The following is a 115,343-nucleotide window of genomic DNA, read 5'->3' as shown; positions in this document are numbered from 1 at the left end:
CGGTCGGGCTCAACTGTGCCCTCGGTGCGCCGGAGATGCGGCCCTACATCGCCGAGGTGGCGCGCATCGCCGACACCTTCGTGTCCTGCTACCCGAACGCCGGGCTGCCCAACGCCTTCGGCGAGTACGACGAATCGCCGGAGCGCCAGGCCAGCTACCTCGCCGAATTCGCAGAGGCCGGGCTGGTCAACCTGGTCGGTGGCTGCTGCGGCACCGCTCCGCCGCACATCGCCGAGATCGCCAAGGTCGTCGACGGGGTGAAACCGCGGGACGTGCCGCACATCGACGTCGCGACCCGGCTGTCGGGGCTGGAGCCGCTCAACATCACCGACGATTCGCTGTTCGTCAACATCGGTGAGCGCACCAACATCACCGGCTCCGCCCGGTTCCGGAACCTGATCAAGGCGCAGGACTACGACACCGCCCTGTCGGTGGCCCTGCAGCAGGTCGAGGTCGGTGCGCAGGTCATCGACATCAACATGGACGAGGGCATGATCGACGGCGTCGCCGCGATGGACCGGTTCACCAAGCTGATCGCGGCCGAACCGGACATCAGCCGGGTCCCGGTGATGATCGACTCCTCCAAGTGGGAGGTCATCGAGGCCGGCCTGAAGAACGTGCAGGGCAAGCCGATCGTCAACTCGATCTCCATGAAGGAGGGCGAGGAGAAGTTCATCCGCGAGGCGCGGCTGTGCCGCAAGTACGGCGCCGCCGTCGTCGTGATGGCCTTCGACGAACAGGGACAGGCCGACAACCTGGAGCGCCGCATCCAGATCTGCGGGCGCGCCTACCGGATCCTGACCGAAGAGGTCGGCTTCCCGGCCGAGGACATCATCTTCGACCCGAACTGCTTCGCGCTGGCCACCGGCATCGAGGAACACGCGACGTACGGCATCGACTTCATCGAGGCCTGCGCCTGGATCAAGGAGAACCTGCCCGGGGTGCACATCTCCGGCGGCATCTCGAACGTGTCGTTCTCGTTCCGCGGCAACAACCCCGTCCGCGAGGCGATCCACGCGGTGTTCCTGTTCCACGCCGTCAAGGCCGGCCTGGACATGGGCATCGTCAACGCCGGCGCCCTGGTGCCCTACGACTCGATCGACCCCGAACTGCGGGACCGCATCGAGGACGTCGTGCTGAACCGGCGCGAGGACGCCGCCGAGCGGCTCCTGGAGATCGCCGAGCGGTACAACAGGTCGGAGAAGACCGAAGATCCAAGAGCCGCCGAGTGGCGATCTCTCCCGGTTCGCGAGCGCATCACGCACGCCCTGGTCAAGGGCATCGACGCCCATGTCGACGCCGACACCGAGGAGCTGCGGGCCGAGATCGCCGCCGCCGGCGGGCGGCCCATCGAGGTGATCGAGGGCCCGCTGATGGACGGCATGAACGTCGTCGGCGACCTGTTCGGTGCTGGCAAGATGTTCCTGCCCCAGGTCGTGAAGTCGGCGCGGGTGATGAAGAAGGCCGTGGCCTACCTGCTGCCGTTCATCGAGGCCGAGAAGGCTGAGTTGGGTACTTCCGGGGCCAAGGACACCAACGGCACCATCATCATGGCGACCGTCAAGGGTGACGTGCACGACATCGGCAAGAACATCGTCGGAGTCGTCCTGCAGTGCAACAACTTCGAGGTGATCGACCTCGGCGTGATGGTGCCGGCCGAGAAGATCCTGGCTGCCGCCAAGGAGCACGACGCCGACATCATCGGGCTGTCCGGGCTGATCACCCCGTCGCTGGACGAGATGGTCAACTTCGCCGTCGAGATGGAACGCGAGGGGCTGCAGATCCCACTGCTGATCGGTGGTGCCACCACCTCGCGCGCCCACACGGCGGTGAAGGTGTCCCCGCGCCGCAGCGGGCCGGTGGTCTGGGTCAAGGACGCGTCGCGTTCGGTGCCGGTCGCCGCCGCGCTGCTGGACGACAAGCAGCGTCCGGCACTGCTGGAGGCCACCGAGAAGGACTATGCGTCGCTGCGGGAGCGGCACGCCCAGAAGAACGAGCGGCCGATGCTGACGCTCCAGAAGGCCCGGGCCAACCGGACGCCGATCGAGTGGGACGGCTACACGCCGCCGGTTCCCTTGCAAGGCACGGGAATTCGCGAATTCGGTGACTACGACCTGGCTGAGTTGCGCGAGTACATCGACTGGCAGCCGTTCTTCAACGCGTGGGAGATGAAGGGCCGCTTCCCCGACATCCTCAACAACCCGGTCTCGGGCGAGACGGCTCGCAAGCTGTACGACGACGCCCAGGAGATGCTCGACACCCTGATCAAGGAGAAGTGGCTGACGGCCAACGGCGTCATAGGGTTCTTCCCGGCGAACGCCGTCGGTGACGACGTCGAGGTCTACACCGACGAGACCCGCACCGAAGTGCTGACCACGCTGCACAACCTGCGCCAGCAGGGCGAGCACCGCGACGGCATCCCGAACCGGTCCCTCGGTGACTTCATCGCCCCCAAGGAGACGGGCCTGGCGGACTACGTCGGTGCCTTCGCCGTCACGACGGGGCTCGGCAGCCACGTCAAGATCGACGAGTTCAAGGCGGCCAACGACGACTACAGCGCGATCCTGCTGGAGTCGCTCGCCGACCGGTTGGCGGAGGCCTTCGCCGAACGGATGCACCAGCGGGTCCGCAAGGAGTTCTGGGGTTTTCAGCCCGACGAGGAGCTGGACAACGAGGACCTCATCGCCGAGAAGTACCGGGGAATCCGTCCTGCCCCCGGCTACCCGGCCTGCCCCGAACACACCGAGAAGGTGACGATCTGGGAGCTGCTGGACGTCAAGGAGCGCACCGGCATCGAGCTGACCGAGTCGATGGCGATGTGGCCAGGAGCTGCGGTCAGCGGCTGGTACTTCTCGCACCCGCAGTCGCAGTACTTCGTCGTCGGCCGGCTGGCTCAGGATCAGGTCGCCGACTATGCGAGGCGCAAGGGGTGGACGCTGGCCGAAGCCGAGCGCTGGCTCGCCCCCAACCTCGGCTACAACCCGGAGGACTGAACCATGTCGGAACACCATTCCCCGGCCATGCAGGCCGTGCTGTGGGACATGGACGGCACCCTGGTCGATTCCGAGAAGCTGTGGGACGTCTCGCTGGAGGCGCTCTACGAACGTCTGGGTGGCGTGCTGACCACCGAGGTGCGGGAGAGCACCGTCGGCAGCTCGGCGCAGGGCCTGATGCGGATCGTGTACTCCGACCTCGGGCTCGAGCCGGACCCCGCCGCCATGGCCGAGTCGTCGGACTGGTTGCACGACTACACCGGTGAGCTGTTCGAGCAGGGCCTGGCGTGGATGCCGGGGGCGCGCGAGCTCCTCGACGAGCTGACCGCGGCCGGGGTGCCGATGGCGCTGGTGACCAACACCCGGCGCGGGCTCACCGAGCGGGCGCTGAAGAGCATTGGCAGCCACTACTTCTCGGTATCGGTGTGCGGTGACGAGGTCGAGAACCCCAAGCCCGCGCCGGACCCGTACCAGCGGGCCGCGAACCTGCTGGGGCTCTCGCCGGTGCAGTGCCTGGCCATCGAGGACTCGGTCACCGGATCGCAGTCGGCCGAGGCGGCCGGATGTCCGGTGCTTGTCGTGCCCAACGACGTCGAGGTGCCCGTCGGCCCGCGCCGCAGGCACGTCGCGTCACTGGCCGAGGTGAATCTCACCGTGCTGCGGAGCAGCCATGGTGACCTCGCCGCCCACCTCGACGCGCCCGTCCCGGATCCGACGTGAGCTGCGTGCGATGCGCGTCGCCCGTGCTGGATCTTGGCGCGGCGAGCAGTGCCTTCGGGCGCTCGGGCGGGTAGCTGCGCGACCCGCGGTCGCAACCGGGCAGACTGCCGAGGGGGATACGGCCAATTCGGTCGGTGAAGTGTCCTATCGTTGAACCACTGGTGGTGTGACTCGCATCACGTAGCGCTTCGGAAAGGACGCCTCATGGCTGGCCAGGGAACCCCCGCCTCCGACGGTCCGTCGGCGATCACCGACGAAGAATTCTCCTCGGGCGGCACCGCCGTGCGCATCGCCTCGGTCGCCGCGCTCGGCGGCCTGTTGTTCGGCTACGACAGCGCCGTCATCAACGGTGCCGTCGCGTCGATCCAGCAAGACTTCGGCATCGGCGACTACGCATTGGGCATCGCGGTGGCGTCCGCCCTGCTGGGTGCGGCCGCCGGCGCCATGACGGCCGGCCGGATCGCCGATCGCATCGGGCGCATCTCGGTCATGAAGATCGCCGCGGTCTTCTTCTTCATCAGTGCGATCGGCACGGCGTTGGCTCCCAATGTGTGGATCGTCGTGCTGTTCCGCGTGGTGGGCGGCATCGGCGTCGGCATCGCCTCGGTCATCGCGCCCGCCTACATCGCGGAGACCTCACCGCCGCGCATTCGCGGCAGGCTCGGCTCGCTGCAGCAGTTGGCGATCGTGTCGGGCATCTTCCTGTCGCTGGCCATCGACTACGCCCTGGCACAGATTGCCGGTGGGGCGAACCAGGAGCTGTGGCTGGGCATGGAGGCCTGGCGCTGGATGTTCCTGGTGATGATGGTTCCCGCCGTGATCTACGGAGTGCTGGCGTTCACCATTCCCGAGTCGCCGCGCTATCTGGTTGCCAGCCACAAGATTCCGGAAGCTCGCCGGGTGCTCAACATGCTGCTCGGCGAGAGGAACCTCGAGATCACCATCGACCGCATCAAGGAGACGCTGGAGCGCGAGGACAAGCCGTCCTGGCGTGACCTGCGCCGGCCGGGCGCGGGCTTCCTCGGCCTCTACGGCATCGTCTGGGTGGGTCTGGGGCTGTCGGTCTTCCAGCAGTTCGTCGGCATCAACGTGATCTTCTACTACTCAAACGTGCTCTGGGAGGCCGTCGGATTCTCCGAGGGCGACTCCTTCGTCATCACGGTGATCACCTCGGTCGTGAACATCCTCACCACCCTCATCGCCATCGCGCTGATCGACAAGGTGGGGCGCAAGCCGCTGCTGTTGATCGGCTCGACGGGCATGGCGGTATCCCTGGTCACGATGGCGGTCATCTTCGGCACCGCGACCCTCGGGGCCGACGGCAAGCCGCACCTCGACGGTGCTGCGGGACCGATCGCATTGGTCGCGGCCAATGTCTTCGTCATCGCATTCGGCATGTCGTGGGGTCCGGTGGTCTGGGTGCTGCTCGGCGAGATGTTCCCCAACCGCATCCGGGCCGCGGCGCTCGGCCTTGCGGCAGCCGGACAGTGGGCCGCGAACTGGGCCATCACCGTCACGTTCCCGAGTTTGCGTGAGCACCTGGGTCTGGCGTACGGGTTCTACGGGCTGTGCGCGATCCTGTCCGGCATCTTCGTGTGGCGCTGGGTGCAGGAGACCAAGGGCGTGTCGCTGGAGGACATGCACGGACAGGTGCTCGCCACCCCGAAACCCGCTGCCAACGCCTGACGGCCCACCGCTGACCAAACCGAGGTGACTTGGCCGTCGGCGGCGTGGAACAATCGCCAGCCGTGAAGACCTTCGACGCGCTCTTCGCCGAACTCAGCGAACGCGCGCGCACCAGACCGGCAGGCAGTGGGACCGTCAAGGCGTTGGACGGCGGGGTGCACGGGCTGGGCAAGAAGATCCTCGAAGAGGCCGGCGAGGTGTGGCTGGCGGCCGAGCACGAGGGTGACGACGCCCTGGCCGGCGAGATCAGCCAGCTGCTGTACTGGACCCAGGTGTTGATGATCTCGCGTGGGCTCACACTCGACGACGTCTACGAGAAGCTGTGAGCGGGGTGTCCGATTCGCTTCGTCTGACCGGTTCGCCGATGCTGCGGGTCGCCGTGCCCAACAAGGGTGCGCTCAGTGAGTCCGCCGCGGAGATCCTCTCCGAAGCCGGGTACCGGCGCCGGCGCGATCCCAAGGACCTGACCGTCGTCGACCCCGCCAACAACGTCGAGTTCTTCTTCCTGCGCCCGAAGGACATCGCGATCTACGTCGGGTCGGGGGAGCTGGACTTCGGCATCACCGGACGGGACCTGGCCGCCGAGTCCGACGCTCCGGTCCAGGAACGCCTGGCGCTGGGCTTCGGATCCTCGACCTTCCGGTATGCCGCCCCCGCCGGAAGGGACTGGACGGTCGCCGACCTCGCGGGCAAGCGCATCGCCACCGCCTACCCGAACCTGGTCCGAAAGGACCTGGCAGCCAAGGGCATCGAGGCCAAGGTCATCCGACTCGACGGCGCGGTCGAGATCTCGGTGCAGCTCGGGCTCGCCGACGTCATCGCCGACATCGTCGGGACCGGCCGCACGCTGGGCCTGCACGGCTTGGTGGCCTTCGGCGAGCCGCTGTGCGACTCCGAGGCGGTGCTCATCGAGCGCGCCGACCCCGACGAGCGCACCGCGGCGGCTCGCGACCAGTTGGCCGGCCGCGTGCAGGGGGTGGTCTTCGGGCAGCAGTATCTGATGCTGGACTACGACTGTCCGCGTTCGGTTCTGGACCGCGCGACCGCCGTCACGCCGGGGCTCGAGTCGCCCACGATCGCGCCGTTGGCCGATCCTGCCTGGGTGGCCGTGCGCGCGCTGGTGCCGCGCCGGACCGTCAACGCCATCATGGACGAGTTGGCCGCCATCGGCGCCAAGGCGATTCTGGCCTCCGACATCAGGTTCTGCCGGTTCTGAACGTTCTGCCGCACCCACTGCGGTGGTGTTAGCGTCAGCCCATGACGCACGTGTTGGTAATCGTCTTCGCGCTCCTCATCGGCGTGGTCGCGGGTCTGCGGGCCCTCACGCCACCCGCCGTCGTCGCGTGGGGCGCAATGCTCGGCTGGCTTCCGGTCGAGGGCACCTGGGCGCAGTGGGTCGGCCACCCGATCACGGTCACCGTGCTCACCATCCTGCTGGTGGTGGAGCTGATCACCGATCAGCTGCCCAAGACGCCGAGCCGGACGGTGCCCCCGCAGTTCTTCGCGCGGTTGGTGCTGGGCGCGTTCGCCGGCGCCGTCATCGGGGCCGGGTCGCATCACACCATCCTCGGCATCGGGGCCGGCCTGATCGGCGCCGTCGTTGGCACCCTCGGCGGCCACGCCGCCCGGCGCCGGCTGGTCGCCGCCAACCACGGCCGCGACCTGCCGATCGCGCTGCTGGAGGACGCCGTCGCCGTCCTCGGCGGGTTCGCCATCGTCGCGGTCGCCTCGACGTTCTGAGAACCGAATCGTGACAACGAGATTCGACGCCATCATCGTCGGCGCCGGGCAGGCCGGGCCACCGCTGGCCGGTCGTCTGACCGAGGCGGGCCGGACGGTCGCGGTCATCGAGCGCAAACTGGTCGGCGGGACGTGCGTCAACTACGGCTGCATACCGACCAAGACGCTGGTGGCCAGTGCGCACACCGCACACACCGCCCGGCGCGGCGCCGACTACGGCATCGGCACCGGTGCGGTCACGGTCGACATGGCCAGGGTCAAGGCGCGCAAGGACGAGATCATGCTCGCCGACCGCCACGGCGTGGAGTCGTGGCTGGACGGCATGGAGGGGTGCACCCTCATCCGCGGGCACGCCCGCTTCGAGGGCCCGCACACCATCAGGGTCGACGACGAGGTGCTCGAGGCCGACCAGATCTTCCTCAACGTCGGCGGCCGTGCGACCGCGCCGGCGATTCCCGGTCTCGACCGCGTCGACTACCTCACCAACGTGGGGATCCTCGACCTCGCCGAGCTGCCCGAGCATCTGGTGATCATCGGGGGCAGCTACATCGGACTCGAGTTCGCCCAGATGTACCGGCGCTTCGGCGCCCGCGTCAGCGTCGTCGAACGCGGACCGCGGGTGACCGCCCGCGAGGACGAGGACGTCTCTGCGGCCATCCAGGAGATCCTCGAGGCAGAGGGCATCGACGTCCACGTGGGTGCGACGCAGATGCGCGTCGTCGCGCACGACGACGGATCCGGTGGCTTCGACCTGTACCCGGACGACGGGGCCGAGCCGATCACGGGGACGCATCTGCTGGTGGCGACGGGCCGGCGGCCCAACACCGACGACCTTGGGCTCGACGTCGCAGGGATCGAGACCGATGCGCGGGGTTACGTCGTCGTCGACGACCAGCTGCGCACCAGCGTCGAAGGCGTGTGGGCGATGGGCGACTGCAACGGCAAGGGCGCCTTCACCCACACGTCGTACAACGACTTCGAGATCGTCGCCGCCAACCTGCTCGACGACGATCCCCGCCGCGTGAGCGACCGCGTGCCGACCTACGCCCTGTACATCGACCCGCCGCTCGGCCGCGCCGGCCTGACCGCCGCCCAGGTGCGCGCGTCGGGGCGCAAGGCGCTGGTCGGCAAGCGCCCGATGACGAGGGTGGGCCGGGCTGTCGAGAAGGGCGAGACGCAGGGCTTCATGAAGGTGGTGGTCGACGCCGACACGCGGGAGATCCTCGGCGCGGCCATCCTGGGCGTCGGTGGTGACGAGGTGGTCCAGGACATCCTCGACGTCATGACGGCCAAGCTGCCCTACACGGCCATCTCGCGCACCATGCACATCCATCCCACGGTCTCCGAGCTGGTGCCGACGATGCTGCAGGAGTTGACTCCGCTGCAGTGACGGTCACCTCTTCTTCGTGAAAATCGTTCTGCCGCATGACATTCGATCGCTCGCTCGAACCCGGCCGAGTGCGATGCCGGCGAATCCGTTTGCGCGGCGACGACCCGGGTAAGGGCAAGGGGTCGTAGAACGCGACACGGAAGGAGCTCGACATGTTGGCAGTCACCTGGCACGGCAAACGGGACGTGCGCGTGGACACCGTCCCGGACCCGGTCATCGAGAGTCCCACCGACGCGATCATCGAAGTCACCTCGACCAACATCTGTGGCTCGGATCTGCACCTATACGAGGTGCTCGGCGCATTCATGAAGCAGGGCGACATCCTCGGTCACGAACCGATGGGCTTCGTCCGCGAGGTCGGCTCGGGCGTGACGAATCTATCGGTCGGCGACCGGGTGGTCATTCCCTTCCAAATCTCCTGCGGCAGTTGCTACATGTGCGATCAAACGCTGTTCACCCAGTGCGAGACCACGCAGGTCCGCGAGCAGGGAATGGGTGCGGCGCTCTTCGGCTACTCCGAGCTCTACGGCTCGGTACCAGGTGGGCAGGCCCAGCTGCTGCGCGTACCGCAGGCGCAGTTCACCCACATCAAGGTGCCTCTCGGGCCGCCCGACGAGCGCTTCGTCTACCTGTCCGACGTGCTGCCCACAGCGTGGCAGTCCGTGCAGTACGCGTCGGTCCCCGAGGGTGGTTCGGTCACCGTGCTCGGACTGGGCCCCATCGGTGACATGGCGGCGCGCATCGCGCAGCACCTCGGTTACCGCGTGATCGCGGTCGACCGGGTGCCCGAGCGGCTGAAGCGGGCCGCCGATCGTGGCATCGAGACCGTCGACCTCGCCTCCCACGACGCCGACCTCGGGGACGTGATCCGCGACATGACCGACGGGCGCGGCACTGACTCGGTCATCGACGCGGTGGGCATGGAGGCACACGGGTCGCCGGTGGCCAAGCTCGCCCAGCAGGTCACCAGCCTGCTTCCCGATGCGATCGCCAAGCCGATGATGCAGAAGGCCGGCGTCGACCGCCTCGACGCGTTCTACAGCGCCATCGACATCGTGCGCCGTGGCGGGACCATCTCGCTGATCGGGGTGTACGGCGGCATGGCCGACCCATTGCCGATGCTGACCATGTTCGACAAGCAGATCCAGCTTCGAATGGGTCAAGCGAACGTCAAGAAGTGGGTCGACGACATCTTGCCGTTGCTGACCGACGCCGATCCGCTCGGCGTGGACGAATTCGCCACGCACACTTTGCCGCTCGTCGACGCGCCACACGCCTACGACATCTTCCAGAAGAAGGCCGACGGCGCGGTGAAGGTCGTCCTGAAGCCGTAGCGGCGGGTGGGATCGTCGACCGGGACACATTCACGTGTCCCGTGGATTGACACGGCGGTAAACGGGTAAATGCGGGCCGGGACGGTTCAGGTCAGATGCGCCGCGCCCGCCGAATCTAAGGAGACCCGCCGTGGCCCAACCGACCACCACCCAGGACGGCGCCGAGTCGTCGGCCCCCGAGACGAGTCAGCTGGAGGTCTGGCCCGGCAAGGCCTATCCGCTGGGAGCCAGTTACGACGGCGGTGGCACGAATTTCGCGTTGTTCAGCGAGGTCGCGGAACGCGTTCGGCTGTGTCTGTTCGACGTCGACGGCACCGAGACCCAGGTGGAATTACCGGAGAAGGACGCCTTCATCTGGCACGCCTACCTGCCGGGGGTCGAGCCGGGGCAGCGCTATGGCTACCGCGTCGATGGCCCATACGACCCGGCCGCTGGGCAGCGGTGCAACCCGAACAAGTTGCTGCTGGATCCGTACGCCAAGGCGATCGACGGGATCTTCCAGTGGGATCAGTCGCTGTTCGGTTATGACTTCGGTGACCCCGACAGCCGCAACGACGAGGACTCCGCGGCGAGCATGCCCAAGTCGGTGGTGATCAACCCGTTCTTCGACTGGGGTACCGACCGTCCGCCGCAGCACGAGTACGCCGATTCGGTGATCTACGAGGCCCACGTCAAGGGCCTGACCCAGACCCACCCCGACATTCCCGAGCAGAGTCGCGGCACCTATGCCGCGATCGCGCACCCGGCGATCATCGAGCACCTGAAGAACCTCGGCGTCACGGCCATCGAGTTGATGCCGGTGCACCACTTCGCCAACGACTCCACCCTGATCGAGAAGGGTCTGTCGAATTACTGGGGCTACAACACCATCGGGTTCTTCGCCCCCGACTCCAAGTACGGGGCAACGGCGACGCCGGGTGGTCAGGTGCAGGAGTTCAAGGCGATGGTGCGGGCACTGCACGAGGCCGACATCGAGGTGATCCTCGACGTGGTCTACAACCACACCGCCGAGGGCAATCACATGGGCCCGACGCTGTCGCTGCGGGGCATCGACAACGCCGCCTACTACCGCCTGGTCGACGACGATGCCCGCTACTACATGGACTACACGGGCACGGGCAACAGCCTGAACGTGGGGCACCCGCACTCGCTGCAGCTGATCATGGACTCGCTGCGGTACTGGGTCACCGAGATGCACGTCGACGGTTTCCGCTTCGACCTGGCCTCGACGCTGGCGCGCGAGTTCTACGACGTGGACCGGCTGTCGGCGTTCTTCGAACTGGTGCAACAGGATCCGACGGTCAGCCAGGTCAAGCTGATCGCCGAGCCGTGGGACGTCGGGCCGGGCGGCTACCAGGTCGGCAACTTCCCGCCGCAGTGGACGGAGTGGAACGGCAAGTACCGCGACGCCGTGCGCGACTTCTGGCGTGGTGAGGATGCGACGTTGGGCGAGTTCGCCTCTCGGTTGACGGGGTCGCCGGATCTCTACGAGCACACCGCGCGCCGGCCGGTGGCCTCGATCAACTTCGTCACCGCTCATGACGGGTTCACGCTGCGGGACCTGGTGTCCTACAACGAGAAGCACAACGAGGCCAACGGCGAGGACAACAACGACGGCGAATCCAACAACCAGTCCTGGAACTGCGGGGTGGAGGGTCCGACCGACGATCCGGAGATCCTGGCGCTGCGGGGCAAGCAGGTGCGGAACTTCATCACCACGACGCTGTTGAGCCAGGGCGTGCCGATGCTGTGTCACGGTGACGAGCTGGGCCGCACCCAGGGCGGCAACAACAACGGTTACTGCCAGGACAACGAGATCACCTGGATCGACTGGGAATCCGCCGACGAGGACCTGGTCGCGTTCACGGGTGCGGTCTCCGCGCTGCGGGCGGGGCATCCGGTGTTCCGCCGTCGACGGTTCTTCGACGGCCGCCCGGTACGTCAGCGGGGCACCGAGGGCCTGCCGGACATCTCGTTCTTCCGGCCCGACGGTTCGGAGATGAACGACGAGGATTGGGACTCGGGATTCGGCAAGTCCGTCGCTGTCTACCTCAACGGCCAGGGCATCCCCGACCGGGACCGCAGGGGCCAGCGCATCACCGACGACTCGTTCGTGCTGTGCCTCAACGCCCACCACGAACCCATCGACTTCACGCTGCCGCCAACCGAATTCGGCCCGGCCTGGACACCGGTGATCGACACCACGACCGCCACCGGGGCCACCGGCGAGAACGACCCCGTCGACGCCGCAGGCACCGTGACGGTGGAGGCGCGCTCGGTCGTCGTGTTCCAGGCGGCCGCCTCCGAGTAGGCACCCGCGACGTGACTCGGCCCGTCACCTGGGGGGTAGGTGACGGGCCGAGATTCGTCGGGAGTGGGGGGACTCCCGCCTTCACCATAGGGACGTTCCCTGTGAGAATGGCAGGGATTCGCTCGAGCGGTCCTATTCGCGCTGAACTCGGCGCTGGACGAGCAGGGTCTGCGCGCATGTGCCGATGAACCCGTCGCGGTCGAAGACCTCCGTGGTGGTGACGCCGATGCCGTCCGGCCCGATCGACGCCCTGGCCCGCAGCCCGAAGTCGGCCCCGCGAGGCGCACGGTGGAGGTGCACCGCCGTGTCGGTGTTCATGAACACGAACTCGTCGGGATCCAGGACCGCCCCAACGCCATTGGCGGAGTCGACGACCACGGCCAGGCGCTGCAGGTCGGTGGTTGGCTCGGCATCGACGAGGGGCACCAGGGCACGCAGCCATGCGACGGCGGGCTCGCCGGGCGCCGAGGCCTGGGGCCGCCAGTCGACGGTCTCGAGGTAACCGGGTGCGCCGATCCAGGCGTGCCGATGGGCGGCGGGCGGTCCCTCGACCAGCGGGGGATGCCGGTCGGTGGCGACGTCGGCGGTGTCCGACGGCGCCAGCAGCCAGGCACTGAGACGGGCGACCGGCCGGTCACCGCCTTCGCCGGCCGGCGACAGCTCGGCGGCCAGCAGTGAGATCCGCGCGCCGGGGCGCACCACCCACGTTCGCACCTTCACCGGGGCCACCGGAATGGCACCGAGGATGTCGAGGACCAGCCGCCCCACCCGATTGCCGGACGGCGCGGCGAGTTCCTCGATGGCCTTGGTCAGCAGCGCCAACGGCGGTGAGCCGTGCTGGATTCGGGCATCCCAGTTGCTCGCGGTGCCCAGCGTGGACTCGAAGACCGCGGCGTCGCCGTCGGTGCCGAGGCGACGGTAGTGGCAGTCGGTCACGCGGCGGGCTCCGCTTCGGCCGAGGCCGTCGGCCAGCCAGGGTAGGGCGGCGGCGTGCCGCCGAAGGTGGGGCAGTGCCGGTGGTGGGCACACCAGTCGCACAGACGCGAGGGCTTGGGCTGGAAGTCGCCCGTCACACCCGCGGTCTGGATGGCCTGCCACATCGCCATCAGTGTCTTCTCGAAGCGAAGCAGCTCGTCCAGATCGGGGGAGTAGTCGAGCACCTGACCGTCGGCGAGGTAGAGCAGGCGCAGGCGCGCCGGCAGCACGCCGCGGGATCGCAACAGTGCCACGGCGTAGAACTTCATCTGGAACAGCGCCTTCGCCTCGGCGAGCTCGCGGGCGACCGCCGGCGCACGGCCGGTCTTGTAGTCCACGACGCGCAATTCACCCGTGGCGGCGACGTCGATGCGGTCGACGAATCCGCGCAGCAGCGTGCCGTCGGCGAGTTCGACCTCGACCCGCTGCTCGCAGCTCTCCGGATCGAACCGGGTGGGGTCCTCCAGCCGGTAGTAGCCGGTGAGCAGCGCACGGGCCTCGTCGAGCAGTTTCACCCGCAGGGCCGGGTCCAGGCCGTCGGCGAATTCGGGCTGGGCCGCGGCGATCTCCTCCCACGCGGGCTCGACGAGCCGCACCGCGGTATCGGGCACCCGGCTGGCCGCCGGCAGGGCGTAGAGCCGCTCCAACGCCCCGTGCACGACCGTGCCACGAACCTGCGCAGCGGTCGACGGCTCGGGCAGCCGATCGATGGCGCGCAACCGGTAAAGCAGCGGGCACTGCTTGAAGTCGCTGGCCCGCGACGGGGACAGGGCCGGACGCCGCACCGCCGGCTGGGGCGGGGCCGGCGTCTGCGCTGCCGCTGGCTGGTGGTCCGTCACGCGCTGAAGCCTATGACCCGGGGCCGACAACCCCGCGCACCGACGCCGGCGGGGCTCCTGGCAGGCTGAACCGCTGTGAAACGCACCGGGCCGTTCGACGTCGGCGATCGTGTCCAGCTGACCGATGCCAAGAGCCGGCATTACACGATGGTGCTCACCCCCGGCGGGGAATTCCACACCCACCGCGGCGCCATCACCCACGACTCCGTGATCGGGCAACCCGAGGGCAGCGTGGTGAAGTCGACCAACGGCGATCCCTTCCTGGTGTTGCGGCCGCTGCTGATCGACTACGTGCTGTCGATGCCCCGCGGCGCCCAGGTGATCTACCCGAAGGACGCCGCCCAGATCGTGCACGAGGGCGACATCTTCCCGGGTGCGCGCGTCCTGGAGGCCGGCGCCGGTTCGGGTGCGCTGACGTGCTCGCTGCTGCGCGCCGTCGGCCCCGAGGGCACCGTGGTGTCCTACGAAGTGCGCGAGGACCACGCCGTGCACGCCGAACGCAACGTCGTCACCTTCTACGGTGAGCGGCCCGCCAACTGGGATCTGCGGATCGCCGACCTGGCGTCCTACGACGGTCCCGAGGTCGACCGCGCCGTGCTGGACATGCTGGCGCCGTGGGAGGTACTCGAGGCGGTGGCGGGAGCCCTCGTCTCCGGTGGCGTCCTGATGGTCTACGTCGCCACCGTCACCCAGCTGTCGCGGGTCGTCGAGGCGATGCGCGAACAGCTGTGCTGGACCGAGCCGCGCGCGTGGGAGTCGCTGCAACGCGGCTGGGACGTCGTCGGCCTGGCGGTGCGGCCACAACACCAGATGCGGGGACACACCGCGTTCCTGGTCAGCGCGCGCAAGCTGGCCCCCGGCACCGTCACCCCTGCGCCGTATCGCCGCAAGCGCCCGACGGTCTAGCCCGTCGGGGCCGGGGTGGGGGCGCCGACCAGCGGTAGCAGCTGATCGGCGGTGCGCTTGCTGAGCTGCCAGGCGTCGTGGACCCCGACGAACTCCATCGGGAAGGTGAACGGCCGCACCTGCGGATCGGCCGATCCCATGGTGACCGTCGCGACGACGTCGCCCGGCTCGCCGGCCCATGCCAGGTTGGCGGCGTCGACGGTCAACGGCGCGAAACCGCTGTCCTTGAGCGCCTCGGCGAAATTGGCCAGCGCGGCCGCGTCGTCGGGGGTGGCGTACTGGATCAGACCGACCTTCTGCTCGCCGGGAACCGAAGTGTCGGCCAATCGGTACAGCACTGCGGTCAGCTGATCCGGCGGCGGGAGGGGAGCGACGGCAGGCGCGGGTGGGACCGTCGCGTTGCGCATCGATCCCTGGCCACCGGGGGCCGGCGCCGGGGTATCGGCGCACCCGACGAGCCCGAACGCCGCCACCAGGGTGACGGCGCTCAGGACAGCTGCCGGGGTGCGTCGCACCGTGCGTTCAGGCGATCGGGACTAGCCCGCCGAGGAGAGCAGGGCCAGTGCGGACTGCTTGGAGATCTGCCAGCCGGACGGGCTCGGGCCGGCCACGAAGGTCACCGGCTCGGTCTTGCTGACACCGGTGTTGGCGGTGGCAGTCACGTTCGCAGTGGCCGTGGCGCCGTCGGAGTCGACGTCGGCGACGACGAAGCTCAGCGGGAAGTACCCCTGGGCGGCGGCCTTGTTGTACTCGCGGTCGGCGGCGATGCTCTCGAAGCGGCCGAGGCCACCCTCGATGTAGGTGCCCTTGGAGCCCGAGAACGTGCCGGGGCCGGCGAGACCGCTGAGGGTCTGCAGCAGGGGGGCCTGCAGATCCGGCGCCGGCGCCTGCGGCATCGGGATGCCGAGAACCACGGGCTGGATGGCGGCCGGGGTCCATGACGCGCCCGAGCCAGGGCCCGATGCAATGGACGTCACACCACCCGCTGCTCCGGCCACGACGGCTGCTGCTGCCACGCCGGTAACGAGGGTTTTCAGGATCACGGCTGTCCTTCCGATCGGCTCAACTCAACTTGGAGGCTAACAGTGTTGCTGGTGTGTCGAATTCCTACACCGCACACGAAGACTGAATCGCCGGTAGCGTTGAAGTTGTTACTGCACCAACTTTCGGTGCGGGGAGGGTCTTGACATGAGTGAACTAGAGCCCACGTACAGCGACGACGCTGCCGAACTGGAAGCACTTCGCCGTGAAGCCGCGGCGCTGCGCGAGCAACTCGAGCAGGCGGTAGGTCCTGACAGCGGCCTGCGCAGTGCCCGTGACGTCCACCAGCTCGAGGCGCGGATAGATTCCCTTGCCGCGCGCAACGCGAAGCTGATGGACACCCTCAAGGAGGCGCGGCAGCAATTGCTGGCCCTCCGCGAGGAGGTCGACCGGCTCGGGCAGCCGCCGAGCGGGTACGGCGTGCTGCTCGGCACGCACTCCGACGACACCGTCGACGTGTTCACCTCGGGTCGCCGGATGCGGCTGACGTGCTCGCCCAACATCGAGCTGTCCGAACTCAAGCAGGGCCAGACGGTCCGGCTGAACGAGGCGCTGACCGTCGTCGAGGCCGGGACCTTCGAGTCCGTCGGCGAGATCAGCACGCTGCGCGAGATCCTGGCCGACGGGCACCGCGCGCTCGTCGTCGGGCACGCCGACGAGGAACGCATCGTCTGGCTCGCCGAGCCGCTGGTCGCCGCAGAGTTCCTTCCCGACGAGGTCGCCGGCGACGGTGACGACGACTGGAAGCCCCGCAAGCTGCGCCCGGGTGACTCGCTGCTGGTCGACACCAAGGCCGGGTACGCCTTCGAGCGCATCCCGAAGGCCGAGGTCGAGGACCTGGTGCTCGAGGAGGTGCCCGACGTCAGCTACCACGACATCGGCGGCCTGACGCGCCAGATCGAGCAGATCCGGGACGCGGTTGAGCTGCCGTTCCTGCACAAGGACTTGTACCGCGAGTACTCGTTGCGTCCGCCGAAGGGCGTGCTGCTCTACGGCCCGCCCGGGTGCGGCAAGACCCTGATCGCCAAGGCCGTCGCCAACTCGCTGGCCAAGAAGATGGCCGAGGTGCGTGGCGAGGACGCCCGCGAGGCGAAGTCGTACTTCCTCAACATCAAGGGCCCGGAGCTGCTGAACAAGTTCGTCGGTGAGACCGAGCGGCACATCCGGCTGATCTTCCAGCGCGCCAGGGAGAAGGCCTCCGAGGGCACTCCCGTGATCGTGTTCTTCGACGAGATGGACTCGATCTTCCGCACCCGAGGCACCGGCGTCTCCTCGGACGTGGAGACCACCGTGGTGCCGCAGCTGCTCAGCGAGATCGACGGTGTCGAGGGTCTGGAGAACGTCATCGTCATCGGTGCCTCCAACCGCGAGGACATGATCGATCCGGCGATCCTGCGGCCCGGCCGTCTGGACGTGAAGATCAAGATCGAGCGGCCGGATGCCGAGTCGGCGATGGACATCTTCTCCAAGTACCTGACCGTCGATCTGCCGGTGCACACCGACGATCTGGCCGAGTTCAGCGGCGACCGTTCGCAGACGATCAAGGCGATGATCGAGAAGGTCGTGGACCGGATGTACGCCGAGATCGACGACAACCGGTTCCTGGAGGTCACCTATGCCAACGGTGACAAGGAAGTCATGTACTTCAAGGACTTCAACTCCGGCGCCATGATTCAGAACGTCGTCGACCGCGCCAAGAAGTACGCGATCAAGTCGGTGCTGGAGAGCGGCCAGCGTGGCCTGCGGATCCAGCACCTGCTGGACTCGATCGTCGACGAGTTCGCCGAGAACGAGGACCTGCCCAACACCACCAATCCGGATGACTGGGCGCGGATCTCGGGCAAGAAGGGCGAGCGGATCGTCTACATCCGCACGCTGGTCACGGGCAAGTCGTCGAGTGCCAGCAGGGCGATCGACACGGAGTCGAACCTGGGGCAGTACCTGTAGGGGTCTCCCCACCAGCAGACGCGAACGGCCCTCCTTCCCGCCGAGGGGGGCTGTTGGCGTCTGCTCGCGAGCGGGCGTCAGGCCGACAGCGAGTAGGTGTTCGCCAGATCGTCCTGAAGCACGTGGGCGACCGTCGTCGAGGTGTCGATGCGCAGCTCCGCGTCCAGCGTCCGGGTGCGGTAGCTCCACCCCGCTGGCAACGAGAGCCGCCCGGCCAACCCGGAGAGGTCGTCGAGCTCGAGGGTGGGATCGACGGTCTGGCTGAACGTCTGCATCACCCATCGCCGGCCCTCGGCGTCGGCGAGCTCGAACACCGGCTGTCCCGCGTCCCAGACGAACACCGCCCGGCGGTCGACCTCGTTCACGCCGTAGGGCGCCGGGTTCATCGACGACAAGGCGACCGTGGCTTGGCGCAGCATCTCGATGTCGCCGAAGGTCTTTCGCTCCTGCGCGGTGCCGCCGTCCTTCTCGATGTGGTTCATCAGCCAGTACCTCGGGCCGTTCAGCAGCGCCGCCACGGCGCCGTTCTCCGCGGCGATCGCCTCGGCATCCAGTCGCGACCACGCCTCGGCTGGGCAGTCGTTGAGGGGGAAGGTGTTGTAGACGGTCGCCTCTGGTCCGTGTGCGCCGACGCGAACCAGCAGCACCTCGCCGTAGCGCTTGCCGAACAGCGACTCGGTGGTGGTCATCGGTTCGCAGTGTAGAACCGCGTGCCCCGTCGCGCAGCCCGATCAAGATCATGATCTGCGGGTGCGGGTGGCGGTGTGATGGACTGGGAACCGCCATGGCGAGGAGACCGACAGCGAACTGGGGGGTATCGGCGCGGTCGGCGTTCGTCGCGGCCACGGTCGTCTGCGTCGGACTGACCGTCGCGGGCGCCGTCCTTGCAGGGTTCCTCTACCGAACGATGTTGTCCGGCATCGATTCCGCGGCCGCGACGAGGGTCGGTGAGATCGCCAGGCAGGTGGGTCAGCGGGGTGCGGCGGGTCTGGATCCCGCGCTGCTGCACACCGATCAGCGCATCGTCGCGGTGCAGGTGCTGGCGCAGGACGGCGCGGTGGTTCGACGGTCGCCGTCCGCGCCGGACACCCCGCTGCTCGCCATGAAGGACGTCGGTGGCGGCCTGCGGATCGGGATGCCCGAGACGTCGTCACCGTTCGGCCGCATCCGGTTCAGTGCTCAGACCGTCGACGGACCGGACGGCCGCTACACGGTGCTCGTCGGGGAGGGCAGTGCGACGGTCGCGTCCACGGTGTGGACGGTCGTCGCGGCACTGGCGATGGCCGCACCGGTGGTCGTCGCGGTATCGGCCGCGGCCACCTACCTGCTGGTGCGACGGTCGATGCGGTCGGTCGACGAGATTCGCTCCCGGGTCGCCGACATCACTACCTCCGATCTCGCCGAGCGGGTTCCGGTGCCCGATAGCCGCGACGAGATCGCCGCCCTTGCCGTCACCATGAACGAGATGCTGGCGCGCCTTCAGGCCGGCCACGACGCGCAGCGGCGGTTCGTTGGCGACGCGTCGCACGAGCTACGAAGCCCGCTGACCACCATCATCTCCGCGCTGGAGGTGGCGGTGGCCCATCCCGAGGTGCTCGGCGGCGACCTGGCGAAGACCACGCTGATCCCGGAGGCGCTGCGGATGAAGGCCCTGATCGACGATTTGCTGCTGCTGGCCAGGGCCGACGAACGCGCGCTGGACATGGCCCGCGAGGACGTCGACGTCGACGACCTGGTGGCCACCGAACTCGAGCGGTTGCGCCGCACGCAGACGCTCGAGGTCGCGGCCGACCTCGAGCCGGCACGCGTGACCGGCGATCCCGAGGCGATCGCCAGGGTGCTGCGCAATCTGCTCGACAACGCGGCGCGGCACGCGGCGTCGGGCGTCAGCGTCACCGTGCGGCGGACCCCGGATCAGGTGCTGGTTCGGGTCGGTGACGACGGGCCGGGAATTCCGCCCCAGGACCGGCTGCGGGTCTTCGACCGGTTCGTGCGCCTCGATCGGGACCGGTCGCGCAGCGCCGGGGGCACGGGACTGGGCCTGGCGATCGTGCGGGAGATCGTCGCGGCCCACGACGGCCGGGTGAGCATCGACGGGGCAGCGGCAGACGCGTCCGGCACCACGGTGACCGTTCAGCTACCCGCCGCGGGTCCCGTCGACCGCAGCCGGTAGCCGACGCCGCGGACGGTCTCGATGGTCTTGGTGCCGAAGGGGATGTCGATCTTGCGACGCACGTACCCGACGTAGACCTCCACGACGTTGTCGGCGCCGTCGTAGTGGTCCCAGACGTCCTGCAGGATCTCGGCCTTGGTGACCACGGTGTCCTTCTTGCGCATCAGGTACTCCAGCAAGCCGTACTCGCGGGGGGTCAGTGAGATCGGCGCATCGCCGCGGCGGATCTCCCGCCGCGACGGGTCGAGGGTCAGCGTGCCCGCCGTCAGCACGGCCGGGCCCTGCGGTGCCGAACGGCGAATCAGCGCACGCAGCCGAGCGACCAGCACGATGAACGAGAACGGCTTGGTCAGGTAGTCGTCGGCACCGAGGTCGAAGGCGTCGGTCTGGTCGTATTCGCCGTCCTTGGCCGTGAGCATCAGTACCGGTGTCCAAATGCCGCGAGAACGCATGTGCCGCAGCACTTCATAGCCGTTGAGTCCGGGCAGCATGATGTCCAGGACGACGACGTCGAACTCGTCCTCGGTGGCGTGCCTCAGGCCGTCCACCCCGGTGGCCACCGCCACGACGGTGAAGCCCTCGGCGCGCAGCCCCATCGACAGCGTCGACGCCAGCAGCGGTTCGTCCTCGACGACGAGCACTCTCACGGGGTCTGCCCGCGATGCAGCCGTTCGACGTGGGCCCGGTAGCGGTTGCGGGCGACCAGCACCGAGCGCAGGTCGTCGATCAACGGGTCGAGGAACCGGACGCGGTACTCGCCGTCACCCACCGACCGGGCGCTGACGAACATGAACGTCAGCGCACCGAGGAACATCGACACGTGGATCAGCGCCTGCGGCACCGGCAGGGTCATCCCCAGCCAGGTGCCCTGCCACGAGCCGTCGACGGTCAAGCGCGTCAACAGCTTTGGTGTCAGAGCCAGCAGACCCATGACCAGGAAGATCACCGACGTCATCGCGGCGACCACCGCGATCTGGACGAACTGTGACACCGCGACGACGAACACCACGTTGGCCCGCTCGCTCCTGGACAGTGGAGTCGCGACGTAGCTCGCCGGCCCTGGGTCGGGCATCGCCGTGAACGGGGTGTCCCGCAGGTCGGTGACGTCGCGGTCGCGAACATCGGGGTTGGCCAGCACGGGCCTGACCCGTTCGACGATGCCGGTCAAGACGAACGTGCCGGCGAGGGCGACCATGAAGCCGATCAGCGCCCAGATCCGCGATCGGCTGATCGTGCTCGCCATCGACCAGACCGGTCCGTTGAAGAACACCAGCACCGTCAGCAGCAGCACGGGCAGGGCGCGGGTGAACAGCGCCCCGACCGACTTCAGGTGCGCCAGCGTCAACCGCACGGACCACCCCAGTACCGATCCCACCCCAGCGCCGGTGAGCGCCAGCACGATCGCCACCATGGTGGCCGTCGCCAGCAGGTCCTCCAGGATCGCCAGCGGACCACCCGGGACGAACGCCGCCGAGAAGCACACCACCTGCGACACCGCGATGGCGATGCCGCGCCGTCGCGGCCCGTCGATCCGCGACACCCACCACGCCGTCACCAGCGCCACCGGCACCGCCGCCAGGAGCACGGCAACGATCGCCCACTCGGCGGGGGTTGGATCGGCGTCGATGTCGACGGCCTCGCCACCGGCAGCCACCGCGATGATCCGGAACGCGCCGAACAGCACCGCGAGCGCGGCGAGCGCCGGGGCGCTGCGCCACCACAGCCGCCGCCACCTGGCGCGCGGGGTCAGCACCGAGGGCAGGCCGTGGTGCAGGAACCATCGTTCGGCGGCGATGCGGTCGCCGGCCTCTCCTGGTGTCGTCATGACCGCAACGCGAACCCGCCCCGGTTGCCGACGACGTCGCCACCCTTGACGACGAGCAGGACGTTCTCCGGGTCGCCGAGGGAGCCGATGTCGGCGAGGGGATCGCCACGCACCACCACCAGGTCGGCGAGCTTGCCCGGCTGTACCGAGCCCAACGTCGCGTCGAGCCCGCACAGCTGCGCCGAGGTCAGCGTGCCGGCCACGATCGCCTGCATGGGGGAGAGCCCGCCGAACTGGACCAGCAGTCCGAGCTCGGCCAGGTTGGTGCCGTGCGCCGGGCCGAGGCCCGCATCGGTGCCGAGGGCGACGCGAACCCCCGCGGCGACGGACGCGCGCAGTGAATCATGGGCCAGCGCGTGCCATTTGGCGCTCTTGGCGACGCTCGCCGGCGACGAGGTCACGGGCTGCATCGTCTCCAGCAGCGTCGGCACCAGGAAGGTGCCCTGCTCGACCATCCGGTGGCGCAGCTCGTCGTCGAGCGCGTAGCCGTGCTCGATGCTGCGCACGCCGCCCTCGACCGCGGCGCGGATGCCCGCATGGCCGATGGCGTGGGCGGCGACGGGGCGCCCGCCGTAGTTGGCCGCCTCCTCGACGATCGCGGCGATGGCCTCGCGGCGCAGCCCCAGCCAGCTCGGGTCGTCGTTGGGGGAGGCCACGCCGCCGCTGCTGGCGATCTTGACGACGTCGGCCCCGGCGCGGATCAGCTCCCGCGTGCGGGTGCGGGCCGCGTCGTGCAGCGTGGTCCGCAACCGCTCGAGGAGCTCGAAGTAACCGTAGGACGGCGGCTTGAGCGCCTTGTCCAGCGGAGGGGCGCCCGAACCGGGCAACCCGAAGTGCACGTGGCAGTCGAAGAACCCGGGGCACAGGGTGTTCCCGCGGAGGTCGACCCGCACGGCGTCGGAGGGTTCGTCGGCGGCCCCAGCCCGATCGGCCGAGGCGATTCGGCCGTCGGTGACCACGACGACGGCATCGGGCACGGGATCGGCGCCGGTGCCGTCGACGAGGGTGCAGTCGTGCAACACCGTGGTCGTACTCATGCGCACACTGCACCAAGCAAAGTCGCCGGGCGCAAGCACACCCGCGGTGGCCGCGACGCAATCGCAACGTATCGCCGGTCACCGTGGGCCGTGACCGCCGCCATGGGCCTTCCCCTAGGCTGGGCCCATGCAACGGATCATCGGTACCGAGGTCGAATACGGCATTTCGTCGCCGTCCGATCCGACCGCGAATCCGATCTTGACGTCGACGCAGGCGGTGCTGGCGTACGCCGCGGCCGCAGGCATCCAGCGCGCCAAGCGCACGCGGTGGGACTACGAGGTCGAATCCCCGCTGCGCGACGCGCGCGGCTTCGACCTCAGCCGGGCCAGCGGTCCGCCGCCGATCGTCGACGCCGACGAGGTCGGTGCGGCGAACATGATCCTCACCAACGGGGCCCGTCTCTACGTCGACCACGCGCATCCGGAGTACTCGGCCCCCGAGGTGACCGACCCGCTGGACGCCGTCATCTGGGACAAGGCCGGCGAGCGGGTGATGGAGGCCGCGGCAAGGCACGTCGCGAGCGTCCCCGGCGCGGCGAAGCTGCAGCTCTACAAGAACAACGTGGACGGCAAGGGCGCCTCCTACGGCTCGCACGAGAACTACCTGATGAGCCGTCAGACGCCGTTCTCCGCCGTCATCGCCGGTCTCACCCCGTTCCTGGTGTCGCGCCAGGTGGTCACCGGCTCTGGACGGGTCGGCATCGGCCCCTCCGGTGACGAGCCGGGGTTCCAGCTCACCCAGCGTGCCGACTACATCGAGGTCGAGGTGGGTCTGGAGACAACCCTCAAGCGCGGCATCATCAACACCCGCGACGAGCCGCACGCCGACGCCGACAAGTACCGGCGGCTACACGTCATCATCGGCGATGCGAACCTCGCCGAGACGTCGACCTATCTCAAGGTCGGCACCACGTCGCTGGTGCTCGACCTGATCGAGGAGGGGCCCGCCCACGGGTTCGACCTCTCCGACCTTGCACTGGCGCGCCCGGTGCACGCCGTACACGTGGTGAGCCGAGACCCGTCGCTGCGCGCGACCATCGCGCTGGCCGACGGGCGTGAGCTGACCGCCCTTGCGCTACAACGCATCTACCTGGACCGGGTGGCCAAGCTGGTCGACTCGCGCGATCCCGATCCGGCGGCCTCGCGCGTCGTCGAGACCTGGGCCAACGTGCTGGACCTGCTCGAACGCGACCCGATGGAGTGCGCCGAGATCCTGGACTGGCCGGCCAAACTGCGTCTGCTGGAGGGCTTCCGGCAGCGCGAGAACCTCGGCTGGTCCGCCCCGCGGTTGCACCTGGTCGACCTTCAGTACTCCGACGTGCGACTCGACAAGGGCCTCTACAACCGCCTGGTGGCGCGCGGGTCGATGAAGCGACTGGTCACCGAACAGCAGGTGCTCGACGCTGTCGACAACCCGCCGACCGACACCAGGGCGTACTTCCGCGGCGAGTGTCTGCGCCGGTTCGGTGCGGACATCGCCGCGGCCAGCTGGGATTCGGTGATCTTCGATCTCGGCGGCGATTCGCTGGTGCGCATACCCACGCTGGAACCGCTGCGTGGCAGCAAGGCACACGTCGGGGCGTTGCTCGACTCGGTCGACAGCGCAGCCGAACTCGTCGAACAGCTCACGACCTGACGACCGGCATAATGGCCGCCGCCCGGTAGGGTGGAAGAACCGGCGGGCCCTGTGAGTCCGCTGAACGAGCGCTCGCGCGAGTAATCGACGAGTTTCGAAGAGACGCAGGAGGCAGCGATGGCTCAGGAGCAGACCAAGCGTGGTGGTGGCGGCGGCGATGACGACGACCCCACCGGCAGCACTGCCGCTGGCCAGGAGCGTCGCGAGAAGCTCGCCGAGGAGACCGATGACCTGCTCGACGAGATCGACGACGTCCTCGAGGAGAACGCCGAGGACTTCGTGCGGGCCTACGTCCAAAAGGGCGGCCAGTGACCTGGCCGCTCGACGATCGGCCATCACCTTCCCCACGAAACTTCGGAGCCTCCGGCGCGCCGTTCGCGCCGGCTGACTCGTCGTCGTTCTCCGAGCTGCTGCGCAGGCAGGCACCCCACCTGCTGCCCGCGGGCGGTCCGGTCGGTGACGTCCCGGTGAGCAACGCGCTGCCGCACGGCACCACCATCGTGGCCATCAAGTTCCCCGGCGGGGTGCTTATCGCGGGTGATCGCCGCTCGACCCAGGGCAACATGATCGCCGGGCGCGACGTGCAGAAGATCCACGTCACCGACGACTACACCGCCACCGGCATCGCGGGCACCGCGGCCATCGCCGTCGAATTCGCCCGGCTGTACGCGGTGGAGCTCGAGCACTACGAGAAGGTCGAGGGTGTCGCGCTCACCTTCGCCGGCAAGGTCAACCGGCTGTCGATCATGGTGCGCGGCAACCTCGGAGCAGCGCTGCAGGGGTTCGTCGCACTGCCGCTGCTGGTGGGTTACGACCTCGACGATCCGAATCCCCAGGGGGCCGGTCGCATCGTGTCGTTCGACGCCGCCGGCGGCTGGAACGTCGAACTCGAGGGCTATCAGTCGGTCGGCTCCGGCTCGATCTTCGCGAAGTCCTCGATCAAGAAGCTCTTCTCGCGGGTGACCGACGCCGAGTCCGCGCTCGCGGTGGCCATCGAAGCGCTCTACGACGCCGCCGACGACGACTCCGCGACCGGCGGGCCGGATCTGGTCCGCGGCATCTACCCGACTGCCGTGGTCATCGAGGCCGACGGCGCGGTGGAGGTCACCGAGGAGCGCATCGCGCAGCTCGCCCGGCAGGTGATCGAGAAGCGCGCCAAGGACGACTCCTTCGGCATCGACGACGGGACGGTGGACCTATGAGCTTCCCGTACTTCATCTCGCCAGAGCAGGCGATGCGTGAGCGTTCCGAGCTCGCGCGCAAGGGCATCTCCCGCGGTCGCAGCGTCGTGGTGCTGGCGTACTCCGGTGGCGTGCTGTTCGTCGCCGAGAACCCGTCGCGGTCGCTGCAGAAGGTCTCCGAGCTGTACGACCGGGTCGGCTTCGCCGCGGTCGGCCGGTTCAACGAGTTCGACAACCTGCGCCGCGGCGGCATCCAGTTCGCCGACACGCGCGGCTACGCCTACGACCGGCGCGACGTGACCGGTCGCCAGCTGGCCAACGTCTACGCCCAGACCCTCGGCACCATCTTCACCGAGCAGGCCAAGCCGTACGAGGTCGAGCTGTGCGTGGCCGAGGTGGCGCACTACGGCGAGACCAAGTCGCCCGAGCTGTACCGCATCACCTACGACGGGTCCATCGCCGACGAGCCGCACTTCGTCGTGATGGGCGGTACCACCGAGCCGATCATCACCGCTCTCAACGACTCGTTCACCGAGAACGCGAGCCTGAGCGAGGCGGCGAAGATCGCCGTCGACGCATTGAAGGCCGGCATCGCGGCGCAGGCCGGCAACGGCGCCGAGACCCGCACGCTGGGGCCGGCGACGCTGGAGATCGCGATCCTGGACGCCAACCGTCCGCGGCGGGCGTTCCGGCGCATCACGGCGTCGGCGCTCGAGGCGCTGCTGCCCGTCGAGGGTTCGGAGCCGACGAGCGCGTAGTCGGGCTGGTCGTCGGGTCGCGAAACCGGTTGGCGGAGTTGCGTGTTCGTCAGTCGTCGAGCTCGTCGTCGGCGTCGCGGCCGGTGACGATCTCCTTGATCTTGGTCGCCGAGTGCGTCGCGATGTCCATCGAGCTGGCGACGATGCCCTCGACGCCGGCGGAGACGTCACCCTTGAGGATGTGACCGGCGCTCTCGACGATGTCCGCCGACCGCTCGACGGCATTGGTGGCGATGTCCTTGACCGACTCGACCGCGTCCCTGGCGTTGAACCCCACGAGTTCCTCCTCTTCACGACGATCCTGGTTCGACTGTAATGCCCGACCTCAGTGCCCGCCCTCAGTGCCCGACCTCAGTGCCCGGCCGTGCGCGCCGACGGTTGGCGAAGCTGCGCGACGCGCCCGCCCGGGGTAGCCGGTGTCCCTACGCCCGGCAGTGCGAACCCGTAAGCTCGGTGAGGTGCAGCGGCGAATCATGGGTATCGAGACCGAATTCGGTGTGACGTGCACTTTTCACGGTCACCGGCGGTTGTCTCCCGACGAGGTCGCCCGCTATCTGTTCCGGCGCGTGGTGTCCTGGGGCCGCAGCTCCAACGTGTTCCTGCGCAACGGTGCCCGGCTCTATCTCGACGTCGGCAGCCATCCCGAGTACGCGACCGCCGAGTGCGACAACCTCATCCAACTGGTCACCCATGACCGGGCCGGGGAGCGGGTGCTCGAGGATCTGCTGGTCGACGCCGAGCAGCGGCTGGCCGACGAGGGCATCGGCGGGGACATCTACCTGTTCAAGAACAACACCGACTCGGCGGGCAACTCCTACGGCTGCCACGAGAACTACCTCATCGTGCGAGCCGGCGAGTTCTCCCGGATCTCCGACGTGCTGCTTCCGTTCCTGGTCACGCGCCAGCTGATCTGCGGCGCGGGCAAGGTGTTGCAGACGCCGAAGGCCGCCGCGTTCTGCCTGAGCCAGCGCGCCGAGCACATCTGGGAGGGCGTCTCCAGCGCCACCACCCGCAGCAGGCCCATCATCAACACCCGTGACGAGCCGCACGCCGACGCCGAGAAGTACCGACGCCTGCACGTCATCGTCGGCGACTCGAACATGTGCGAGTCGACCACGATGCTCAAGGTCGGCACCGCCGCGCTGGTCCTGGAGATGATCGAGGCCGGCGTGCCGTTCCGCGACTTCTCCCTGGACAACCCGATCCGTGCGATCCGCGAGGTCAGTCACGACCTGACCGGCCGTCGCCCGGTGCGGCTGGCCGGGGGGCGCCAAGCCAGCGCGCTGGACATTCAGCGCGAGTACTACAGCCGCGCGGTGGAGCACCTGCAGACCCGCGAGCCCAACGCGCAGATCGAGCAGGTCGTCGATCTGTGGGGTCGGCAGCTCGACGCGGTCGAGAGCCAGGACTTCGCCAAGGTCGACACCGAGATCGACTGGGTGATCAAGCGCAAGCTCTTCGAGCGCTACCAGAACCGGTACGACATGGAGCTGTCCGATCCCAAGATCGCTCAGCTCGACCTCGCCTACCACGACATCAAGCGTGGGCGCGGGGTGTTCGACCTGCTGCAGCGCAAGGGACTCGCCGCCCGCATCACCACCGACGAGGACATCGAGGCGGCGGTCGACGAGCCGCCGCAGACCACCCGGGCCAAGCTGCGCGGTGAGTTCATCAGCGCCGCGCAGGCCGCGGGCCGCGACTTCACCGTCGACTGGGTGCACCTCAAGCTCAACGACCAGGCCCAGCGCACGGTGCTGTGCAAGGACCCGTTCCGCTCGGTCGACGAGCGGGTGAAGCGGCTCATCGCCTCGATGTAGGCCGCCGGCCAGGCGCGGCGGCGTCCGGTCCTCGGGCCGCGGGGCCCTAAGCTCTCACGGGTGGGGATCTCGAAAGTCGAACGCCTGATGAACCTCGTCATCGCGCTGCTGTCCACCCGCACGTTCATCACCGCCGAACGGATCCGCGAGACCGTCTCCGGCTACTCCGACAGCCCGAGCGACGAGGCCTTCTCGCGCATGTTCGAACGCGACAAGAACGAATTGCGCGATCTCGGCATCCCGCTGGAGACGGGGCGGGTGTCGTCGCTGGATCCCACCGAGGGCTATCGGATCAACCGGGAGGCGTACGCGCTCGCACCCGTCGAGCTGACGGCCGACGAAGCCGCGGCCGTGGCGATGGCCACGCAACTGTGGGAGTCCCCGGAGATGGTGACGGCCACCCAGGGCGCGCTGCTGAAGCTGCGGGCGGCCGGTGTCGACGTCGACGTGCCCGAGTCCGCGGTCGCGATCACCACGACCGCGGCGCTGCCCGGGCTGCGCGGATCCGAGGACGTTCTCGGAATCCTGTTGGCGGCGATCGACTCCGGGCAGGCCGTCCGGTTCCGGCATCGCGCCTCGCGCAGCGACCCGTACACCGAGCGCACGGTCGAGCCGTGGGGCGTCGTCACCTTCGGCGGCCGGTGGTACCTGGTCGGGCACGACCGCACCCGCGAGGCCACCCGCACGTTCCGGTTGTCGCGGATCGATCCCGACGTCACCGCGATCGGGCCGAAGGGCGCGGTGCGCCGGCCCGACGGCGTGAATCTACGGGACATCGTGCACCGTGCGGTCGCCGAGGCGCCGCCGACCGCGCAGGCCCGGGTGTGGGTGGCCGACGGTCGGGCCACGGCGCTGCGGCGGCAGGCGTCGACCGTCACCCCGAGCGTGCTGGCGGGTCGCGCCGGCGACGAGCTCGCCCTCGACGTCGGCAGGCAGGACCGGCTGGCGCGCGAGATTGCCGGGCACGGCGCCGACGCGGTGGTGCTGGAACCGGAGTCGCTGCGCGAGGACGTGATCGAGCGGCTGCGGGCCCAGGCCGAGGGGGCGGTGCATGAGTAGCGTGTCGAACCGGCTGGTCCGGTTGCTGAACATGGTCCCGTACTTCCAGGCCAATCCGAGCATCACCCGGTCCGAGGCCGCCGCCGAACTCGGGGTCAGCGAGGAGCAACTCACCCGTGACCTCGACCAGCTGTGGATGTGCGGTCTGCCCGGATACGGCCCGGGTGACCTGATCGACTTCGAGTTCTCCGGCGACACGATCGACGTCACGTTCTCGGCGGGCATGGACCATCCGCTGCGGCTGACCTCGCCCGAGGCCACCGGCGTGCTGGTGGCCCTGCGTGCGCTGCTGGAGGTGCCCGGCATCCTCGACCCGGAGGCCGCGCGCAGCGCCATCGCCAAGATCGAGTCCGCCGCCGGCACCGCGACCGGGGCGCGCGAGGGCGCCGCCGCCGCGATAGACGAGCCCGCGCCGATCGAGAGCGGCGCGGCCGCGGCGGTACGCGCTGCCGTTCGCGACGGTCGGGCGCTGTCGATCGACTACTACTCCGCCTCGCGCGACACCCTGTCGAGCCGGGTGGTCGACCCGATCCGCGTGGTGCTGGTCGGTGATCAGACCTACCTCGAGGCCTGGTGCCGGACCGCCGACGCCGTGCGGCTGTTCCGCTTCGACCGGATCGTCGACGCGCGTGTCCTCGACGAACGTGCCGCGCCGCCGGAACCCGCCGTGCAGTCTCGGCCGGACACGTCGCTGTTCGACGCCGACCCGTCGCTACCGTCGGCCACGCTGCTGATCGACCGGTCGGCGTCGTGGACGTTCGACTACTACCCGCTGCGGGTGCTGCACGAGCTGCCAGACGGCGCCTGCGAGGCGGCCATGACCTACGCCTCGGAGAGCTGGATGGCGCGGTTCGTTCTCGGCTTCGGTTCATCGGTCCGCGTCCTGGCGCCGGCATCGCTGGCCGAGCGGGTCCGTCAGTCGGCCGTGGCGGCACTCGAGGCCTACGGCGTCCGCTCCGACGACGAGGACGGGTAGACTCGTCCGCAACATCTGGAGGTGTCCAAATTGGGTGGTCTACAACCGTGGCACTGGTTGATCGTCATCGCGGTGTTCGTCTTGCTGTTCGGCGCAAAGAAGCTCCCCGACGCTGCGCGGTCGCTGGGCAAGTCGATGCGCATCTTCAAGTCGGAGATCAAGGAGATGCAGTCCGACGGCAAGGCCGACGACGAGGCTGCCAAGCCCGCGCCGTCGCCGACGCCCATCACCTCGGAGCGCGTGCAGCCCGCGTCGGCGCCCGAGCAGTCCACCGAGCAGCGACCGGCCTGATCGATCGGTCCCAGGGGCGCTCCGCGAGGCAGCGCCGCTGAGTGGCGCCCACACAACCCGTGCAGACCCCAGGGATTCTCAAGAAGCTCGATCCGCGGCGTCGTCGTTCGAAGGCCAACCCCGACGGCACCATGTCGCTGGTCGACCATCTGCAGGAGCTTCGCAACCGATTGCTGATCGCCGTCGCCGCGATCCTGCTGACCACCATCTTCGGCTTCTTCTGGTACAGCCACGGCTTCCTCGGGTTCCGCAGCCTCGGTGACTGGCTGCGTGAGCCCTACTGTTCGCTACCGGCCTCGGCACGCGCCAGCATCGCCCCCAACGGGGAGTGCCGGCTGCTCGCCACCGCGCCGTTCGACCAGTTCATGCTGCGGCTGAAGGTCGCGCTGACCGCCGGCGTGGTGCTGGCCTGCCCGATCTGGCTGCAGCAGCTGTGGGCGTTCATCACCCCGGGGCTGTATCAGAAGGAGCGTCGCTTCGCGTCGGTGTTCGTCGCCTTCGGTGCGGCGCTGTTCGTCACCGGCGCGGTGCTGGCCTACGTCGTGCTGTCCAAGGCGTTGAGCTTCCTGCTGACGGTCGGCAGCGACGTGCAGATCACCGCGCTCTCGGGCGAGCAGTACTTCGGCTTCCTGATCAACCTGCTGCTGGTGTTCGGCATCAGCTTCGAGTTCCCGCTGCTGATCATCATGCTGAACCTGATCGGGATGCTGCCCTACGAGCGGCTCAAGGCGTGGCGCCGCGGGTTGATCTTCGGGCTCTTCGTGTTCGCCGCCTTCGCCACGCCCGGCTCGGATCCCTTCTCGATGCTGGCGCTCGCCTCGGCGTTGACGCTGCTGCTCGAGTTCGCCATCCAGATCGCCCGTCTCAACGACCGTCGCAAGGCCCGCCGCGCGGCCCTCGAGGACGTGCCCGACGACGTCGCCGCGCCGTTGGGCACCCCCGAACCCGTCGAGCCACCGAGCGCCGTGCCCGCTCCGTCCCGGCTGGGCATCGATGACCAAGCCACCTGAGAATCCCCCCGTGGGGGCTCAGCTGGCCGGTTTCGCCGCGCAGTTGCCGTTTGCGCTGGACCCCTTCCAGATCCGGGCCTGCCAGGCTCTGGAGAACGGCCACGGCGTGCTGGTGTGCGCGCCGACCGGAGCCGGCAAGACGGTCGTCGGCGAGTTCGCGGTGCACCTGGCCCTGGCGGCGGGCCGCAAGTGCTTCTACACCACGCCGATCAAGGCGCTGAGCAATCAGAAGCACAACGACCTGGTGCAGCGCTACGGGGCGGCGCGCATCGGCCTGCTGACCGGTGATCAGAACGTCAACGGCGATGCGCCCGTGGTCGTGATGACCACCGAGGTGCTTCGCAACATGCTGTACGCGAACTCCGATGCACTGCAAGGTCTTTCGCACGTCGTGATGGACGAGGTGCACTTCCTGGCCGACCGGATGCGCGGCGCGGTGTGGGAGGAGGTGATCCTGCACCTGTCCGAGGACGTGCGCCTGGTGAGCCTCTCGGCGACGGTGAGCAACGCCGAGGAGTTCGGCGGCTGGATCCAGACCGTGCGTGGGGACACCACCGTCGTGGTCGACGAGCACCGTCCCGTCCCGCTGTGGCAGCACATGATGGTCGGCAAGCGGCTGTTCGACCTCTTCGAGGGCACCGAGGGCACGGCCGATCCCGCCGGTGCTCCGCCGACCCTGGTGGATCGCGATCTGATCAGGCACATCAGCCACCGGCTCGAGGCCGACCGGCTGGCGGACTGGCAGCCGCGCGGGCGCGGCAGGCAGGGTAACCGAGGCCGGCCCACCATCTACCGCCCGCCGTCGCGGCCCGACGTCATCGGCGTCCTCGATCACGAGGGACTGCTGCCCGCCATCACGTTCGTGTTCTCCCGGGCCGGCTGCGACGCGGCGGTCAAGCAGTGTCTGCGGTCGCCGCTGCGCCTGACCACCGACGAGGAGCGCACCCGCATCGCCGAGGTGATCGACCGGCGCTGCGCCGACCTCGAGGACGGCGACTTGGCGGTGCTGGGTTACTACGAGTGGCGCGAGGGGCTGCTGCGCGGGCTGGCCGCCCACCACGCGGGCTTGCTGCCGGTGTTCCGCCACACCGTGGAAGAGCTCTTCACCGCCGGGCTGGTGAAGGCCGTGTTCGCCACGGAGACACTGGCATTGGGCATCAACATGCCGGCGCGGACCGTCGTCCTGGAGCGGTTGGTGAAGTACAACGGCGAACAGCACGCGCCGTTGACGCCGGGGGAGTACACGCAACTGACCGGCCGGGCGGGCCGGCGCGGCATCGACGTGGAGGGCCACGCCGTCGTGCTGTGGCACCCGGACGTGGAACCCGCCGACGTCGCGGGGCTGGCCTCGACGCGCACCTTCCCGCTGCGCAGTTCGTTCGCGCCGTCCTACAACATGACGATCAACCTGGTGCATCAGATGGGTCCGGAGCAGGCACACCGCCTGCTGGAGCGTTCGTTCGCGCAGTTCCAGGCCGACCGTTCGGTGGTCGGACTGGTTCGGGGTGTGGCGCGCGGCGAACGGATGATGGACGAGTTGGCCGCCGAACTGGGTGGCCGCGACGCGCCGATCCTGGCCTACGCGCGGCTGCGCGCGACGATCTCCGAACGTGAACGCGCACAGTCACGGGCGTCGCGGCTGCAGCGCAGGCAGGCGGTCAACGACGCGCTGGCGGCGCTGCGCCGCGGTGACATCATCACGATCGGGCAGGGTCGCCGCGGTGGTCTTGCCGTCGTGCTCGAACCCGCCGGTGACCGTGACGATCCCCGACCGCTGGTACTCACCGAAGACCGCTGGGCGGGCCGCATCTCGTCGGCGGACTTCTCCGGCTCGTCGGCCCGGGTGGGATCGATGACCCTGCCCAAGCGCGTCGAGCACCGCCAACCGCGGGTCCGCCGCGACGTCGCGTCGGCACTTCGGTCCGCGGCGGCCGGACTGCGCGTCCCGACCGGGCGGCCCAAACGCAGTCAGGGCGGCCAGGATCGAGAACCCGACGTCGATCCCGAACTCGCCGCCCTGCGCGAGCAGCTGCGGGCCCATCCCGCCCATCAGCTCGCCGACCGCGAGGAGCGGGTTCGCACCGCGGAGCGCTACCTGCGCATCGAGCGCGACAACGCCGACATCCAGAAGAAGGTCGCCTCCGCCACCAACTCCCTGGCCCGCACCTTCGACCGGATCGTCCTGCTGCTGACCGAGCGCGGTTACGTCGAGGATGCCGAAGGCGGTGACCTCGCGGTGACCGACGAGGGGTTGCTACTGGCCCGCATCTACAGCGAGAGTGACCTTCTCGTCGCCGAATGCCTGCGCAACGGAGCCTGGAACGACCTGGATGCCGCGGAGTTGGCGGCCGTGCTGTCCGCGGTGCTGTTCGAATCCAGGGGTGACACGCCGGGCGCCTCGGCCCCCGTCGAGGGCGCGAGCGCAAACACCCGGCGCGCGCTGTCGCGAACACGCCGGTCCTGGGCCGAGATTCGCGCCGACGAGCAGCGCCACCGGCTGCCCGCGAGCCGTGAACCCGACACCGGATTCGTGGCCGCCATCTACCGTTGGGCCACGACGGGAGACCTGTCCACGTCGCTGGCCGCATCCGATGCCTCCGGAAGCGGATCTCCCTTGTCGGCAGGCGATTTCGTCCGCTGGTGCCGCCAGGTGTTGGATCTGCTCGACCAGGTGCGCAACGCTGCTCCGACACCGGCTCTGCGCGTGACCGCGAAACGCGCGATCGATGCGATTCGGCGCGGCGTCGTGGCAGTTGACGCGGGGTAGTGTGTCGGCAGCATTTCGATTCCGACGAGAAGACTCACCTAGGAGTGACGATGAGCGGACCGCAGGGATCCGACCCCAACCAGCCATGGTCGGGTCAGCCGCCTTCCGATCCCGCGTGGCAGCCGCAGGCTCCTGAGCAGCCGCAACCCGAACAACCCGGGTGGGGGCAGCAGCCTCCGGCCTACGGCCAGCAGCCCCCGGCGTACGGCGGGCAGCAGTACCAGCAGCCGCCATACGGCCAGCCGCAGTACCCGCAGGCTGACCAGTACTCCCAGCAGCCCACCGCCTACGGCCCCTCGTCCTACCCGCAGCAATCCCCGTATGCGCCACAACCGCCCTACGGTCAGCAGCCGTACGGCCAGCCGCAGCCCGGCCAGTACGACCCGAACCAGCCCTACGGTCAGCCGCCCGGACAGTATGACCCGAACCAACAGTTCAGCCCGTACTCCACCACCGACGCCGGATCGAAGAAGTCCAAGGGCGTCGTGCTCGGCGTCGTCGGCGCCCTGGCGGCGGTCATCCTGATCGTCGTCGGCGTGCTCGGCTTCTGGAAGCCGGGCTGGTTCGTCACGACCAACCTCGACGTCAAGGCCGCGCAGTCCGGCGTGCAGCAGATCCTCAGCGACCAGACCAACGGCTACGGCGCCAAGAACGTCCAGGACGTCACCTGCAACCACGGGGCCAATCCCAAGGTCGTCAAGGGCGGCACCTTCGACTGCGAGGTCAGCATCGACGGCACCAAGCGCCAGGTCACCGTGACGTTCCAGGACGATAGCGGGACCTACGAAGTCGGCCGGCCCCGCTAGTTCTGGGGAAGGTCGTCAAGCGCCTTCTGCAGGCGCGCGATCGACGAAGTCACGCCGAACTCCCCGGCGAGCTCCGCCACCCGGCGTGGGTCGCGCGCATGCAGTGGCAGCGCGTCGGTCGGCGTCGACAGGGTCACGTCGGCATCGGTGGCCACCCGGACCACCTTCTCGGCGGCCGTCACGTAGTCGGTCGCGGCGAGAAGCTTCTTGCGTTGCGCCGCAGGGATCTTCGAGGACGGCTCGCTCGCTGCGGCCATGATGCGCTCCAGTGAACCGTGGCCGGCCAGTAGCGTCGCCGCCGTCTTCTCGCCGACCCCGGCGACGCCGGGCAGCCCGTCGGACGGATCGCCGCGCAGCAGCGCCAGTTCGGCATACGCTGCCCCCGCCCGGTGCAGCGGGACGGCGTAGGTCTCGGCGACCTCGGCCGGCCCGAACATCGTGGCCTTGGCCAGCCCCCGGCCGATGTAGAAGACCCGGACCGGCACGGGCTCGTCGGCGACCAGCTGCAGCAGGTCCCGGTCTCCGCTGACCACGACGACGGGATCGCGTCGCTCGGCGGCCGCCAGCGTGCCGAGCACGTCGTCGGCCTCGTAACCGGGTGCGCCCGCGGTCGCGATGCCGAACGCGTCGAGCATCGCCATGATCATGTCCACCTGCGGGGTCAGCGCGTCGGGCACCTCCTCGACGTCGGGCGCGCCGCCAGCGCCCTCGACCTCCACCCGGTGCAGCTTGTACGACGGGATGAGGTCGACCCGCCACTGCGGGCGCCAGTCCAGGTCCAGGCACACCACCAGCCGCGCCGGGCGTTCCCTGGCGATCAGCGTCGCGACCGTGTCGAGGAACCCGCGCAGCGCATTCACCGGCCGCCCGTCGGGGGCGGTGATGGACGACGGAACGCCGAAGAAGGAGCGAAACCACATGCTGGCGCCGTCGAGGAGCATCACGGGTGCAGTCATCGAAGTGACAGTAGCGTGGGGTATGCCCTTCTCCGTCGACCACATCGATCACGTCGTGCTCAACTGCCGTGACGTCGAGGCCACCGCGGACTGGTACGTGCGAGTGCTCGGCATGCGCCGCGAGACCTTCGGCCCTGGCCGCACCGCCCTGCGCTTCGGCAACCAGAAACTGAACCTGCGCCCCACCGGCGCCCCGGACTGGGTGACCGCCGTCCTCGACGCGCCGGGCACCGTCGACGCCTGCTTCATCGCACTGGTGCCGCCGGCCGAGGTGGGAGAGCACCTGCGCGCCTGCGGGGTTCGGATCACCGAGGGTCCGGTCACCAAGACCGGCGCGCTCGGACCCATGACCTCGCACTACTGCCGCGATCCCGACGGCAACCTGATCGAGGTCGCCAGCTATCTGCCCGCCGATTAACCTCGTCGGCATGGACGCCCATGGCAGATTCGGCACCGACGTATACGAGGGACGGTTGCGCGCCGCGACGGCCGCCGCCGCCGAGGCCGGCCTGGCCGGCCTGGTGATCACTCCCGGATACGACCTGCGCTACCTCGTCGGGTCGCGCGCGCAGACCTTCGAGCGGTTGACGGCGCTGGTGCTGCCCGCCGGCGAGTACGCGCCGACGATCGTGGTGCCGCGCATGGAGCTCGCCGCGCTCAAGGAGTCCGCGGTGGTGGAACTCGGCCTGGCCGTGCGGGATTGGGTCGACGGCCAGGACCCCTACCAGCTGGTGGCCGGGGCCATGGGGGGCGGCCGTCTGGCGACTGCGGTCACCGATTCGATGCCCGCGCTGCACCTGCTGCCGTTGGCCGACGTGCTGGGCGTGGTACCCGTGCTGGCCACCGACGTGCTGCGCCGTCTCCGGATGGTCAAGGACGCCGCGGAGATCGACGCGCTGCGCAAGGCCGGGGCGGCGATCGACCGGGTGCACGCGCGCGTGCCGGAGTTCCTGGTGCCGGGCCGCACCGAGGCGGACGTGGCCGCCGACATCGCCGAAGCCATTGTCGCCGAAGGGCATTCGGAGGCCGCCTTCATCATCGTGGGGTCCGGGCCCAATGGCGCCGATCCGCATCACGAGTGCTCGGATCGCCAGTTGCAGGCCGGCGACGTCGTGGTCGTCGACATCGGCGGCCCGTACGAGCCCGGCTACAACTCCGACTCCACCCGCACCTACAGCCTCGGCACGCCCGATCCGGACGTGGCCCGGCGTTACGCGGTGCTGCAGCGCGCGCAGCGGGCGGCCGTGGCGGCCGTGCGCCCGGGCGCGACGGCCGAGCAGATCGACGCCGCAGCCCGGGACGTGCTGGCCGCCGAGGGTCTGGCCGAGGCGTTCGTCCACCGCACCGGCCATGGGATCGGCCTTTCGGTGCACGAGGAGCCCTACATCGTCGCCGGCAACGACCTGCCGCTGCAGGAGGGCATGGCCTTCAGCGTGGAGCCGGGAATCTACTTCCCTGGGTCGTGGGGCGCCCGCATCGAGGACATCGTGGTGGTCACCGCGGACGGCGCGCTGTCGGTCAACGACCGGCCGCATGACCTGCTGGTGGTGCCGGTCTGACGGGTCAGGCCTCGGAGCCGCGGTCGAGTAGCTCGGAGGAGCCCAGGACGCGCTCGATGCGCACCTCGATCACCACCCGGCGAGGATTGACCCGCGGCGTGCGGTACCGCTGCGCGTAGCGAAGTTCGGCGTCGCGGACGGCTTCGGGATCGGGGTTGACCGTCGAGCTGCCCTCCAGGGACAGCCAGCGGGCACCGTCGACCTGGCTGAGCACGGCGACCCCACGCTGCTCGGCGTTGACGGCCTTCTGTGATCCGCCGGTGGTGATGACTCGGGCGACGTGGGTCTTGGGATCGAAGGTGAACCCGACCGCGACGACGTGCGGCGAATTGTCCGCGCGCAGGGTGGTCAGCATGGCGAGATGCCGTTCGGTCAGGAACGCCAGCGCCTCGTTGGTCAGCCGCGTAGTGGCCTTGCGGCCAGAAGTAGCCATCGGCTTCCAACCTAGCGCAGGACATAATCGCAGCCATGCAGGACACGGGTGTGGTGGCGATATTCGGTGGCCGCAGCGAGATCGGTCTCGAGGTGGCACGACGACTCGCCGTCGGGGCCACGGTCGTGCTCGCGGCGCGCGGCGCTGACCGATTGGCCGAGGAGGTGGCCGCGGTGCGGGCGGCGGGCGCCGTGGCCGTGCACGTTCGGGAATTCGACGCCGACGACCTCGCCTCGCACCAGCCCCTGGTCGCGTCGATCGTCGCCGAGCACGGCCCGATCGGGACGGCGGTGGTGGCGTTCGGGATCCTCGGTGATCAGACGCGCGCCGAGTCCGATGCCGCCCACGCCGCCGCGATCGTGCACACCGACTTCACCGCCCAGGTCAGCCTCGTCACCGTGCTTGCGGACACGATGCGGCGGGCCGGTCGCGGGGCGATCGTGGTGTTCTCGTCGGTGGCGGGTGCGCGGCCCCGGCGCGCCAACTACGTGTACGGCTCGGCGAAGTCGGGTCTGGACGCGTTCAGTCGCGGACTGGCCGACGCCCTGCACGGTTCCGGGGTGCGGCTGCTGCTGGTGCGTCCCGGCTTCGTCATCGGCCGGATGACCGAGGGGATGACGCCGGCCCCGCTGTCGAGCACGCCCCCGCAGGTCGCCGACGCGGTGGTACGCGCCTTGGTCAAGGGCCTCGACGAGATCTGGATACCGCGGTCGCTGGGCGCTCTGGTGCTGGCGATGCGGATGGTCCCGCGCCCGGTGTGGCGCCGGCTGCCGCGCTGACCCGCAGCTAGCGCTCGACCAGGTCGAGGCTGCCGAGATCGCGGATCGCGCGGCACCCGCGCGCCAGCATCACCAGCATCATGTCGTCGCCGCGCTCGGTGGAGATGGAGAACGCGCAGCCGAGCACCGACAGCAGCGGCACCTGCAACATGCCGACGCGGTAGTCCCGCCAGCAGGTGTCGCGGTCGTAGGCGCCGACGTCGTAGCCGGACAGCTCCGCGTGGTAGGCGGTGACGAGTTGCTCGTCGGCGGCCGCGCGGGAGTCGGGGAGCAGGCTGGTTCCGGTGAAGTAGGCCAGATCCCGGGCGGGCAGCCCCACGCCGAGGGTCTGCCAGTCGACGACGGTGACGGCGCTGCGGTCGGGGGTGAAGAGCAGATTGTCCAGCCGGTAGTCGCCGTGCATCAGCGCGTAGCGGTGGCGGTCGGCCAGCAGCCACGGCGCGACCATCGACATGGCCTCGGTGACGGTCTCGCGGTCCTCGGCCCGCATCCGGTCACCGAGACGATCGAGGGTGATCTTGGCTGCCATCACCGCGACGTCACCGAAGCCCGAGATCGCGTCCTCGTCGATCATCGACATCACCAGGCCGGGGAACGCCGGCCACTTCGGGTCGCACCAGGTCGGTCCGTGCAGCCCGGCCAGCGCGCGCACGGCCAGCTCGGCCTCGGCCGTCGTGCACCCGCGGATCTGGTCACCCTGGACGGCGGGCGCCATGTCGGCCAGCAGCAGGACGAAGTCGCCTCCGTCCTCGGAGATCTCGCAGTGGTAGTGCCGAGGGATCGGGACGCGCACCACGTCGGTGACACCGGTGTAGAAGGCGTGCTCGGAGCGGTATCCCAGCGCCACCCGATCGCGTACCGCGTCGTCCTGTGAGGAGAGCTTGATGGCGTAGGTGTCGGGCAGCCCCGTGACGTCTGCGGCGTAGGTGACGGCCAGGCGATAGGTGGCACCCGTCTGGCCGGTGCCGATGGGCGTCACCTCGACCGCGTCGACCTCGACTCCCAGCGCGTGGCTCGTCCACTCCGGCGTCACGTCGGTGGGGCCGCGCGGAATCGACGGGACCAGGGGAGCGGGGCCGGTCATGACGCGCGACGCTAACGCGACCCCCGACGGCTGTCAACGATCGGCGAGCGCCTCAGGACGGCCGGTGACGTGGGGCGTAACCGCCGGGAACGGCGACCAGCACCTCGCCCACCGGCGGGCTGCCGCAGGCACGTTCGCACCCGACGAAGTGGCGGTGCGCGTCGGCGGGGCCCGCGGCGACCGCATCGGCGGCGTCGCGGCGCACGTCGGCGATCGAGTGCGCACAGCCTGGGCTGCCGGTGCAGGCGCTGACGTCCAGCCACGGCGACGACTCGTCGAACACCAGCCCCAGCGGGGCCAGCACCCGCAGCGCCGCGTCGGCGATCCCCTCGTCGAGGTCGCAGACCAGAATCGAGCGCCATGGCGTGATCACCAGCGGCGATCCGACGGCAGCCAGGTATTCGCCGACCCGGGAGGGCAGCACACCGAGCGGGACTGCCGCGCCGAGGGTGACCCGTCCGTCGTCCTGCGGGATCCAGCCGACGGGGGGTCGCGTCACCGGGTCCCACCTGCCACCCGGTGCCGCCGTCACCGGCAGGTCGCCGAGCAGTACCGCGGTATCGGCGAGTTCGGTCGTCCGCCAAGCGGTTTCGCGGACGTCGACGAATCGCTGCGCGACCTCGACCAGGGTGGCCACCGGGTCCCGGGTGCGCACGCCGGTGTCGACGCCCGCCACCAGCAGCGCGGCGGTGTCGTCGTCGAGGAAGTGCACGCCGGCATCGGCGCCGATGCCCGAGACGTCCCCGCGGCCGTCGTCGACGGAGAACAGGAAACGGCCGGGCAGGTCGGCCAGCCGGGCGTTGGCCGAGATGGCGCGGTCGAGGTCGCGGACCCGCTGCCGCACGTCGGTTGCGCCGCCGGTGCGCCCGGTCAGCGGTGAGGCCACGACGTTGCGGACGCGTTCGTGACTGGGCGAGGGCAGCAGGCCGGCGTCCGCGATGGCCTCGGCCAGCGCCCCGTCATCGGTGACCCCGCGGATCTGGACGTTGCCGCGCGAGGTGAGTTCCAGTGCCGGCGAACCGAACCGGGCCGCCGCCAGCGCGAGCGCCTCCAGCTGGGGAGCTTCGATCATCCCGCCGGGAAGGCGCACCCGCGCCAGTGCGCCATCGGCCGCCTGGTGCACCTGGAGTGCGCCGGGGCAAGCGTCGTCGTCGCGGGTGCGGGCCACCCGCCTACGGTACGGCGACCAGGCGCGGTGGCGCCACGACCTCCGAGTAGTGCGACGCGTCGCCGGTGATGACGCGGCTGGGGTTTCCGTCGACGTCGACGGGGACGTCGCCGGCCAGCGTGACCCGGCTCAGGCGGCGGTACTGGTCGTCGTAGTCGGACACCGCGTAGTGCTGGGTCGCCCTGTTGTCCCAGATGGCCAGATCGCCGGGCAGCCAGTTCCATCGGATCGTGTTCTCCAGCTTGGTGACCCGCGCCTGGAGCAGCTGCAGCAGGGCCACCGACTCGGTGGTGCCCAGGCCAACGAAGCGCTTGACGAAGTGGCCGAGCAACAGCACCCGTCGGCCCGTCTCCGGATGCACCCGGACCACGGGGTGCTCGGTCTCGTAGACTTCGGAGATGAATTCCTCGCGGTACTCGCGGGTCTTCCTGGCGACGTCGTCGTCGACGCCGGAGCCCTCGGCTGGGTTCTCTCCGAAGTCCTTGACGTAGTCGTAGTCGTTGGTGTGCAGCGCCCACAGGTTCTCGGCCAGCGCGGCGAGCGGGGGCGGCAGCTGGTCGTAGGCGGCCTCCGTCGATGCCCAGGTCGTGGTTCCGCCGTATTCGGGCAGCGAGATGGCCCGCAGCAGTGAGGCCTTCGGGATGCGGTCGACGAAGGTGACGTCGGTGTGCCAGGAGTTCGCCTTGTCGTAGCGCGAGTCGATCGGCAGCACGTCGGCACCGCGCGACGTGACCGTGGGATGCGCGATGGTGGGCGTCCCGAGGGTCCTGGCGAACGCGAGCTGGCCGTCGTCGTCGAGGTGGTGCTGATCGCGGAAGAAGATCACCTTGTGCTCGAGAAGCGCGTCGTTGATGACCGAGACGGTGTCGGGGGAGAGATCGCCGCCGACGCGCACGCCGTCGATGCGGGCGCCGATGTTCGCGCCGAGTTTCACGATGACGGGAGAATTGGACATGTGGTGATTGGCTCATGCCGTCGCCGGTCTCACCAGTATTGGAATGACCACGATCCGAAGTGCCCCGTGGGTCGATGTGACGTCCGTCACGACCAATTCGGCGATGTTCCGTCCCACACGAAACATCCGTAACCGGTACCGGCGGTACTACATTTCGATCGGATGCCGCGCCGGTGTCCGCATCCCTCACAGGAGGAACGACCATGTTGGGACTGTTCGCCTTCGCGGCCCTGGTCATCGGAATGCTTGCGCTGCTCGGTCTTCCGTACCGCGAATCGTGGCACGGCCGCTGGGGCAACTACGACCGCTGACGTCGCCGACCCGGCGGCCGTTAGATTGGGTGTCATGCCCGTCACGTTCGCCGAGGTCGCGAAGTCCGAGTACGTCCTGCTCACCACGTTCACCAAGGACGGCAGGCCCAAGCCGACGGCCATCTGGGCCGTGCCCCAGGGAGATCGGCTGATCGCCATCACCCAGGAGAAGTCCTGGAAGGTCAAGCGCATCCGCAACACCCCGCGCGTCACCATCGCCACGTGTGACCGCGCCGGCAAGCCCAAGGGCGAGGCCGTCGAGGCGATCGCGACGATCCTGGACAAGTCGGCCAACGCCGCGACCTACGACGCGCTCGGCAAGCGCTACGGTTTGCTCGGCAAGGCGTTCAATCTGTTCTCCAAGTTGCGCGGCGGCATGGAGAAGAACGTCACCATCGAACTGCGGCCCGGCCCCGACACGTCGACCGAAGCCCACTGATGCCCGCATTCGACGAGGTGTATCGCGAGAAGTACCTGCTGCTCACCACGTTCACCAAGGACGGCACGCCGAAGCCCACCCCGGTGTGGGGAGTGCCCGACGGGGACAAGCTGCTGATCATCACCGACGACGGATCGTGGAAGACCAAGCGCATCAACAACACTCCGCGCGTCACCATCCAGAAGTGCGGTGTGCTCGGCAAGGTCAAGGGCGAACCCGTCGAGGCCAGGGCCCGCATGCTGCCGAAGTCCGACACCCGCCGCGTGTTCGACCTGATCATCAGGCGCTACTGGAATCATGCCTGGTACTTCGTCCCGCAGGCGCTCCTGCGCGGGGGCATCGAGAAGGTGCACGCCGCGATCGAGGTGCAGGCGTCCGACGCCCCCGACTCGGCGGGTTAGGAACCCACACCGCGTGCGGCGCGTTGTGTCCTACATGGCTATGCGGCTCTTCTTGGTCTACGTCCTCGTCGAATTGGCGGTGGTCGTCGCCCTGGTGTCCACGATCGGGTTCGGCTGGACCTTCCTGCTGGTGGTCGGCACGTTCGCCCTCGGCCTGGCCCTGGCCGGTTCGCAGCTCAAGCGCCAGCTCCAGCGGCTGCGGTCGGGTCTGCGGTCCCCGCAGGGGGCGGCCTCCGACGGTGCCCTGGTGGCCCTCGGCACGGTCTTGACCGTCGTTCCCGGGCTGGTCACCTCGGCGCTGGGGTTGCTGCTCCTGCTGCCGCCGACGCGGGCGGTCGCCCGCCCCGCGGTCACCGCGCTCGCCGCGCGCAGCCTGGGCCGCATGCCGGTGATCATCACCACGGCCGGTGCGCGGACGGGCCGCGGAGCGTACGTCGACGGCGAGGTGATCGACGGCGAGGTCATCGACGTGACGGACGTTAGGCCGCCGAGCCTGCCGCCGCATCCCGACCGACACCCCGACGTCGCTTGACGACCCTCCTGGTCGGGGGCCAGGTCTACAACCCGGCGATGCCCGACGCCACCGCGATGGCGGTGAGCGACGGACCCGACGGCGTGATCGCGTGGCTCGGCGCCGACGACGTTGGCCGACGGCAGTTCCCGGATGCCCGAGTGATCGATCTGGACGGCGGGTTCGTGACGCCGGCCTTCGTGGACGCCCACGTGCACGTCACCTCGACCGGGCTTGCCATCGTCGGACTCGACCTGCGCACCGCAGCCTCGCGCGAGGACGCGCTGCGACTGATCGCCGACCATGCCCGCCACCATCGCGACGGACTCATCTGGGCGCACGGCTGGGACGAGTCCCGCTGGCCCCGGCCCGTCGCGCCGACGACGGCCGACCTCGACGCGGTGCTTGGCGACCGCCCGGCCTACGTGGCTCGGGTCGACGTGCACTCCGCGGCGGCCTCGACGGCGCTGCGTAAGGCAGTACCCGGCCTGGCCACCGCCGCGGGACACCACGACCAGCAGCCCCTGACGGCGCAGGCGCACCACCTGGTCCGAGCGGCTGCCAGGGCGCTGCTGACCCCCGATCAGCGCAACCGGGCCCGGCGGGCGGCGCTGGATCTGGCGGCGAGGTTGGGCATCGCGGCGGTACACGAGTGCGCAGGACCCGAGATCGGCGGCATCGACGACTGGCGCGAGCTGCACGCCCTCGAGCACGGAGTCGAGGTGTTCGGCTACTGGGGCGAGGCGGTCGCGTCGGCCGAACGAGCCAGGGAGCTTCTCGCCGAGACCGGCGTCCGGGGCTTGGCGGGCGACCTGTTCGTCGACGGTGCACTCGGATCGCACACGGCGTGGCTACACCAGCCATACGCCGACCGGCCGGACTGCGTGGGCATCGCCCATCTCGGCGCGGACGCCGTGGAGGCCCATCTGGAGGCCTGCACGGAGGCGGGCATCACCGCGGGGTTCCACGTGATCGGCGATGCCGCCACGAGCACGGTGGTGGACGCCCTGGGCCGGGTGGTCGCCCGCCACGGCGCGCCCGCCGTCGCCCGCTGCGGGCATCGTCTCGAGCATCTCGAGATGGTCGACGAGGATCAGGCGGGCCGGCTCGGCGCCTGGGGGGTGATCGCGAGCGTGCAACCCAACTTCGACGCGCTGTGGGGTGGCCGAGACGGCATGTACGCCCGCCGGCTTGGCGCCGAGCGGGCCGATCGGCTCAACCCGCTGGCGCTGTTAGCATCCCAAGGCGTGCCACTCGCCTTCGGCTCCGATACCCCCGTCACCGGCATGAATCCCTGGGAGACGGTGCGGGCGGCGACGGCGCACCACACCCCGGGCAGCGCGGTGTCGGCGCGCGCCGCCTTCGCCGCGGCCACCCGCGGAGCGTGGCGGGCGGGCGGTGCCAGGGACGGCGTCGCGGGCACGCTGGCGCCTGGGGCTCCCGCGACGTACGCCGTGTGGGACGTACCCGGCGGTCTCGGCGCCCTCGAGGTCGCTGCGCCCGCCGATACCGTGCAGCGGTGGTCCACCGATCCGCGGTCACGGATTCCCGCGCTGCCGAGACTGTCGCCCGATGCACCGCTGCCCGTCTGCCGTCAGACGGTCCACCGGGGTGTCGCCATCCATGGTTGAGCGCAGGCATCTGGCCGAGGCCGAGGCCGACACTGCTGACGCCGCCGTCGCGCAGGACCCCGCCCCGCCCGGCCGTGCGTCGCGGATGCTGACCCGGTTGCGTGCCGTGCTGGAACCGCGGGCACCGCGCCTGGCCGCCTCGGTCGCCGCCGGTCTGCTGATGTGCCTGGCCTTTCCGCCCTTCGACTGGTGGCTGGCGGTATTCGTCGCGTTCGGCCTACTCGCCTGGGTGCTGACCAACGAGTCGACCACCAAGGCCGGCGGCTTCGGCTACGGCTTCCTGGCGGGGCTGGCGTTCTACGTGCCCCTGCTGCCCTGGATCAGCGGTCTCGTCGGGCCCATCCCGTGGCTGGCGCTGGCGGCGATGGAGGCACTCTTTCCCGCGGTGTTCGGCCTGCTCGCCGTCGTCGTGCGGCGCGCGCCGGGCTGGCCGGTGTGGTTCTCCTGTCTGTGGGTGCTTGCCGAGTGGCTCAAGTCGACCGTCCCGTTCGGCGGGTTCCCCTGGGGCGTCATCGGATACACGCAGGACGACGGGCCGCTGCTGCTCATCGCGCACTTCGGCGGCGTGCCCCTGGTGTCGTTCGCGGTGGCGCTGGTCGGCTTCGGCCTCGCCGCCCTGATCCTCGAGGCGGTGTCGTGGTGGGGCCGCGGTCACCACGGCGGACACCTGCTGCCGCCCGCCGTCACGGTGCCCGGCGCCGCCATCGCCGTCGTCCTGCTCACCGTCGCCTTGGCGGCGCCCTTCGTGCGGCAGTCCGGCGTTGGCGCTGGGGACGATCCCGCCACCACCGTGGCCGCCATCCAGGGCAACGTGCCGCGGCTGGGCCTCGAGTTCAACGCGCAGCGGCGGGCGGTGCTCGACAACCACGTCCGGGAGACGCTGCGGCTGGCCGAGGACGTCCGCGCCGGCCGCGCACCCCAGCCGAGCGTGGTCATCTGGCCCGAGAATTCGTCGGACATCGATCCGATCGCCAACCGCGACGCCGCCGATCAGATCAACGTCGCCGCGGAGGCGATCCACGCGCCCATCCTCGTCGGTGCGGTGGTCTCGGCGCCCGGCTACACGCCGCAGGATCCGCAGTCGACCAACACCGTCATCGTCTGGGATGGAGCCACCGGCCCTGGCGAGCGGCACGACAAGAAGATCGTCCAGCCGTTCGGCGAGTATCTGCCGTGGCGCGGGTTCTTCCGGCTGCTGTCGTCGTTCGCCGACCGCGCCGGCTACTTCGTGCCGGGTACCGGCAACGGCGTGGTCCACGCGGCGGGGATCCCGATCGGGGTGACGACGTGCTGGGAGGTCATCTTCGACCGCGCGGCGCGCGAGTCGGTGCTCAGCGGCGCGCAGTTCCTCACGGTGCCCGCCAACAACGCGACGTTCAACGCGTCGATGAGTGCCCAGCAGCTGGCCTTCGCGCGGCTGCGGGCCGTCGAGCACGACCGCTACGTCGTGGTCGCGGGCACCACCGGCATCAGTGCGATCATCGGCCCCGACGGCAAGGTGATCGCCAGCACGGCGTTCTTCGAGCCGGCCTACCTCGACGCTCAGATCAGGCTGAAGACCAGCCTCACGCCCGCCACCCGGTTCGGCCCGCTGATCCAGGGATTGCTGGTATTCGCCGGCGCTGCGGCTGTCATCGGCGTGATGCTGCACAATGGGTACCTCTCGGGGTACCTCTCGCGTCGACGCAAGAGGGTGACCGACCGCGCAGGAGTCGGCGACCGCACGGTCGCCGAAGACGACGACGAAGGAGTGACATGATCGAGGGTGCCGACAGTCCCAGTCAGCGCACGCTGGTCATCATTCCGACCTACAACGAGCGGGAGAACTTGCCGCTGATCGTCGGTCGTGTGCATGCTGCCCGTCCCGACGTTCACGTGCTCGTCGTCGACGACGGCAGCCCCGACGGCACGGGAGAGCTGGCCGACGAGCTGTCGCTGGCCGATCCCGACCGCATCCACGTGATGCACCGCACCAGTAAGGCGGGCCTTGGCGCGGCGTACCTCGCCGGCTTCGCCTGGGGCCTCGGCAGGGGTTACACCGTGCTGGTCGAGATGGACGCCGACGGTTCGCACGCCCCCGAGGAGCTGTACCGCCTGCTGGAGGCCGTCGACAAGGGTGCCGACCTGGCGATCGGCTCGCGCTACATCGACGGTGGAACGGTCCGCAACTGGCCCCGTCGGCGGATGGTGCTCTCGCGCGCGGCCAACGGCTACTCGCGCATCGCACTCGGCGTGGAGGTCAACGACATCACCGCGGGCTACCGCGCCTACCGCCGCGAGGTACTCGAGAAGATCGAGCTCGAGACGGTCGACTCCAAGGGCTATTGCTTCCAGATCGAGATGACCTGGCGGACGATCACCGCTGGCTTCAAGGTCGTCGAGGTCCCCATCACCTTCACCGAGCGTGAACTGGGCAAGTCGAAGATGAGTGGCTCCAACATCCGGGAGGCCATCGTCAAGGTCGCCCAGTGGGGCATCCGCGGTCGCATCGATCACGCGCGCGGCGTCGCCCACTAGGCGCCGCCGCGCGTTTCCATCAGTTGCCGCGGCGCTTGGTCTTGATGATGTCCATGCGCTCCTTGAGCAGTTCGTCGAGTTCTTCGACCGAACGGCGCTCGAGCAGCATGTCCCAGTGCGTGCGCGGGGGCTTGACCTTCTTGGGCTCCGGCACGTCGCCGTCGATGAGCGTGCCCTCCATGCCATTGCGGCAGGGCCACGTGCCAGGGATCTCGGCCTCGTCGGCGAACGGGACTTCGAATTCCTCACCGTTGTCGGTGCGGTAGCGCGCGAGCTGACGCGGCGCCAGGTCATGATTGCGGTCGGTCTCGTAGCTCACCGCTCCGAGTCGACTACCTCGCAGGACACGATCAGCCATGATCACCACTCCTCATTCGAAGACCTTCCGCGGGTATCAACGCTGCCGATTGGCACGAAGTTCCCGACGCGACTGTCCATGATACCGGGATGTCCGCCGCAGGCCGTTTACAGTCGACTCTCGTGGCACCCGAAACTCGACGGCGCACCCGCGTACAGCCCTGCCGGTGGTGTGGCCGCGAGGTTCCCGACGCCGGGATGGGGCGCCGTCGCCGGTATTGCCGGCAGTCGTGTCGCCAACGCGCGTACGAGCAGCGCGCCATGGTCAAGGGGACGTCGCTGGCGCCGGATGCGGTGGTGCTGACCGCCGAGGAGGCCGCCCAGCTCTCCGACCGCGTGTACCAGGTGCGCTGCGCCGCCGAGGACGTGGCCACCGCCATCGACGAGGGCGCCGACGCCGCCGAGCTGCGGGACCTGTGCGCCGAGCTGATGCGGGCGGCGAAGGCGGCCGACGGCTGGCGGTGACCGCCGTCGGTTCGAGTCAGCTCGATCGCAAACCTTCGCCCCCGCCGGCAGTCGACGTAGCGTCACCCCAATCGCGGCCTCATCGACCCAGCCCTCCGTCATGACGACGGTGGCCTCTCCGGCCGCGAGCGTGCCCGCCCGTCGACGCAGGTGGGGAACATCGACTGCGACGAATCAACTCAGACGAGGACCTTCGTGACCGCCCGCTTCTTCTGGTTCCTGCCGACCAACGGTGACAGCCGTTGGATCGTCGGCGCATCCCACGCATCGTCACATCACACCCTGCCGCCCAACTATCGCCCGCCCACCCGCCGGTACCTCGCCGAGGTGGCCAGGGCTGCCGACCGATTGGGCTTCGAGGGCGTCCTCACCCCGACCGGAACCTGGTGCGAGGACGCCTGGTTGACGGCCGCGGCACTGCTGGCCGAGACGGAGAAGCTGAAGTTCCTCGTCGCGTTCCGGCCCGGGTTGGTGCCACCCACCCTGGCTGCCCAGCAGGCGGCCACCCTGCAGCGCTTCTCCGAGGGCCGGGTGCTGCTCAACATCGTGACCGGTGGCGACGACCTCGAACAGCGCCGGTTCGGCGACTGGCTGGACCACGACGAGCGCTACGCCCGTACCGGTGAATTCCTGCACCTCATCGACTCCATCTGGCGCAACGGCCCGATCGACTTCACCGGCGAGCACTACCGGGTGGAGAACGCGATGGTGTCCACGCCGCCGGATCCGTTGCCGCAGATCTACTTCGGAGGATCGTCGCCTGCCGCACTGCCCATCGCTGCCCAGTACGTCGACGTCTACCTCACGTGGGGTGAACCTCCGCAGGCCGCTGCCGCGAAGATCGCCAAGGTGCGCGAGCTGGCGCAGGCCCGGGGACGACGGGTGCGCTTCGGCATCCGGCTGCACACCATCAGCCGGGACTCGTCGGAGGCGGCGTGGGCGGTGGCCACCGAGCTGCTGGCCGGCCTCAGCGCCGAGCAGATCGCCGATGCGACTGCGCTGCACGCGAAGTCGGAGTCCGAGGGGCAGCGCCGGATGACGGCCCTGCACGGTGGCCGGGTGGACCAGCTGGAGATCTACCCGAACCTGTGGGCCGGCGTCGGCCTGGTGCGGGGCGGTGCGGGGACAGCACTGGTCGGCAGCCACGACGAGGTCGCCAACCTGATCTACGAGTACTACTCGCTGGGGTTCGACGAGTTCATCCTGTCGGGGTATCCACATTTGGAGGAGGCGCACTGGTTCGCCGAGGGCGTCCTGCCGCTGCTGCGGAACAAGGGCGTGGCATAGTCGCTCCTCGCGTCGAGGCCGTCTGCTAGCGGTTGGACGGCGTAGTGCCACCCGCCGATACCGAACTCAGGTGGTCCACGAACCAATCGCGCGCCAATTCGGCGACCTCGTCGAGGGTGCCCGGTTCTTCGAAGACGTGCGTCGCCCCCGGGACGACCACGATCTCGCATGGGCCCGAAATCGCTTCGCGGGCCCGTCGATTCAGGTCGAGGACGACGTGATCGCGCCCACCTACGATCAGCAGCGTCGGTGCCACGACGCTCGGCAGCGCCTGATCGGCGAGGTCGGGTCGGCCGCCGCGGGAGACGACGGCGCGTACCGACACCCCCGGGTCGGCGGCGGCGACCAGGGCAGCACCCGCCCCGGTGCTTGCCCCGAAGTAGCCCACCGGTAGCGAAGCGAGGTCGGGTTGTTCGGCCAGCCACTGGGTGGCCGCGACGAGCCGGCCGGCCAGCAGCTCGATGTCGAACACGTTGGCGCGGTTGCGTTCTTCCTCCGGCGTCAGCAGATCGAACAGCAGCGTGGCCAGACCAGCGCGGTTGAGCGCCTGCGCCACCAGCCGGTTGCGGGGGCTGTGCCGGCTGCTTCCGCTGCCGTGGGCGAACACCACCACCCCGCTCGGGTCGACCGGAACGGTCAATTGCCCTGCCACCGCCACGTTTCCGGCCCGCACCCAGACCTCTTCGTCACGCAGTGGCGCGGCGGGCACAGCCGGTGCCGCTTGCGCGGCAACGGCACCGACGCGGCGCTTGGCCCGTTCGAGCAAGGTCATCACCTCGGCGTCGGAAACCGCCGGAAAGTGCCGGAATTCACGCCGGACCGAGACCGAGCCCGCCGACCTGTCCAGGCACAGCACGGCATCGGCATGGCCCGCCAGCCTGGATTCGACGTCGGAGGGGGCGACCGGCACCGCCACGACGACCTTCGCGGCACCTCGCGCACGAGCGGACCGGCAGGCGGCGCGCGCCGTCATGCCGGTGGCGATGCCGTCGTCGACCACCACCGCGATGCGGCCCGCCAGGGGTAGGGGTTCGTCGCCCCGGCGCAGCTGCTTGGCCCTGCGGCGCAGCCGGGTCAGCTGGTGGTCTTCGACGGTCGCCATCTCGTCGTCGTCCAGGTGCCACTGCTTCACGACCGCATGGTTGACGACCCGCACGCCGCCCTCACCGATCGCCCCGAAGAACACGCTCGGTTGCGACGGGACGCCGAGCCTGCGGACCAGGGCCACGTCGAGCGGCGCACGCAGTCGCTGCGCGATCTCGAAGGCCACCGGCACGCCGCCCGGCGGCACGGCCAGCACGACGACGTCGGATCCGAACGCTGCTTCGAGGCGCTGAGCCAGCTGCAGCCCCGCCTCGAACCGGTCGGTGAACACCTTCACGGGGCAAGAGTCTGCGCGGCTCTTCGGCGTCGCCGATACGGCACTTGGTCCCCGAACGCGATGACCAGGGTCCCCGTCGGCCGGGCGCGCGCAGCCTCAGCAGCTGAGCCGGATGCCGATGTCCGCGGGGGGAGTCACCTTCTGCAGGCAGCCGAAGCCCTGCACGCCCGTCGTGCTCATCTCGACGGCGCTCTGGTGCGCGTAGTCGACGCAGTACAGCGCGGCCGCGTCGGCCCGGCAGCGGTAGTCGCCGAAGGCCAGCGTGCGTCCGGCGGGCAGCACCGAACCGGTGCCGTTCACGAACGGACCGGGATCTCCGTGCGGCGAGCCGACGTCGACGGTGGCGCCCGGAAAGTCCACCCAGTTGTCCTTCCAGGCCGTCTCGATGCCGGCCGGCCGCGGCGGCGGATCGGACAGCTTGACCAGGCAGGCCAGCGCACCGTCGAGGTGCTCGTTCGTCACGCAGTTGGCCTGGTTGCCTGCGGCGACGAAGGCGACGCCGTCGCCAAGATCGGTCGTCTCCCCGCCGCGGGTCATCGTGTGGAAAGCCGCGGCGTCGGCGGGTTCGCCTGCCTCGATCCAGGCGATGACGTCGGCGATCGGGGCTCCGGCCGCCGGGACCAGCGACGGCGGGGCCGACGTCGGCGTGGCGGATCGCGACGGTACCGAGATGGTCGCCGAACTCGAGGTGGCCGGGGCCGCGGTGTGCTCCGCGGACCCGCCGCCATCACCGGAACAGCCCGCGAGCAGCGCAGACGCGGCGACGACCAGGGCTACTCGCATGCCGACAGGTTAGCGGTCCCCAGGTCGATCACCCGTCGCCAGGTGCGGACCTTCGCTAACGTCGAGAACATGCACGAACGCACCATTCGCGTGACGGTCGACAGTGGAGTGATCGAGGGCTTCACCGCCGGCGGTGTCCACCGCTGGCGGTCGGTGCCCTACGCGCGTCCCCCGGTGGGGTCGCTGCGGTTGCGGGCACCCCAGCCGGTACAGCCGTGGCCGGGGGTGCGGTACTGCCACGGGTTCTCCTACTGCGCCCCGCAGCAACGCGTGTACACGATGCTGGGCGTCGGCAAGTACCAGCCGATGAGCGAGGACTGTCTGACGCTCAACGTGGTGGCCCCGGAGCGCGCGCTCGACGGCTCGGCCGAGCCGCTGCCGGTGATGGTCTTCATCCACGGCGGCGGGTACATCCTCGGCAGCTCGGCCACGCCGATCTACGACGGCGCCGCCCTGGCACGCCGCGGTTGCGTCTACGTGTCGGTCAACTACCGGCTCGGGGCCTTGGGGTGCATGGACCTGTCGTCGCTGTCGACACCGGAGCACCCGATCGAGGACAACCTGTTCCTGCGCGATCTGGTGATGGCACTGCGGTGGGTGCGGGACAACGCCGCGGTGTTCGGCGGCGATCCGGACAACGTGACGATCTTCGGCGAGAGCGCAGGCGCGCACGCCGTGGCGACGCTGCTCGCGGTTCCGGCGGCCGAGGGGTTGTTCGCGCACGCGATCGCGGAGAGCCCGGCCAGCGGGATGGCCGGGCCGCCGGCCGTCGCCGCAGCTTTCGCCGAGGACTTCGTCGAGCTGCTCGGGGCCGAGCACCGCGACGGTGCCGCCGCGGTGCTGGCTGCGCGGCCCGCCGAGCTGGTGCGGGCGCTCGACCGGTTGCTGCGGCACGGCATGACCGAGATGCGCGGCGCCTTCCCCGTCGGGCCGACCTACGACACCGACTACTTGCCCCGGAATCCGGTGCAGGCCATGGCCGATGGCACGGCGCACCGGGTTCCGCTCATCGTGGGGACCAACGCCGACGAGGGCCGGCTGTTCACCCGCTTCCTGCAACTGTTGCCGACGTCGGAGCCTGCCATCGAGATGCTGCTCGCCGACTCCGACGTCGAGTCCCGCGAACGGATCACCGGCGCCTACCCCGGCTATCCCAGCCCGAGTGCCTGCGTCCGGCTCGGTGGCGACTTCGCCTTCGGGACCGCGGCCTGGCAGATCGCCTCGGCGCACGGCCGGCACGCGCCGACCTACGTCTACCGCTACGACTACGCACCCCGCACCTTCCACTGGTCCGGGTTGGGCGCCACCCACGCCACCGAGTTGCTCGCCGTCTTCGACGTCTACCGCACGCGGTTCGGTTCGCTGATGACCGCAGCCGCGGACCGCCGCTCGGCGCGCCGGGTGAGCAACGACGTGCAGAACCGGTGGCGGGCGTTCAGCCGCACCGGGGTGCCCGGCGAGGGCTGGCCGCAGTACACCGAACGGGAGCGGGCAGTGCTGATCTTCGACCGCCGCTCACGTCTGGAATACGATCCCCACGCCGACCGCAGGCAGGCGTGGGAGGGCTTCACCCTGGCCACCCGCTGAGGCGGTGTCAGGTTTGTCCTGATCCCATGCGGGTCGGTCGCCGATGTGATCCAGTGATGGCGTGACGCATCCACTGGATCCGCTGTCGGCGGACGAATTCACCGCCGTGGCCAAGGCGTTGCGCCGCGAGCACGACGTGGCGGCTGGGCCGACGGCGAGCTCTCGGCTCGGGTGGCGGTTCGCCTCGATCGAACTGCTGGAACCGAGCAAGCCGGAGCTGTGGGCGTTCGAGAGCGACGGCACCGTTCCCGCGCGGCGTGCGACCGCGATCTGTCTGAACCGCTCGGCCAACGCCACCTACAAGGGCGTGGTCCGCCTCGACGAGGACCGCGTCGAGTGCTTCGACGAGGTGCCCGGCGTGCAGGCGAACTTCACGGTGGACGAGTTCTACGAATGCGACCAGGTGTTGCGCGAGCATCCCGAGGTGATCGCGGCGCTGGCCAAGCGGGGCATCACCGATCTCGACGACGTGTTCATGGACACCTGGACCTTCGGTGACGCCGTTGCCCCGCCGGAGTTCCGCGACCGCAGGATCGGTTGGTCGGACACCTGGCGCAAGGACGCCCCCGGTGCGAACCCGTACGCGCACCTCGTCAGCGGGCTGCACTGCGTCGTCGACCTCAACTCGATGGAGGTCCTGCGGGTGGAGGACGGCGGCCCGTTCGCGGGAGGGGGAGTCGAGCCACCACAGGTGATGGGCGAGTACGTGCCAAGGCACATCCCGGAGCGCATCCGCGCGGCGTCGACCAGGGAGCCGCTCAAACCGTTGCTAATCACGCAACCCGATGGCCCCTCGTTCACCCTCGACGGCAATCTGCTGCAGTGGCAGAACTGGTCGCTGCGCATCGGCTTCAACTACCGCGAGGGAATGACGCTGCACACCGTGGGCTACCGCGACGGTGACCGGGTGCGGTCGGTGGCACACCGGATGTCGTTCGCCGAGATGATCGTGCCCTACCGCGATTCCTCGCCGGATCACTACCGCCGCACCGCCTTCGACATCGGGGAGTGGGGGCTGGGTTTCATGACGACGTCGCTCGCCCTCGGTTGCGACTGTCTGGGGGAGATCCGCTATCTGGACGCCGTGATGCACGACGGCAAGGGCGAGCCGTACACGATCGCCAACGCGATCTGCATCCACGAGGAGGACGGCGCGGTCCTGTGGAAGCACGTCGACCACGACGCCGGCGCCGAGGTGCGACGGATCCGCCGGCTGACGATCTCCTTCCACGTGACGGTCGCCAACTACGAGTACCTGGTCTACTGGCGGCTGTACCAGGACGGCAACATCGAGTGCGAGGTGCGGGCCACCGGCATCATGGTGACCACGCCGCTGGCACCGGGGGCGGCCAATCCGAACGGCACCCTGGTCGACGAGCGCACGTATGCGCCCTTCCACCAACACTTCCTGGTGGCGCGCCTGGACCTGGACGTCGACGGCACCGACAACACCGTGATGATGTCGGAGTCCTACGCCGAGCCGATGGGGCCCGACAATCCCTACGGGCTGTCGGTGGTCACCCGCAACGTCCCGCTGCGCACCGAACGCGACGGCATGCAGGACGTCGACTTCAACACTCAGCGCACGTGGAAGGTGGTCAACACCAACGTGACCAACGGCCTGGGCACCCATCCCGCCTACAAGCTGCTACCCGGCGGTGCGATCCCGGCGATGTTCGACTTGGCCTCGCCGGTACTCAAGCGCGCCAGCGTGATCGGACACACTCTGTGGGTGACGCCAAATGAGCCCGACGAACGTTGGCCCGCAGGCGAATTCGTCAATCAGTCGGTCGAGGACACCGGCTTGGGGCAGTGGACCAAGGCCAACCGGTCCATCGAGGACGCCGACGTCGTGCTCTGGTACGTCTTCGGTCTGCACCACATCACCCGCCCCGAGGACTGGCCGGTGATGCCGGTCGACATCGTGTCGTTCTGGCTCAAGCCGTTCGGGTTCTTCGACCGCAACCCGGCGCTGGACGTGCCGGGTACCGCCGCCGACGCCTGCCACGCCCGGAGTTGACGCCTGTCAATTCCGTCGCCCAAAACGGCCCGCCCGGTCCGCTGCGGTGACTAGGGTCTGAACTCGTGCACCCCTCCACGGACACCCTCATCGAACGTCCCGACGACCTCACCGCGGAGTGGCTGACCACCGCGATCGGAGCGGGCAGGGTCGCCGACTTCTCCTTCGAGCGCATCGGCACCGGGCAGATGAGTGAGTGCTATCGGGTCGGCCTCACCTACGCCGACGGCGAACGGGGGCCCGGATCGGTGGTGCTCAAGGTGGCCGCCGCCGACCCGAGCAGCAGGCAGACGGGGCTGACGATGGGCCTCTACGAGCGCGAGGTGCGCTTCTACACCGACGTGGCGCCGGGGCTACACGGTCCGGTGGCGCCGTGTCGCCACGCTGCCTACGACCAGGTGACGGGTGCGTTCGACCTGCTGCTCGACGACGCCGCACCGTCGGTCGTCGGCGACGAGATCGGCGGCGCGACGATCGAACAAGCCCTGATGGCGGTGACCCAACTGGGTCGCGTGCACGGCCCGCTGCTCGGTGACCCGACGTTGGCCGGCGCGGCCTGGATCAACCGCGCGTCACCGCTGAACCAGGGGTTGCTGGCCGCGCTGTACGCGGGGTTCATCGAGCGGTATCACGACGACGTCGCACCGGAGCACCGCGAGGTGTGCGAGCGCCTGGTCGCGGCGTTCGACGCCTACACCGCTGCCGAGGCCGACTCCGGCCTGCCACAGGGCCTGATCCACGGTGACTACCGCCTCGACAACCTGCTCTTCGGGCAGGCCGGCGCCGACCGCCCCGTGACGGTCGTCGACTGGCAGACCGTGACGTGGGGCCCGGCCTTCACCGACGTCGCCTACTTCCTCGGCTGCGCACTTCCGGTGGACCGTCGCCGTGCACACGGAGAGGAACTGGTGCGCGCGTACCACGAAGCGCTCGGCCCGCACAACACGGTCACCATCGATGACGTGCACGAGGGCATCCGCCGGCAGAGCTTCTTCGGGGTCGTCATGTCGATCGTGTCGCCGATGCTGGTGGAGCGCACCGAGCGCGGTGACCGGATGTTCATGACGATGATCGCCCGGCACTGCGCCCACGTCCTGGACACCGGCGCCCTGGCCGTCCTTCCTCAGCCGTCGGCACCGGAACCGTTGCAGCCCAACGCAGACGACGAGGGCACCCATCAGCCGGGCGGCGAGGAGCTGTGGAACGAGAGCTGGTACTTCGACTTCGCCGATCCCGCTCAGGACGTCGGCGGGTGGATCCGGCTGGGGTTGATTCCCAACCAGGGGCACGCCTGGATCAACGCGCTGCTGTGCGGCCCGTCGATGCCGACCATCGCCGTCCTCGACTTCGAGGCTCCGCTGCCCGCCGACCACACCCGCGTCCACGCCGACGACGTCGACCTCGAACTCGAGGCCAGCACACCCCTGCAGTCCTACCGCGTATCGGTGCGCGGGCGCGGTCAGGCCTACGACGACCCGGCGGGTCTGCTACGCGGTGAGGCGGGTCGGCCCGTCGAGTTGGCGATGGACCTGGTGTGGACCACCGCGGGCACGCCGTACCAGTACCGGCTGTCGACGCGCTATGAGATCCCCTGCACGGTGTCGGGCACGGTGACCGCGGACGGCCGCTCCTACGGGTTCGCCGGCGTGCCCGGCCAGCGGGACCACTCCTGGGCCGCGCGGGACTGGTGGAGCATGGAATGGGTTTGGAGTGCACTGCATCTCGACGACGGCACTCACCTGCACGCCCTCGACCTCCGGATCCCGGGCGCTCCCCGGATCGCCGCCGGTTACTCCCAGCGCGACGGCGAGGTCGTCGAACTCCAGACCGTCGTCGCCACCGAGACCTTCGGTGCCGACGACCTGCCGACCGGCACCACGCTGGAGATCACGCCCACCGACACCGTCGTGACCGTCGACGTGCGGGGCCACGCGCCCGTGCCGTTGACCGCCACCGACGGGCGGGTCAGCAGGTTCCCGCGGGCGTGGGTGACGGTGCGCACCGCCGACGGCCGCTCCGGCGTCGGCTGGCTCGAGTGGAATCGCAACCAAACCTGATGGTGGCCAAGTCGATTGCCCTGTTCGTGCTGGCGGCACTGCTGGAGATCGGCGGTGCGTGGCTGGTGTGGCAGGGCATTCGGGAGCACCGCGGCTGGGCGTGGGTGGGCGCCGGGGTGCTGGCGCTCGGAGCCTACGGCTTCGTCGCCGCCTTCCAGCCGGACGCGAACTTCGGCCGGGTGCTCGCGGCTTACGGCGGCATCTTCATCGCGGGCTCGCTGCTGTGGGGGATGGTCGCCGACGGCTTCCGGCCCGACCGCTGGGACGTCGGCGGCGCGCTCGTCTGCCTGGTCGGCGTCGGGCTCATCATGTACGCGCCGCGCTGACGACCCCGCCGTAGCCGTCCCGTCAGCCCAGGTGTGCCGCGTCGTCGGAGAGGTCGTCGCGGCCCAGCCCCATCGGCGTCGCGGCGGGGATGTCACCGCCGGCGATCACCGCCCGGGTGATGGGGGTGAGCGTGCGGAACAGTCGCTCGAGTTCGGTGTCGTCGAGTGCGTCGAAGGCGGACAGCGCCAGCTCGTCGGTGTCGTGCTCGAGGCGCTTCTCGAACGCGCGGCCCGAATCGTTCAGCGCGCCTTCGTCGTCGACGAGACCCCGCGCGGCCAGGTGGGCCAGGCAGCCGGCCCACTCCCGCTCGTCGTACTGGCGGCTGCGCATGATGAAGTCCCGCGGCACCCGGTCGGCCAAGGAGTGCAGGACGTTGCATTGGCGGCCGCCGATCCCGTTGGCCACCAGTAGCGCGACGTGGCCGTCGCCGCGTTGTTCCCGCAGCAGGGTGGCGGCGTGCCAGAGCCGCGCGAGCGGCTCGTCGGGCACTGCGAGCGCGTGGTTCGCGGCGAACAGCGGCCGGCCGTCCAGAGGTGCCGCGGCGGCCGCCTTGGTCAGCAGGTCGGCCGCGGGCCGGGCATCGTCGTCGGTCACGCCACAGCGGCGCAGGGCCGCGACCGCGCCGCTCACACGCGCCCGCAGCGCGCTGGCCGGATCGGCGTGTTCCCAGGCGGCGGGCAGCGCGCGGGCCACGTGGGCGGCCGAGAAGTTGTAGAACACGGCGGTGACGACCTCGGCTGGCACCGGCCCCAGCGGCGCCGAGCGGGCGGCGAAGTAGCCGGTCCAGAACCCGTGAAAGCCGGCCTGCTCGACCGCGGTTCGGGACTCCGGGGCGAAGTAGGTCAGGGCGTGAACGGGTTCGAAGCGGTCGAAGAGCCTGCGGGCCGTCGTCGGTGTTCTGCTCATTCCCGCAGTCAACCACCGTGCCGTTGGCGTGCAGCGGTCAGTCTCCGGCGGAGCTGACGTGATCGACCGCTTCGTCGATGATGGCCCGCATCGCGCGTTCGGCGGCCTCCTCGTCGCGCAACCGGATGGCGCGGGCCACCTCGTCGTGCAGCGCGATGGCCTCCGGGTTCGGGGTCTTGGGCATCATGCCGTGCTGCGTGCGGCCGGTGAGGACCTCGGCGACGACGCCGTTGAGGGCCCGGAACATCTCGTTGCCGCTGGCTTCCAGGAGAGTGCGGTGAAACACCTTGTCCGCCAACAGGTAGGACTGGAGATCACCGGCGCGGCCGTGCATCACCATGTCCGAGACCGCGGCCGCCATGATGCGGCACTGGTGCGGGTCGGCACGCCGGGCGGCGAGTGCCGCCGCGGTGGGCTCGAATCCGCGGCGCAGCTCGGACAGGGATACCAGCTGGGCGGCGCGGTCCCCGGACTGGATCCGCCACCGGATCACCCGCGGGTCGAAGACGTTCCAGCGGTCGGCCGGCTGGATGGTGATGCCCACCCGCCGCCGCGACGCGACGAGCCCCATCGACTCGAGCACCCGGACCGCTTCGCGTGCGACGCTGCGGGAGACGCCGTACTGGGCACCGACCCCTTCGAGGTTGATCACGGCGCCCGCCGGCAGGGCTCCCGACACGATGTCCGCGCCGAGGCCGGTCAGCACGTTGTCGTGCAGAGCGCTGATGTTTGGGGACGTGACCACGCCATACATCCTGTCATAGGGCCCTGGAATGCAGCTTAAATCAGATGGATGACCTCGAGGGCTTGCAATAATCAGATCATTGGTGAACGCTGTGTGATGCCAGACACAACGGGGTAGAGCAAGTCGGGAGGTGGGCGATGGTGTCGCCAATCGTGGTGATGGGTGTCTCGGGCTCCGGAAAGTCCACCGTCGGGGCGGCGCTCGCCCAGCGGCTGCGCGTTCCCTTCGCCGACGCGGACGACTTCCACCCCGCGGCCAACATCGCCAAGATGACCGCCGGGCACCCGCTCGACGACGACGACCGCCTGCCGTGGCTCGAGTCGATTGGCCAGTGGCTGGCGGCCCACCCCGACGGGGGAGTGATGAGCTGCTCGGCGCTCAAGCGTGCCTACCGGGACCAGCTGCGCAGACACTGCCCCGACGTCGAGTTCCTGCACCTGGCCGGCACCCCGGAGGTGATCGGCCGCAGGCAGGCCAGCCGGCCCGGCCACTTCATGCCCGCGTCCCTGCTGGCATCGCAGTTCGCCACCCTCGAGCCGCTCGGCGACGACGAGCGGGGCGTCGCCATCGACGTCGACCAGGACATCGACTCCGTCATCGAGAACTACCTCGCCACCACCGAACAGGAGTCGTGATGATCAGCGGTATCACCCTTCTCGCCGACGACGCGCCCAAGCTGACCGAGCCGGTCGCGTCGGGCTGGCAGCTGGTGCTGGCGTTCGTCGCCGGCATCGCCGTGATCGTCGTGCTGATCACGCTGGTCAAGCTGCACCCGTTCCTGTCGCTGATCTTCGGCGCGCTGACGGTGGGCGTGGTCGCCGGCGAGAACCTACAGACCGTGCTGGCCTCCTTCGCCAAGGGTTTCGGCGACACCGCGGCCAGCGTCGGCGTCCTCATCGCCCTGGGAGCCATGTTCGCCAAGCTGCTGGCCGACTCCGGGGGTGCCGACGAGATCGTCGACACGATCGTCGGGCACGCCTCGCCGCGAATGCTGCCGTGGGCGATGGCGCTCGTCGGCGCCATCATCGGCCTGCCGATGTTCTTCGAGATCGGGCTCGTCCTGCTGATGCCGGTGATCTACCTGGTGTCCCGCCGGTCGCAGCTGTCGCTGATCACCGTCGGAATCCCGGCGCTGGCGGGGCTTTCGGCGATGCACGGCTTCGTGCCGCCACATCCGGGGCCGCTGACGGCCATCGGCCTGCTCAAGGCGGACCTCGGCGTGACGCTCGCGCTCGGGGTGCTGGTGGCGATCCCGACGATCGTGCTGGCGGGCCCGCTTTTCGGCAAGCTCGCCGGCCGCTGGGTCGTGGTCGAGGCGCCGGATACCTTCGAGGCCGACCGCTTCGCCGAGGGGCAGGACCGCCAGCGGCCGTCGTTCGGGATCACCCTCTTCTCAGTTCTGCTGCCAGTGGCGCTCATGCTGGGCAAGGCACTGGTCGACATCTTCATCGACGACAAGAAGAACCTCGTCCGGCAGGTCTTCGACACCCTCGGCACGCCGCTGATCGCGCTCCTGCTTGCCGTCGTGGTGGGCATGTTCACCCTCGGCCGGGGAGCGCGGATGGGCCGCGACGAGATCACCAGATGCATCGAGTCCGGGTTGCCGCCGGTGGCGGGCATCATCCTGATCGTCGCCGCGGGCGGCGGGTTCAAGCAGGTCCTGGTCGACAGCGGCATTGGCACGCTGCTGGCGCGCTGGGCCGAGGGTGCCAGCATCTCGGTGCTGATCCTGGCGTGGGTGATCGCCGTGCTGATCCGGTTGGCCACGGGGTCGGCGACCGTCGCCACCATCACCGCGTCGTCGTTGATCGTCCCGCTGGTGGCGGACCTGCCGACAGCTCAGGTGTCGCTGGTGGTGCTGGCGGTCGGTGCGGGCTCGCTGTTCTTCTCCCACGTCAACGACGCCGGTTTCTGGTTGGTCAACCAGTACTTCCGAATCACCGTCGGCCAGACGATCAAGACGTGGTCGATCATGGAGACCATCCTGTCGGTCAGCGGCCTTGCGGTGGTGCTCCTGCTGAGCCTGGTGTTCTGACTCCGGGCGTCAGGCCTTGACCACCTGGGTGCCGCCGGCCATCTCGTCGTGCTTGCCCTGCTTGGTGGGGCTGCTGCTGATGGTCACCGCGATGACGATGATCGCGATGACCCCGAGCAGCCCCCCGACGAACGGGATGATCGGCAGCAGGGTGAACAGGTTGCGGATCGCCGATTCCTTGAGGTCCGGCTTGGGCGTGCCACCGGCGCCCCGCACGCTCAAGCCCAGCAGCTTCTTGCCGGGGGTCCACCCCTGGGTGACCTCGAAGGCCACGTAGTAGACGAACGCCAGCAAACCGGTGAACAGGCCGGTCACCATGATGTCGGAGGTGGAATGGGCGAGCATGCCGAGGACGAATCCCACGATGCCCACGATGATTCCGTCGATCAGCCGGGCGAAGAAGCGTGGAAGCAGGTCTCCGGGCGTCCCCCCACGAATGGGAGAACGCCCGGAGTCTGCGGAGTCGTAGTAGCCGTACCGAGGATCCCCACCAGTGCTCATGCGGGTCAATCTACCCGCGCGGTCGCTCCTAGGGAGTGCGCTTGCGAAGCTCCTTGCGGGCCTTCTTGATCTCCTTGCGCGCCTGCTTGGCCTGCTTGCGGCTCAGGTCGGCGAAGTCGAACGTGCGGTCCTGCGCCAGCTCGGCCAGTTCGGCGCCGCGATCACGGGCGATCTCGGCCAGCTCGGCACCTCGGTCCCGGGCCGCACTGGCCAGCTCGGGAGCCCGGTCGCGCGCCACGTCGACCAGCTTGGCACTGCGCTTCTGTGCGACGTCGGCGATTTCGGCGCCGCGGTCCTGGGTGATCTCGGCCAGCGCAGCGCCGCGCTTGCGAGCCGCCTTGGCCAGCTTGGGGGCCCGTTCGCGGGCGACGTCGGCGATTTCGGAGCCGCGCTCGTAGGCCACGTCGGCCAGCTCGGCGCCGCGCTCGAGGGCGACGTGGGCCAGCTCGCGGCCGCGCTCGGCACCGGCGTGCAGACCGGACTGCAGTTCCTCGCCCCACTTGTCGACGAGCTCGGCGTCGATCAATGCACCGCCGGACGTCGACGGCGACGGCAGCACCCCGGTCACCGACTCGCCGAGCTTGCGCGCGGCCCGGCGGCCCCGCCAGCCAAGGGAGGGCCTGCCCTCGGTGTCGACCGCGGCGATGATCAACCCGCCGATCAGGCCGATGTCGGCGAACAGCGCGCGCCGTTCGGCGGCCTTGCGAATGGGGTCGGTCTCGTTCCAAAAGGCATGTCCGCCAAGACTTCCCGGCACCACGCTGACGGCAAGCGCGGCCGACGACAGCCGAGGCAGCCGACCGGTGGCCAGCAGCAGGCCGGCACCGATCTGCACACCCGCGGTCACCTTGGCGACGGTCTCGGCGTTGGTGGGAACGTTGGGGCCAACGGGATCGGGCAGCTTGCTCAGACCCTCGAGCGTCGGACGGGCGGCGTCGGCGGCGGGCTTGGGACTGCGCAGGGCTTCGACTCCACGGGTGATGAAGGTCGTGGCCAGCATGGGACGCGCGATTCGTCGGATCAACATGGGCCGGGCATTCCCCGGAGGGGGTTGATGCAAACCCGTCAGGTGCGGGGAAGTCCGGCCAGCAGAATCTGCGCAAGGCGGGTCGTGGTCTGCACGCCGTCGTCGTAACCGCCGGCGCCGCCGAGGGCGTTCATGATGGCCAGCGTGTAGCGCTGTCCCGATCCGGCGAAGCCGACCGAATTGGTCACCCAGCCGCCCTGCTCGGACGACCAGCCGTCCTTGTTGCCCGGCGCCATCGCCGGGCCCGCGCCCCAAACCCCCCATTGCTGGTTGGGGTCCACGTTCTGCATCTCGTGCACGATCGCGGCGGTCTGCGCGGGTGGTAGGCGCGTCAGCACGTAGTTCATCAGCCGGTCGAGGTCGTCGGCGGTGGTCTTCTGGAAGCCCCAGTAGGGATAGATGCTGCTGAACCCCTTCTGAGGCTGCAGATCAGTCATGCCGTACCTCGGGAAGTTGGCGTTGTACGTCGTGTGGTCGGCGCCGCCGTAGCGCGACCAGAGGGCGTCGGTGGCGTCGTCGTCGGACGAGTGCATCATGGCGGCCATCTGGCTGCGGTCGGCGTCGGTCAGGGTGATCGCGCCGGCGCTGGCCCGCGTCAGCAGGTCGACGACCATCGCCAGCTTGATCGTCGACGCCGTCCACACCATCTCCCCGGCATGCGCGTTGCGGTATGCCGCCCCCGTCGCGCGATCTCGCAGCACGTACCCGATGGACCCCGGCCGGGTGACGAGATAGGCGTCGGCGGCGGCGATCCGGCTCTGCAGGCTGCAATCGGCGGTGCTCGCGCCAGCAGCGCAGTCGGCCGACGCGGTGGGCGGAGCCACCGCGCCTGCGGTGCCGATGACGATCACCGCGGCGGTCAGCAGAGCCAGTCTCATCCGAGAAGCTTCGCATTAGGGTGGGAGGTTCCCAGGAGAAAGGGGTTCTCGGTGACTCTCGTCGCGGGAATCGACTCGTCAACTCAGTCGTGCAAGGTCGTCATCTGTGACGCCGAGACCGGCGAAACCGTGCGCACCGGTTCCGCGCCGCACCCGCAGGGCACCGAGGTGGACCCCGCCGCGTGGTGGGCCGCCCTCGGCGACGCCGCCGCGGCAGCCGGTGGTCTCGACGACGTCGCCGCCATCTCGGTCGGTGCTCAGCAGCACGGCATGATCTGCCTGGACACCGCGGGCAACGTCGTGCGGGACGCCTTGCTGTGGAACGACACCCGCTCGAGTGCGGCCGCCGCGGCCCTGGTCGAGGAACTGGGCGGGGCGGCTGAGTGGGCCCGCCGCATCGGGGTGGTTCCAGTCGCCGCGATCACGGCGACCAAGCTGCGGTGGGTCGCCGACAACGAACCGAAGAACTCCGATGCCACGGCCGCGGTGTGCCTGCCGCACGACTGGCTGACGTGGCGGCTGTCGGGGTCGACCGACGTCGCCGACATCCGCACCGACCGCAGCGACGCCAGCGGCACTGGATACTTCGCGGCATCGGACGACGAATACCAGCACGATCTGCTGGAGCTCGCGACGCGTGGGCGCCGCCCCCTCGTCCCGCCCGTGCTCGGTCCGTTCGACGCCGCGGGGCGCACCACCACCGGTGCCGTGCTCGGCCCTGGTGCCGGTGACAACGCCGCCGCGGCCCTCGGGCTCGGCGTCGGGCCGGGGGACTGCGTGGTCTCCCTTGGCACCTCGGGCGTGGTCAGCGCGGTCGGCGACGCCGCGGCTCACGACGCCGAGGGACTGGTCGCCGGGTTCGCCGACGCCACCGGGCGGCAGCTGCCCCTGGTGTGCACGCTCAACGGCGCGCCGGTGCTCGCCGCCGTCGCCGCGATGCTCGGCGTCGACTTCGACGAGTTCGACCGGCTGGCGCTGTCGGCGCCTGCGGGCGCCCAGGGCTTGACGCTGATTCCGTACTTCGACGGGGAGCGCTCGCCCAACCTGCCCGACGCGGCGGGGGCGATGCACGGCGTCACCACTCGGAACCTGGTCCCTGCCAACGTGGCTCGCGCGGCCGTCGAGGGCCTGCTCGCCTCTATCGCGTACTGCATCGAGCGGATCGCCCAACAGGGCGTGCACGTCGGCCGGGTGATCATGGTCGGCGGTGGAGCGCGCTCGGAGGCAGTCCGGCGCGTCGCGTCGGCGGTCCTCGGCATGCCCGTGCACGTCCCGACGCCCGCGGAGTACGTCGCCCTCGGTGCGGCCAGGCAGGCGGCGTGGACCCTGTCGCGGCGTGCCGCCCCGCCGGCGTGGTCGGCGGGGAAGACGGACGAGCTCCTGCCCTACACGGCCGATCCGACGCCCGTGGTGCTCGACCAGTACCGGGCCGCGCAGCCGCTGACGTTGGGTCAGCGCGCGCCGGCCAGCTAGCCGTCCGCGGCCGGCCGTGGCCAATGCGGTTGAGGCAGAGCGCCTTCGGGCGGGACCAGCCGGTCGAGCACCGCGCGTAGCGGTGACCAGGTCGACCGGCCCATCCGGGTCACGGCGTACGCCACCAGCAGCACGTCCGGATGTTGCAGCGGCACGACCTTGACACCGGGGCCGGTGGCCCGGTGCAGCGGCAGCAGTCCAACGCCGTACCCCGCCACGATCAGGTCCTCGACCAACTCCAGGCTGTCGATCTGGTGGGCGATGCGCGGGCTGAAGCCGTTGAGCGCGCCAAGTGTGCGCACGGCGTCCTCGTCGGCGGTGTTGCGGGAGTTGACGATCCAGGCACTGTCGGCGTACGTGGCGACGTCGACGACGCCGTCGGGCGCATCGGTGCGAACACCAAGTCCCCACGGCGTCGACCACAGCGGGAAGGTCTCGAGGACCGGTCCCGGGCTGGCGGGCGCGAGGTTGTAGTCGTAGGTCAACGCCAGGTCCAGGTCGTCGTCGGCGAGCAGCGCGAAGGCCTCGATGGGTTCGTACTCGCTGATCACGACGTCGACGGCGGGATGGGTATCGGCCAGCTCGGAGAGGATCGGCAGCAGCGACACCCGGATGCCGGTGGCGAAACCACCGACCCGAAGGGTGCCCACCGGTTCGGCGTCGGGATCGAGGTCCAGTCGCGCGGTGTCGACGGCGGCCAGGATCGTCACGGCGTGATCGGCCAGCCGGCGGCCGGCGGGAGTGAGGCGGACACGCCTGCCCTCCGGCTCGATCAGCGCCACCCCGGCCTCCTTGGCGAGCGCGGCGATCTGCTGAGACACCGTCGAGGTGGTCAGGTGATGTACCTCGGCGACCGCCCGCATCGAGCCGAGGCGTGACAGGGCCAGCAGTAGCTGCAGTCGGCGCGTGTCCACGGTGGCATTCTTCTCCAACCGCGCAGACGGCTTTCCTGGGTCCGGTGTCGTGAGGTCGCCGGCGGGGTACCTTCCTGGTGGCATCCTGGCAACGGTGCCGAAGCATTGGCGTCGGTGAGAGGGCTGTGTCGGGTGGGCGTTGGGCACGCTGAGCGGGACGTTCCGGACCACGCCGTCTTCGATACCGACCCCGAGATCGGTCGCGATCTCGCCGAGGTCGACTGGGCGGCAACACCACTGGGCGTGCCGACCCAGTGGCCGCAGAGTCTGCAAACCGCGGTCAGCATCCTGCTGTCGACGCGGTTCTCGATGTGGATGGCCTGGGGTCCGGAGCTGACGTTCTTCTGCAATGCCGCTTACCGCCGCGACACGCTGGCCAGCAAGTACCCGTGGGCGCTTGGACGGCCCGCCAGAGAGGTATGGGCCGAGGTCTGGGACGACGTCAGCCCGCGGATCGACGGCGTGTTGACGACCGCGGAGGCCACCTGGGACACGGCGCTGCTGCTCTTCCTGGAGCGCTCCGGGTATCCCGAGGAGACCTATCACACGTTCTCCTACAGCCCACTTCGCGATGACGACGACCGGGTCTCCGGCTTCCTGTGCGTCGTCAGCGAGGACACCGACCGGGTCATCAGCCAGCGACGGATGGCAACCCTGCGGGATCTGGGTTCGGACCCCAGGGTGCGGCCGTCGGAAGCCGCGATGCTGGCGGCTGCCTCCGCGCAGCTCGGCCGAAACCTGGCCGATCTGCCCTTCACGCTGACCTATCTGTTCGATGACGACGGCGCTGCGGAACTGGTCGGCAGCAGCGGAGTGCCCGAGGGCCATCCCGTGGCACCTCCGATGCTGCCGGCCGACGGATCGGGCGGCTGGGCCCTCGCAGACCTGGCCCAGGGCGGTACGACGCTCGTCGACCTCGCCGGGTCCCACGTCGACCTGCCGACGGGAGACTGGTCGAAACCGCCGACGCAGGCGCTGGTGGTTCCGCTGGCTCAGCAAGGCAGCGCGCCACTGGGTTTCCTGGTCGCCGCACTGAACCGCTACCGACCGCTCGACGATGCCTACCGCGGGTTCGTCGAACTGGTGGCCGGACACATCGCGGCCGAGGTGGTCAGCGCCCGCAGCTATCGGGCGGAGCGGCGCCGGGCGGAGGAACTCGCCGAGCTGGACCGGGCCAAGACCACGTTCTTCTCCAACATCAGCCACGAATTCCGCACGCCGCTGACCCTGATCCTCGGCCCGCTCGCCGAGTTGCGCGCCCGCAGTGGCGGAATCGACGAGTCGGCGCGCCACGAGCTGGAGGTGATCCAGCGCAACGGGTTGCGGCTGGCCAAACTCGTCAACACGCTGCTGGACTTCTCCCGGATCGAGGCGGGTCGCATGCGCGCCCGCTACGAGGCGGTCGACCTGGCATCGGTCACCGCCGAGCTGGCCAGCGTGTTTCGGTCGGCGGTGGATCGTGCCGGGCTGACGTTCGACGTGGCGTGCCCGCCGCTGGACGAACCCGTCTACCTCGATCGCGACATGTGGGAGAAGGTGATCCTCAACCTGCTCTCCAACGCCCTGAAGTTCACGTTCGACGGCGCGATCACCGTGCGGGTCGCTCGTCGGGGTGAGCACGCGGAGGTGACGGTGTCCGACACCGGGATCGGGGTGGCGGCCCGCGAGATGCCCCGGTTGTTCGAGCGCTTTCACCGTATCGAGAGCGCACGTGCGCGATCCAACGAGGGCAGCGGGATCGGCCTGGCGTTGGTCAAGGAGCTGGTGGAGCTGCAGGGCGGCACCATCACCGCCGACAGCGTCGAGGGAGTCGGCACCACGTTCGTCATCCTGTTGCCGTTCGGCGCGGCGCACCTGCCCGCCGACGTGCCCCCGGCCGAGTCCACCCGGACGGGCTCGGGCATCGCCGATCCGTACGTGCAGGAGGCGCTGCGCTGGTTGCCGGATGACCCAAGTGAGTACCAATCTGCCGCAACCGAATTGGATGCATCGAGCACATCGATGCCTAGCCCGCGTTCGCAGACGCGGGTGCTGGTGGCCGACGACAACACCGACATGCGCGAGTACCTGGTGCGGTTGTTGCGGGGCGCCGGCTACGAGGTCGATGCAGTGGTCGACGGATTGCAGGCCCTGGACAGCGTCCGGGCCAAGGCACCGGATCTGGTCGTCAGCGATGTGATGATGCCGAGGCTGGACGGTCTGGCGTTGGTCACGCAGTTGCGCAAGGACCCGCGCACCGCCGTCGTCCCGGTGCTGCTGCTGTCCGCGCGGGCCGGTCAGGAGGCCTCCATCGAGGGTCTGCAGGCCGGGGCGGACGACTACCTGGTCAAGCCGTTCGCCGCCGCGGAGCTCCTCGCGCGCGTGCGTGCCAACGTCGAATTGTCCCGCCTGCGCAACCACCACGCCCGCTGGCGGACCGCGCTGGTCGACTCCCTGCAGGAGGCCTTCTTCGTCTGCGACGAGCAGGGCGCCGTCGTCGAGATCAACGCCGCGTTCACCGAGACCATCGGCTACGGCGCCGAGGGATTGCCGTACGCGCCCGTCCAGCCCTGGTGGCCGGACGAGGAGGCCGACCCCGAGGGATACGAGCTGTTCGCCAAGGCGTTCGGTCGGCTGCTGACGAATTCGCACGGTACCGACGTGCTGCCACTGCACCATCGCGACGGGCACCGGATGTGGGTCAAGGCGAGTTTCAACCGCGCCGAGGATCCGGACTCCGGGAAGCGGGTCATGGTCGGCACCTTCCGCGACATCACCGCCGAGCATTACGCCGAGCAGCGTCAGATGGCGTTCGCGGCGCTGAATCAGGCACTCGCCCAAGCAGATACCGTTGACGAGGCACTGTCGTCCACCGCTCAGCAGCTGCTCGGTCTGTGGCGGGCCGAGCGCGTGCTGGCGGTCACCTACCCGGGCCAGGGCGTCGCCGCAGGCCCGGGTACCGACCAACCCCACATCGTGTGTGCCGGCGACGCGGTGCAGTGGTCGGAGTTGACCCCGCAGGTTCGCGCGGGCATCGAGGCGCTGCGCGACGGTGACCTGCTGGTCACCGATGCCACCGAACCGGGCTCGGCCGGGATCGCCCTGCAGCACCCCCAGGGCGTGCTGGTGCTACGGGTGGAGCTCTCCGAGGAGCGGCTCTTCACTCCAGAGGACCAGACCCTGCTCACGGTGCTGGCCGGTCGGCTTGGCCAGGGTTTGCAGCGGGTCCGACAGCTCGACCAACAGCGCGAGACGGCGCTGGCGCTTCAGCATGCGATCCTCGGGCCAGCGGCTCTTCCCGGTGGCTTCGCCGTGCGCTACCAGCCGGCGTCCAGCCCGCTGCAAGTCGGTGGTGACTGGTACGACGTGGTCGACCTCGACGACGGCCGCATCGCGCTCATCGTGGGTGACTGCGTCGGCCACGGACTCGCAGCGGCGACGGTGATGGGGCAGCTACGCAGCGCCTGCCGAGCGCTGCTTCTCGAACACCCCAGCCCCGGTGCAGCGCTCTCGGGGCTCGACCGGTTCGCCGCGCGACTACCCGGCGCCGCGTGCACCACCGCGTTCTGTGCGGTGCTCGATACCGGCAGCGGCGAGCTCACCTACTCCAGTGCCGGGCACCCACCTCCGGTCCTGGTTCGGGGCGACCGCACCGCCGAGACTCTCGAGGAGGGCCGCGCCATCCCACTGGGCTTGCGGCGCAACCTGATTCGGCCCGAGGCGCGCGTGGTCATCCCGGCGCGCGCCACGCTGCTGCTGTACACCGACGGATTGGTGGAGCGCCGACGCGAGCCGCTGGACGTGGGCATCGCCCACGCCGCCAACCTGGTTCAGGACGGCCGGGGATCGCCACTGGAGGAGCTGGCGAGCGAGATCATGTCCAGGTTGACCCCCGACGGCGGCTACCAGGACGACGTCGCACTGCTGCTCTATCGTCAGCCCGCGCCACTGCAGCTCGAATTCCCAGCCGAGGTCGGCGAACTCGCAGGAACCCGGAGGGCGCTGCGCATCTGGCTGGCCCGCGCCGACGTCGGCCCCGAGCAGGTGCAGGACGTCCTGATCGCGACCGGGGAGGCGATCGCCAACGCCATCGAGCACGGCCACCGCGATCGGCCGGGAGGCACGGTCAGCCTGCGCGCGTCGGCCACCGCCGATCGTCTGGACGTGACCGTCGTCGACACCGGCGCATGGCGACCGCCGCGGCCGGGTGTCGACGTCAGCCGTGGGCGCGGTGTCACCCTGATGAAGGCGCTCATGCAGGACGTGACCATCCAGCCAGATGCCACGGGCACCACCGTTCACATGCACACGAGGATCACCCCATGACGACACCGCTCATCCTCAGCACCGACCGCCGTGCCGACGGGTCATTGAAGTTGGTGGCGAATGGCGAGATCGACCTGAGCAATGTGGCGACCTTCGCCACGGCCCTGAACACCGCGATCGCCGGCAGTAGCGGCGCGCCGGTGACGGTCGACCTGAGCGCCATCGACTACCTCGACAGCGGCGGCATCAACGTGCTGTTCCACCACGCCGATGCCATCAACCTCGTCGTCAAACCGCTGCTGGTGCCCGTGTTGACCATCAGTGGACTCACCCAGCTGGTCGACGTCTCGACGGCGGAAGCACCGACGGACGCCTGACTTCGAGAGCCTCGGCTCCGCCGACCTCGGCCAGCTTCGCCTCCCCGATCGGATGTGACCTGCATCTCAAAGTGAGACGCAAATGTCGTAAGTCACCCGGTTTCATGGGTCTCGCATCGCCCCCCAGCCCGGGGCGGCGAATGGCCCATCTATCAGGAGGCTCGTGTTGAGCAGACAAAGCCTGACCAAGGCGCACGCGAAGATCAGCGAACTCACCTGGGAACCCACGTTCGCGACCCCGGCCACCCGGTTCGGCACCGACTACACGTTCGAGAAGGCGCCGAAGAAGGATCCGCTCAAGCAGATCATGCGGTCCTACTTCCCGATGGAGGAGGAGAAGGACAACCGCGTGTACGGCGCCATGGACGGCGCCATCCGCGGAAACATGTTCCGCCAGGTTCAACAGCGTTGGCTGGAGTGGCAGAAGCTGTTCCTGTCGATCATTCCGTTCCCGGAGATCTCGGCGGCCCGCGCGATGCCGATGGCCATCGACGCCGTACCGAATCCCGAGATCCACAACGGCCTGGCCGTGCAGATGATCGACGAGGTCCGGCACTCGACGATTCAGATGAATCTGAAGAAGCTGTACATGAACAACTACATCGACCCGGCCGGGTTCGACATGACGGAGAAGGCGTTCGCGAACAACTACGCCGGCACCATCGGCCGGCAGTTCGGCGAGGGCTTCATCACCGGCGACGCCATCACCGCTGCAAACATCTACCTCACGGTGGTGGCCGAGACCGCCTTCACCAACACGCTGTTCGTCGCCATGCCCGACGAGGCCGCCGCCAACGGTGACTACCTGTTGCCGACGGTCTTCCACTCGGTGCAGTCCGACGAGTCCCGACACATCTCCAACGGTTACTCGATCTTGTTGATGGCGCTGGCCGACGAGCGCAACCGGCCCTTGCTGGAGCGCGATCTGCGTTACGCGTGGTGGAACAACCACTGCGTGGTGGACGCGGCGATCGGCACCTTCATCGAGTACGGCACCAAGGACCGCCGCAAGGACCGGGAGAGCTATGCCGAGATGTGGCGGCGCTGGATCTACGACGACTACTACCGCAGTTACCTTCTGCCACTGGAGAAGTACGGCCTGACCATTCCGCACGACCTGGTCGAGGAGGCCTGGAAGCGGATTACCGAGAAGGGCTACGTGCACGAGGTGGCGCGGTTCTTCGCCACCGGCTGGCCGGTCAACTACTGGCGCATCGACACCATGACCGACACCGACTTCGAATGGTTCGAGAGCAAGTACCCGGGCTGGTATTCGAAGTACGGCAAGTGGTGGGAGGCCTACAACCGGTTGGCCCATCCCGGCCGCAACAAACCGATCGCCTTCGAAGAGGTGGGCTACCAGTACCCGCATCGCTGCTGGACGTGCATGGTGCCCGCACTGATCCGTGAGGACATGATCGTCGACGAGGTGGACGGGCAGTGGCGGACCTACTGCTCGGAGACCTGCCACTGGACCGACGCGACCGCCTTCCGCAGTGAGTACGAGGGCCGGGACACCCCGAACATGGGCCGGCTCACCGGATTCCGCGAGTGGGAGACATTGCATCACGGCAAGGACCTCGCCGACATCGTCAGTGACCTCGGTTACGTCCGTGACGATGGCAAGACCCTGGTCGGGCAACCGCACCTGGATCTCGACCCCTCGAAGATGTGGACCCTCGACGACGTGCGGGGCAATACCTTCAACAGCCCCAACGTACTGCTGAACCAGATGAGCGACGAGGAGCGCGAGGCGCACGTCGCCGCCTATCGCGCCGGCGGCGTTCCCGTCTGAGCCCGGGTGTTGGGTGGCACCAGTTCAGCCGGTGCCACCCAACACCGTTCACCCGCAGCCCACGTTTACTCAGCTCGTAGCCCAGGAGGCTTCCGCGATGGCGGATTCGCACAAGATCAACTTCGAACCGGTCGACATCGAGATGGAGGTCGCGGAAGACGAGAACATCCTCGACGCCGCGTTTCGCCACGGCATCCACCTCATGCACGGCTGCCGGGAGGGGCGTTGCTCGGCGTGCAAGTCCTACGTCCTCGACGGCGAGATCCAGATGGAGAACTACTCGACGTTCGCCTGCAACGACTCCGAGGTCGACGAGGGGTACGTCCTGCTGTGCCGGTCGCACGCGTTCAGTGACTGCACGATCGAGCTGCTGAACTACGACGAGGACGAGTTGCTCGGTGGCATCCCCATCCAGGACGTCCGGACGCGGGTGCTGGCGGTCGAACCCAAGACCCGTGACATCGTCTCCCTGCGGTTGACCCCGATCGAACCAGGCAAGTTCGACTTCAAACCCGGCCAGTACGCCGATCTGCACATCCCCGGCACCGACGAGCACCGCTCGTTCTCGATGGCGACCACCCAGACCTCGACCGACCAGATCGAGTTCCTGATCAAGAAGTACCCGGGCGGCAAGTTCTCCGCGCTGCTGGAGACCGCGATCACCGCCGGGGACGAACTCTCGCTGACCGGCCCCTACGGCTCGTTCACCCTCAAGGAGGGCCACGTCCTACCCGTCGTCTGCATCGGCGGCGGCGCCGGGATGGCCCCCATCCTGTCGCTGCTGCGGCACATGACCGAAACCGCGAACCGCCGCCCGGTCCGGTTCTACTACGGTGCGCGCACCGCACAGGACCTCTTCTATCTCGACGAGATCCTGGAGCTGGGGCAGGGGCTCAACGACTTTCGGTTCATCGCCTGTCTGTCGGAGTCCAGCGACGGTGAGGTGCCGGGGGACGTCACCCTCGAGGAGGGCATGGTCACCGACGTCGTGGCGCGCCACGAAGCGGCCATCGCCAAGACCGAGGTGTACCTCTGCGGGCCCCCGCCGATGGTGGATGCCGCGCTGGCGTTCCTCGACGCCAACTCGGTGCCCAAGGACCAGATCTTCTACGACAGCTTCACCAGTCCGTTGTTCGATTAGCACCGTTCGACCAGCCCACCTGCCCGCACCGAGAGGAATGCCATGTCCGCCCCCGAGAAGCCAAGGGAACGAAGCTTTCCCAAGATCGAGTTCACCGACTCCGAAGCCGGCGCCCTCGACTTCCCAAGCTCCAAGAGCCGCAGCTACTCCTACTTCAAACCCGCCAAACTGCGGGCGACGATGTACGAGGACGTCACCGTCGACGTCCAGCCGGACCCGGACCGGCACCTGACCCAGGGCTGGATCTACGGCTTCGGCGACGGCCCCGGTGGTTACCCGCAGGACTGGACGACTGCGAAGTCGTCGAACTGGCACGCCTTCCTCGACCCCAACGAGGAATGGAACCAGACCATCTTCCGGAACAACTCCGCAGTGGTCCGGCAGGTCGAATTATGTCTCGAGAACGCCAAGCGCGCCCACGTCTACGACAACTGGAATTCGGCCTGGCTGACGTTCATCGAGCGCAACGTCGGCGCCTGGATGCACGCCGAGAACGGACTGGCGCTGCACGTGTTCACCTCAATTCAGCGGTCTGGGCCGACCAACATGATCAACACCGCCGTCGCGGTCAACGCCGCGCACAAGATGCGCTTCGCCCAGGACCTGGCGCTGTTCAACCTCGACCTGGCCGAAGCCAATTCGGCATTCGATGGCAGCGCGCATCGGGCGGTGTGGCAGCAGGCCCCGGAGTGGCAGCCCACCCGCGAGGTCGTCGAAGAGCTTACGGCCGTGGGGGATTGGTGCCAGCTGCTGTTCGCCGCCAACGTGGTCTTCGAGCAGCTGGTGGGGTCGTTGTTCCGCAGCGAGCTCGTCATGCAGATCGCGGCGCGCAACGGCGACTACATCACCCCCACGATCGTGGGCACCGGTGAACACGACTACGACCGCGACCTGAACTACACCCGCAATCTCTTCAGATTGCTCACCCGCGATCCGGAATACGGTGCGGCCAACAAGGCCCTGTTCGCCGAGTGGCTGGGCATCTGGGTGCCCCGCTGCCTGGCCGCCGCTCGCGCCCTGCAGCCCATCTGGTCGACACCGGCCGACAAAGCCGTCACCTTCGCCACCAGCTTGGACGCGGCCACCGCGAAGTTCACTGCCCTGCTTGCCGACATCGATCTCGACATCCCCGAGGAGTTGACCAAATGACCATGCAATTCGGTTCGGCCACCGAGTTCTCCAACATGTGTGGCGTCACCCTGATGAACACCCCGATCGGCCGCGTGGTCGCCGAGGTGATGGGCGCCAAGGAGGGCGTCGAGCTCACCGAGTACCCGTCGATGATCCGCGTCGACGGGGTGCGTCTGCTCGACTTCGACTACGACGAGCTCTCCGAGGCGCTCGGCGAGGAGTTCGACGGCTCGATCTTCGAGGAGATCAGCTCGACGCACTACGGTCGCATGGTTCACCTCGACGACAAGACGATGCTCTTCGCCAGCCCCGAGGACGCCGCCGAGTACATCGGCTTCGATCTCACCGCGCAGTGATGAAGGCACTCGTCTTCGGCGGGCCCGGCTCGATGGCGTGGACGGACGTGCCGGACGCCGAGGTCGTCGACCCGACCGACGTCGTCGTCCGGGTCGACACCACGACGATCTGCGGGACCGATCTGCACATCCTCAAGGGAGACGTACCCGCAGTGACTTCCGGGCGGGTGCTCGGACACGAGGCAGTCGGCACGATCACCGAAATCGGCGCGGCCATCGCGTCGCTCGCAATCGGTGATCGTGTCCTCGTCCCCGCCATCACTTCGTGCGGCAAGTGCGCGCCGTGCAAGGTCGCGATGCCGTCGCACTGTGCCTCCGTCGGCGGGGTCGGCTGGATCTTCGGGCACCTCATCGACGGCACCCAGGCCGAATACGTCCGGGTGCCCTACGCGGAGACCAGCGTGCACGTGCTCCCTGCGACGGTGCCCGACGATCAGGCGATCTTCCTCGCCGACATCCTTCCGACGGGATTCGAGATCGGCGTCCAGAGTGCGCGGGTGCAGCCCGGGGACGCGGTCGTCGTCGTGGGTGCGGGTCCGGTTGGGTTGTCCGCGATCAAGACCGCCGGTCTCTACGGTGCCGCCCTGGTGATCGCGGTCGACCTCTCGGAGTCGCGGCTCAAGCGTGCCATCGGATTCGGAGCCGACGCGACGATCAACGGTGACCGGCAAGACGTCGTCGAGCGGGTCACGGAACTCACGAACGGCCTCGGTGCACAGGTGGCGATCGAAGCGGTCGGCATCCCGGCGACCTTCGATCTGTGCACCAGGGTGGTTCGCCCGGGTGGACGCATCGCCAACGTCGGGGTCCACGGCAAGTCGGTGGAACTTCACCTGGAGGACCTGTGGATCCAGAACCTCACCCTGACGACGGGGTTGGTCAACGGCACCACCATCGGCACGCTCTTGGATCTGGTCGCCCACGGCAAGATCGACGCCGCCGCGTTCGGCACCCATTCCTTTGCTCTCGACCAGATGCTCGACGCGTACGAGGTGTTCGCGAACGCCGACACCCACGACGCTCTCAAGGTCGTCATCACACGGTGACGCAACGACTTTCGGAGAAAGGAGAGCGTGATGCTTCGACGTTAAGCCTATTCGGAGGCCATGGAGCGCGCGGTCGCCGAGTTGCTTCGGCAGAGGCCGATGCAAGCCGATGAACTTCGACGACTCGTACTACGCGACCTCCCGCCGGGGGAGTGCAGGACGGCACTGATGCGGCACAGGTTCACGCTGGGGTTGAGCCTGTGCCCCAACAGCCGAGTGCTCGTCGACGACGTGGGCACTCCCGTTCCCCTCGCCGCTGTCCTCGCTTCCGTCTTCGTCTCCTGACCCGCTCCTGGACCCATCGGCCCCACTGACCCATCGGCCCCACTGACCCATCGGCCCCACTGACAAGGAAGTCACGCACATGGCAAAGGAATTGCGCTTCAACTCCGACGCGCGAGCACGTCTGGAACAGGGTGTCAACGCACTCGCCGACGCGGTGAAGGTGACGCTGGGCCCCAAGGGTCGCAACGCCATCCTGGAGAAGCTCACCGGTCCGCCGACCATCACCAACGACGGCGTCACCATCGCCAGGGAGATCCAGCTGCGGGATCCGTTCGCGAACATGGGCGCTCAGTTGGTCAAGGAAGTCGCGATGAAGACCAACGGCGTCGTCGGTGACGGCACCACGACCGCGACGGTACTGGCCCAGGCCATGGTTCGCGAGGGGCTGCGGGCCGTCGACGCCGGCGCCAACCCCATGCGGGTCCGGCGTGGCATCGAACGCACGGTGCCCGTCGTCGTCGAGGCATTGCGCGCCAGCAGCGTGCTCGTCGTCGGAAGCGACGATCTGCGGCGCATCGCCACCCTGGCCGCCAGTGACGACGAGGCGATCGGCGAGGTCATCGCCAGCGCGGTGGATCACGTCGGCAAGAACGGCGTCGTCACCACCGAGGAGGGTGAGGTGCGGGGCCTGACGGTCGACGTCGTCGACGGCATCGAATTCGACCACGGCTACACCTCCGGCTACATGGTCACCGATCCCGACCGCATGGAAGCCGTGCTGGAGAGCCCACTGATCCTGTTGACCAACAAGAAGATCGGACAGGTCCAGGAGATCATGCCGGCGATCGAGGTGGCCAAGCGGGCGGACCGGCCGTTGGTCGTCATCGCCGAGGACGTCGACGGTCCCGCGCTGCAACTGCTCGTCGGGGGCAACATGCACCAGACGATGCGGTCGGTCGTCGTGCGGGCACCTGGGTTCGGGCACCGGCGCGTGGCCGAACTCGAGGATCTGGCGATCGCGCTCGGTGGACACGTGATCGCCAAGGACACCGGCATCGAGCTGACCGAGATCACCCGCGAGCACCTCGGTTCCGCGGATCGCGTGACGGCGACCGAGAACGACACGACCATCGTCGGCCCGCACGGCGAGCAGCGTCTGGTCGACGCGCGCGTCACCCATCTGCAGGCCCAGCGCGACCGGGCCAAGCTCGACCCCGACCGAGACAGCCTCGACCTGCGCATCGCGCGGCTGACGGGGCGGGTGGCCGTCATCAGGGTGGGCGGTGCGACCAGCGTCGAGTTCAAGGAACGCATGCTGCGGGTGGAGGATGCGCTGGCCGCCACCCGGGCGGCGCTGGAAGACGGCATCGTCGCCGGCGGCGGCACGGCGCTGGCGCAGGCACATCGTGCGCTGGCGACCCTCGAGCTGACCGGTGACGAGGCCATCGGCCGCGACGTGATCCGGCGCGCCCTGCCCGAGCCGCTGCGCTGGATCGCGATCAACGCCGGCTTCGAGGGCGACGACGTCGTCGACGTGGTCGCCGACCTCCCGCTCGGGCACGGATTCAACGCGCTGACCGGTGAATTCGGGGACATGTTCGACGAGGGCATCATCGATCCGTTCAAGGTGACCAGAGCGGCCCTGGAGAGTGCCGCCTCGATCGCCGCGCTGCTCATCACCACCGAGACCGCGGTCGTCGAGGAGATCGTCGGTCAACCCGGTGCGATCATGGCTCCGGGGTTCGGTGACCTGGCCGAGGGGATGGTGCGGCCGTCGAACATCTACTGACGAAGAACGGCTACCGACGATGTCTCAAATTGAGACCGGAATCACATCGGCGGCGGCGTAGCGTTGGGTCTTCATGATCGATCAGCCCCTCGGCGCGAGGCACGTGCGGCGTGCCCGCGAACGCTTCCTCAGTGACCACGACCTCGACCTGGCCGTGCGGGATCCCATCTCCGTGTCGTGGCGGCGGTCGCGGGCGCTCAACGTCCCCGCCGACCGCCTCGACCTGCCATTCGTGCGGGAGCCCAACCTCGAGAGCCCGCTGGTGGACGCAGCGGATCCGGTGCTGCGTCAACTGGCCGAGGGTTTGGTCGACGAGCCCATCAGCGTCGTGCTCACCTCGGCCGACGGCGTGGTGCTCCGACGCATCGCGGCCGACGCCCGACTGAACGACGTCCTGGACCGGGTCAACCTGGCGCCGGGTTACTCGTACTCCGAGGAGTTCGTCGGCACCAACGGCATCGGGACCACGCTGGAGACCAGGCAGCCCACGCTGGTTCGGGGCGCCGAGCACTACTCGGAGTGCCTCGGTGAACTCGCCTGTGCGGGAGTGCCGATCATCCATCCGGTGTCGGGAGCCCTGGTGGGCGCGTTGGATCTGACGGGGTGGGTCGACGACGGCGGGCCGCTGCTGGCGACGCTGGCCAAGTCGGCCTCCGACCAGATCGAGGGCCGACTGCTGGCGCGGGCCAGCGCGAAGGAGACCGCACTGCTCAACGCCTACCTGCGGGCGTGCCGCCGCTCGCCGCAGACCAAGGTGCTGGCCATGGGGGACGACGTCGTCCTGATGAACCGCCGATTGCGGTGGGCCCTGGACGTCCAGGATCAGGCCGCGCTGCTCGAGCACGCCGCCGACTTCGGGTTGCAGGCTCAGGGAGGACGGCACCTGGTGGCCCCCTTGCCCAGCGGGCAGAGCGCGCGGATCACCTTCACCGACGACTTCGCCGAGCAAGGCCAGATGTCGGTGTGCCACGTCCACCTGCTCGATGCGCAGGCGCCGCCGGTGATCTACACCCGTTCGTCCGTCGACCACCTGCCCGGCATCGTCGGCAACAGTGCTTCTTGGCGCAGGAGTTGCGCGGTGATCTCGCGGTACGTGGGGGAGCGACAGTGGGTGGCGGTGTCCGGGGAGCCGGGGTCCGGGCGCTACGCGGCGCTCAAGGCCGCCGCCGCGCTGCACGTCCGACGCTCGACGCGGGTGCTGACTCCGGCCGACTTCCAGGACGGCGCCCACGCGATCGAGGCGTTCGCCGCCGAACTCGACGAGGACGACTTCAGCGTCATCATTCGCGACGTGGACCTTCTCGACGAGGCGGCCCAGAGGCTGCTCGCCGAGCTGTGTCAGGGTCGCGAGGACGGCGGCTGGATCGGCGTGACCACCGGTGGTGCCGAATCCGAATACGCCTCCGGCGCATCGGTGTTGACGTTCGTCGCGCAGACCGTTCCGGTGCCCGCGCTGCGCCATCGCATCGACGACGTCCACGAGCTCGTCCCCCTGCTGCTGCGTCAGCTCAGCCGGGGGGCCGACCTGCGGTTGTCCGACGCCGCGATCCGGCAGCTCTGCAAGTACAACTGGCCCGGCAACGTCGACGAGCTGAAGGACGTGCTGCGCGAGGTGGTCTCGCGGCAACGGTCCGGGGTCGTCGACGTCGCGCAGCTGCCGCCCCGGTGCCGCACGCTGAGCCGGCACACGCTGACTCAGATCGAGGCGCTGGAGCGCGATGCCATCGTGCGCAGCCTGGAGGCCAACGACGGAAGCAAGGTCGACGCCGCCGCGGCGCTCGGCATCTCGCGCGCCACCATCTACCGCAAGATCAAGGAGTTCGGCATCGACGTCTGAGGGTCCGGCCGCCGACGTCTCGGCAGCTCGGGTCGCCCCCTGTGCGACGATGCCGAGATGACCGCACGTCCGGCGCACTTCACCCGCACCGCCGAACACGAGTTCCTGCCGACGGCGAACGCTCGAAGCCGATGGGGCGACGATCATCTCAACGGTCCGGCCCTGGTCGGACTGGCGGCCTGGAACCTTGGCGATCGGCACGGCGACGACGACTTCCTGCCCGCTCGGCTCACCGTCGATCTGTTCAAGGCCGCCCGCGGGGTGCCGACGGAGGTCTCGACCCGGACGATCCGCGAGGGCAGACGGGTCCGCAACGCCGAGTGCGAGCTGCGCCAGGACGGGGTCGTCGTGGTTCGCGCCACGCTCGTTCAGTACCGCCGCTCCTCAGCGCCCCGGGGTGAGACATGGTCTACCGCAATGGAGTTCCCGCACCCCGAGGACCAGCGCGGCCAGGATGACGACGACACCCGGCACGCCAGGATGGGCAGCGATCAGGGTGGGTGGTCCGACGACATCGCCGACCATCAAAACCCGTCCCGCAAGCGGTTCATGACCAAGCCCATCGACGCGGTGCAGGGCACTCGCAACGGACCGTTCGTGAACGCCGCGATGTCCGCCGAGCACACCAGCCTGGTGACCAATCTCGGCAGCGCCGGAATCGGGTACATCAACGGCGACGTGACCGTGGGGCTGGCGCGGTTGCCGCGCGACGAATGGATCGGGGTGCAGGCCGACTCGCACTGGGCGAGTGAGGGAATCGCCGTCGGCGCGGCCACGCTGTTCGATCGTGACGGCGCGTTCGGCTCCGCCATCGTGACCGCGGTGAGCAATCCCGCTGCCCAGATCGACTTCACCGAGCACAGGTCGGCGCTGCGCGCCCACTGATCACCACCGTTCGTGATTCGTGAACGGTAAGTCGTGAATTATCACGTGGACGTGAATGTTGATCGTGTTCTTCAATGCTCAGGTGACCGTGAATGGCGTCCGCACGGGTGTGCTGATGGCGACGGGCTCGATGCTGTGCGTTCAGGTCGGCCTGGCGCTGTCGCTGGGCCTCATCGACCGGATTGGCGTCGAGGGGGCCGCGTGGTTGCGGCTGGCGTGGGCCGGTGCGCTGCTGCTGGTCATCGTACGGCCGCGTCCGTCGGCGTTCACCAGGACCACCTTCCTCCTGTGCGTCGTACTCGGCGTCGTCACCGCTGCCGTCACCTTGCTGTTCATGGCCGCCATCGCCCGCATCCCACTCGGGACGGCCAGCGCGTTGGAATTCCTTGGCCCGCTTGGTGTCGCGGTCATCCAGGGCAAGGGTCGCAGCCGCGTGGTGTGGCCGGGGCTGGCCGCCGTCGGCGTCGTACTACTGACCCATCCGTGGCAGGGTGACGTCGACCTGATCGGGGTGGCCCTGGCCCTGGCGGCCGCGATGTGCTGGGGTGTCTACATCCTGTTGACCCAGCGCGTCGGCGACGGAGTCGAGGGCGTCAACGGTCTCGCGGTGTCGATGTCAGTCGCGGGGATCTTCGCGACCCTGGTCGTCGGGCCGTCGGTGATCCCGCGGGTCACGCCCGAGGTCCTGTTGTTCGGCGTCGGCCTGGCGGTCCTGCTGCCGATGGTGCCCTTCACCTTGGAGTTGTTGGCCCTGCGCCGGCTGACGGCGGCGGCGTTCGGCACACTGATGAGCCTCGAGCCAGCCTTCGCCATGGTGGTGGGCTTCCTGGTGCTCGCGCAGCATCCCGGCGTTGGCGGAGGCGTCGGGATTTGCCTGGTCGTCGCTGCCGGGGTCGGCGCCTCGCGCACGGCCGCCCGGCCACTGGTCCTCGTCGACGTCGGCTGAGATTCGTCCCCTGACGGCGGGTGGCAAATCGTCCGCACCCGCCGCGAAGGGCGCCGCCGACGCGAAACTCGGTCATTGTGACCAATGTCTCGTCCAGGTGTCGCCGAGGGCAGCAACCAGCCCGGTCGACCGGCAGCTATGAGTAGACGCCCGACGCGGCAGGTGCGGTCTGGCGCTCGGCGGTCGGCCGGCGACGGCCATGTCGTCGAGTCGGTCCCGAGGGCGCGACGCGGCTTGGCTGTTCATCGACGTCTGCTCGGCGCGCCGAGTTCCTCGATCCAGGTGTCCGATGTGCCGGGCCCGGTTCGGCGGCCCTGCGCATGCGGTGGTCGCTTGCGCAAACAAATTCGTTAAGTACCGCAAATACTTTGCTACGACTGTCAAACGATGAACATGTAGCACTAAACGCCATATTTATACGGAAAGTATTATATTGCTTGGGTAACCCCCAACCCCCGATGCGATGGAGGCGGACCCCATGACGACGGCCCTTCGAATGACCCCGGACTCGCTGCTGCAGGAGCGTTCCGTTGCCTGGTGGGACGCCACTGGGGAGTGCACGCTGACCATCGCCGAACCGGCGGCGGCACCGGAACTCTTCGCCGAGTACCACGCGGGTGCCGTCGCGAGCTACGCCCGATTCGGGGTTGGGGATGCGCTCGACGATGCGGCCGACCGCTGCGCTGAGGACACCGCATTGTTCTGGGCCATGACCGACGTGAACGGGCGCGTCGTCGGAGGAGTCAGGGCCAAGGGGCCGCTCGCCTCGCCCGACGAGTCGCACGCCGTCGTCGAATGGGAGGGCAGGCCCGGCGCGCCGGCGGTCCGCAGCATGATCGCCGACCGGATCCCCTTCGGCGTACTCGAGATGAAGTCGGCCTGGCTGGCGCCCGGCGACCCGGCCAATGGCGCCAGGGTGAAACTCATCGCGCGCAGCGGATTTCACGCGATGGCGATGATCGGCATCGACTTCTGCATGGCGACCTCCGCAGCGCACATCCTCGAACAGTGGAGCACCTCCGGCGGGGTGGTCGCTCCCATCCCCGCCACGCCCTACCCGGACGAGCGCTACCAAACCAAGATGATGTGGTGGCACCGGCAGACGTTCATGGACCACGGTGATCCGGCGCAGGTCGCGGCGATCACCCGCGAGATGGCACAGGTGCGCCGCAGGATGGCAATGGACGGCGAGCGCCCCCGCCCCGTCCGGGAGTCCGCGGTGCATGCGTTCGCACCGCGGTGGCGTACCGCCGCGATGATCCATCAACTGCGAGTGGCGCCCTCCCTCAGGCAGGACGAACCGGCATGACGACCCCGGTCATGGCCGTCGAACAAGCAGCCGCGCCAGGGGCATACGAGAAGCGCGTGATTCCTGCGCCGCCCCGGTACTAGACGTCGATCCGCTTGCGGCGGTAGAGCGTTCCTACGGCGAGCAGCACCAGGCTGATCACCAGGATCGCGGTGGCCAGCACGTCGATCTGCGGCGGCACGGCGGCCTTCGTCGCCGCGTTGACGAACAACGGGTAGGTCACCGTCGACCCGCTCACGAAGTACGTAACGATGAAGTCGTCGAGCGACAGCGCGAACGACAGCATGGCCGCCGCGACGATGCCCGGCACGATCAACGGCAGAGTCACCCGGAAGAACGTCCGGGTGGGGCTGGCGCCGAGGTCCATCGACGCGTCCTCCAGGGTCCAGTCGAACCCGCGCACCCTGGCGCGCACCGTCATCGCCACGAAGCTGATCTCGAAGGCGACGTGGGCGATCAGGATGGTGGTGAATCCGGTCGCCCAGCCAAGGTCGAGGAACAGGGTGAGCAGCGACGCGCCCATCACCACCTCGGGTGCGGTCAATGGCAGCACGAGGAAGGTGTCGACCGCTCGGCTGCCCCGAAAACGCTGACGTACCAGGGCTATCGCCAGGAGGGTACCCAGCACCACCGCGATCGCCGTGGACAGCGCCGCGACCTCGACGCTCATCTTCAGCGCCTCGGCCAGCGCCGGATACTTGAACGGGTCGGCCCAGTTCTCCAGCGTGAAGCCCTGCCACGTGTAGTTGAACTTGCCCGCGGGCTTGTTGAACGAGAACAGCACGATGACGAAGATCGGCACGAAGATGTACAGCAGCACCAGCGCCGCGACCACCCTGAGCACGACGTCGCCGAACTTGCCGGTGCCCATGATGGAACGTCGCGTCTTGGCCGGCGGACTGTCGATCATGTCGACGATCGCGGTGCCCTCCTGGAGCGTCATACCAGGTCCTCCGTGCCGAGAGCCCTGGTGTAGGTCAGCACACCGGCCAGGATCATCGCCATCAGCAGGAAGCTGAGGGCGGCCGCCCCGGGATAGTCCTTGACCACCAGGAACTGTTTCTGAATCACGTTGCCGATCATCGTGGTCTGGGTGCTGCCCAGATAGTCCGCATTGATGAAGTCACCCATCGCGGGGATGAACACCAGCAGGCTGCCCGCCAGCACGCCAGGAATCGACAGCGGGAGGATGACCTTGCCGAACGCCCGGAAACTCGACGAGTACAGATCCTTCGAGGCTTCCAGTAGCCGCGGGTCGATCTTCTCGAGGCTGACGTACAGCGGCAGGATCATGAACGTCATCGAGTTGTAGATCAGGCCTCCGATGACGGCCCAGCTGGTGGAGAGCAGCCGTCCGTCCGGCGGCAACACCCCGATGGCGCTGAGGGTGTGCACCACGATGCCGTCGTCGGCCAGGATCGTCTTCCATGCCAGCGTGCGCACCAGGAACGTCACGAAGAACGGCAGCACCACCAGACCGAGCAGCAGGTTCTTGTACCGGCCCGACTTGAACGCGATCACGTAGGCCAGCGGATAGGAGATCACCAGCGACACGACGGTGGCGGTCACGGCGTACAGCAGCGACCGCAGGATCTGGTCCTGGTAGGTCGACAGCGCGTGCCCGTAGTTGCCGAAGTTCCACGCGAACGTCAACTGCGGCAAGTAGATCGAGCCGCCCATGGTGGACAGCGACGTGCGGAACAACGACCAGAACGGCACCACGAAGAAGATTGCGAGGTACGCCAGGCCGGGGAGGATCATCAGGTACGGCGCGATCTTGCTGCGCTGGCGACTACTGCTGGCTACTCCTGCCATGGGTCGACCGGACGCCTAGCCGCCGGTGACGGCGGCGTACGCGGTGTTGAACTGCTGGGTCTGCTCGTCGCTGAGCGCGGCCCACGTCTTGAGCCGATCCAGGTAGTCCTGCGGCGGGTTGATCAACGGGTTGGACGCCAGCTTGGGGTTGATCTTGTTCAGTTCGTCGACCATGTCCGAGAGCACCGGCACGTACTGGGTGAACGCGACGAGCTTGGCGTAGTTGGCGCGGTCGTAGACGTAGTCGATCCACGCCTCGGCAGCATGCTGGTTCTGCGTGGTGTACGGAATGGTCTGGGTGTCGATGAACCAGTCGCCACCGGACTCGGGGATGACGAACTCCAGATCCGGATTGTCGGCCTGCAACTGCACGACGTCACCGGAGTAGGCCTGCGCGACGACGAGGTTGCCCGCCGCCAGGTCGTCGGCGTAGTCGTTGCCGGTGAAGCGCCGGATCTGACCCTTGTCCTTCTGCTCCTTGACCAAGTCGACGGCCTTCTGCACCGAGTCCATCGTCGGATCGGCCACCGAACCGCCCTGCGAGGTGATGATCATGCCCAGACCGTCCTGCATGTCCGACAACAGGCTGACCTTGCCCTTGAACTTCGGATCCCACAGGTCGTCGATCTTGGTGATCGGCCGGCCCGTCGCCGCCTTGTTGTAGGCCAGACCCACCATGCCCGTCATGTAGGGCGCGGTGTACTTGCGACCGGGATCGGACTTGTCGTTGAGCAGATCGGGCCGCAGGTTCTTCTTGTTGGGCACGCGGGTGTCGCTGATCTCGTTGAGCCAGCCGAGCTGCTTGAGCCGCAGCGCCATGAACTGCGTGGGCACTACCAGGTCGGCGCCGATGTCCTGCTTGCGCGACAGCGGTTCCTTGTTCTTGGCGAACCATTGCTCGTTGTCGTTGAAGTCTTCCTTGTAGTCCACGGTCAGGCCGCTGGCCTTCTGGAACGCGGCGACGAACCCGTCGGCCATGTAGAGCGGCCAGTTCGAGATGCGCAGGGTGCCGGTGGCCGGCTTGCCGTCGTCCGGGGCCGCCGAGGAGGAGCTGCTGGAACTGGTCGTGCTGCTGGAACCGCACGCGGCGAGGAACGACGGTCCCAACACCAGTGCCGCGGCGGCAGCGGCGCCGCCGCCGAGGAACCGCCGCCGGTTGGTGCGATTGGCCGCGAGGCGGGCCGCGACTGCGGGATCGAAGTCATTCGAAGAAGCCATTGCTGGAGTGCCTTTCGTGAAGCCGGGGGAGGGTGACCGAGATGGCGGGAAGGCTCGACGCGTCTCAGGAGTCGTCGAGCATCTCCTCGAGATCCTCGGTGGTGGGGATGTCGGCGGCGGGCAACACCAGGGACGCCTCCGGCGCCCAGCTGACGTGGACGCGGTCGCCCGGGCGCAGCAGCGGCAGATCTTGTTCCGGTCCGACGTGCGCCAGGATCGGGGAGTCGTCGGCGGCCGCCAGTTGCAGACGCACCACCGGACCCTGGAACGTCAGATCGGTGACGGTGGCCGGAACGCCGACGCCACCGGTCGGGGCCTCCATGGAGACCCGTACGCGTTCGGGGCGCACCATCAGCGTCGCCTGGCCGCCGGTCTCGATCTTCGTGTCGCCGGGGCGGGCCGACAGGGTGGTACCCAGCACCGAGAACTGGGCGAAGTCGCCGTCGAGGCCCTGCTGCCTGCCGTGCCACAGGTTGGCCTGTCCGATGAAGCTGGCGACGAACACGCTCGAGGGGCGGTCGTAGATCTCGGTCGGGGAGCCGATCTGTTCGACGTTGCCCGCGTTCATGACCGCGATGCGGTCACTCATCGTCAGCGCCTCCTCCTGATCGTGGGTCACGTAGACGAACGTGATGCCGACCTCGCGCTGGATGCGCTTGAGTTCGAACTGCATGACGTGGCGCAGCTTGAGGTCCAGCGCGCCGAGCGGTTCGTCCAGCAGCAGCGCGCTGGGGTAGTTGACCAGCGCACGGGCCAGCGCGACGCGCTGTTGCTGGCCACCGGAGAGTTGCGACGGCTTGCGCTTGGCGAAGTCGGTGAGCCGCACGACCTCGAGCAGCTCGTCGACGCGGCGCTTGACCTCGGCCTTGCCGTGCTTGAGGCTGCGCGGCCCGTAGGCGACGTTGTCCCACACCGACATGTGCGGGAAGAGGGCGTAGTGCTGAAAGACGGTGTTGACGTTGCGCTTGTGGGGCGGCACCCGAGACACGTCCTCGCCCTCGAGGCGGATGCTGCCCGTCGTGGGCGTCTCGAATCCGGCGATCATGCGCAGCGTGGTGGTCTTTCCGCAGCCCGAGGGCCCGAGCATGGAGAAGAACTCGCCGGAGGCGATGGAGAAGTCGGCGTCGGCGACCGCGACGTAGTCATCGAACCGCTTCGTCACGTGGTCGATCTCGATGACCGGCTGGCCCGGATTTCGCGTTCCCGCTCGTTCTCCCGTCGCGCTGTCGACGGCGGTGCCTCGTGTGCCGGTCAGGACGACCTCCCTGGTGCGTTGGGCGGACGGCGGTCCGCAGGTGAGTCCGGCCCTGCGCCATCCGTGCGCTGTGGCTTAAACCATGGCCGATCATGGAGGCCTTCGCAAGCGATTCCGCACGGAATTTACATCTCGACGATGGATTCCCTCGTCGCGAGGGTTGCGGTGACGACGATTTCGCCAGCGCCCGTCCGCGGTGCGCAGCGGCCGGTGCGGCCCGTGATCGAATGGTCGCATGACACAGCAGGCCCCGGAGACACCCCGCAGCCCGCTCACCGCTTCACCGTTCAGCGGACGCACGCCCAGCGGGGTCGGCGACCTGTCGGTCGAGACCCACGGCATCGCGCCGGTGCCCGCGGACCGTCGCTACGGCACGCCGCGGCGGCTCTTCTCGGTGTGGTTCGCCCCGCAGGTCAACATGACCGGCGTCTTCACCGGTGCGTTGGCGATCGTGCTTGGCCTCGGGTTCTGGCTCGGCCTGCTCGCGATGGTGATCGGCACGCTGCTGGGTTCGCTCGCCGTCGGATACCTGTCGACGTGGGGCCCCAGGACCGGCGCCGCTCAGCTGCCGAGTTCGCGCATGGCATTTGGCGGCGGTGTGGTGGTGCCCGCGGCGCTGCAGTGGCTCTCGTCGATCGCCTGGGACGCGCTGGTCGGGTTGTTCGGCGGCGAGGCGCTGGCGTTGCTGCTGGGCATACCGTTCTGGGCCGCCGTCCTCGTCGTACTCGGGGTGCAGGGCGTCGTCGGATTCTTCGGCTACGAGGTGATCCACCGTCTGCAGGCGGTGCTCACCGTCGTCCTGCTGGTGACGTTCGTCGTGTTCGCGGTCAAGCTGGTCGGTGGCCACGACGTGGTGACCCCGGCGACGGTGGCGGGACCCGACCTGGTCGGTGCCTTCATCCTGGAGGTGACCATCTCGCTGAGCCTGGCCGTGTCGTGGGCGAGCTACGCCTCCGACTTCAGTCGGTACCTACCCGTGGACTCCCCGCGGCGCGGTGTGTTCGTCTACACCTTCGCGGGCATCTTCGGGGCCTACGTGTTCGTCCAGGCCATCGGCATCGCCGCCGGTGAGCTGGTCTCCGAGCAGACCGCAGAGGGCGTGCGCACGGTGATGGGCGGCGGGTTCCTCGGTGGCCTGGCGCTGGCGATCATCGCGCTGGCGTCCATTGGCTCGGGGGTGATGAACGACTACAGCGGATCCCTGGCGTTGCAGACGCTCGGCGTGCGGGTGCGACGGCCACTGTCCTCGGTCGTCGTGACGGTGCTGGCCTTTGGCCTCATCCTCTGGCTGCATTCGGCCGATACGGCATCCCGCTTCCAGAACGTGCTGCTGTTCGTCAGCTACTGGATTCCCGCGTTCGTGGCCATCGTGTCGGTGGACTGGTGGCTCCGGGCCCGCGGGCGCGCGGCGATCGATCCAGCGCGCGAGCCGGTGGCCCGCGCCGACGCGGTGGCGGCGGTGGCGACCTTCGTGGCGGCCTACGCCGTGGCGGTCCCCTTCATGGACACTTCGATCTTCGTGGGTGCGGTCGCCGCGCAATGGCACGGCGCGGACATTGCCTACTTCGTCAACTTCATTGTGGCCCTTGTGCTTTACGGTGGGTTCCGGATTCTGCGCCGGCGTCGCTGACGGTTGCCGATCGGCATCCGCGCCGATCGCCGATGTGGCAGGCTGGGTACCTCCCGCCGCCGAAAGGAATTCTCATGCGCGCGCTCACCCTGGCCAAGACCTCGGGTGCCGCCGCGGTCACCGCTCTGCTCGGTGGGCTCGCGACCGGCCCCGTAGTGGAATCCGCCTGGTACCAGACGTTGCGGAAGCCGAGCTTCCAGCCGCCGAGGCAGGCCTTCCCGATCGTCTGGCCGATTCTCTACGCCGACCTCGCGGTGGTGTCCGCCGCGACCATCGACGAGCTCGACGAGCGTGGCGACCACGACGCGGCCAAGACCTTCTCGGCGTTGCTCGTGCTGAACCTGGTGCTCAACGGCAGCTGGTCATGGCTGTTCTTCAACCGTCGGAAGCTCGGGCCGTCCGCGGTGCTTGCGGGGGCGCTGGCGGTCAGCAGCGCCGACCTGACCCGGCGCGCGGTCGGCGTCAAGGGAGCCCCGGCGCGGGTGCTGTGGGCGTACCCGCTGTGGTGCACGTTCGCCACCGCACTCTCGAGCCGGATCTGGTTCCTGAACCGCTGACGGTGCCGTCGCGGTGGGCGGCGGCTCGGCACCCGCTGGTCTACGAGATCGACACCTGGCCCTGGCTGGCCGAGATCGGCGCAAGCGAGGGCCGCTCGGTGAACCTGGCGACGGTGCCCGAACGCCACTGGGACGCCATCGCCGAGATGGGCTTCGATGCCGTCTGGCTGATGGGCGTGTGGGCCCGCAGCCCGGCCGGGATCGCGGCCGCGCTCGCCGACCCCTCGCTGGTCGAGTCGTTTCGGGCCGCACTGCCCGACTGGCAGCCCAGCGACGTCGTCGGGTCGGCCTACTGCGTCCGGTCCTACGACGTCGACGAGCACATCGGCGGTCGCCGCGGGCTGGCGGCCGCCCGCTCGGCGCTGGCCGAGCGGGGCCTCGGGCTGCTCCTCGACTTCGTGCCCAACCACGTCGCCATGGACCACCCGTGGACGACGGCGCACCCGGAGTTCTTCGTCGCCGGCAGCCCGGCCGAGCTGCTCGCCGAGCCGCAGTCCTTCGTCGACGTCGCCGGACGGGTGCTGGCGAACGGCCGCGATCCCTACTTCCCGGCGTGGCGGGACGTGCTGCAGCTCAACGCCTTCGCACCCGCACTTCGTGCCGCCGCGGCCGCCACGCTGACCGACATCGCCGATCAGTGCGACGGGGTGCGCTGCGACATGGCGATGCTGATGATGAACGACGTATTCGCCAGGACGTGGGGGCCGCGGGTCGGCGATCCGCCGGACACCGAGTTCTGGCCCGAGGCGATCGCGGCGGTGCGCCGGCGTCACCCCGCCTTCACGTTCGTCGCCGAGGCGTACTGGGACATGGAGGAACCGCTGCAGCGGCAGGGTTTCGACTTCTGCTACGACAAACGCCTCTACGACCGGCTGGTCGACGGTGACGCCGCGGCCGTCGGTGACCATCTGAGTGCCGATACGAGCTTTCAGGACCGGCTGCTGCGGTTCGTCGAGAACCACGACGAGGCGCGGGCGGCAGCGATCTTCGATCCGGCGCGGCTGGAAGCGGTCACGGTCGCCACGCTGACGCAGGCCGGCGCCCGTCTGGTGCATCGGGGCCAGCTGGAGGGGCGGACCACGCACGTGCCGGTGTTCCTGGGCCGGGCGCCCCGGGAAGCCGTCGACTCGCGGGTGGCCTCCTTCCATCGCGCACTGCTCGTGATCCTGGCCGACGACACCTTCCGTTCCGGGTCCTGGAGTCGGTGCGAGGTGACCGGGGCGGGTCTGCTCGGGTGGGGTTGGGACGGGCCGCGCCGGTGGCTGATCGTCGTCAACCTCTCTGCGTCGACGGCTTCGGCTCGGGTACGGGTGCCGTGGCCGGACGTCCTCGGTCGGGCCCACCGGCTGACCGACGCGTCGTCCGGCATCGCGAGGATCCACCCGGGCGACGAACTTCGTGACGGCTGGCCGGTGACGCTCGGGTCGTGGCAGTGGCGCATCCTGGCCGTCGAGGAGGTCGCGTCGGCGCGCTGACGGGTCAGGCGACGTGGTCGTGGGCGTCTACCAGACGCCCCGCACGCGCCGTTCGGGGTCGCAGCGAGATCGCCGAGCCAGACCGGACGATGCCAAGGGGCCCGGAACCGGCGAAGCGCGCAAGGCGCGACGACCGTAGCCCGCCGGCGGCCTTGGCCTGCCGATACCCGATGCGCATCCCGGCAAGGGCGGGCAGCACGATCCCGAAGATGCCGGGCAGCGCCGCGGCGGCCATGGCCGACAGCGAAGCGGCGACGACCAGTCCGCCGTAGCTGTGCAGGAACGTCCGAAGACCTTCGGGCAGCTGCGCGTCGGCGCCGAGCGGGGCTCGCGCCGCAAGCGGTGACGCTCCCAGTGCGGTGTACTTGCCGGCCAACACCGATGCCGGCGGCGCCGCCGACCCTTCTGCGTTCTGCTGCATCGTGGCCTCACCGGCGAGGTTGCCGCTCAGGGAGAACCAGGAACTGGACGCCGACTTTCGCAGGATCAACAGCGGCGAGGATCCGACGGCATTCGACCGGTTTCGGGCGGCGACCGCGGCCGGTGAGAGGTCGTCGTCGACGACCACGGTGGTGACCGGGGGCGCCGCGACGTCGGTGGCCTGGGTCGGTGTCGGGGCCGGTGTCGTGGGCTCGGCGGCCGCGGTGGTGGTCGGTGGCGTGTCCGGCGTGGTCACGGCGGCCGCCTCGGTGGTGACGGAGGTGGCGTCGGAACCCGCGTTCGGCGCTGATGCAGCCACGCTCGGTGACTCGACCGCCACGGTGGTGGGTGGCTGAGTCGTCTCGGGCGTGCCGGCCTCCGATGACGTCCCGTAAGGCTCGGTTCCGGTGCTCTCGGTCTGCGTCGGGGCCGGGGTGGGTTCGGCGGGTGCGGTGACGTTGAGGGTCTCGGGGGTGGCAGTGTTCGGCGTGCCGGCGTCGGCCGCCGGCTCGCTCGCGGGGCTCGGGTCGGTCTTGGGGGATGCGGCCTGGTCGGCGGAGTCCGTCGCTGCGGTGCGTGCGGCGACGTGCGCGGTCCGCACGCGGGCCGGGGGTGGGGACTGGTCGTCGCCCGACTCCGAAGCCGAAGCCGACGATACGGGAGCGCCGGCGGCCGTGCGGCGCGACGTCGGCGCGGTCTCGTGGGTGGGCGTGGCGGTGTGCGTGCGCCCGGGCGGGCGGTCACCGGAGGCATCGGAGACGTTCGCGCTCGAGGAGTCGTCGCCCGTCTTGGTGGCATCGGACCCGGAGTCGGCCATGGCGGCGGCAGCGCCGGCGGTCAGCACCAGGGCGGCTGCCAGCAGCCAGGCACCGGTGGCGATGCGCCAGGGTGACGGAGTCACATCGTCCCCTTCTGCCACGAGAGGGCCGCACCCCGCGGCCGACAGATCAGCAGTGTGGCACGAAGTCGGCGCTGGTGGGAGGGTATTTCGGGGCAGAATTCCGAGGCTGCCGTCGGGGGTGTCGGCGCGGTGTTAGCCGGGTCGGCGGCCAGCTAAGTGCCCAGTGCGCTCAGCGCACGGTTGCGAAGAACGCGCGCACGTCGTCGACGTATAGCCGAGGCTGCTCGAAAGCGGCGAAGTGACCGCCACGCGGCATGTCCGTCCAGTGGGTGATGTGATATCGCGGTTCGCACCAGGCCCGCGGCGGACGGGTGATCTCCTTCGGGAACGCCGCGATGCCGGTGGGCAGTTCCACCCGGGCACCGGAGTCCGGGGAGTGCGCGCGTTCCCAGTAGAACCGGGCCGACGAGGCGCCCGTGCCGGTCACCCAGTAGAGGGTGACGTCGTCGAGCAGCTCGTCTCGGCTGATCGCGTTCTCGGGATGGCCGTCGCAATCCGTCCACGACCAGAACTTCTCGACGATCCACGCCAGCTGGGCCACGGGCGAATCCACCAGTCCGTAGCCGAGGGTCTGCGGTCGGGTGGCCTGCTGCTTGTAGTAACCGGAGTCGTGGTCGCGGTAGTACTTCATGGCGGCCAGCGCGATCTCGTCCGCGGGGGTCGGGTCGTCCAGCACGCCGGGCGGCGGCGCGGCGAGCGGCATGTTGGTGTGGATGGCGACGCACCCCCCGACGTTGCGTCCGATGTCCGTCGTCACCGCGGCACCCCAGTCGCCACCCTGCGCGCCGTAGCGGTCGTAGCCGAGTCGACCCATCAGGGTGTCCCACGCCCGGGCCACCCGGTCGGTGTTCCAGCCCGTGGCGCTGGGACGGCCCGAGAAGCCAAAACCGGGCAGGGATGGGCACACGACGTGGAAGGCGTCCCGCGCGTCGCCGCCGTATCTGGTGGGGTCGGTGAGCGGTTCGACGACCTTCTGGAACTCGACCACCGAACCGGGCCAACCGTGGGTGATGACCAGGGGAAGGGCATCGGGGTGTGGTGAGCGCTGGTGGATGAAGTGGATGGCGAGACCGTCGATCTCGGTCACGAACTGCTCGAACCGGTTCAGAGCGGCTTCCCTGGTTCGCCAGTCGTAGTCGTTGGCCCAGTACTCGGCGAGTTCGCGGGTGTAGGCCAGCGGGATGCCCTGGCTCCAGTCCTCGACGCACTCGGCCTCGGGCCAGCGCGTGTTGGACAGACGTCGGCGCAGATCGGCCAGGACCTCGTCGGAGACGTGAATGCGGAAGGGGTCGACGGACGGCACGCTCGGCATTATCGCCGTTGCAGCGTCTGAGGCCTCGCCCCGGCTCTTGTGGTGCCGCCCCCGGGTCGCTGCGACGTATGACCTTCGGCTGTGTACAGTCGTTCACCGCAGTGACGTGGTTGCCACGGGCAGCCATTCTGGCCCCCGACGCGCGGGGCGAATCCGCCGAAAGGACCACTCCGCATGACATTTTCACTCGAGCTGTCCGATGACGTGATCGAGGTCCGAGATTGGGTCCACGACTTCGCCGAACGGGTCGTCCGGCCTGCCGCCGCGGAGTGGGACGAGCGTGAGGAGACGCCGTGGCCGATCATTGCGGAGGCCGCCAAGATCGGTCTCTACTCGGTCGAGCTCTTCGCCACCCAAGCCGCCGAGCCCAGCGGTCTTGGCATGCTCACGGTATTCGAGGAGATGTTCTGGGGTGACGCTGGCATCGCGCTGTCGATCCTCGGCACCGGTCTGGCCGCGGCCTCGCTGGCGGCGACCGGAACGCCCGAACAGTTGGGCGAGTGGCTGCCGCAGATGTTCGGCACGGTCGCCGAGCCGTACTTGGCGTCCTTCTGTTCCTCCGAGCCCGGCGCGGGTTCGGACGTGGCCGCCATCATCACCCGGGCCCGTTACGACGAGGCCACCGACGAATGGGTCATCAACGGCACCAAGACCTGGGCCACCAACGGCGGCATCGCCAATGTCCACGTGGTCGTGGCGTCGGTCTACCCCGAGCTGGGTTCGCGCGGCCAGGCGACGTTCATCATCCCGCCAGGGACCAAGGGATTCAGCCAGGGCCAGAAGTTCAAGAAGCACGGCATCCGTGCGTCCCACACCGCCGAGGTGGTGCTCGACGACGTGCGCATCCCGGGTCGACTGATCATCGGTGGCAAGGACAAGTTCGACGAGCGGATCGCCAGGGCGCGCGAGGGCAAGAGCTCGGCGGGCCAGGCGGCCATGAAGACCTTCGAGCGCACCCGCCCGTCGGTCGGGGCGATGGCGCTCGGGGTGGCCCGCGCCGCGTATGAGTACGCCCTGGACTACGCGCAGGAGCGCGAGCAGTTCGGTCGCAAGATCGGGGACTTCCAGGCCATCGCCTTCAAGCTCGCCGACATGAAGACCCGCATCGACGCTGCCCGCCTGCTGGTGTGGCGCGCGGGTTGGATGGCGCGCAACGACAAGCCCTTCGTCAACGCGGAGGGTTCGATGGCCAAGCTCGCGGCCAGCGAGGCCGCGGTCTACGTCACCGACGAGGCCATCCAGATCCTCGGTGGCAACGGCTACACCAGGGACTACCCCGTCGAGCGGATGCACCGCGACGCGAAGATCTTCACCATCTTCGAGGGCACCAGTGAGATCCAGCGGCTGGTGATGGCCAGGGCGATCACCGGGTTGCCGCTCAAGTAACCCGGGTTCGGCGCTAGAGGATGAGCAGCCAGATCGCGGCGTAGTGGCAGATCGCGGCCGCGGCGGTGAAGGCGTGGAAGAACTCGTGGTATCCGAACGTCTGCGGCCACGGGTTCGGCCATCGCACGCCGTAGAGGACGGCCCCGATGTTGTAGAGCACGCCGCCGGCGATCAGCAGGGCCACCACGCCGACACCGCCGCCGGCCAGCAGCACCGGTGCGAACCAGATCGCGGCGTAGCCGAGCAGCAGGTAGAGCGGCACGCCCACCCAGCGCGGTGACGACGGCCAGAACATCTTCAGGGCGACGCCGGCGGCCGCGCCGCCGTAGACGATCGTCAGCACCAGCCGGGCGGTCTGCGGTGGCATGGCCAGCAGAGCGAAGGGCGTGTAGCTACCGGCGATGAAGACGAAGATCATCGAGTGGTCGGCGCGCTTCATCCACTTGCGCGTGGCGCGACTCTTCCACTGCACGCGGTGGTACACGGCGCTGACGCTGAACATTCCGACGATGGTCGCGGTGTAGACCAGCGTGGCCACGCCTGCCGTCGGTGACCCGTGCAGCCAGGCCACCTGCACCAGGACGGCACCGGCGATGGTGGCGACGATGGCGCAGACGGCGTGGATGACACCGCGGGCGCGGGGGGCGTGCAGGAAGTCGACGACGGTGTCGGCCAGCACCTGGGGCAGGTCGTCGTCCCCACGCAAGATGTCCGGCTCGCCGTCGGCGGCCGCGGTACGCACGATCGAGGACTCGGTACGGGTACCGGAAGAAGGGGTACGGGTACCGAAGGATTCGGAGGACTCGGTGATCATGCTGCTCGTGGAACCGATCTGTGCTCGTTCAGGACATCTCCGCTGTCGAGGTTGAGCCGTCGCCAATCGGCAGGACTGCCGCGATTCACGATCAGCCTTGCGTCGAGGCTACCCAACGAGCATCGATGCCCGTCGCCGTCGAACCGTCGTACGGGTGAAGGTCTGGTGTCGATCGTGTCACGCCGGCGTCGAACCGTCCGATCGGTTAATCAGTTTGCAACCGGATGCATAAACATGCAGAATCACTGCATGATCTCAGTGGCGGTCGCTGGTGCCAGCGGCTATGCGGGCGGCGAGATACTTCGGTTGCTGCTCGGCCATCCCGCCTACGCGGACGGTCGGCTGCGTATCGGCGCGCTGACCGCCGCGGCGAGTGCGGGCACCAGCCTAGGCGAGCATCACCCGCATCTGCTTCCCCTGGCCGACCGTGTCCTGGAGGCCACCGACCCGGCCGTGCTCGAGGGCCACGACGTCGTGTTCCTCGGCCTGCCGCACGGCCACTCCGGTGCCCTGGCCGAACGGCTCGGGCCCGACGTACTGATCGTCGACTGTGGCGCCGACTTCCGGCTCACCGACCCCGCGGCGTGGGAACGGTTCTATGGCTCCGCCCACGCCGGCAGCTGGCCCTACGGGTTGCCCGAGTTGCCGGGTGGTCGCGACACGCTGCGCGGCGCCAGGCGCATCGCGGTGCCGGGCTGCTATCCGACGGCCGCCCTGCTGGCGCTGTTCCCGGCGTTGGCCGCTGGTCTGGTCGAGCCTGCCGTGACCGTGGTCGCCGTCAGCGGTACCTCCGGGGCTGGCCGGGCCGCGAAGGTGGACCTGCTGGGCTCGGAGGTCATCGGGTCGGCGCGGGCCTACAACGTCGGCGGCGCGCACCGGCACACACCGGAGATCGCCCAGGGGTTGCGCCGCGTCACCGACGCCGACGTGACGGTCTCGTTCACGCCGGTGCTGATTCCGACGTCGCGGGGCATCCTCGCGACGTGCACGGCCCGTACCGACGCGTCGCTGGACGACGTCCGGGCGGTCTACGAGAAGACCTACGGGGACGAGCCGTTCGTGCACCTGCTGCCTCCGGGACGGCTGCCGGCGACCGGTTCGGTCATCGGGAGCAATGCCGCGCAGGTGGCCGTCGCGGTCGACGCGGATGCCGGGGTGCTGGTGGCGCTCTGCGCGATAGACAACTTGGTCAAGGGAACTGGAGGGGCCGCGGTGCAGTCGATGAACCTGGCACTGGGATGGCCGGAGACGGAAGGACTGTCGATCGTGGGGGTGGCACCGTGACGCGGATGGAGACGGGCTCCGGCGCGCTGGTGCGTACCCAGGGCGTGACGGCGCCATCGGGTTTCCGGGCGACCGGCATCTCGGCGGGCATCAAGGCATCCGGCCGGCCGGACCTGGCGCTGGTCTTCAACGAGGGACCGGACTACGCCGCTGCTGGGGTGTTCACCCGCAACAAGGTCAAGGCCGCACCGGTGCTCTGGACGCAGCAGGTGATGACCACGGGCCGGCTGCGCGCGGTCGTGCTGAACTCCGGCGGAGCCAACGCCTGCACGGGCGCGCCCGGGTTCCAGGACACCCACGCCACCGCCGAGGCCGTCGCCACCGCCCTGTCCAACTGGGGCACCGAGACCGGCGCCATCGAGGTCGCGGTCTGCTCGACGGGCCTGATCGGCGACCGGCTCCCAATGGACAAGGTGCTGGCCGGGGTCGAGGACGTCGTGCACGAGATGGCGGGCGGGTTGACCGGTGGCGCCGAGGCGGCCCAGGCCATCATGACCACCGACACCGTCCCGAAGCAGGTGGCGCTGCACCACGAGGGCAGCTGGACCATCGGCGCGATGGCCAAGGGCGCTGGCATGATGGCGCCCTCACTGGCGACCATGTTGTGCGTGATCACCACCGACGCAGTGGCCAACGCCGAGGCGCTGGACGCGGCGCTGCGCAACGCGACCAGCCGTACCTTCGACCGGCTCGACATCGACGGCAGCTGCTCGACCAACGACACCGTGCTCCTGCTGGCGTCGGGCGCCAGCGAGATCGCGCCGACCCAGGCCGAACTCGACGCCGCGGTGCTCGCCGTCTGCGACGACCTCTGTGCCCAGCTGCAGGCCGACGCCGAGGGAGTCACCAAGCGCGTCGCGGTCACCGTCACCGGCGCGGCCAGTGAGGCCGACGCGGTCGTCGCCGCCCGGGTCATCGCGCGGGACAGCCTGGTCAAGACGGCGATCTTCGGCTCCGATCCCAACTGGGGCCGGGTGCTCGCCGCCGTCGGGATGGCGCCCGTCGACATGGCTCCGGAGCGAATCAGCGTGTCTTTCAACGGCTCTCCGGTGTGCGTCGACGGCGCCGGGGTACCGGGCGCGCGCGAGGTGGACCTGACCGGCGCCGACGTCTCCGTCGTCGTCGACCTCGGAGTCGGCTCGGGGGAGGGCACGGTCCGCACGACCGACCTGTCGCACGCCTACGTCGAAGAGAACTCGGCCTACTCCTCGTGACCACCACCCAGACCAAGGCGGCGGTGCTCGCCGAGGCGCTGCCGTGGCTCAAGGCGCTGCACGGCAAGATCGTCGTGGTGAAGTACGGCGGCAACGCCATGACCGACGAGACGCTCAAGGCGGCCTTCGCCGCGGACATGGTGTTCCTGCGCAACTGCGGCATCCACCCCGTCGTCGTGCACGGAGGCGGTCCGCAGATCAGCGCGATGCTCAAGCGGCTCGGCATCGCCGGTGACTTCAAGGGCGGCTTCCGCGTCACCACCCCGGAGGTGCTCGACGTCGCCCGCATGGTGTTGTTCGGTCAGGTGGGCCGCGAGCTCGTCGGCCTGATCAACGCCCACGGTCCCTACGCCGTCGGCATCACCGGCGAGGACGCCCAGCTGTTCACCGCCGTGCGCCGAACGGTCGCCGTCGACGGCGTCGCCACCGACATCGGCCTGGTCGGCGACGTCGAGAAGGTCGACACCCGCGCCGTGCTGGACCTCATCGACGGCGGCCGCATTCCGGTCATCTCGACGATTGCGCCGGATGCCGCGGGCGTGGTGTACAACGTCAACGCAGACACCGCGGCGGCCGCCCTGGCCGAGGCGCTCTCGGCCGAGAAGCTGTTGATGCTGACCGACGTCGAGGGCCTCTACACCAGCTGGCCCGACCGCTCGTCGCTGGTCAGCGAGATCGACGTCGTCGCGCTGACGGAGTTGCTGCCCTCGCTGGAGGCCGGCATGGTGCCCAAGATCGAGGCGTGCCTGCGCGCCGTCGGCGGGGGAGTGCCCAGCGCCCACGTCATCGACGGGCGGGTCGAGCACTGCGTGCTGGTCGAATTGTTCACGAACGACGGATCCGGAACGAAGATCCGGGGCGAGCGAAGCGACGGGAAAGAGGTGGTGATGAAGTGACCGACACGAACACTCAAGGGCTGCAACGGCGTTGGCAGGCAGTGATGATGGACAACTACGGCACGCCACCGGTCGCGCTCGTCAGCGGCGACGGCGCGGTGGTCACCGACGCCGACGGTCGGTCCTACGTCGATCTGCTGGGTGGCATCGCAGTCAACGTGCTCGGGCACCGGCATCCCGCCGTCATCGAGGCGGTCACCACGCAGCTGAACACGCTTGGTCACACGTCCAACCTGTACGCCACCGAGCCGGGGATCGCCCTGGCCGAGGCGCTCGTCGCCCAGCTCGGCGGTGACGTCACCGCGCGGGTGTTCTTCTGCAACTCCGGAACCGAGGCCAATGAGGTCGCCTTCAAGATCAGCAGGCTGACCGGGCGCACCGAGCTCGTCGCCGCCGAGGGTGCCTTCCACGGCCGCACGATGGGTTCGCTTGCGCTCACCGGCCAGCCGTCCAAGCAGGCGCCGTTCGCGCCGCTGCCGGGTCACGTCACCCACGTGCCCTACGGCGACGTCGAGGCGCTGCGCGCCGCCGTCACCGACCGCACCGCGGCCGTCTTCCTCGAACCGATCATGGGCGAGGGCGGTGTCGTCACCCCGCCCCCCGGGTACCTCGCCGCGGCGCGCGAGATCACCGCCGCCCGCGGCACGCTGCTGGTCCTCGACGAAGTCCAGACCGGCGTGGGACGCACCGGGACCTTCTACGCCCACCAGCACGACGGCATCACCCCTGACGTGGTCACCCTGGCCAAGGGTCTCGGCGGCGGCCTGCCGATCGGTGCCTGCCTGGCCATCGGCGACGCGGCCGGCCTGCTGACACCGGGCCTGCACGGCAGCACCTTCGGCGGCAACCCGGTGTGCACCGCCGCCGCACTGGCGGTGCTGCGCACCCTCGCCGAGGACGACCTGGTCGCCCGCGCCGGCGTGCTCGGCAAGGCCATCAGCCACGGCGTCGAGGCCATCGGACATCCGCTCGTCGACCACGTCAGGGGCCGGGGCCTGCTACGGGGCATCGTGCTGACCGCGCCACGCGGCAAGGCCGTCGAGACCGCTGCGCGTGAGGCGGGCTTCCTGGTCAACGCCGCCGCGCCCGACGTCATCCGGTTGGCGCCGCCGCTGGTGGTGACCGAGGCTCAGATCGACGCGTTCCTCGAGGCCCTGCCCGGGGTCCTCGACACCGCAGCCAACGAATCGGAGCCCGCGCCATGACCATTCGCAACTTCCTGCGTGACGACGATCTCTCGCCCGCGGAGCAGGCCGAGGTGCTGGCCCTGGCCGCCGAACTGAAGGAGGCGCCGTTCAGCGCCCGGCCGCTGGAGGGCCCCCGCGGAGTCGCGGTGATCTTCGAGAAGAACTCCACCAGAACGCGTTTCTCGTTCGAGATGGGCATCGCCCAACTTGGCGGCCACGCCGTCGTGGTGGACGGTCGCAGCACTCAGCTGGGCCGCGAGGAGACCCTGGAGGACACCGGCCGCGTGCTGTCCCGGTACGTCGACGCGATCGTCTGGCGGACCTTCGCCCAGGAACGGCTGGCGGCCATGGCCTCCGGTTCGACGGTGCCGCTGATCAACGCGCTGTCCGACGAGTTCCATCCGTGCCAGGTGCTGGCGGACCTGCAGACTCTGATCGAGCGCAAGGGTTCGCTCGCGGGACTGAAGATGGCCTACTTCGGCGACGGCGCCAACAACATGGCCCACTCGCTGATGCTGGGTGGCGTCACCGCGGGCATCGACGTGACCATCGCCGCGCCAACGGGTTTCGAGCCCGCACGGCAGTTCGTGGCGGCCGCGGAGCGGCGCGCCGCCGATACCGGGGCCAGCGTCACGGTGACCGCCGACCCGAAGGCCGCCGCGCATGGGGCCGACGTCCTGGTGACCGACACGTGGACCTCGATGGGTCAGGAGAACGACGGGCTCGACCGCGTGCGGCCGTTCCGCCCGTTCCAGGTCGGCGCCGAGATGCTGCAGCTCGCCGATTCCGAAGCCGTGGTGCTGCACTGCCTTCCGGCGCACCGCGGCCACGAGATCACCGATGACGTGATCGACGGACCGCAGAGCGCCGTCTGGGACGAGGCCGAGAATCGGCTGCACGCGCAGAAGGCGCTGCTGGTGTGGCTGCTGGACCGGTCGTGACCGTGACGACTGCAACGAGAGCGGGACGGCAGGCGCGCATCGTGACGCTGCTGTCGTCGAACTCGGTGCGCAGTCAGAGCGAGTTGGCCGCGATGCTGGCCGCCGAGGGCATCGACGTCACGCAGGCCACGCTGTCGCGGGACCTCGAGGAGCTCGGAGCGGTCAAGCTGCGCGGCGCCGACGGCGGCACCGGCGTGTACGTGGTGCCCGAGGACGGCAGCCCGGTGCGCGGAGTCAGCGGCGGTACCGACCGGATGACGCGGCTGCTCGGCGAGCTGCTGGTGTCCACCGACGCCAGCGGAAACCTCGCGGTCCTGCGCACCCCGCCGGGGGCTGCCCACTACCTGGCCAGTGCCATCGATCGCTCGGCGCTGCCCTACGTCGTCGGCACCGTGGCCGGGGATGACACCATCCTGGTGATCGCCCGCGAACCCATGACGGGCGCCGAACTGGCCCGTGCCCTCGAAGACCTCAAGTAAGCCCAGAACTTCAGTCAGCCCCAACAGAGGAGATCGAATCACATGTCCGAACGCGTCATCCTGGCGTACTCCGGCGGTCTGGACACCTCCGTCGCGATCAGCTGGATCGGCAAGGAAACCGGTCGCGAGGTGGTGGCCGTGGCCATCGACCTCGGTCAGGGCGGTGAGGACATGGAGGTCGTGCGTCAGCGCGCCCTGGACTGTGGCGCCGTCGAGGCCGTGGTGGTGGACGCACGCGACGAGTTCGCCAATGAGTACTGCCTGCCGACCATCAAGAGCAACGCGCTGTACATGGACCGTTACCCGCTTGTCTCGGCGATCAGCCGGCCGCTGATCGTCAAGCATCTGGTCACCGCGGCCAAGGAGCACGGCGGCGGCATCGTCGCCCACGGTTGCACCGGCAAGGGCAACGACCAGGTGCGCTTCGAGGTCGGGTTCGCCTCGCTCGCACCGCATCTCGAGGTACTGGCGCCCGTGCGCGACTACGCGTGGACCCGTGAGAAGGCCATCGCGTTCGCCGAGGAGAACGCCATCCCGATCAACGTGACCAAGCGGTCGCCGTTCTCGATCGACCAGAACGTGTGGGGCCGCGCCGTCGAGACCGGGTTCCTCGAGCACCTCTGGAACGCGCCGACCAAGGACGTCTACGACTACACCGAGGACCCCACGGTCAACTGGAGCAGCCCCGACGAGGTGATCGTCGGCTTCGAGAAGGGCGTGCCGGTCTCCATCGACGGGCGCGAGGTGTCCGTGCTGGAGGCCATCGTCGAACTGAACCGCCGCGCCGGCGCCCAGGGCGTCGGCCGGCTCGACGTCGTCGAGGACCGGCTGGTCGGCATCAAGAGCCGCGAGATCTACGAGGCACCCGGTGCCATGGTGCTGATCACCGCGCACGCCGAGCTCGAGCACGTGACGCTGGAACGCGAGCTGGGCCGGTTCAAGCGCCACACCGACCAGAAGTGGAGCGAGCTGGTGTACGACGGCCTCTGGTACTCACCGCTCAAGCGTGCGCTCGAATCGTTCGTCGACCACACCCAGGAGCACGTCAGCGGCGAGATCCGACTCGTCCTGCACGGTGGACACATCGCGGTCAACGGCCGGCGCAGCAGCGAATCGCTGTACGACTTCAACCTGGCCACCTACGACGAGGGTGACACCTTCGACCAGTCCTCCGCCAAGGGCTTCGTGCACGTGCACGGGCTGAGCTCGAAGATCGCCGCGCAGCGGGACCTGGCCGGCCAGTGACCACGAGCGGAGGCCAGTCGTGAGCACCAACGAGGGCTCGCTGTGGGGCGGGCGGTTCGCCGACGGTCCGTCGGAAGCGCTTGCGGCGTTGAGCAAGTCGACGCACTTCGACTGGGTGCTCGCGCCGTACGACGTCAGGGCGTCCAAGGCGCACGCGCTGGTGCTCTTCCGGGCCGGGCTGCTGACCGAGGAGCAGCGGGACGGCCTACTCGCGGGTCTGGACAGCCTCGGTGAGGACGTCGCCGACGGGAGCTTCGGTCCGCTGCCGTCGGACGAGGACGTCCACGGCGCGCTCGAACGAGGTCTGATCGACCGGGCGGGTGCCGATCTCGGCGGCCGGTTGCGCGCGGGCCGGTCGCGAAACGATCAGGTGGCCACGCTGTTTCGGATGTGGCTGCGCGACGCCATGCGAGGGATCGGCAACGGGGTGCTCGACGTCGTCGGTGCGCTGGCCACGCAGGCATCGTCACACCCGACCGAGATCATGCCCGGCAAGACGCACCTGCAGTCGGCGCAGCCGATCCTGCTGGCTCATCACCTGCTCGCCCACGCCCATCCGCTGCTGCGCGACGTCGACCGGATCCTCGACCTCGACGACCGCGTCGCGGTGTCACCGTACGGCTCCGGAGCGCTGGCCGGTTCGTCGCTCGGTCTCGATCCCGACGCCATCGCCGCCGATCTCGGCTTCACCGCCGCGGCCGACAACTCCATCGACGCGACCGCGGCACGCGACTTCGCCGCCGAGGCAGCCTTCGTGCTGGCGATGGTCGCCGTGGACCTGTCCCGGCTCGCCGAGGACGTGATCCTATGGAGTACGACCGAATTCGGCTACGTCCGACTGCACGACTCCTGGTCGACCGGCAGCTCGATCATGCCGCAGAAGAAGAACCCCGACATCGCCGAGCTGGCTCGCGGCAAGTCGGGCCGGCTGATCGGCAACCTCGCCGGGCTGCTCGCCACGCTGAAGGCGCAGCCGCTGGCCTACAACCGGGACCTGCAGGAGGACAAGGAGCCGGTCTTCGATTCGGTGGGTCAGCTGCAGTTGCTGCTGCCGGCGATGGCCGGCCTGGTAGGCACCCTCACCTTCGACGCGGAGCGGATGGCCGAGCTCGCGCCGCTGGGGTACACACTCGCCACCGACATCGCGGAATGGTTGGTGCGGCAAGGGATTCCGTTCCGGGTAGCCCACGAGGCCGCCGGAGCCGCGGTCAAGGTCGCCGAGGCGCGCGGCGTCGGTCTGGAGGAACTGACCGACGACGAACTCGCAGCCATCCACCCGGGGCTGACCGCCGAGGTCCGCGAGGTGTTGACCGTCGCCGGCTCGGTGAACTCCCGCGACGCCCGCGGCGGGACGGCACCGGTGCAGGTGGCCAAGCAGCTCGGCGTGGTGCGCGACACCGCCGACGAGCTCAGGATCCGTCTGCGGCCCTGACGCGCTAGTCCTCGGCCAGCAGCAGCCACTCCTCCTCGAGAGACTCCTTGCGGGCCACCATGTCGGACAGTTCGACGTTGAGTTCGCCGAGGCGGACGTGGTCGGCAGCCGCGTCGGCCATGGTGTGGTGCAGCTTGGCGATCCGCTCGTCGAGCTTGCCGAGTTGATTCTCGATGCGCGCCAGTTCCTTTCCGGTCCGGCGTTCGCGGGCCGAATCGGTCTCGCGGCGCTCGGCCGGCCGGGCCGCCGACGCCGTGTCGGCCTCGACGCGCTCGGCGAGGTACTGCTCTATCCCGCCGGGCAGCAGCACGCAACGGCCGCGGCCCGGCAGCGCGTAGGTGACGTCGGCCACCCGTTCGAGGAAGTACCGGTCGTGCGTGACCACGATCAGCGTGCCCGGCCAGCCGTCGAGGTAGTCCTCGATCACGTTGAGCGTGTCGATGTCCAGATCGTTGGTCGGTTCGTCGAGCAGCATCACGTTGGGCTCGTCGAGCAGCAGACGCAGGAACTGGAAGCGGCGGCGCTCGCCACCGGAGAGGTCGGACAGCCGCGTCGTCAACTTGTCTCCGGTGAAACCGAAGTCCTCCAGCAGCGTGGCGGTGCTCACCTCGCGGCCGCCGGCGAGTTCGGTGATCCGCCGGGCACTCTCGACGGCGTCCAGCACGCGGGCATTTCCGTCGAGCTCGACCAGCGCCTGGCTCAGGTAGCCGATCTTCAGGGTCTTGCCGCGCTTGACGGTGCCCGACGACGGTTCCATCTCGCCGACCAGCAGCTTGAGCACCGAGGACTTGCCGGTGCCGTTGACCCCGACCAGGCCGATGCGCTCACCGGGCCCGATCGACCAGTCCAGCTTGTCGAGGATGAGCTTGTCGCCCGCCCGCAGGACCACGGAGTGCAGGTCGAAGACGTCCTTGCCGAGCCGCGCGGTGGCGAACCGCTGCAGCGCCAGCGAATCGCGCGGTTCCGGTTCGTTGGCGATCAGGTCGTTGGCTGCCTGGATCCGGAACTTCGGCTTCGAGGTCCGCGCGGGCGGCCCGCGCCGCAGCCACGCCAGCTCCTTGCGCATCAGGTTGCGCCGGCGCGCCTCGGTGCCGGCGGCGACCCGCATGCGTTCCGAGCGGGCGAGCACGTAGGCGGCGTAACCGCCCTCATAGGCATCGACGGACCCGCCGTGCACCTCCCAGGTGCGGGTGCACACGGCATCCAGGAACCACCGGTCGTGGCTCACCACCACTAGTGACTTGGCGCGGCGCCGGACCAGGTGCCCGGCCAGCCAGCCGATGACCTCGACGTCGAGGTGGTTGGTGGGCTCGTCGAGTACCAGGACGTCGTGCCCGGCGAGTAGCACGGCGGCCAGTGCGACCCGGCGCCGTTCGCCACCACTGAGATTGCTCACCTCACGGTCGAGCGACACCTCCCGCAGCAGGTTCTCGACGACCGACCTCGTCTCGGCGTCGGCCGCCCAGATGTGATCGGGCCGGCCGCCCACGATCACGTCGCGCACGGTGGCATCGGCGGCGAAGTCGTCGGACTGGTGCAGATAGCCGACCGACAGGCCGGACGCGTGGGTCACCCGTCCCGAATCCGGAGGTCGGGTGGCGGTCAGGATCTGCAGCAACGTGGTCTTGCCGTCACCGTTGCGGCCGACGACGCCGATCGCGTCGCCCTCTTCGACGCCGAGGCTGACGCCGTCGAGCAGGGTGCGCGTGCCGTAGCCGACGGTCGCGCGTTCGAGGTTGATCTGGTTCGCCATCAGCCGCCGATCATAGGGTGCGATCGCCGTAGTACCCCAAGTTCGCTGTGCCATGATGGCGTCGGATCGGGGCGTCGGACGAGAGGGGACGGTCGTGGTGGACCTTTCGTTGATCACCGGACCCATGGGACGGTTGGTGGCGACCGCCCAGAACGGTTTGGAGGTTCTGCGGTACGGAGGTCTGGAGACCGGGGCGGTGCCGTCGCCGTTCCAGATCGTCGAGAGCGTGCCGATGTACCGGCTACGGCGGTACTTCCCGCCGGACAGCAGGCCCGGTGCCAAACCAGCCGGGCCGCCGGTCCTGATGGTGCATCCGATGATGATGTCGGCCGACATGTGGGACGTCACCCGCGCCGACGGCGCCGTCGGCATCCTGCACGCCGCGGGCATCGACCCGTGGGTGATCGACTTCGGCTCGCCCGATCAGGTCGAGGGCGGCATGCAGCGCAACCTCGCCGACCACGTCGTGGCGCTCAGCGAGGCCATCGACACCGTCAAGAAGGTGACCGACCGGGACGTGCACCTGGCGGGTTACTCCCAGGGCGGCATGTTCGCCTACCAGACCGCCGCGTACCGCCGGTCCAAGGACCTGGCGAGCATCGTGGCCTTCGGGTCGCCCGTCGACACCCTGGCTGCGTTGCCGCTGAACCTGCCCGCCGGCCTGGCCGTCGGTGCCGCCGACTTCATGGCAGATCACGTCTTCAGCCGCCTCGACGTCCCGGGTTGGCTGGCGCGCACCGGCTTCCAGATGCTCGACCCCGTCAAGACGGCGCAGTCGCGGCTGGAGTTCCTGCGCCAGCTGCACGATCGCGAAGCCCTGCTGCCGCGGGAGCAACAGCGCCGCTTCCTGGCCTCGGAGGGCTGGATCGCTTGGTCGGGACCGGCGATCGCCGAGCTGCTCAAGCAGTTCATCGCCCACAACCGAATGATGAGCGGCGGTTTCTCCATCCGCGGTGACCTCGTCACCCTGGCCGACATCGACTGCCCCGTGCTCGCGGTGGTCGGCGAGGTCGACGACATCGGCCAGCCCGCGTCGGTCCGCGGCATCAAACGTGCCTCACCCCAGGCCGACGTCTACGAATACTTGATTCGCACGGGGCATTTCGGTCTCGTGGTCGGTTCGAAGGCCGCCACCCAGACATGGCCGACGGTCGCCGCCTGGGTCAAGTGGATCTCCGGCGACGGCGACATGCCCGACGACGTCGCGCCGATGGCGCTGCAACCGGCCGCGGCCAGCGACAGCGGGGTTCCCCTGGCATCGCGCATCGCGCACGGGGCGGGCGTTGCGGCGGAGATGACGTTCAGCGTGGCGCGGTCGGCGGCGGGCGCCTTCGTGGCCGCGGAGAAGTCGGCCCGGGCCCTGGTCGCCGAGACCGCTCGCACGCTGCCCCGGTTGGCGCGGCTGGGTCAGATCAACGACCACACCCGCATCTCGCTGGGCCGGATCATGTCCGAGCAGGCCAGCGCGACGCCGCAGGGGGAGTTCCTGTTGTTCGACGGGCGGGTGCACACCTACGAGGCGGTGGACCGTCGCGTCAACAACGTCGTCCGCGGTCTCATCGACGTCGGCGTGCGCCAGGGCGCCCACGTCGGCGTGCTGATGGAGACCAGGCCCAGCGCACTGGTCGCGATCGCGGCGCTGTCGCGCCTTGGTGCGGTCGCCGTCCTGATGCCGCCGGACGCCGATCTCACCGAGGCGGCGCGGCTGGGTGCGGTATCCGACGTCATCGCCGATCCCGTCAGCCTGGCCGCCGCTCGCAAGCTGCCGCTGCGGGTGCTCGTGCTGGGTGGCGGCGAGGCCCGCGATCTGGATCTGGCGGACGACGACGACGTCGTCGACATGGAGAAGATCGATCCCGACGTCGTCGCCCTGCCCGGGTGGTACCGGCCCAACCCTGGGCTGGCCAAGGACCTCGCCTACGTCGCGTTCGCGACGGTCGGCGGCGAGCTCGTCGCCCGGCAGATCACCAACTTTCGGTGGGCCCGGTCGGCCTTCGGCACCGCGTCGGCGGCCAATCTGGGGTCCGGGGACACCGTGTATTGCCTGACCCCGCTGCACCACCAGTCCGGTCTGCTCGTCAGCCTCGGCGGGGCGGTCGTCGGTGGCACCCGCATCGCGCTGTCGCGGGGATTGCGCCCGGACCGGTTCGCCCACGAACTGCGGCAGTACGGCGTCACCGTGGTGTCCTACACCTGGGCGATGCTGCGCGAGGTCATCGACGACCCGGCCTTCTCGCTGCGCGGCAGCCACCCCGTGCGGCTGTTCATCGGGTCGGGCCTGCCGACCGGGCTGTGGCGGCGGGTGGAGGAGGAGTTCGCTCCCGCGCACGTCGTCGAGTTCTTCGCCACCACCGACGGCCAGGCGGTGCTGGCCAACGTGGCGGGCGCCAAGATCGGCAGCGAGGGCAGGCCCCTGCCGGGTGGTGGACGCATCGAGCTGGCGGCGTACGACCCCGACAGCGACCTGATCCTGGAGGACGACCAGGGTTTCGTGGCTCGGGCCGCACCGGGTGAAGTCGGGGTGCTGCTGGCCCACCCGCGGGGGCCGGTCGACCCGACGGCGTCGATCAAGCGCGGCGTCTTCGCCCCCGCGGATCTGTGGGTGTCCACGGAGTACCTGTTCCGGCGCGACGAGGACGGCGATTACTGGCTGGTGGACAACCGCGGAACAGTGATCCGCACCGAGCGCGGCCCGGTGTTCAGCGCCGCGGTCAACGACACCGTGTGCCGGGTGGGCGCGGTCGATCTGGCGGTTACCTACCGGGTGGCGGTCGACGGTCGCGAGGTCGCGGTGACGGCGCTGCTGCTCCGCCCGGGCGGCAGCGTGCTGACCGCCGATCTCAACGACGCCCTCGGACGGTTGCCGGTAGGGGAGGCGCCGGACGTCGTGCACGTCGTGCCGGAGATGAAGCTCAGTGCGACGTACCGCCCGCTGCTCGGACCGTTGCGCGCGGCGGGCATCCCCAAGCCGTCGCGTAACGCCTGGTATCTAGATCCCGACACGGATGGTTACAAGCGCCTGACGGCTGCGGTCCGGACCGAGCTCACCAAGGCGCCCGACGCGGAGTGATCGGAGTGAAGCGAGTGACGGAATGCTACGGCGCAATCGCTTTGTTAGGCTCCGGCTGGCCGCACGTGGCCATCCGGGTCGGGCCGGACACTCTCATACGGTCGACGATGGAGGATTGATGGCGGTACGGACCGACGGGAAACGCTGGCGGCGCGCGTTCACCGGTGCCGTGGCCAGCGGCGCGGTGGCCACCGGACTGTTGCTCGGAATGGGTGTCGGCACCGCGCATGCGGACGTGCTCGACGACATCGACGCCGAGTACGACACCGGCGCGGGCGGCGGTCAGATCTCGAATCTGATCCACAGCGCAATGAAGCTGCGCTCCCTTGGCTTCGTTCCCTCCAAGGGCAACGTGACCGATCTGGAGGCGGCACTGGACAAGCGTCCGAACCAGAGTCCATTGATCGAGGCGCTGGAGCAGACGGTCGAGTACCAGAAGCGCAACCAGGCCCGCAGCCAGGGCGCCGGCGGCGGTCCCGTGCTCAACCCGCCGACCATCGGCATCGGTGGCGGCAACAACGGCCAGCCGTTCGATCCCAACGGCGGTGGCGGCATCAGCGTCCCGCTCGGCTGATCGCGTGCTCGACCAACGACTGCGCGCGCTGCTGGTCTGTCCGCAGGACCGCGGCCCGCTGCTACTCACCGGTGACCGGTTGTACAACCCGCGATTGCGGCGGGCCTACCGCATCGAGGCCGGCGTACCCGTGCTGCTGATCTCCGAGGCGGTCACCGTCACCGACGATGCCGAGCACCAGGCGCTGCTGGATCGGGCCGAACCCTAGCCGAGCCCGGGCAGGTCTCCGGTCAGATAGTGCTGCAGGTTCGGTGCGATGGTCTCGGCGATCTGCTGCACCGGCAGTGATCTGAACGGCTCGAGCTCCAGGATGTAGCGGGCCATCACGATGCCGACCAGCTGCGAGGCGACGAACTGGACGCGGATCGCCCCCGAACCGGCGGGTGCGTCGACCCTGGTGCCGATCTCGACGGTGATCACGTCCTGCAGGAAGGACCGGATCAGGCCGACGTCGTCACCAGCCAGGAGCGAGCGCAGGGTGGCGATGAACCCCGCGCCCATCTCGGAGTCCCACAGCGGCAACAGCAGCGACGGCAGGGTGATCCCCAGCTGGTCCAGTGGCACCTCGCGCATCGGACCGATCACCTGCATCGGGTCGATGGGGATGTGCACCGCCGCGGCGAACAGCTGCTCCTTGGTGCCGAAGTAGTGGTGGACCAGTGCGGCATCCACTCCGGCCGCGGCGGCGATCGCCCGAATCGAGGTATTGCCGATTCCGTTGCGGGCGAACAACTCTCGGGCGTTCTTCAGGATGCGGTCGCGGGTGTCGGAGCTGCCTGGCGGGCGTCCCGGCCGTTTGCGGCTGGATCCGCTCACGGCGTCCTGCGCCGTAGCGTGGCGGCGGCCAGTCCCATGGCCACGACGGCGAATGCGACGACGATCGCGATGTCGCGGACGGTGGTGGCGGTGAGGTCGGCGTGCGCGCCCACCTCCTTCAACGCCTCGAGTGCATAGCTGGCGGGCATCGCGTTGCTGATCCACTGCAGCCAGTCCGGCAGCAGGTGGCGGGGGACGATGATCCCGCAGAGCAGCAGTTGCGGAGCGATGACCAGCGGCATGAACTGGACGGCCTGGAACTCGGTGCGCGCGAACGCGCTGCACGACAATCCCAGCCCGACGCCGAGCACGGCATTGATGATCGCGATGACGAATACCAGGGCGGGACTACCCGCGGTCTTCAGGCCGAGCAGCCAGAACGAGACGACGCAGGCCAGGGTGGCCTGCGCCGCCGCGGCGATCGAGAACGCCGTGCCGTAGGCCGCGAGCAGATCGAGACGGCGCAGGGGAGTGGTGAGGATCCGTTCCAGAGTTCCCGAGACCCGCTCGCGCTGCATCGTGATCGACGTGATCAAGAACATGACGATCAGCGGAAAGACCCCGAGCATGACCAGGCACGCATCGTCGAACGGCGGTGGCGTGCCGGGACGATGCGGGGTGTCGCGGAACATGAAGTACATCAACGCGATGATCGCGCTCGGCACGACGAGGATCATCGCGACGCTGCGGTGATCGCCGGCCAGTTGTCGCAGGATCCGGCCAGTCGTGGCCAGGTACGCCTGCGGGCTCAGCCGGGAGCGGCTGCGGTGCTGTGCCGGATGACGGACAGAAACGCTTCCTCCAGTGACTGACATCCCGTGTCCTCTCGCAGGGTGGTGGGCGTGGTGTGCGCGAGCAGCCGACCCTCGCGCAGCAGGAGCAGGTCTGCGCAGCGGTCGGCCTCGTCCATGACGTGACTGGACACCAGCAGCGTGGTGCCCCGGCGGGCCAGCTGGCGGAACTGCTCCCACAGATCGACCCGTAGCACCGGGTCGAGGCCGACGGTCGGTTCGTCGAGCACCAGCAGGTCGGGGTGGGCCACCAGGGCACACGCCAGCGACACCCTGGTGCGTTGACCGCCAGAGAGATTGCCGCACGAATCCGTTCGGTGATCGCGCAGCCCGACCGCGGTGACGGCCTCGTCGACGGCCCCGGTGGCGGCGCCATACAGGGAGGCGAAGTAGCGCACGTTGTCGATCACCCGCAGGTCCGGATAGATGGTGGCGTCCTGGGTGACGTAGCCGACGCGGTGCCGCAGTTCGGCCGAACCCGCGGGCCTGCCGAGCACGCGGACGGTGCCCTTGGCGATGACCTGGGTGCCGACGATGCAGCGGATCAGGGTGGTCTTGCCGCAGCCGGATGGGCCCAGGACGCCGGTGATGGTTCCGGGTGCGACGTGAACCGTGACGTCTTCGAGGGCGGTGCGCTTGCCGCGGATGACGGTCAGGTGTTCGACGGAGATCGCGGGTAACGGGTGACCGCGGACTAATTCATCGGGTGATGAAGTCATCATGTGATGAATATCCTCCCCGCGGCTGGCGGCGTCAAGGGCGCCGGGCAGAATCGCTGCAGTGACCGCTGACGCGCTGACCACCGACCCGGTCTCGGCCGCCCGACTGCTGCTCGGTGGGGTGCTCAGCGGGCGCGGAGTCACCGCCGTGATCGCCGAGGTCGAGGCGTATGGCGGCCCGCTGGACGGGCCGTGGCCCGACGCCGCATCACACTCCTACCGCGGCCGCGGTGGACGCAACGCGATCATGTTCGGCGCCCCGGGACGGCTGTACGCCTACCGCAGCCACGGCATCCACGTGTGCGCCAACGTCGTGTGCGGGGCCGACGGTGTGGCGGCAGCCGTCCTGCTGCGCGCCGCCGTGCTGACCGACGGCGTCGAGGTGGCCCAGGCCCGCCGCGGCCCCTCGGTGCGGCCCGCGGCGCTGGCGCGCGGACCGGGAAATTTGTGTTCAGCGCTCGGAATCACCATGGCGGACAACGGGATCGACCTCTTCGACGGTCGAGCTGACGTTCAGCTGACCCTGGCCCAGCCGTCGACTGCGGTCAGCGGCCCCCGGGTGGGGGTCAGCAAGGCCGCAGACCGGCCGTGGCGGTTCTGGCTCGCCGGACGTCCAGAGGTGTCCGCATTTCGCCGCAGTCCCCGGGCACCCGCGCCGGGCGACAGCGACTGATGCGGGAGAATCGCGCCGTGACATCCCAAAGCGGCATCCTCGACGAATTGGCTTGGCGCGGCTTGATTGCGCAGTCCACCGACCGCGACGCGTTGGCGGCCGCGACGGCCTCGGGCCCGCTGACGGTCTATGCGGGTTTCGATCCCACGGCGCCCAGCCTGCACGCCGGGAACCTGGTGCCGCTGCTGGCGCTGCGCCGATTCCAGCGTGCCGGCCACCGCCCGATCGTGCTCGCCGGTGGAGCCACCGGAATGATCGGCGACCCCCGCGACACCGGCGAGCGCAGCCTCAACGGCGACGACGTCGTCGCGGAGTGGGCCACCCGAATCCGGGGTCAGCTGGAGCGGTTCGTGGACTTCGACGACTCGCCAACCGGGGCGATCATCGAGAACAACCTGACCTGGACCTCGCAATTGTCGGCCATCGACTTCCTTCGCGACGTCGGCAAGCACTTCTCCGTCAACGTCATGCTCGACCGCGACACCATTCGCCGGCGACTCGACGGTGACGGCATCTCCTACACCGAGTTCAGCTACATGCTGTTGCAGGCCAACGACTACGTGGAGCTGCATCAGAAGTACGGCTGCTCGCTGCAGATCGGCGGGTCCGACCAATGGGGCAACATCATCGCGGGTGTGCGGCTGGTGCGGCAGAAGCTGGGGGCGACGGTGCACGCGCTGACGGTTCCGCTGGTCACGGCCGCCGATGGCACCAAGTTCGGCAAGTCGACGGGTGGCGGCAGCCTCTGGCTGGACCCGGAGATGACCAGCCCGTATGCCTTCTACCAGTACTTCGTGAACACCGCGGACGCCGACGTCATCCGCTACCTGCGGTGGTTCACCTTCTTGACGCCCGACGAACTCGCCGAACTCGAGGCGGCGACGGCCGAGCGGCCGCATGAACGCGCGGCCCAGCGCCGGCTGGCCCAGGAGTTCACCACGCTGGTCCACGGCTCGGCCGCGACCGAGGCGGTCGAACTGGCCAGTCAGGCACTGTTCGGCCGCGGTGACCTAGGTGGACTCGACGAGGCGACGTTGGCCGCCGCGCTTCGCGAGACCTCGGTGGCCCAGCTCGGCGGCGGTGTTCCCAGTGGCATCGGCGATCTGTTGGTGGCCACCGGGCTGTCGAAGAGCAAGGGCGAGGCCCGTCGCACGTTGGCCGAGGGAGGGGTCTACGTGAACAACGTCAGGGTCGACGCCGAGGACTGGACGCCGGAACCGACGGACTTCCTGCACGGTAAGTGGCTCGTGCTGCGGCGCGGTAAGCGCAATGTCGCGGGTGTCGAGCGGGTGCTCGGGGCCTGAACTCATGCTCGACACGCCGCTGACCAGGCGATTTGACTCTCCGTTATCCGGCACGTAACTTTATCCAAGTCATCGCGACGCGGTCCTGCCGCTGAGCGCGACGACATCCCGGAGGAAATCCACTCTAGTGGGTTTCCTTCACCGTCCGCACTACGGCTAGCGGCTTTCCGCCGCTAGCTTGTTGCGCGGCCAGGCGGGTGTGTTGTTTGAGAACTCAATAGTGTGTTTGGTGGTTTTTGTTTGTTGTTTTTGGCCACTCATGTGGGGGACTCCCCGTCTTCCGATCATTGTGGGTGGTTGTTTTTTTGATGCCAGTTTTTGGTGTCTTTTGTTAGGTCGAATTTTTTCTGATTCGAATTCCACCTGTGCCTTTGGGTGTGGGTTGTTTTTGTTTG

General features: G+C 69.1%; 105 protein-coding genes (1 of these 105 running past the window's edge). 70 read left to right on the top strand and 35 right to left on the bottom strand.

Annotated features, from left to right (window positions below):
• The 9 genes from metH to glgX form a co-directional block, all read left to right on the top strand.
• A protein-coding gene (gene metH / locus SBI80_RS25400) for a methionine synthase (RefSeq protein ID WP_318977621.1) crosses the window boundary here: on the top strand, positions 1-2,993 show its 3' portion. 787 nt of this gene lie to the left of the window's left edge; the window shows 2,993 of its 3,780 coding nt (coding positions 788-3,780); its start codon lies off the left edge, out of view; it ends in the stop codon at positions 2,991-2,993.
• Positions 2,994-3,020: 27 nt separating this feature from the next.
• Positions 3,021-3,713 (top strand): HAD family hydrolase, encoded by a 693-nt coding sequence (locus SBI80_RS25395; protein WP_318977645.1) that lies wholly within the window; start codon positions 3,021-3,023, stop codon positions 3,711-3,713.
• A 204-nt stretch (positions 3,714-3,917) separates the two neighbouring features.
• On the top strand, positions 3,918-5,399 hold the full coding sequence (locus SBI80_RS25390; protein WP_318977620.1) for a sugar porter family MFS transporter: 1,482 nt from the start codon (positions 3,918-3,920) through the stop codon (positions 5,397-5,399).
• Between the two features lie 44 nt (positions 5,400-5,443).
• Complete coding sequence (locus tag SBI80_RS25385; protein ID WP_318977619.1) at positions 5,444-5,725, top strand: phosphoribosyl-ATP diphosphatase; 282 nt, start codon at positions 5,444-5,446, stop codon at positions 5,723-5,725.
• A gap of 38 nt (positions 5,726-5,763) precedes the next feature.
• A complete protein-coding gene (gene hisG / locus SBI80_RS25380) occupies positions 5,764-6,615 on the top strand; it encodes an ATP phosphoribosyltransferase (RefSeq protein WP_318977644.1) in 852 nt (283 codons plus the stop codon).
• A 41-nt stretch (positions 6,616-6,656) separates the two neighbouring features.
• Positions 6,657-7,139, top strand: coding sequence for a DUF4126 family protein (locus SBI80_RS25375; protein WP_318977618.1), 483 nt, complete (start codon positions 6,657-6,659; stop codon positions 7,137-7,139).
• Positions 7,140-7,149: 10 nt separating this feature from the next.
• A complete protein-coding gene (locus tag SBI80_RS25370; protein WP_318977617.1) occupies positions 7,150-8,529 on the top strand; it encodes an FAD-containing oxidoreductase in 1,380 nt (459 codons plus the stop codon).
• A 152-nt stretch (positions 8,530-8,681) separates the two neighbouring features.
• On the top strand, positions 8,682-9,863 hold the full coding sequence (locus tag SBI80_RS25365; protein WP_318977616.1) for a zinc-dependent alcohol dehydrogenase: 1,182 nt from the start codon (positions 8,682-8,684) through the stop codon (positions 9,861-9,863).
• 130 nt (positions 9,864-9,993) lie between these two features.
• A complete protein-coding gene (gene glgX / locus SBI80_RS25360) occupies positions 9,994-12,174 on the top strand; it encodes a glycogen debranching protein GlgX (protein WP_318977615.1) in 2,181 nt (726 codons plus the stop codon).
• Between the two features lie 132 nt (positions 12,175-12,306).
• Here glgX and SBI80_RS25355 read toward each other — a convergent pair whose 3' ends face one another.
• Both SBI80_RS25355 and SBI80_RS25350 read right to left on the bottom strand, forming a co-directional pair.
• Complete coding sequence (locus SBI80_RS25355) at positions 12,307-13,110, bottom strand: thioesterase family protein (protein ID WP_318977614.1); 804 nt, start codon at positions 13,108-13,110, stop codon at positions 12,307-12,309.
• Entirely contained in the window at positions 13,107-13,988 is an 882-nt protein-coding gene (locus SBI80_RS25350; protein WP_318977613.1) for a RecB family exonuclease, read from the bottom strand. The genes SBI80_RS25355 and SBI80_RS25350 overlap by 4 nt, the downstream gene beginning before the upstream one ends.
• 75 nt (positions 13,989-14,063) lie before the next feature.
• Between SBI80_RS25350 and SBI80_RS25345 the strand changes: the two genes are divergently transcribed.
• Positions 14,064-14,894 carry a tRNA (adenine-N1)-methyltransferase gene (locus SBI80_RS25345; RefSeq protein WP_318977612.1) on the top strand — a complete coding sequence of 277 codons (831 nt, stop codon included), beginning with the start codon at positions 14,064-14,066 and terminating at the stop codon, positions 14,892-14,894.
• Here SBI80_RS25345 and lppK read toward each other — a convergent pair.
• Together lppK and SBI80_RS25335 are read right to left on the bottom strand one after the other, a co-directional pair.
• On the bottom strand, positions 14,891-15,409 hold the full coding sequence (lppK, locus tag SBI80_RS25340) for a lipoprotein LppK (protein ID WP_318977611.1): 519 nt from the start codon (positions 15,407-15,409) through the stop codon (positions 14,891-14,893). The genes SBI80_RS25345 and lppK overlap by 4 nt on opposite strands.
• 21 nt (positions 15,410-15,430) lie before the next feature.
• Positions 15,431-15,937: an MTB12 family secreted protein gene (locus SBI80_RS25335; RefSeq protein ID WP_318977610.1), complete on the bottom strand. Its 507-nt coding sequence runs from the start codon at positions 15,935-15,937 to the stop codon at positions 15,431-15,433.
• A gap of 145 nt (positions 15,938-16,082) precedes the next feature.
• Here SBI80_RS25335 and arc point away from each other — a divergent pair, with 145 nt between their 5' ends.
• Positions 16,083-17,882: a proteasome ATPase gene (arc, locus tag SBI80_RS25330; protein WP_318977609.1), complete on the top strand. Its 1,800-nt coding sequence runs from the start codon at positions 16,083-16,085 to the stop codon at positions 17,880-17,882.
• 77 nt (positions 17,883-17,959) lie between these two features.
• On the opposite strand, the gene SBI80_RS25325 is transcribed toward arc, so the two are convergent.
• A complete protein-coding gene (locus tag SBI80_RS25325; protein ID WP_318977608.1) occupies positions 17,960-18,571 on the bottom strand; it encodes a hypothetical protein in 612 nt (203 codons plus the stop codon).
• 95 nt (positions 18,572-18,666) lie between these two features.
• On the opposite strand from SBI80_RS25325, the gene SBI80_RS25320 reads away from it, so the two are divergent.
• On the top strand, positions 18,667-20,055 hold the full coding sequence (locus SBI80_RS25320; RefSeq protein ID WP_318977607.1) for a sensor histidine kinase: 1,389 nt from the start codon (positions 18,667-18,669) through the stop codon (positions 20,053-20,055).
• Here the strand turns inward: SBI80_RS25320 and SBI80_RS25315 are convergent.
• From SBI80_RS25315 to SBI80_RS25305, 3 genes are read right to left on the bottom strand one after another with little or no spacing between them, the layout of a single operon-like run.
• Entirely contained in the window at positions 20,016-20,702 is a 687-nt protein-coding gene (locus SBI80_RS25315; protein WP_318977606.1) for a response regulator transcription factor, read from the bottom strand. The two genes, SBI80_RS25320 and SBI80_RS25315, sit on opposite strands and share 40 nt — an antisense overlap.
• Positions 20,699-21,880, bottom strand: coding sequence for a hypothetical protein (locus tag SBI80_RS25310; RefSeq protein ID WP_318977605.1), 1,182 nt, complete (start codon positions 21,878-21,880; stop codon positions 20,699-20,701). The genes SBI80_RS25315 and SBI80_RS25310 overlap by 4 nt, the downstream gene beginning before the upstream one ends.
• On the bottom strand, positions 21,877-22,917 hold the full coding sequence (locus SBI80_RS25305; protein WP_318977604.1) for an amidohydrolase family protein: 1,041 nt from the start codon (positions 22,915-22,917) through the stop codon (positions 21,877-21,879). Before SBI80_RS25305 ends, SBI80_RS25310 begins: the two co-directional genes overlap by 4 nt.
• A gap of 127 nt (positions 22,918-23,044) precedes the next feature.
• Between SBI80_RS25305 and dop the strand changes: the two genes are divergently transcribed.
• From dop to prcA, 4 genes are all read left to right on the top strand, one after another.
• Complete coding sequence (dop, locus tag SBI80_RS25300; protein ID WP_318977603.1) at positions 23,045-24,553, top strand: depupylase/deamidase Dop; 1,509 nt, start codon at positions 23,045-23,047, stop codon at positions 24,551-24,553.
• Positions 24,554-24,670: 117 nt separating this feature from the next.
• The gene (locus SBI80_RS25295; RefSeq protein ID WP_059102157.1) at positions 24,671-24,865 is read left to right on the top strand and encodes a ubiquitin-like protein Pup; all 195 of its coding nucleotides are present in this window, start codon (positions 24,671-24,673) and stop codon (positions 24,863-24,865) included.
• On the top strand, positions 24,862-25,755 hold the full coding sequence (prcB, locus tag SBI80_RS25290) for a proteasome subunit beta (RefSeq protein WP_413232811.1): 894 nt from the start codon (positions 24,862-24,864) through the stop codon (positions 25,753-25,755). Before SBI80_RS25295 ends, prcB begins: the two co-directional genes overlap by 4 nt.
• Positions 25,752-26,492, top strand: a complete 741-nt coding sequence (gene prcA / locus SBI80_RS25285) for a proteasome subunit alpha (protein ID WP_318977602.1) — start codon at positions 25,752-25,754, stop codon at positions 26,490-26,492. Before prcB ends, prcA begins: the two co-directional genes overlap by 4 nt.
• A gap of 49 nt (positions 26,493-26,541) precedes the next feature.
• Here the strand turns inward: prcA and SBI80_RS25280 are convergent, their stop codons facing one another.
• The gene (locus tag SBI80_RS25280; protein ID WP_318977601.1) at positions 26,542-26,769 is read right to left on the bottom strand and encodes an Rv1893 family protein; all 228 of its coding nucleotides are present in this window, start codon (positions 26,767-26,769) and stop codon (positions 26,542-26,544) included.
• A 181-nt stretch (positions 26,770-26,950) separates the two neighbouring features.
• Between SBI80_RS25280 and pafA the strand changes: the two genes are divergently transcribed.
• From pafA to SBI80_RS25245, 7 genes are read left to right on the top strand one after another with little or no spacing between them, the layout of a single operon-like run.
• Entirely contained in the window at positions 26,951-28,309 is a 1,359-nt protein-coding gene (gene pafA, locus SBI80_RS25275) for a Pup--protein ligase (protein WP_318977600.1), read from the top strand.
• A 60-nt stretch (positions 28,310-28,369) separates the two neighbouring features.
• The gene (locus SBI80_RS25270; protein ID WP_318977599.1) at positions 28,370-29,368 is read left to right on the top strand and encodes a helix-turn-helix transcriptional regulator; all 999 of its coding nucleotides are present in this window, start codon (positions 28,370-28,372) and stop codon (positions 29,366-29,368) included.
• Positions 29,361-30,344 (top strand): helix-turn-helix transcriptional regulator, encoded by a 984-nt coding sequence (locus SBI80_RS25265; protein WP_318977598.1) that lies wholly within the window; start codon positions 29,361-29,363, stop codon positions 30,342-30,344. Before SBI80_RS25270 ends, SBI80_RS25265 begins: the two co-directional genes overlap by 8 nt.
• Before the next feature lie 30 nt (positions 30,345-30,374).
• On the top strand, positions 30,375-30,635 hold the full coding sequence (gene tatA / locus SBI80_RS25260; RefSeq protein WP_318977642.1) for a Sec-independent protein translocase subunit TatA: 261 nt from the start codon (positions 30,375-30,377) through the stop codon (positions 30,633-30,635).
• A gap of 59 nt (positions 30,636-30,694) precedes the next feature.
• Positions 30,695-31,645: a twin-arginine translocase subunit TatC gene (tatC, locus tag SBI80_RS25255; protein WP_318977641.1), complete on the top strand. Its 951-nt coding sequence runs from the start codon at positions 30,695-30,697 to the stop codon at positions 31,643-31,645.
• Positions 31,629-34,412: a DEAD/DEAH box helicase gene (locus SBI80_RS25250; RefSeq protein ID WP_318977597.1), complete on the top strand. Its 2,784-nt coding sequence runs from the start codon at positions 31,629-31,631 to the stop codon at positions 34,410-34,412. Before tatC ends, SBI80_RS25250 begins: the two co-directional genes overlap by 17 nt.
• Positions 34,413-34,462: 50 nt before the next feature.
• The gene (locus SBI80_RS25245) at positions 34,463-35,218 is read left to right on the top strand and encodes a DUF4333 domain-containing protein (RefSeq protein ID WP_318977596.1); all 756 of its coding nucleotides are present in this window, start codon (positions 34,463-34,465) and stop codon (positions 35,216-35,218) included.
• On the opposite strand, the gene SBI80_RS25240 is transcribed toward SBI80_RS25245, so the two are convergent.
• On the bottom strand, positions 35,215-36,174 hold the full coding sequence (locus SBI80_RS25240; RefSeq protein ID WP_318977595.1) for a 5'-3' exonuclease: 960 nt from the start codon (positions 36,172-36,174) through the stop codon (positions 35,215-35,217). The genes SBI80_RS25245 and SBI80_RS25240 overlap by 4 nt on opposite strands.
• A 22-nt stretch (positions 36,175-36,196) precedes the next feature.
• Between SBI80_RS25240 and SBI80_RS25235 the strand changes: the two genes are divergently transcribed.
• Together SBI80_RS25235 and SBI80_RS25230 are read left to right on the top strand one after the other, a co-directional pair.
• A complete protein-coding gene (locus SBI80_RS25235; protein ID WP_318977594.1) occupies positions 36,197-36,592 on the top strand; it encodes a VOC family protein in 396 nt (131 codons plus the stop codon).
• A 10-nt stretch (positions 36,593-36,602) separates the two neighbouring features.
• Positions 36,603-37,733, top strand: coding sequence for a M24 family metallopeptidase (locus tag SBI80_RS25230; RefSeq protein WP_318977593.1), 1,131 nt, complete (start codon positions 36,603-36,605; stop codon positions 37,731-37,733).
• A 4-nt stretch (positions 37,734-37,737) separates the two neighbouring features.
• Here SBI80_RS25230 and SBI80_RS25225 read toward each other — a convergent pair whose 3' ends face one another.
• Complete coding sequence (locus SBI80_RS25225) at positions 37,738-38,166, bottom strand: F420-dependent biliverdin reductase (protein WP_318977592.1); 429 nt, start codon at positions 38,164-38,166, stop codon at positions 37,738-37,740.
• A 35-nt stretch (positions 38,167-38,201) separates the two neighbouring features.
• Here SBI80_RS25225 and dprE2 point away from each other — a divergent pair, with 35 nt between their 5' ends.
• Entirely contained in the window at positions 38,202-38,945 is a 744-nt protein-coding gene (gene dprE2, locus SBI80_RS25220; protein ID WP_318977591.1) for a decaprenylphospho-beta-D-erythro-pentofuranosid-2-ulose 2-reductase, read from the top strand.
• 7 nt (positions 38,946-38,952) lie between these two features.
• Here the strand turns inward: dprE2 and SBI80_RS25215 are convergent, their stop codons facing one another.
• From SBI80_RS25215 to SBI80_RS25205, 3 genes are read right to left on the bottom strand one after another with little or no spacing between them, the layout of a single operon-like run.
• Positions 38,953-40,029 carry a phosphotransferase family protein gene (locus tag SBI80_RS25215; RefSeq protein WP_318977590.1) on the bottom strand — a complete coding sequence of 359 codons (1,077 nt, stop codon included), beginning with the start codon at positions 40,027-40,029 and terminating at the stop codon, positions 38,953-38,955.
• Positions 40,030-40,081: 52 nt separating this feature from the next.
• On the bottom strand, positions 40,082-41,197 hold the full coding sequence (gene cobG / locus SBI80_RS25210) for a precorrin-3B synthase (RefSeq protein ID WP_318977589.1): 1,116 nt from the start codon (positions 41,195-41,197) through the stop codon (positions 40,082-40,084).
• Positions 41,198-41,201: 4 nt separating this feature from the next.
• Positions 41,202-42,152, bottom strand: a complete 951-nt coding sequence (locus SBI80_RS25205; RefSeq protein WP_318977588.1) for a TauD/TfdA dioxygenase family protein — start codon at positions 42,150-42,152, stop codon at positions 41,202-41,204.
• Between the two features lie 345 nt (positions 42,153-42,497).
• Here SBI80_RS25205 and SBI80_RS25200 point away from each other — a divergent pair, with 345 nt between their 5' ends.
• The 6 genes from SBI80_RS25200 to SBI80_RS25175 are packed head-to-tail and all read left to right on the top strand — an operon-like array spanning position 42,498 to position 47,962.
• Positions 42,498-42,902 (top strand): PPOX class F420-dependent oxidoreductase, encoded by a 405-nt coding sequence (locus SBI80_RS25200; protein ID WP_318977587.1) that lies wholly within the window; start codon positions 42,498-42,500, stop codon positions 42,900-42,902.
• Positions 42,902-43,303: a PPOX class F420-dependent oxidoreductase gene (locus tag SBI80_RS25195; protein ID WP_413232810.1), complete on the top strand. Its 402-nt coding sequence runs from the start codon at positions 42,902-42,904 to the stop codon at positions 43,301-43,303. The genes SBI80_RS25200 and SBI80_RS25195 overlap by 1 nt, the downstream gene beginning before the upstream one ends.
• 34 nt (positions 43,304-43,337) lie before the next feature.
• On the top strand, positions 43,338-43,835 hold the full coding sequence (locus tag SBI80_RS25190) for an FxsA family protein (RefSeq protein ID WP_318977586.1): 498 nt from the start codon (positions 43,338-43,340) through the stop codon (positions 43,833-43,835).
• Positions 43,832-45,445 (top strand): amidohydrolase, encoded by a 1,614-nt coding sequence (locus SBI80_RS25185; RefSeq protein WP_318977585.1) that lies wholly within the window; start codon positions 43,832-43,834, stop codon positions 45,443-45,445. Before SBI80_RS25190 ends, SBI80_RS25185 begins: the two co-directional genes overlap by 4 nt.
• On the top strand, positions 45,438-47,204 hold the full coding sequence (lnt, locus tag SBI80_RS25180) for an apolipoprotein N-acyltransferase (RefSeq protein WP_413232809.1): 1,767 nt from the start codon (positions 45,438-45,440) through the stop codon (positions 47,202-47,204). Before SBI80_RS25185 ends, lnt begins: the two co-directional genes overlap by 8 nt.
• Positions 47,201-47,962, top strand: coding sequence for a polyprenol monophosphomannose synthase (locus SBI80_RS25175; protein WP_318977584.1), 762 nt, complete (start codon positions 47,201-47,203; stop codon positions 47,960-47,962). The genes lnt and SBI80_RS25175 overlap by 4 nt, the downstream gene beginning before the upstream one ends.
• Before the next feature lie 19 nt (positions 47,963-47,981).
• Here the strand turns inward: SBI80_RS25175 and SBI80_RS25170 are convergent, their stop codons facing one another.
• Positions 47,982-48,320, bottom strand: coding sequence for an RNA polymerase-binding protein RbpA (locus SBI80_RS25170; RefSeq protein ID WP_318977583.1), 339 nt, complete (start codon positions 48,318-48,320; stop codon positions 47,982-47,984).
• Between the two features lie 89 nt (positions 48,321-48,409).
• On the opposite strand from SBI80_RS25170, the gene SBI80_RS25165 reads away from it, so the two are divergent.
• Positions 48,410-48,784, top strand: a complete 375-nt coding sequence (locus SBI80_RS25165; protein WP_318977582.1) for a hypothetical protein — start codon at positions 48,410-48,412, stop codon at positions 48,782-48,784.
• A 195-nt stretch (positions 48,785-48,979) separates the two neighbouring features.
• Complete coding sequence (locus SBI80_RS25160; protein ID WP_318977581.1) at positions 48,980-50,071, top strand: LLM class flavin-dependent oxidoreductase; 1,092 nt, start codon at positions 48,980-48,982, stop codon at positions 50,069-50,071.
• A 25-nt stretch (positions 50,072-50,096) separates the two neighbouring features.
• Here SBI80_RS25160 and SBI80_RS25155 read toward each other — a convergent pair whose 3' ends face one another.
• Positions 50,097-51,452, bottom strand: a complete 1,356-nt coding sequence (locus SBI80_RS25155; protein WP_318977580.1) for a phosphoribosyltransferase family protein — start codon at positions 51,450-51,452, stop codon at positions 50,097-50,099.
• Between the two features lie 96 nt (positions 51,453-51,548).
• On the bottom strand, positions 51,549-52,235 hold the full coding sequence (locus SBI80_RS25150; protein WP_318977579.1) for an RAD23 family protein: 687 nt from the start codon (positions 52,233-52,235) through the stop codon (positions 51,549-51,551).
• Positions 52,236-52,304: 69 nt separating this feature from the next.
• On the opposite strand from SBI80_RS25150, the gene SBI80_RS25145 reads away from it, so the two are divergent.
• The 4 genes from SBI80_RS25145 (at position 52,305) to SBI80_RS25130 (ending at position 58,225) form a co-directional block, all read left to right on the top strand.
• On the top strand, positions 52,305-53,822 hold the full coding sequence (locus tag SBI80_RS25145; RefSeq protein WP_318977578.1) for a carboxylesterase/lipase family protein: 1,518 nt from the start codon (positions 52,305-52,307) through the stop codon (positions 53,820-53,822).
• A 61-nt stretch (positions 53,823-53,883) separates the two neighbouring features.
• Complete coding sequence (locus SBI80_RS25140) at positions 53,884-55,842, top strand: primary-amine oxidase (protein WP_318977577.1); 1,959 nt, start codon at positions 53,884-53,886, stop codon at positions 55,840-55,842.
• Positions 55,843-55,907: 65 nt separating this feature from the next.
• Positions 55,908-57,899 carry a DUF7064 domain-containing protein gene (locus SBI80_RS25135; RefSeq protein ID WP_318977576.1) on the top strand — a complete coding sequence of 664 codons (1,992 nt, stop codon included), beginning with the start codon at positions 55,908-55,910 and terminating at the stop codon, positions 57,897-57,899.
• Entirely contained in the window at positions 57,899-58,225 is a 327-nt protein-coding gene (locus SBI80_RS25130) for a YnfA family protein (RefSeq protein ID WP_318977638.1), read from the top strand. The genes SBI80_RS25135 and SBI80_RS25130 overlap by 1 nt, the downstream gene beginning before the upstream one ends.
• A gap of 22 nt (positions 58,226-58,247) precedes the next feature.
• Here the strand turns inward: SBI80_RS25130 and SBI80_RS25125 are convergent, their stop codons facing one another.
• The gene (locus tag SBI80_RS25125; RefSeq protein WP_318977575.1) at positions 58,248-59,132 is read right to left on the bottom strand and encodes an SCO6745 family protein; all 885 of its coding nucleotides are present in this window, start codon (positions 59,130-59,132) and stop codon (positions 58,248-58,250) included.
• 37 nt (positions 59,133-59,169) lie between these two features.
• Positions 59,170-59,877, bottom strand: a complete 708-nt coding sequence (locus tag SBI80_RS25120; RefSeq protein ID WP_318977574.1) for a FadR/GntR family transcriptional regulator — start codon at positions 59,875-59,877, stop codon at positions 59,170-59,172.
• Positions 59,878-60,014: 137 nt separating this feature from the next.
• Between SBI80_RS25120 and SBI80_RS25115 the strand changes: the two genes are divergently transcribed.
• Complete coding sequence (locus tag SBI80_RS25115) at positions 60,015-60,512, top strand: gluconokinase (protein ID WP_318977573.1); 498 nt, start codon at positions 60,015-60,017, stop codon at positions 60,510-60,512.
• Positions 60,512-61,912 (top strand): GntP family permease, encoded by a 1,401-nt coding sequence (locus tag SBI80_RS25110; protein ID WP_318977572.1) that lies wholly within the window; start codon positions 60,512-60,514, stop codon positions 61,910-61,912. Before SBI80_RS25115 ends, SBI80_RS25110 begins: the two co-directional genes overlap by 1 nt.
• 9 nt (positions 61,913-61,921) lie before the next feature.
• Here SBI80_RS25110 and SBI80_RS25105 read toward each other — a convergent pair whose 3' ends face one another.
• The 3 genes from SBI80_RS25105 to SBI80_RS25095 are packed head-to-tail and all read right to left on the bottom strand — an operon-like array spanning position 61,922 to position 64,318.
• On the bottom strand, positions 61,922-62,413 hold the full coding sequence (locus SBI80_RS25105; protein ID WP_318977571.1) for an RDD family protein: 492 nt from the start codon (positions 62,411-62,413) through the stop codon (positions 61,922-61,924).
• A gap of 28 nt (positions 62,414-62,441) precedes the next feature.
• On the bottom strand, positions 62,442-63,440 hold the full coding sequence (locus SBI80_RS25100; RefSeq protein ID WP_318977570.1) for a DoxX family protein: 999 nt from the start codon (positions 63,438-63,440) through the stop codon (positions 62,442-62,444).
• 38 nt (positions 63,441-63,478) lie between these two features.
• Positions 63,479-64,318, bottom strand: coding sequence for a serine hydrolase (locus SBI80_RS25095; protein WP_318977569.1), 840 nt, complete (start codon positions 64,316-64,318; stop codon positions 63,479-63,481).
• Positions 64,319-64,369: 51 nt separating this feature from the next.
• On the opposite strand from SBI80_RS25095, the gene SBI80_RS25090 reads away from it, so the two are divergent.
• Entirely contained in the window at positions 64,370-65,791 is a 1,422-nt protein-coding gene (locus tag SBI80_RS25090) for a xylulokinase (protein ID WP_318977568.1), read from the top strand.
• Here SBI80_RS25090 and SBI80_RS25085 read toward each other — a convergent pair.
• On the bottom strand, positions 65,788-66,705 hold the full coding sequence (locus SBI80_RS25085) for a LysR family transcriptional regulator (protein WP_318977567.1): 918 nt from the start codon (positions 66,703-66,705) through the stop codon (positions 65,788-65,790). The genes SBI80_RS25090 and SBI80_RS25085 overlap by 4 nt on opposite strands.
• 114 nt (positions 66,706-66,819) lie before the next feature.
• Here SBI80_RS25085 and SBI80_RS25080 point away from each other — a divergent pair, with 114 nt between their 5' ends.
• From SBI80_RS25080 to SBI80_RS25025, 12 genes are all read left to right on the top strand, one after another.
• Complete coding sequence (locus SBI80_RS25080; protein ID WP_318977566.1) at positions 66,820-71,010, top strand: SpoIIE family protein phosphatase; 4,191 nt, start codon at positions 66,820-66,822, stop codon at positions 71,008-71,010.
• Positions 71,007-71,327, top strand: coding sequence for an STAS domain-containing protein (locus SBI80_RS25075; protein ID WP_318977565.1), 321 nt, complete (start codon positions 71,007-71,009; stop codon positions 71,325-71,327). The genes SBI80_RS25080 and SBI80_RS25075 overlap by 4 nt, the downstream gene beginning before the upstream one ends.
• A gap of 166 nt (positions 71,328-71,493) precedes the next feature.
• Positions 71,494-73,122, top strand: coding sequence for a ferritin family protein (locus tag SBI80_RS25070; RefSeq protein WP_318977564.1), 1,629 nt, complete (start codon positions 71,494-71,496; stop codon positions 73,120-73,122).
• 97 nt (positions 73,123-73,219) lie between these two features.
• Positions 73,220-74,263 carry a 2Fe-2S iron-sulfur cluster-binding protein gene (locus tag SBI80_RS25065; RefSeq protein WP_318977563.1) on the top strand — a complete coding sequence of 348 codons (1,044 nt, stop codon included), beginning with the start codon at positions 73,220-73,222 and terminating at the stop codon, positions 74,261-74,263.
• 42 nt (positions 74,264-74,305) lie between these two features.
• Positions 74,306-75,412, top strand: coding sequence for an aromatic/alkene monooxygenase hydroxylase subunit beta (locus tag SBI80_RS25060; protein WP_318977562.1), 1,107 nt, complete (start codon positions 74,306-74,308; stop codon positions 75,410-75,412).
• The gene (gene mimD / locus SBI80_RS25055; RefSeq protein WP_318977561.1) at positions 75,409-75,750 is read left to right on the top strand and encodes a propane 2-monooxygenase effector subunit MimD; all 342 of its coding nucleotides are present in this window, start codon (positions 75,409-75,411) and stop codon (positions 75,748-75,750) included. Before SBI80_RS25060 ends, mimD begins: the two co-directional genes overlap by 4 nt.
• Positions 75,750-76,796 carry a zinc-binding dehydrogenase gene (locus tag SBI80_RS25050; RefSeq protein WP_318977560.1) on the top strand — a complete coding sequence of 349 codons (1,047 nt, stop codon included), beginning with the start codon at positions 75,750-75,752 and terminating at the stop codon, positions 76,794-76,796. Before mimD ends, SBI80_RS25050 begins: the two co-directional genes overlap by 1 nt.
• Before the next feature lie 364 nt (positions 76,797-77,160).
• Positions 77,161-78,810 carry a chaperonin GroEL gene (gene groL / locus SBI80_RS25045; RefSeq protein WP_318977559.1) on the top strand — a complete coding sequence of 550 codons (1,650 nt, stop codon included), beginning with the start codon at positions 77,161-77,163 and terminating at the stop codon, positions 78,808-78,810.
• A 73-nt stretch (positions 78,811-78,883) separates the two neighbouring features.
• Positions 78,884-80,647 (top strand): sigma-54-dependent Fis family transcriptional regulator, encoded by a 1,764-nt coding sequence (locus SBI80_RS25040; RefSeq protein ID WP_318977558.1) that lies wholly within the window; start codon positions 78,884-78,886, stop codon positions 80,645-80,647.
• A gap of 57 nt (positions 80,648-80,704) precedes the next feature.
• Complete coding sequence (locus tag SBI80_RS25035; protein ID WP_318977557.1) at positions 80,705-81,532, top strand: acyl-CoA thioesterase domain-containing protein; 828 nt, start codon at positions 80,705-80,707, stop codon at positions 81,530-81,532.
• Positions 81,533-81,614: 82 nt separating this feature from the next.
• A complete protein-coding gene (locus tag SBI80_RS25030) occupies positions 81,615-82,478 on the top strand; it encodes an EamA family transporter (protein WP_413232808.1) in 864 nt (287 codons plus the stop codon).
• Positions 82,479-82,956: 478 nt separating this feature from the next.
• Positions 82,957-83,787, top strand: coding sequence for a hypothetical protein (locus SBI80_RS25025; protein WP_318977556.1), 831 nt, complete (start codon positions 82,957-82,959; stop codon positions 83,785-83,787).
• Positions 83,788-83,866: 79 nt separating this feature from the next.
• Here SBI80_RS25025 and SBI80_RS25020 read toward each other — a convergent pair whose 3' ends face one another.
• The 4 genes from SBI80_RS25020 to SBI80_RS25005 all read right to left on the bottom strand — a co-directional run bounded on the left by SBI80_RS25020 (position 83,867) and on the right by SBI80_RS25005 (position 87,982).
• Positions 83,867-84,697 (bottom strand): ABC transporter permease, encoded by an 831-nt coding sequence (locus SBI80_RS25020; RefSeq protein WP_318977636.1) that lies wholly within the window; start codon positions 84,695-84,697, stop codon positions 83,867-83,869.
• A gap of 29 nt (positions 84,698-84,726) precedes the next feature.
• Positions 84,727-85,602, bottom strand: a complete 876-nt coding sequence (locus SBI80_RS25015; RefSeq protein ID WP_318977555.1) for an ABC transporter permease — start codon at positions 85,600-85,602, stop codon at positions 84,727-84,729.
• Between the two features lie 15 nt (positions 85,603-85,617).
• Positions 85,618-86,820 carry a polyamine ABC transporter substrate-binding protein gene (locus SBI80_RS25010; RefSeq protein ID WP_318977554.1) on the bottom strand — a complete coding sequence of 401 codons (1,203 nt, stop codon included), beginning with the start codon at positions 86,818-86,820 and terminating at the stop codon, positions 85,618-85,620.
• A gap of 64 nt (positions 86,821-86,884) precedes the next feature.
• Positions 86,885-87,982 (bottom strand): ABC transporter ATP-binding protein, encoded by a 1,098-nt coding sequence (locus tag SBI80_RS25005; protein ID WP_318977553.1) that lies wholly within the window; start codon positions 87,980-87,982, stop codon positions 86,885-86,887.
• 328 nt (positions 87,983-88,310) lie between these two features.
• On the opposite strand from SBI80_RS25005, the gene SBI80_RS25000 reads away from it, so the two are divergent.
• The 3 genes from SBI80_RS25000 to SBI80_RS24990 all read left to right on the top strand — a co-directional run bounded on the left by SBI80_RS25000 (position 88,311) and on the right by SBI80_RS24990 (position 91,737).
• On the top strand, positions 88,311-89,705 hold the full coding sequence (locus tag SBI80_RS25000; protein WP_318977552.1) for a purine-cytosine permease family protein: 1,395 nt from the start codon (positions 88,311-88,313) through the stop codon (positions 89,703-89,705).
• Positions 89,706-89,779: 74 nt separating this feature from the next.
• Complete coding sequence (locus tag SBI80_RS24995; RefSeq protein ID WP_318977551.1) at positions 89,780-90,262, top strand: TspO/MBR family protein; 483 nt, start codon at positions 89,780-89,782, stop codon at positions 90,260-90,262.
• Positions 90,193-91,737, top strand: coding sequence for an alpha-amylase family protein (locus tag SBI80_RS24990; protein WP_318977550.1), 1,545 nt, complete (start codon positions 90,193-90,195; stop codon positions 91,735-91,737). Before SBI80_RS24995 ends, SBI80_RS24990 begins: the two co-directional genes overlap by 70 nt.
• Positions 91,738-91,741: 4 nt before the next feature.
• Here SBI80_RS24990 and SBI80_RS24985 read toward each other — a convergent pair whose 3' ends face one another.
• Complete coding sequence (locus tag SBI80_RS24985; protein ID WP_318977549.1) at positions 91,742-93,058, bottom strand: hypothetical protein; 1,317 nt, start codon at positions 93,056-93,058, stop codon at positions 91,742-91,744.
• Between the two features lie 169 nt (positions 93,059-93,227).
• Positions 93,228-94,370 carry an epoxide hydrolase family protein gene (locus tag SBI80_RS24980; protein ID WP_318977548.1) on the bottom strand — a complete coding sequence of 381 codons (1,143 nt, stop codon included), beginning with the start codon at positions 94,368-94,370 and terminating at the stop codon, positions 93,228-93,230.
• Between the two features lie 174 nt (positions 94,371-94,544).
• On the opposite strand from SBI80_RS24980, the gene SBI80_RS24975 reads away from it, so the two are divergent.
• Positions 94,545-95,756: an acyl-CoA dehydrogenase family protein gene (locus tag SBI80_RS24975; RefSeq protein ID WP_318977547.1), complete on the top strand. Its 1,212-nt coding sequence runs from the start codon at positions 94,545-94,547 to the stop codon at positions 95,754-95,756.
• A gap of 13 nt (positions 95,757-95,769) precedes the next feature.
• Here SBI80_RS24975 and trhA read toward each other — a convergent pair whose 3' ends face one another.
• Positions 95,770-96,570 (bottom strand): PAQR family membrane homeostasis protein TrhA, encoded by an 801-nt coding sequence (trhA, locus tag SBI80_RS24970; RefSeq protein WP_318977546.1) that lies wholly within the window; start codon positions 96,568-96,570, stop codon positions 95,770-95,772.
• Positions 96,571-96,819: 249 nt separating this feature from the next.
• Between trhA and argC the strand changes: the two genes are divergently transcribed.
• Genes argC through argH form a run of 8 tightly spaced genes read left to right on the top strand, consistent with a single transcriptional unit; the run spans position 96,820 to position 105,248 of the window.
• Positions 96,820-97,854: an N-acetyl-gamma-glutamyl-phosphate reductase gene (gene argC, locus SBI80_RS24965; RefSeq protein WP_318977545.1), complete on the top strand. Its 1,035-nt coding sequence runs from the start codon at positions 96,820-96,822 to the stop codon at positions 97,852-97,854.
• A 5-nt stretch (positions 97,855-97,859) separates the two neighbouring features.
• The gene (gene argJ, locus SBI80_RS24960) at positions 97,860-99,068 is read left to right on the top strand and encodes a bifunctional glutamate N-acetyltransferase/amino-acid acetyltransferase ArgJ (RefSeq protein ID WP_318977544.1); all 1,209 of its coding nucleotides are present in this window, start codon (positions 97,860-97,862) and stop codon (positions 99,066-99,068) included.
• Entirely contained in the window at positions 99,065-99,964 is a 900-nt protein-coding gene (argB, locus tag SBI80_RS24955; protein ID WP_318977543.1) for an acetylglutamate kinase, read from the top strand. The genes argJ and argB overlap by 4 nt, the downstream gene beginning before the upstream one ends.
• Positions 99,961-101,169 carry an acetylornithine transaminase gene (locus tag SBI80_RS24950; RefSeq protein WP_318977542.1) on the top strand — a complete coding sequence of 403 codons (1,209 nt, stop codon included), beginning with the start codon at positions 99,961-99,963 and terminating at the stop codon, positions 101,167-101,169. The genes argB and SBI80_RS24950 overlap by 4 nt, the downstream gene beginning before the upstream one ends.
• The gene (gene argF / locus SBI80_RS24945) at positions 101,166-102,092 is read left to right on the top strand and encodes an ornithine carbamoyltransferase (RefSeq protein ID WP_318977541.1); all 927 of its coding nucleotides are present in this window, start codon (positions 101,166-101,168) and stop codon (positions 102,090-102,092) included. Before SBI80_RS24950 ends, argF begins: the two co-directional genes overlap by 4 nt.
• Positions 102,023-102,571 (top strand): arginine repressor, encoded by a 549-nt coding sequence (locus SBI80_RS24940; protein ID WP_413232813.1) that lies wholly within the window; start codon positions 102,023-102,025, stop codon positions 102,569-102,571. The genes argF and SBI80_RS24940 overlap by 70 nt, the downstream gene beginning before the upstream one ends.
• A gap of 42 nt (positions 102,572-102,613) precedes the next feature.
• Entirely contained in the window at positions 102,614-103,816 is a 1,203-nt protein-coding gene (locus SBI80_RS24935; RefSeq protein ID WP_318977539.1) for an argininosuccinate synthase, read from the top strand.
• A 19-nt stretch (positions 103,817-103,835) separates the two neighbouring features.
• On the top strand, positions 103,836-105,248 hold the full coding sequence (gene argH, locus SBI80_RS24930; protein ID WP_318977538.1) for an argininosuccinate lyase: 1,413 nt from the start codon (positions 103,836-103,838) through the stop codon (positions 105,246-105,248).
• A 4-nt stretch (positions 105,249-105,252) separates the two neighbouring features.
• On the opposite strand, the gene SBI80_RS24925 is transcribed toward argH, so the two are convergent.
• On the bottom strand, positions 105,253-107,001 hold the full coding sequence (locus SBI80_RS24925) for an ABC-F family ATP-binding cassette domain-containing protein (protein ID WP_318977537.1): 1,749 nt from the start codon (positions 106,999-107,001) through the stop codon (positions 105,253-105,255).
• A 97-nt stretch (positions 107,002-107,098) separates the two neighbouring features.
• Here SBI80_RS24925 and SBI80_RS24920 point away from each other — a divergent pair, with 97 nt between their 5' ends.
• The 3 genes from SBI80_RS24920 (at position 107,099) to SBI80_RS24910 (ending at position 110,853) form a co-directional block, all read left to right on the top strand.
• Positions 107,099-110,071 carry an acyl-CoA synthetase gene (locus SBI80_RS24920; protein ID WP_318977536.1) on the top strand — a complete coding sequence of 991 codons (2,973 nt, stop codon included), beginning with the start codon at positions 107,099-107,101 and terminating at the stop codon, positions 110,069-110,071.
• 118 nt (positions 110,072-110,189) lie between these two features.
• Positions 110,190-110,645, top strand: coding sequence for a hypothetical protein (locus SBI80_RS24915; protein ID WP_318977535.1), 456 nt, complete (start codon positions 110,190-110,192; stop codon positions 110,643-110,645).
• 4 nt (positions 110,646-110,649) lie between these two features.
• Complete coding sequence (locus SBI80_RS24910) at positions 110,650-110,853, top strand: Trm112 family protein (RefSeq protein ID WP_318977534.1); 204 nt, start codon at positions 110,650-110,652, stop codon at positions 110,851-110,853.
• On the opposite strand, the gene SBI80_RS24905 is transcribed toward SBI80_RS24910, so the two are convergent.
• From SBI80_RS24905 to SBI80_RS24895, 3 genes are read right to left on the bottom strand one after another with little or no spacing between them, the layout of a single operon-like run.
• Positions 110,850-111,461, bottom strand: a complete 612-nt coding sequence (locus SBI80_RS24905; protein ID WP_318977533.1) for a TetR/AcrR family transcriptional regulator — start codon at positions 111,459-111,461, stop codon at positions 110,850-110,852. The two genes, SBI80_RS24910 and SBI80_RS24905, sit on opposite strands and share 4 nt — an antisense overlap.
• Positions 111,458-112,276 carry an ABC transporter permease gene (locus tag SBI80_RS24900; RefSeq protein ID WP_318977532.1) on the bottom strand — a complete coding sequence of 273 codons (819 nt, stop codon included), beginning with the start codon at positions 112,274-112,276 and terminating at the stop codon, positions 111,458-111,460. The genes SBI80_RS24905 and SBI80_RS24900 overlap by 4 nt, the downstream gene beginning before the upstream one ends.
• Positions 112,210-112,974, bottom strand: a complete 765-nt coding sequence (locus tag SBI80_RS24895; protein ID WP_318977531.1) for an ABC transporter ATP-binding protein — start codon at positions 112,972-112,974, stop codon at positions 112,210-112,212. The genes SBI80_RS24900 and SBI80_RS24895 overlap by 67 nt, the downstream gene beginning before the upstream one ends.
• 58 nt (positions 112,975-113,032) lie before the next feature.
• Here SBI80_RS24895 and SBI80_RS24890 point away from each other — a divergent pair, with 58 nt between their 5' ends.
• Together SBI80_RS24890 and tyrS are read left to right on the top strand one after the other, a co-directional pair.
• On the top strand, positions 113,033-113,644 hold the full coding sequence (locus tag SBI80_RS24890) for a DNA-3-methyladenine glycosylase (RefSeq protein WP_318977530.1): 612 nt from the start codon (positions 113,033-113,035) through the stop codon (positions 113,642-113,644).
• Between the two features lie 17 nt (positions 113,645-113,661).
• Positions 113,662-114,948, top strand: a complete 1,287-nt coding sequence (gene tyrS / locus SBI80_RS24885) for a tyrosine--tRNA ligase (RefSeq protein WP_318977529.1) — start codon at positions 113,662-113,664, stop codon at positions 114,946-114,948.
• Between the two features lie 156 nt (positions 114,949-115,104).
• Here tyrS and SBI80_RS24880 read toward each other — a convergent pair.
• On the bottom strand, positions 115,105-115,343 hold a 239-nt coding region (locus SBI80_RS24880), incomplete at its 5' end, for a hypothetical protein (RefSeq protein ID WP_318977528.1).

It is taken from the genome of Mycolicibacterium sichuanense (assembly GCF_033741125.1).
Classification (GTDB): Bacteria; Actinomycetota; Actinomycetes; order Mycobacteriales; family Mycobacteriaceae; genus Mycobacterium.
Note: the sequence above shows the minus strand (reverse complement) of the source record. Positions and strands in the feature narration are given on the sequence as shown.

What these genes read in the sequence shown, in the direction of transcription:
- SBI80_RS25395 (WP_318977645.1), top strand. Translation starts at nt 3,021, where the DNA reads ATGCAGGCCGTGCTGTGGGACATGGACGGCACCCTGGTCGATTCCGAG.
- SBI80_RS25390 (WP_318977620.1), top strand. Translation starts at nt 3,918, where the DNA reads ATGGCTGGCCAGGGAACCCCCGCCTCCGACGGTCCGTCGGCGATCACC.
- hisG (WP_318977644.1), top strand. Translation starts at nt 5,764, where the DNA reads ATGCTGCGGGTCGCCGTGCCCAACAAGGGTGCGCTCAGTGAGTCCGCC.
- SBI80_RS25375 (WP_318977618.1), top strand. Translation starts at nt 6,657, where the DNA reads ATGACGCACGTGTTGGTAATCGTCTTCGCGCTCCTCATCGGCGTGGTC.
- SBI80_RS25365 (WP_318977616.1), top strand. Translation starts at nt 8,682, where the DNA reads ATGTTGGCAGTCACCTGGCACGGCAAACGGGACGTGCGCGTGGACACC.
- arc (WP_318977609.1), top strand. Translation starts at nt 16,083, where the DNA reads ATGAGTGAACTAGAGCCCACGTACAGCGACGACGCTGCCGAACTGGAA.
- SBI80_RS25325 (WP_318977608.1), bottom strand. Translation starts at nt 18,571, where the DNA reads ATGACCACCACCGAGTCGCTGTTCGGCAAGCGCTACGGCGAGGTGCTG.
- SBI80_RS25320 (WP_318977607.1), top strand. Translation starts at nt 18,667, where the DNA reads ATGGCGAGGAGACCGACAGCGAACTGGGGGGTATCGGCGCGGTCGGCG.
- SBI80_RS25310 (WP_318977605.1), bottom strand. Translation starts at nt 21,880, where the DNA reads ATGACGACACCAGGAGAGGCCGGCGACCGCATCGCCGCCGAACGATGG.
- SBI80_RS25305 (WP_318977604.1), bottom strand. Translation starts at nt 22,917, where the DNA reads ATGAGTACGACCACGGTGTTGCACGACTGCACCCTCGTCGACGGCACC.
- dop (WP_318977603.1), top strand. Translation starts at nt 23,045, where the DNA reads ATGCAACGGATCATCGGTACCGAGGTCGAATACGGCATTTCGTCGCCG.
- SBI80_RS25295 (WP_059102157.1), top strand. Translation starts at nt 24,671, where the DNA reads ATGGCTCAGGAGCAGACCAAGCGTGGTGGTGGCGGCGGCGATGACGAC.
- prcA (WP_318977602.1), top strand. Translation starts at nt 25,752, where the DNA reads ATGAGCTTCCCGTACTTCATCTCGCCAGAGCAGGCGATGCGTGAGCGT.
- SBI80_RS25265 (WP_318977598.1), top strand. Translation starts at nt 29,361, where the DNA reads ATGAGTAGCGTGTCGAACCGGCTGGTCCGGTTGCTGAACATGGTCCCG.
- SBI80_RS25250 (WP_318977597.1), top strand. Translation starts at nt 31,629, where the DNA reads ATGACCAAGCCACCTGAGAATCCCCCCGTGGGGGCTCAGCTGGCCGGT.
- SBI80_RS25245 (WP_318977596.1), top strand. Translation starts at nt 34,463, where the DNA reads ATGAGCGGACCGCAGGGATCCGACCCCAACCAGCCATGGTCGGGTCAG.
- SBI80_RS25240 (WP_318977595.1), bottom strand. Translation starts at nt 36,174, where the DNA reads ATGACTGCACCCGTGATGCTCCTCGACGGCGCCAGCATGTGGTTTCGC.
- SBI80_RS25235 (WP_318977594.1), top strand. Translation starts at nt 36,197, where the DNA reads ATGCCCTTCTCCGTCGACCACATCGATCACGTCGTGCTCAACTGCCGT.
- SBI80_RS25230 (WP_318977593.1), top strand. Translation starts at nt 36,603, where the DNA reads ATGGACGCCCATGGCAGATTCGGCACCGACGTATACGAGGGACGGTTG.
- SBI80_RS25225 (WP_318977592.1), bottom strand. Translation starts at nt 38,166, where the DNA reads ATGGCTACTTCTGGCCGCAAGGCCACTACGCGGCTGACCAACGAGGCG.
- dprE2 (WP_318977591.1), top strand. Translation starts at nt 38,202, where the DNA reads ATGCAGGACACGGGTGTGGTGGCGATATTCGGTGGCCGCAGCGAGATC.
- SBI80_RS25215 (WP_318977590.1), bottom strand. Translation starts at nt 40,029, where the DNA reads ATGACCGGCCCCGCTCCCCTGGTCCCGTCGATTCCGCGCGGCCCCACC.
- SBI80_RS25205 (WP_318977588.1), bottom strand. Translation starts at nt 42,152, where the DNA reads ATGTCCAATTCTCCCGTCATCGTGAAACTCGGCGCGAACATCGGCGCC.
- SBI80_RS25200 (WP_318977587.1), top strand. Translation starts at nt 42,498, where the DNA reads ATGCCCGTCACGTTCGCCGAGGTCGCGAAGTCCGAGTACGTCCTGCTC.
- SBI80_RS25195 (WP_413232810.1), top strand. Translation starts at nt 42,902, where the DNA reads ATGCCCGCATTCGACGAGGTGTATCGCGAGAAGTACCTGCTGCTCACC.
- SBI80_RS25190 (WP_318977586.1), top strand. Translation starts at nt 43,338, where the DNA reads ATGGCTATGCGGCTCTTCTTGGTCTACGTCCTCGTCGAATTGGCGGTG.
- lnt (WP_413232809.1), top strand. Translation starts at nt 45,438, where the DNA reads ATGGTTGAGCGCAGGCATCTGGCCGAGGCCGAGGCCGACACTGCTGAC.
- SBI80_RS25175 (WP_318977584.1), top strand. Translation starts at nt 47,201, where the DNA reads ATGATCGAGGGTGCCGACAGTCCCAGTCAGCGCACGCTGGTCATCATT.
- SBI80_RS25170 (WP_318977583.1), bottom strand. Translation starts at nt 48,320, where the DNA reads ATGGCTGATCGTGTCCTGCGAGGTAGTCGACTCGGAGCGGTGAGCTAC.
- SBI80_RS25165 (WP_318977582.1), top strand. Translation starts at nt 48,410, where the DNA reads ATGTCCGCCGCAGGCCGTTTACAGTCGACTCTCGTGGCACCCGAAACT.
- SBI80_RS25150 (WP_318977579.1), bottom strand. Translation starts at nt 52,235, where the DNA reads ATGCGAGTAGCCCTGGTCGTCGCCGCGTCTGCGCTGCTCGCGGGCTGT.
- SBI80_RS25145 (WP_318977578.1), top strand. Translation starts at nt 52,305, where the DNA reads ATGCACGAACGCACCATTCGCGTGACGGTCGACAGTGGAGTGATCGAG.
- SBI80_RS25130 (WP_318977638.1), top strand. Translation starts at nt 57,899, where the DNA reads ATGGTGGCCAAGTCGATTGCCCTGTTCGTGCTGGCGGCACTGCTGGAG.
- SBI80_RS25125 (WP_318977575.1), bottom strand. Translation starts at nt 59,132, where the DNA reads ATGAGCAGAACACCGACGACGGCCCGCAGGCTCTTCGACCGCTTCGAA.
- SBI80_RS25115 (WP_318977573.1), top strand. Translation starts at nt 60,015, where the DNA reads ATGGTGTCGCCAATCGTGGTGATGGGTGTCTCGGGCTCCGGAAAGTCC.
- SBI80_RS25110 (WP_318977572.1), top strand. Translation starts at nt 60,512, where the DNA reads ATGATCAGCGGTATCACCCTTCTCGCCGACGACGCGCCCAAGCTGACC.
- SBI80_RS25105 (WP_318977571.1), bottom strand. Translation starts at nt 62,413, where the DNA reads ATGAGCACTGGTGGGGATCCTCGGTACGGCTACTACGACTCCGCAGAC.
- SBI80_RS25100 (WP_318977570.1), bottom strand. Translation starts at nt 63,440, where the DNA reads ATGTTGATCCGACGAATCGCGCGTCCCATGCTGGCCACGACCTTCATC.
- SBI80_RS25095 (WP_318977569.1), bottom strand. Translation starts at nt 64,318, where the DNA reads ATGAGACTGGCTCTGCTGACCGCCGCGGTGATCGTCATCGGCACCGCA.
- SBI80_RS25075 (WP_318977565.1), top strand. Translation starts at nt 71,007, where the DNA reads ATGACGACACCGCTCATCCTCAGCACCGACCGCCGTGCCGACGGGTCA.
- SBI80_RS25065 (WP_318977563.1), top strand. Translation starts at nt 73,220, where the DNA reads ATGGCGGATTCGCACAAGATCAACTTCGAACCGGTCGACATCGAGATG.
- SBI80_RS25060 (WP_318977562.1), top strand. Translation starts at nt 74,306, where the DNA reads ATGTCCGCCCCCGAGAAGCCAAGGGAACGAAGCTTTCCCAAGATCGAG.
- mimD (WP_318977561.1), top strand. Translation starts at nt 75,409, where the DNA reads ATGACCATGCAATTCGGTTCGGCCACCGAGTTCTCCAACATGTGTGGC.
- SBI80_RS25050 (WP_318977560.1), top strand. Translation starts at nt 75,750, where the DNA reads ATGAAGGCACTCGTCTTCGGCGGGCCCGGCTCGATGGCGTGGACGGAC.
- groL (WP_318977559.1), top strand. Translation starts at nt 77,161, where the DNA reads ATGGCAAAGGAATTGCGCTTCAACTCCGACGCGCGAGCACGTCTGGAA.
- SBI80_RS25040 (WP_318977558.1), top strand. Translation starts at nt 78,884, where the DNA reads ATGATCGATCAGCCCCTCGGCGCGAGGCACGTGCGGCGTGCCCGCGAA.
- SBI80_RS25035 (WP_318977557.1), top strand. Translation starts at nt 80,705, where the DNA reads ATGACCGCACGTCCGGCGCACTTCACCCGCACCGCCGAACACGAGTTC.
- SBI80_RS25025 (WP_318977556.1), top strand. Translation starts at nt 82,957, where the DNA reads ATGACGACGGCCCTTCGAATGACCCCGGACTCGCTGCTGCAGGAGCGT.
- SBI80_RS25020 (WP_318977636.1), bottom strand. Translation starts at nt 84,697, where the DNA reads ATGATCGACAGTCCGCCGGCCAAGACGCGACGTTCCATCATGGGCACC.
- SBI80_RS25015 (WP_318977555.1), bottom strand. Translation starts at nt 85,602, where the DNA reads ATGGCAGGAGTAGCCAGCAGTAGTCGCCAGCGCAGCAAGATCGCGCCG.
- SBI80_RS25010 (WP_318977554.1), bottom strand. Translation starts at nt 86,820, where the DNA reads ATGGCTTCTTCGAATGACTTCGATCCCGCAGTCGCGGCCCGCCTCGCG.
- SBI80_RS25000 (WP_318977552.1), top strand. Translation starts at nt 88,311, where the DNA reads ATGACACAGCAGGCCCCGGAGACACCCCGCAGCCCGCTCACCGCTTCA.
- SBI80_RS24995 (WP_318977551.1), top strand. Translation starts at nt 89,780, where the DNA reads ATGCGCGCGCTCACCCTGGCCAAGACCTCGGGTGCCGCCGCGGTCACC.
- SBI80_RS24980 (WP_318977548.1), bottom strand. Translation starts at nt 94,370, where the DNA reads ATGCCGAGCGTGCCGTCCGTCGACCCCTTCCGCATTCACGTCTCCGAC.
- SBI80_RS24975 (WP_318977547.1), top strand. Translation starts at nt 94,545, where the DNA reads ATGACATTTTCACTCGAGCTGTCCGATGACGTGATCGAGGTCCGAGAT.
- trhA (WP_318977546.1), bottom strand. Translation starts at nt 96,570, where the DNA reads ATGATCACCGAGTCCTCCGAATCCTTCGGTACCCGTACCCCTTCTTCC.
- argC (WP_318977545.1), top strand. Translation starts at nt 96,820, where the DNA reads ATGATCTCAGTGGCGGTCGCTGGTGCCAGCGGCTATGCGGGCGGCGAG.
- argJ (WP_318977544.1), top strand. Translation starts at nt 97,860, where the DNA reads ATGGAGACGGGCTCCGGCGCGCTGGTGCGTACCCAGGGCGTGACGGCG.
- argF (WP_318977541.1), top strand. Translation starts at nt 101,166, where the DNA reads ATGACCATTCGCAACTTCCTGCGTGACGACGATCTCTCGCCCGCGGAG.
- SBI80_RS24935 (WP_318977539.1), top strand. Translation starts at nt 102,614, where the DNA reads ATGTCCGAACGCGTCATCCTGGCGTACTCCGGCGGTCTGGACACCTCC.
- SBI80_RS24925 (WP_318977537.1), bottom strand. Translation starts at nt 107,001, where the DNA reads ATGGCGAACCAGATCAACCTCGAACGCGCGACCGTCGGCTACGGCACG.
- SBI80_RS24915 (WP_318977535.1), top strand. Translation starts at nt 110,190, where the DNA reads ATGGCGGTACGGACCGACGGGAAACGCTGGCGGCGCGCGTTCACCGGT.
- SBI80_RS24900 (WP_318977532.1), bottom strand. Translation starts at nt 112,276, where the DNA reads ATGTCAGTCACTGGAGGAAGCGTTTCTGTCCGTCATCCGGCACAGCAC.
- SBI80_RS24895 (WP_318977531.1), bottom strand. Translation starts at nt 112,974, where the DNA reads ATGATGACTTCATCACCCGATGAATTAGTCCGCGGTCACCCGTTACCC.